General features: G+C 71.7%; 108 protein-coding genes, 1 pseudogene and 1 riboswitch (2 of these 110 only partly in view). Of the genes and pseudogenes, 57 read left to right on the top strand and 52 right to left on the bottom strand.

Annotated elements, in window-relative coordinates:
• Positions 1–1,278, top strand: partial view of an excinuclease ABC subunit UvrA gene (gene uvrA / locus AB8O64_RS09215; protein ID WP_370418710.1) — the 3' end only. It extends 1,803 nt beyond the left edge of the window; 1,278 of the gene's 3,081 nt are visible here — the last part of the coding sequence; its start codon lies beyond the left edge, outside the window; the stop codon is at positions 1,276–1,278.
• A 181-nt stretch (positions 1,279–1,459) separates the two neighbouring features.
• Here uvrA and AB8O64_RS09210 read toward each other — a convergent pair whose 3' ends face one another.
• Complete coding sequence (locus AB8O64_RS09210; RefSeq protein ID WP_370418709.1) at positions 1,460–2,398, bottom strand: carbohydrate kinase; 939 nt, start codon at positions 2,396–2,398, stop codon at positions 1,460–1,462.
• Positions 2,399–2,533: 135 nt separating this feature from the next.
• Between AB8O64_RS09210 and AB8O64_RS09205 the strand changes: the two genes are divergently transcribed.
• Positions 2,534–2,959 carry a Rieske (2Fe-2S) protein gene (locus AB8O64_RS09205; protein WP_370418708.1) on the top strand — a complete coding sequence of 142 codons (426 nt, stop codon included), beginning with the start codon at positions 2,534–2,536 and terminating at the stop codon, positions 2,957–2,959.
• Between the two features lie 236 nt (positions 2,960–3,195).
• Here the strand turns inward: AB8O64_RS09205 and AB8O64_RS09200 are convergent, their stop codons facing one another.
• A complete protein-coding gene (locus AB8O64_RS09200; protein ID WP_370418707.1) occupies positions 3,196–4,140 on the bottom strand; it encodes a hypothetical protein in 945 nt (314 codons plus the stop codon).
• Between the two features lie 228 nt (positions 4,141–4,368).
• On the opposite strand from AB8O64_RS09200, the gene AB8O64_RS09195 reads away from it, so the two are divergent.
• The 13 genes and pseudogenes from AB8O64_RS09195 (at position 4,369) to pgi (ending at position 19,755) form a co-directional block, all read left to right on the top strand.
• Positions 4,369–5,013, top strand: a complete 645-nt coding sequence (locus AB8O64_RS09195; protein ID WP_370418706.1) for a papain-like cysteine protease family protein — start codon at positions 4,369–4,371, stop codon at positions 5,011–5,013.
• A gap of 4 nt (positions 5,014–5,017) precedes the next feature.
• Positions 5,018–5,866: a hypothetical protein gene (locus AB8O64_RS09190; RefSeq protein WP_370418705.1), complete on the top strand. Its 849-nt coding sequence runs from the start codon at positions 5,018–5,020 to the stop codon at positions 5,864–5,866.
• A gap of 163 nt (positions 5,867–6,029) precedes the next feature.
• A complete protein-coding gene (gene uvrC, locus AB8O64_RS09185; RefSeq protein WP_370418704.1) occupies positions 6,030–8,054 on the top strand; it encodes an excinuclease ABC subunit UvrC in 2,025 nt (674 codons plus the stop codon).
• A 139-nt stretch (positions 8,055–8,193) separates the two neighbouring features.
• A complete protein-coding gene (rapZ, locus tag AB8O64_RS09180) occupies positions 8,194–9,126 on the top strand; it encodes an RNase adapter RapZ (protein WP_365214079.1) in 933 nt (310 codons plus the stop codon).
• Entirely contained in the window at positions 9,123–10,172 is a 1,050-nt protein-coding gene (gene yvcK, locus AB8O64_RS09175; RefSeq protein WP_130877217.1) for a uridine diphosphate-N-acetylglucosamine-binding protein YvcK, read from the top strand. The genes rapZ and yvcK overlap by 4 nt, the downstream gene beginning before the upstream one ends.
• A complete protein-coding gene (gene whiA / locus AB8O64_RS09170) occupies positions 10,163–11,170 on the top strand; it encodes a DNA-binding protein WhiA (RefSeq protein WP_071964484.1) in 1,008 nt (335 codons plus the stop codon). The genes yvcK and whiA overlap by 10 nt, the downstream gene beginning before the upstream one ends.
• Before the next feature lie 179 nt (positions 11,171–11,349).
• Positions 11,350–13,548: pseudogene (locus AB8O64_RS09165) on the top strand (M14 family metallopeptidase); the annotation flags it as partial.
• 324 nt (positions 13,549–13,872) lie between these two features.
• Entirely contained in the window at positions 13,873–14,877 is a 1,005-nt protein-coding gene (gene gap, locus AB8O64_RS09160) for a type I glyceraldehyde-3-phosphate dehydrogenase (protein WP_365214076.1), read from the top strand.
• A 152-nt stretch (positions 14,878–15,029) separates the two neighbouring features.
• Entirely contained in the window at positions 15,030–16,241 is a 1,212-nt protein-coding gene (gene pgk, locus AB8O64_RS09155) for a phosphoglycerate kinase (RefSeq protein WP_370418703.1), read from the top strand.
• Positions 16,242–16,247: 6 nt separating this feature from the next.
• Positions 16,248–17,024: a triose-phosphate isomerase gene (gene tpiA / locus AB8O64_RS09150; protein ID WP_361926977.1), complete on the top strand. Its 777-nt coding sequence runs from the start codon at positions 16,248–16,250 to the stop codon at positions 17,022–17,024.
• A 162-nt stretch (positions 17,025–17,186) separates the two neighbouring features.
• Complete coding sequence (gene secG / locus AB8O64_RS09145) at positions 17,187–17,417, top strand: preprotein translocase subunit SecG (RefSeq protein ID WP_184730779.1); 231 nt, start codon at positions 17,187–17,189, stop codon at positions 17,415–17,417.
• A gap of 159 nt (positions 17,418–17,576) precedes the next feature.
• Entirely contained in the window at positions 17,577–17,912 is a 336-nt protein-coding gene (locus AB8O64_RS09140) for an RNA polymerase-binding protein RbpA (RefSeq protein ID WP_003957010.1), read from the top strand.
• 190 nt (positions 17,913–18,102) lie between these two features.
• Positions 18,103–19,755, top strand: a complete 1,653-nt coding sequence (gene pgi, locus AB8O64_RS09135; RefSeq protein ID WP_370423826.1) for a glucose-6-phosphate isomerase — start codon at positions 18,103–18,105, stop codon at positions 19,753–19,755.
• Positions 19,756–19,978: 223 nt separating this feature from the next.
• On the opposite strand, the gene pgl is transcribed toward pgi, so the two are convergent.
• The 5 genes from pgl to tkt are packed head-to-tail and all read right to left on the bottom strand — an operon-like array spanning position 19,979 to position 26,593.
• Positions 19,979–20,761: a 6-phosphogluconolactonase gene (gene pgl, locus AB8O64_RS09130; RefSeq protein ID WP_370418702.1), complete on the bottom strand. Its 783-nt coding sequence runs from the start codon at positions 20,759–20,761 to the stop codon at positions 19,979–19,981.
• Entirely contained in the window at positions 20,758–21,831 is a 1,074-nt protein-coding gene (opcA, locus tag AB8O64_RS09125; protein WP_370418701.1) for a glucose-6-phosphate dehydrogenase assembly protein OpcA, read from the bottom strand. The genes pgl and opcA overlap by 4 nt, the downstream gene beginning before the upstream one ends.
• Positions 21,828–23,354, bottom strand: a complete 1,527-nt coding sequence (zwf, locus tag AB8O64_RS09120) for a glucose-6-phosphate dehydrogenase (RefSeq protein ID WP_356456744.1) — start codon at positions 23,352–23,354, stop codon at positions 21,828–21,830. Before zwf ends, opcA begins: the two co-directional genes overlap by 4 nt.
• Position 23,355: 1 nt before the next feature.
• Entirely contained in the window at positions 23,356–24,471 is a 1,116-nt protein-coding gene (gene tal / locus AB8O64_RS09115; RefSeq protein ID WP_365374191.1) for a transaldolase, read from the bottom strand.
• A 34-nt stretch (positions 24,472–24,505) separates the two neighbouring features.
• Positions 24,506–26,593, bottom strand: coding sequence for a transketolase (tkt, locus tag AB8O64_RS09110; protein WP_370418700.1), 2,088 nt, complete (start codon positions 26,591–26,593; stop codon positions 24,506–24,508).
• Between the two features lie 501 nt (positions 26,594–27,094).
• Here tkt and AB8O64_RS09105 point away from each other — a divergent pair.
• The 3 genes from AB8O64_RS09105 (at position 27,095) to AB8O64_RS09095 (ending at position 29,685) form a co-directional block, all read left to right on the top strand.
• A complete protein-coding gene (locus tag AB8O64_RS09105; protein WP_370418699.1) occupies positions 27,095–28,069 on the top strand; it encodes a heme o synthase in 975 nt (324 codons plus the stop codon).
• Between the two features lie 53 nt (positions 28,070–28,122).
• Positions 28,123–28,476, top strand: a complete 354-nt coding sequence (locus tag AB8O64_RS09100; protein WP_370418698.1) for a hypothetical protein — start codon at positions 28,123–28,125, stop codon at positions 28,474–28,476.
• A 171-nt stretch (positions 28,477–28,647) separates the two neighbouring features.
• Positions 28,648–29,685, top strand: a complete 1,038-nt coding sequence (locus AB8O64_RS09095; RefSeq protein ID WP_370418697.1) for an amidohydrolase — start codon at positions 28,648–28,650, stop codon at positions 29,683–29,685.
• On the opposite strand, the gene AB8O64_RS09090 is transcribed toward AB8O64_RS09095, so the two are convergent.
• From AB8O64_RS09090 to AB8O64_RS09080, 3 genes are all read right to left on the bottom strand, one after another.
• Entirely contained in the window at positions 29,658–30,650 is a 993-nt protein-coding gene (locus AB8O64_RS09090) for a COX15/CtaA family protein (RefSeq protein WP_365374195.1), read from the bottom strand. The two genes, AB8O64_RS09095 and AB8O64_RS09090, sit on opposite strands and share 28 nt — an antisense overlap.
• A 96-nt stretch (positions 30,651–30,746) precedes the next feature.
• The gene (locus tag AB8O64_RS09085) at positions 30,747–31,550 is read right to left on the bottom strand and encodes an ABC transporter permease (RefSeq protein WP_370418696.1); all 804 of its coding nucleotides are present in this window, start codon (positions 31,548–31,550) and stop codon (positions 30,747–30,749) included.
• Positions 31,547–32,509, bottom strand: a complete 963-nt coding sequence (locus tag AB8O64_RS09080) for an ABC transporter ATP-binding protein (RefSeq protein ID WP_370418695.1) — start codon at positions 32,507–32,509, stop codon at positions 31,547–31,549. The genes AB8O64_RS09085 and AB8O64_RS09080 overlap by 4 nt, the downstream gene beginning before the upstream one ends.
• 158 nt (positions 32,510–32,667) lie before the next feature.
• Between AB8O64_RS09080 and AB8O64_RS09075 the strand changes: the two genes are divergently transcribed.
• From AB8O64_RS09075 to AB8O64_RS09040, 8 genes are all read left to right on the top strand, one after another.
• On the top strand, positions 32,668–33,453 hold the full coding sequence (locus AB8O64_RS09075; protein ID WP_356456725.1) for an ArsR family transcriptional regulator: 786 nt from the start codon (positions 32,668–32,670) through the stop codon (positions 33,451–33,453).
• Positions 33,450–34,871, top strand: coding sequence for a Fe-S cluster assembly protein SufB (gene sufB / locus AB8O64_RS09070; protein WP_130877200.1), 1,422 nt, complete (start codon positions 33,450–33,452; stop codon positions 34,869–34,871). The genes AB8O64_RS09075 and sufB overlap by 4 nt, the downstream gene beginning before the upstream one ends.
• A gap of 66 nt (positions 34,872–34,937) precedes the next feature.
• Complete coding sequence (gene sufD, locus AB8O64_RS09065; protein ID WP_370418694.1) at positions 34,938–36,119, top strand: Fe-S cluster assembly protein SufD; 1,182 nt, start codon at positions 34,938–34,940, stop codon at positions 36,117–36,119.
• A complete protein-coding gene (locus AB8O64_RS09060; protein ID WP_184730806.1) occupies positions 36,116–36,445 on the top strand; it encodes a non-heme iron oxygenase ferredoxin subunit in 330 nt (109 codons plus the stop codon). Before sufD ends, AB8O64_RS09060 begins: the two co-directional genes overlap by 4 nt.
• 7 nt (positions 36,446–36,452) lie before the next feature.
• Positions 36,453–37,220, top strand: a complete 768-nt coding sequence (gene sufC / locus AB8O64_RS09055; RefSeq protein ID WP_370418693.1) for a Fe-S cluster assembly ATPase SufC — start codon at positions 36,453–36,455, stop codon at positions 37,218–37,220.
• The gene (locus AB8O64_RS09050) at positions 37,217–38,473 is read left to right on the top strand and encodes a cysteine desulfurase (protein WP_361932838.1); all 1,257 of its coding nucleotides are present in this window, start codon (positions 37,217–37,219) and stop codon (positions 38,471–38,473) included. The genes sufC and AB8O64_RS09050 overlap by 4 nt, the downstream gene beginning before the upstream one ends.
• 26 nt (positions 38,474–38,499) lie before the next feature.
• Entirely contained in the window at positions 38,500–38,964 is a 465-nt protein-coding gene (gene sufU / locus AB8O64_RS09045) for a Fe-S cluster assembly sulfur transfer protein SufU (protein WP_370418692.1), read from the top strand.
• Positions 38,961–39,299, top strand: coding sequence for a metal-sulfur cluster assembly factor (locus AB8O64_RS09040; RefSeq protein ID WP_365211752.1), 339 nt, complete (start codon positions 38,961–38,963; stop codon positions 39,297–39,299). Before sufU ends, AB8O64_RS09040 begins: the two co-directional genes overlap by 4 nt.
• A 58-nt stretch (positions 39,300–39,357) precedes the next feature.
• Here the strand turns inward: AB8O64_RS09040 and AB8O64_RS09035 are convergent, their stop codons facing one another.
• Positions 39,358–40,368, bottom strand: coding sequence for an agmatine/peptidylarginine deiminase (locus tag AB8O64_RS09035; RefSeq protein ID WP_370418691.1), 1,011 nt, complete (start codon positions 40,366–40,368; stop codon positions 39,358–39,360).
• A gap of 130 nt (positions 40,369–40,498) precedes the next feature.
• Between AB8O64_RS09035 and AB8O64_RS09030 the strand changes: the two genes are divergently transcribed.
• The 3 genes from AB8O64_RS09030 to dapD all read left to right on the top strand — a co-directional run bounded on the left by AB8O64_RS09030 (position 40,499) and on the right by dapD (position 42,422).
• Positions 40,499–40,822, top strand: a complete 324-nt coding sequence (locus AB8O64_RS09030; RefSeq protein ID WP_365374214.1) for a multidrug efflux SMR transporter — start codon at positions 40,499–40,501, stop codon at positions 40,820–40,822.
• On the top strand, positions 40,822–41,361 hold the full coding sequence (locus AB8O64_RS09025) for a TetR/AcrR family transcriptional regulator (protein WP_370418690.1): 540 nt from the start codon (positions 40,822–40,824) through the stop codon (positions 41,359–41,361). Before AB8O64_RS09030 ends, AB8O64_RS09025 begins: the two co-directional genes overlap by 1 nt.
• A 71-nt stretch (positions 41,362–41,432) precedes the next feature.
• Positions 41,433–42,422, top strand: coding sequence for a 2,3,4,5-tetrahydropyridine-2,6-dicarboxylate N-succinyltransferase (gene dapD / locus AB8O64_RS09020; protein ID WP_365211740.1), 990 nt, complete (start codon positions 41,433–41,435; stop codon positions 42,420–42,422).
• 122 nt (positions 42,423–42,544) lie between these two features.
• Here dapD and dapA read toward each other — a convergent pair whose 3' ends face one another.
• Together dapA and AB8O64_RS09010 are read right to left on the bottom strand one after the other, a co-directional pair.
• On the bottom strand, positions 42,545–43,441 hold the full coding sequence (gene dapA / locus AB8O64_RS09015) for a 4-hydroxy-tetrahydrodipicolinate synthase (RefSeq protein WP_370418689.1): 897 nt from the start codon (positions 43,439–43,441) through the stop codon (positions 42,545–42,547).
• A 111-nt stretch (positions 43,442–43,552) separates the two neighbouring features.
• Positions 43,553–45,382 carry an endonuclease/exonuclease/phosphatase family protein gene (locus tag AB8O64_RS09010; protein ID WP_370418688.1) on the bottom strand — a complete coding sequence of 610 codons (1,830 nt, stop codon included), beginning with the start codon at positions 45,380–45,382 and terminating at the stop codon, positions 43,553–43,555.
• Between the two features lie 280 nt (positions 45,383–45,662).
• Between AB8O64_RS09010 and AB8O64_RS09005 the strand changes: the two genes are divergently transcribed.
• The 4 genes from AB8O64_RS09005 (at position 45,663) to AB8O64_RS08990 (ending at position 50,213) form a co-directional block, all read left to right on the top strand.
• A complete protein-coding gene (locus tag AB8O64_RS09005) occupies positions 45,663–47,153 on the top strand; it encodes a hypothetical protein (RefSeq protein ID WP_370418687.1) in 1,491 nt (496 codons plus the stop codon).
• Positions 47,154–47,434: 281 nt separating this feature from the next.
• The gene (locus AB8O64_RS09000) at positions 47,435–48,895 is read left to right on the top strand and encodes an alkaline phosphatase PhoX (protein ID WP_370418686.1); all 1,461 of its coding nucleotides are present in this window, start codon (positions 47,435–47,437) and stop codon (positions 48,893–48,895) included.
• Positions 48,896–48,942: 47 nt separating this feature from the next.
• Positions 48,943–49,986, top strand: a complete 1,044-nt coding sequence (locus AB8O64_RS08995; protein ID WP_370418685.1) for an MsnO8 family LLM class oxidoreductase — start codon at positions 48,943–48,945, stop codon at positions 49,984–49,986.
• A gap of 62 nt (positions 49,987–50,048) precedes the next feature.
• Complete coding sequence (locus AB8O64_RS08990) at positions 50,049–50,213, top strand: hypothetical protein (RefSeq protein ID WP_370418684.1); 165 nt, start codon at positions 50,049–50,051, stop codon at positions 50,211–50,213.
• 129 nt (positions 50,214–50,342) lie between these two features.
• Here the strand turns inward: AB8O64_RS08990 and AB8O64_RS08985 are convergent, their stop codons facing one another.
• The 10 genes from AB8O64_RS08985 to AB8O64_RS08940 all read right to left on the bottom strand — a co-directional run bounded on the left by AB8O64_RS08985 (position 50,343) and on the right by AB8O64_RS08940 (position 58,344).
• The gene (locus AB8O64_RS08985) at positions 50,343–51,548 is read right to left on the bottom strand and encodes a TerD family protein (protein WP_370418683.1); all 1,206 of its coding nucleotides are present in this window, start codon (positions 51,546–51,548) and stop codon (positions 50,343–50,345) included.
• An 89-nt stretch (positions 51,549–51,637) separates the two neighbouring features.
• A complete protein-coding gene (locus AB8O64_RS08980) occupies positions 51,638–52,312 on the bottom strand; it encodes a response regulator (RefSeq protein WP_370418682.1) in 675 nt (224 codons plus the stop codon).
• Complete coding sequence (locus tag AB8O64_RS08975) at positions 52,309–53,583, bottom strand: sensor histidine kinase (protein WP_370418681.1); 1,275 nt, start codon at positions 53,581–53,583, stop codon at positions 52,309–52,311. The genes AB8O64_RS08980 and AB8O64_RS08975 overlap by 4 nt, the downstream gene beginning before the upstream one ends.
• Positions 53,580–53,702, bottom strand: a complete 123-nt coding sequence (locus tag AB8O64_RS08970) for a hypothetical protein (RefSeq protein WP_370418680.1) — start codon at positions 53,700–53,702, stop codon at positions 53,580–53,582. The genes AB8O64_RS08975 and AB8O64_RS08970 overlap by 4 nt, the downstream gene beginning before the upstream one ends.
• 392 nt (positions 53,703–54,094) lie before the next feature.
• Complete coding sequence (locus AB8O64_RS08965; protein WP_365374252.1) at positions 54,095–54,424, bottom strand: hypothetical protein; 330 nt, start codon at positions 54,422–54,424, stop codon at positions 54,095–54,097.
• A gap of 91 nt (positions 54,425–54,515) precedes the next feature.
• Positions 54,516–55,088 carry a GNAT family N-acetyltransferase gene (locus AB8O64_RS08960; protein ID WP_370418679.1) on the bottom strand — a complete coding sequence of 191 codons (573 nt, stop codon included), beginning with the start codon at positions 55,086–55,088 and terminating at the stop codon, positions 54,516–54,518.
• A 79-nt stretch (positions 55,089–55,167) separates the two neighbouring features.
• Positions 55,168–55,821, bottom strand: coding sequence for a class I SAM-dependent methyltransferase (locus AB8O64_RS08955; RefSeq protein ID WP_370418678.1), 654 nt, complete (start codon positions 55,819–55,821; stop codon positions 55,168–55,170).
• A 9-nt stretch (positions 55,822–55,830) separates the two neighbouring features.
• Positions 55,831–57,033 (bottom strand): helix-turn-helix domain-containing protein, encoded by a 1,203-nt coding sequence (locus AB8O64_RS08950; RefSeq protein WP_370418677.1) that lies wholly within the window; start codon positions 57,031–57,033, stop codon positions 55,831–55,833.
• A 48-nt stretch (positions 57,034–57,081) separates the two neighbouring features.
• Positions 57,082–57,720: an HAD family hydrolase gene (locus AB8O64_RS08945; RefSeq protein ID WP_370418676.1), complete on the bottom strand. Its 639-nt coding sequence runs from the start codon at positions 57,718–57,720 to the stop codon at positions 57,082–57,084.
• A gap of 84 nt (positions 57,721–57,804) precedes the next feature.
• Positions 57,805–58,344 (bottom strand): hypothetical protein, encoded by a 540-nt coding sequence (locus tag AB8O64_RS08940; protein ID WP_370418675.1) that lies wholly within the window; start codon positions 58,342–58,344, stop codon positions 57,805–57,807.
• A gap of 134 nt (positions 58,345–58,478) precedes the next feature.
• Here AB8O64_RS08940 and AB8O64_RS08935 point away from each other — a divergent pair, with 134 nt between their 5' ends.
• Positions 58,479–59,564 carry an aminotransferase class V-fold PLP-dependent enzyme gene (locus AB8O64_RS08935; protein ID WP_370418674.1) on the top strand — a complete coding sequence of 362 codons (1,086 nt, stop codon included), beginning with the start codon at positions 58,479–58,481 and terminating at the stop codon, positions 59,562–59,564.
• Between the two features lie 86 nt (positions 59,565–59,650).
• Here the strand turns inward: AB8O64_RS08935 and thpD are convergent, their stop codons facing one another.
• The 4 genes from thpD to ectA are packed head-to-tail and all read right to left on the bottom strand — an operon-like array spanning position 59,651 to position 62,797.
• The gene (gene thpD, locus AB8O64_RS08930) at positions 59,651–60,538 is read right to left on the bottom strand and encodes an ectoine hydroxylase (RefSeq protein ID WP_370418673.1); all 888 of its coding nucleotides are present in this window, start codon (positions 60,536–60,538) and stop codon (positions 59,651–59,653) included.
• Between the two features lie 2 nt (positions 60,539–60,540).
• Entirely contained in the window at positions 60,541–60,939 is a 399-nt protein-coding gene (locus AB8O64_RS08925) for an ectoine synthase (RefSeq protein WP_356456686.1), read from the bottom strand.
• A gap of 49 nt (positions 60,940–60,988) precedes the next feature.
• Positions 60,989–62,257, bottom strand: a complete 1,269-nt coding sequence (ectB, locus tag AB8O64_RS08920) for a diaminobutyrate--2-oxoglutarate transaminase (RefSeq protein WP_370418672.1) — start codon at positions 62,255–62,257, stop codon at positions 60,989–60,991.
• Between the two features lie 42 nt (positions 62,258–62,299).
• Positions 62,300–62,797 carry a diaminobutyrate acetyltransferase gene (gene ectA, locus AB8O64_RS08915; RefSeq protein WP_370423825.1) on the bottom strand — a complete coding sequence of 166 codons (498 nt, stop codon included), beginning with the start codon at positions 62,795–62,797 and terminating at the stop codon, positions 62,300–62,302.
• Between the two features lie 513 nt (positions 62,798–63,310).
• Here ectA and AB8O64_RS08910 point away from each other — a divergent pair.
• Positions 63,311–64,411 (top strand): amidohydrolase family protein, encoded by a 1,101-nt coding sequence (locus tag AB8O64_RS08910; protein ID WP_370418671.1) that lies wholly within the window; start codon positions 63,311–63,313, stop codon positions 64,409–64,411.
• A gap of 333 nt (positions 64,412–64,744) precedes the next feature.
• Positions 64,745–65,728 carry an SCO1860 family LAETG-anchored protein gene (locus AB8O64_RS08905; protein ID WP_370418670.1) on the top strand — a complete coding sequence of 328 codons (984 nt, stop codon included), beginning with the start codon at positions 64,745–64,747 and terminating at the stop codon, positions 65,726–65,728.
• Positions 65,729–65,782: 54 nt separating this feature from the next.
• Here AB8O64_RS08905 and AB8O64_RS08900 read toward each other — a convergent pair whose 3' ends face one another.
• From AB8O64_RS08900 to AB8O64_RS08855, 10 genes are all read right to left on the bottom strand, one after another.
• Complete coding sequence (locus AB8O64_RS08900; RefSeq protein WP_370418669.1) at positions 65,783–66,121, bottom strand: thioredoxin family protein; 339 nt, start codon at positions 66,119–66,121, stop codon at positions 65,783–65,785.
• 160 nt (positions 66,122–66,281) lie between these two features.
• Positions 66,282–67,334: an Rv2231c family pyridoxal phosphate-dependent protein CobC gene (gene cobC / locus AB8O64_RS08895; RefSeq protein ID WP_370418668.1), complete on the bottom strand. Its 1,053-nt coding sequence runs from the start codon at positions 67,332–67,334 to the stop codon at positions 66,282–66,284.
• A 120-nt stretch (positions 67,335–67,454) separates the two neighbouring features.
• Positions 67,455–67,922, bottom strand: a complete 468-nt coding sequence (locus AB8O64_RS08890; protein WP_370418667.1) for a cobalamin biosynthesis protein — start codon at positions 67,920–67,922, stop codon at positions 67,455–67,457.
• The gene (locus AB8O64_RS08885; protein ID WP_370418666.1) at positions 67,919–69,289 is read right to left on the bottom strand and encodes a cobyrinate a,c-diamide synthase; all 1,371 of its coding nucleotides are present in this window, start codon (positions 69,287–69,289) and stop codon (positions 67,919–67,921) included. Before AB8O64_RS08885 ends, AB8O64_RS08890 begins: the two co-directional genes overlap by 4 nt.
• The gene (cobO, locus tag AB8O64_RS08880) at positions 69,286–69,894 is read right to left on the bottom strand and encodes a cob(I)yrinic acid a,c-diamide adenosyltransferase (RefSeq protein ID WP_356454642.1); all 609 of its coding nucleotides are present in this window, start codon (positions 69,892–69,894) and stop codon (positions 69,286–69,288) included. The genes AB8O64_RS08885 and cobO overlap by 4 nt, the downstream gene beginning before the upstream one ends.
• Entirely contained in the window at positions 69,894–72,011 is a 2,118-nt protein-coding gene (locus tag AB8O64_RS08875; RefSeq protein WP_370418665.1) for a putative cobaltochelatase, read from the bottom strand. The genes cobO and AB8O64_RS08875 overlap by 1 nt, the downstream gene beginning before the upstream one ends.
• Positions 72,011–73,720 (bottom strand): cobyric acid synthase, encoded by a 1,710-nt coding sequence (locus AB8O64_RS08870; protein WP_370423824.1) that lies wholly within the window; start codon positions 73,718–73,720, stop codon positions 72,011–72,013. Before AB8O64_RS08870 ends, AB8O64_RS08875 begins: the two co-directional genes overlap by 1 nt.
• A 29-nt stretch (positions 73,721–73,749) precedes the next feature.
• Positions 73,750–74,826, bottom strand: coding sequence for a cobalamin biosynthesis protein (locus AB8O64_RS08865; protein WP_370418664.1), 1,077 nt, complete (start codon positions 74,824–74,826; stop codon positions 73,750–73,752).
• Between the two features lie 130 nt (positions 74,827–74,956).
• Positions 74,957–75,099: riboswitch (cobalamin riboswitch) on the bottom strand.
• Positions 75,100–75,213: 114 nt separating this feature from the next.
• Positions 75,214–75,462, bottom strand: a complete 249-nt coding sequence (locus AB8O64_RS08860) for a hypothetical protein (RefSeq protein WP_370418663.1) — start codon at positions 75,460–75,462, stop codon at positions 75,214–75,216.
• 32 nt (positions 75,463–75,494) lie between these two features.
• Positions 75,495–76,733: an anion permease gene (locus AB8O64_RS08855; RefSeq protein ID WP_370418662.1), complete on the bottom strand. Its 1,239-nt coding sequence runs from the start codon at positions 76,731–76,733 to the stop codon at positions 75,495–75,497.
• Between the two features lie 113 nt (positions 76,734–76,846).
• On the opposite strand from AB8O64_RS08855, the gene AB8O64_RS08850 reads away from it, so the two are divergent.
• From AB8O64_RS08850 to AB8O64_RS08840, 3 genes are all read left to right on the top strand, one after another.
• Entirely contained in the window at positions 76,847–77,518 is a 672-nt protein-coding gene (locus AB8O64_RS08850) for a class II aldolase/adducin family protein (RefSeq protein WP_370418661.1), read from the top strand.
• 76 nt (positions 77,519–77,594) lie between these two features.
• Positions 77,595–78,728: an alpha/beta hydrolase family protein gene (locus AB8O64_RS08845; RefSeq protein WP_370418660.1), complete on the top strand. Its 1,134-nt coding sequence runs from the start codon at positions 77,595–77,597 to the stop codon at positions 78,726–78,728.
• A gap of 257 nt (positions 78,729–78,985) precedes the next feature.
• Positions 78,986–80,431 carry a hypothetical protein gene (locus AB8O64_RS08840; protein WP_370418659.1) on the top strand — a complete coding sequence of 482 codons (1,446 nt, stop codon included), beginning with the start codon at positions 78,986–78,988 and terminating at the stop codon, positions 80,429–80,431.
• A gap of 142 nt (positions 80,432–80,573) precedes the next feature.
• Here the strand turns inward: AB8O64_RS08840 and AB8O64_RS08835 are convergent, their stop codons facing one another.
• Entirely contained in the window at positions 80,574–80,990 is a 417-nt protein-coding gene (locus AB8O64_RS08835) for a VOC family protein (protein ID WP_370418658.1), read from the bottom strand.
• A 258-nt stretch (positions 80,991–81,248) separates the two neighbouring features.
• Here AB8O64_RS08835 and AB8O64_RS08830 point away from each other — a divergent pair, with 258 nt between their 5' ends.
• The 3 genes from AB8O64_RS08830 to AB8O64_RS08820 all read left to right on the top strand — a co-directional run bounded on the left by AB8O64_RS08830 (position 81,249) and on the right by AB8O64_RS08820 (position 84,313).
• Entirely contained in the window at positions 81,249–82,847 is a 1,599-nt protein-coding gene (locus tag AB8O64_RS08830) for an ABC-F family ATP-binding cassette domain-containing protein (RefSeq protein WP_356454625.1), read from the top strand.
• A 334-nt stretch (positions 82,848–83,181) separates the two neighbouring features.
• The gene (locus tag AB8O64_RS08825; protein WP_030366669.1) at positions 83,182–83,403 is read left to right on the top strand and encodes a helix-turn-helix domain-containing protein; all 222 of its coding nucleotides are present in this window, start codon (positions 83,182–83,184) and stop codon (positions 83,401–83,403) included.
• A gap of 118 nt (positions 83,404–83,521) precedes the next feature.
• Complete coding sequence (locus tag AB8O64_RS08820; RefSeq protein WP_370418657.1) at positions 83,522–84,313, top strand: enoyl-CoA hydratase/isomerase family protein; 792 nt, start codon at positions 83,522–83,524, stop codon at positions 84,311–84,313.
• A 194-nt stretch (positions 84,314–84,507) separates the two neighbouring features.
• On the opposite strand, the gene AB8O64_RS08815 is transcribed toward AB8O64_RS08820, so the two are convergent.
• Positions 84,508–85,296 (bottom strand): hypothetical protein, encoded by a 789-nt coding sequence (locus tag AB8O64_RS08815; RefSeq protein WP_370418656.1) that lies wholly within the window; start codon positions 85,294–85,296, stop codon positions 84,508–84,510.
• A gap of 188 nt (positions 85,297–85,484) precedes the next feature.
• Here AB8O64_RS08815 and AB8O64_RS08810 point away from each other — a divergent pair, with 188 nt between their 5' ends.
• Genes AB8O64_RS08810 through amaP form a run of 5 tightly spaced genes read left to right on the top strand, consistent with a single transcriptional unit; the run spans position 85,485 to position 87,764 of the window.
• Positions 85,485–85,949, top strand: coding sequence for an Asp23/Gls24 family envelope stress response protein (locus tag AB8O64_RS08810; protein ID WP_356454619.1), 465 nt, complete (start codon positions 85,485–85,487; stop codon positions 85,947–85,949).
• A gap of 10 nt (positions 85,950–85,959) precedes the next feature.
• A complete protein-coding gene (locus AB8O64_RS08805) occupies positions 85,960–86,148 on the top strand; it encodes a hypothetical protein (RefSeq protein WP_356454617.1) in 189 nt (62 codons plus the stop codon).
• 41 nt (positions 86,149–86,189) lie between these two features.
• Positions 86,190–86,525 carry a hypothetical protein gene (locus AB8O64_RS08800; protein WP_370423823.1) on the top strand — a complete coding sequence of 112 codons (336 nt, stop codon included), beginning with the start codon at positions 86,190–86,192 and terminating at the stop codon, positions 86,523–86,525.
• A complete protein-coding gene (locus tag AB8O64_RS08795; protein WP_370418655.1) occupies positions 86,522–87,160 on the top strand; it encodes a DUF6286 domain-containing protein in 639 nt (212 codons plus the stop codon). Before AB8O64_RS08800 ends, AB8O64_RS08795 begins: the two co-directional genes overlap by 4 nt.
• Positions 87,161–87,167: 7 nt before the next feature.
• On the top strand, positions 87,168–87,764 hold the full coding sequence (gene amaP / locus AB8O64_RS08790) for an alkaline shock response membrane anchor protein AmaP (protein ID WP_370418654.1): 597 nt from the start codon (positions 87,168–87,170) through the stop codon (positions 87,762–87,764).
• Positions 87,765–87,806: 42 nt separating this feature from the next.
• On the opposite strand, the gene AB8O64_RS08785 is transcribed toward amaP, so the two are convergent.
• The 3 genes from AB8O64_RS08785 to AB8O64_RS08775 form a co-directional block, all read right to left on the bottom strand.
• A complete protein-coding gene (locus tag AB8O64_RS08785) occupies positions 87,807–89,609 on the bottom strand; it encodes a glycoside hydrolase family 15 protein (protein WP_370418653.1) in 1,803 nt (600 codons plus the stop codon).
• Between the two features lie 64 nt (positions 89,610–89,673).
• A complete protein-coding gene (locus AB8O64_RS08780; protein ID WP_370418652.1) occupies positions 89,674–90,465 on the bottom strand; it encodes an SURF1 family protein in 792 nt (263 codons plus the stop codon).
• A gap of 96 nt (positions 90,466–90,561) precedes the next feature.
• A complete protein-coding gene (locus AB8O64_RS08775) occupies positions 90,562–91,557 on the bottom strand; it encodes a DEDDh family exonuclease (protein ID WP_207303871.1) in 996 nt (331 codons plus the stop codon).
• A gap of 311 nt (positions 91,558–91,868) precedes the next feature.
• On the opposite strand from AB8O64_RS08775, the gene AB8O64_RS08770 reads away from it, so the two are divergent.
• Positions 91,869–92,801, top strand: coding sequence for a sterol desaturase family protein (locus AB8O64_RS08770; RefSeq protein ID WP_370418651.1), 933 nt, complete (start codon positions 91,869–91,871; stop codon positions 92,799–92,801).
• Positions 92,798–93,556 (top strand): lysoplasmalogenase, encoded by a 759-nt coding sequence (locus AB8O64_RS08765; RefSeq protein ID WP_370418650.1) that lies wholly within the window; start codon positions 92,798–92,800, stop codon positions 93,554–93,556. Before AB8O64_RS08770 ends, AB8O64_RS08765 begins: the two co-directional genes overlap by 4 nt.
• Here AB8O64_RS08765 and AB8O64_RS08760 read toward each other — a convergent pair.
• Both AB8O64_RS08760 and AB8O64_RS08755 read right to left on the bottom strand, forming a co-directional pair.
• Positions 93,501–95,045, bottom strand: a complete 1,545-nt coding sequence (locus tag AB8O64_RS08760; protein WP_370418649.1) for a S8 family serine peptidase — start codon at positions 95,043–95,045, stop codon at positions 93,501–93,503. The genes AB8O64_RS08765 and AB8O64_RS08760 overlap by 56 nt on opposite strands.
• A gap of 242 nt (positions 95,046–95,287) precedes the next feature.
• Entirely contained in the window at positions 95,288–95,485 is a 198-nt protein-coding gene (locus AB8O64_RS08755) for a hypothetical protein (protein WP_366685014.1), read from the bottom strand.
• Positions 95,486–95,674: 189 nt separating this feature from the next.
• On the opposite strand from AB8O64_RS08755, the gene AB8O64_RS08750 reads away from it, so the two are divergent.
• The 3 genes from AB8O64_RS08750 (at position 95,675) to moaA (ending at position 98,841) form a co-directional block, all read left to right on the top strand.
• A complete protein-coding gene (locus AB8O64_RS08750) occupies positions 95,675–96,028 on the top strand; it encodes a DUF485 domain-containing protein (RefSeq protein ID WP_362210991.1) in 354 nt (117 codons plus the stop codon).
• Positions 96,029–96,087: 59 nt separating this feature from the next.
• Complete coding sequence (locus tag AB8O64_RS08745; RefSeq protein ID WP_370423822.1) at positions 96,088–97,716, top strand: cation acetate symporter; 1,629 nt, start codon at positions 96,088–96,090, stop codon at positions 97,714–97,716.
• 135 nt (positions 97,717–97,851) lie between these two features.
• On the top strand, positions 97,852–98,841 hold the full coding sequence (gene moaA / locus AB8O64_RS08740; protein WP_370418648.1) for a GTP 3',8-cyclase MoaA: 990 nt from the start codon (positions 97,852–97,854) through the stop codon (positions 98,839–98,841).
• Between the two features lie 102 nt (positions 98,842–98,943).
• Here the strand turns inward: moaA and AB8O64_RS08735 are convergent, their stop codons facing one another.
• On the bottom strand, positions 98,944–99,168 hold the full coding sequence (locus AB8O64_RS08735; protein WP_184730904.1) for a hypothetical protein: 225 nt from the start codon (positions 99,166–99,168) through the stop codon (positions 98,944–98,946).
• A 215-nt stretch (positions 99,169–99,383) separates the two neighbouring features.
• Positions 99,384–99,758, bottom strand: a complete 375-nt coding sequence (locus AB8O64_RS08730; RefSeq protein ID WP_356454652.1) for a DUF3099 domain-containing protein — start codon at positions 99,756–99,758, stop codon at positions 99,384–99,386.
• A gap of 221 nt (positions 99,759–99,979) precedes the next feature.
• On the opposite strand from AB8O64_RS08730, the gene AB8O64_RS08725 reads away from it, so the two are divergent.
• Positions 99,980–100,261 carry a GlsB/YeaQ/YmgE family stress response membrane protein gene (locus AB8O64_RS08725; protein WP_130877142.1) on the top strand — a complete coding sequence of 94 codons (282 nt, stop codon included), beginning with the start codon at positions 99,980–99,982 and terminating at the stop codon, positions 100,259–100,261.
• Between the two features lie 180 nt (positions 100,262–100,441).
• Here AB8O64_RS08725 and tyrS read toward each other — a convergent pair whose 3' ends face one another.
• The 6 genes from tyrS to AB8O64_RS08695 all read right to left on the bottom strand — a co-directional run bounded on the left by tyrS (position 100,442) and on the right by AB8O64_RS08695 (position 106,492).
• Positions 100,442–101,854: a tyrosine--tRNA ligase gene (tyrS, locus tag AB8O64_RS08720; RefSeq protein ID WP_370418647.1), complete on the bottom strand. Its 1,413-nt coding sequence runs from the start codon at positions 101,852–101,854 to the stop codon at positions 100,442–100,444.
• 114 nt (positions 101,855–101,968) lie between these two features.
• Positions 101,969–103,372, bottom strand: coding sequence for a metallopeptidase TldD-related protein (locus tag AB8O64_RS08715; RefSeq protein WP_370418646.1), 1,404 nt, complete (start codon positions 103,370–103,372; stop codon positions 101,969–101,971).
• Positions 103,369–104,892, bottom strand: a complete 1,524-nt coding sequence (locus tag AB8O64_RS08710) for a TldD/PmbA family protein (RefSeq protein WP_370418645.1) — start codon at positions 104,890–104,892, stop codon at positions 103,369–103,371. Before AB8O64_RS08710 ends, AB8O64_RS08715 begins: the two co-directional genes overlap by 4 nt.
• A gap of 170 nt (positions 104,893–105,062) precedes the next feature.
• The gene (locus AB8O64_RS08705) at positions 105,063–105,284 is read right to left on the bottom strand and encodes a DUF397 domain-containing protein (protein ID WP_370418644.1); all 222 of its coding nucleotides are present in this window, start codon (positions 105,282–105,284) and stop codon (positions 105,063–105,065) included.
• A 117-nt stretch (positions 105,285–105,401) separates the two neighbouring features.
• Positions 105,402–105,626 (bottom strand): DUF397 domain-containing protein, encoded by a 225-nt coding sequence (locus AB8O64_RS08700; protein ID WP_370418643.1) that lies wholly within the window; start codon positions 105,624–105,626, stop codon positions 105,402–105,404.
• Entirely contained in the window at positions 105,623–106,492 is an 870-nt protein-coding gene (locus AB8O64_RS08695) for a helix-turn-helix domain-containing protein (protein WP_370418642.1), read from the bottom strand. The genes AB8O64_RS08700 and AB8O64_RS08695 overlap by 4 nt, the downstream gene beginning before the upstream one ends.
• Positions 106,493–106,682: 190 nt before the next feature.
• Between AB8O64_RS08695 and AB8O64_RS08690 the strand changes: the two genes are divergently transcribed.
• The 4 genes from AB8O64_RS08690 to AB8O64_RS08675 form a co-directional block, all read left to right on the top strand.
• Positions 106,683–107,150 carry an ATP-binding protein gene (locus tag AB8O64_RS08690; protein ID WP_370418641.1) on the top strand — a complete coding sequence of 156 codons (468 nt, stop codon included), beginning with the start codon at positions 106,683–106,685 and terminating at the stop codon, positions 107,148–107,150.
• Positions 107,129–107,386 carry a hypothetical protein gene (locus tag AB8O64_RS08685; RefSeq protein ID WP_370418640.1) on the top strand — a complete coding sequence of 86 codons (258 nt, stop codon included), beginning with the start codon at positions 107,129–107,131 and terminating at the stop codon, positions 107,384–107,386. The genes AB8O64_RS08690 and AB8O64_RS08685 overlap by 22 nt, the downstream gene beginning before the upstream one ends.
• Before the next feature lie 205 nt (positions 107,387–107,591).
• Positions 107,592–111,896, top strand: coding sequence for a LamG-like jellyroll fold domain-containing protein (locus tag AB8O64_RS08680; RefSeq protein ID WP_370418639.1), 4,305 nt, complete (start codon positions 107,592–107,594; stop codon positions 111,894–111,896).
• A gap of 171 nt (positions 111,897–112,067) precedes the next feature.
• Positions 112,068–113,462, top strand: the start of a protein-coding gene (locus tag AB8O64_RS08675; RefSeq protein WP_370418638.1) for a polymorphic toxin-type HINT domain-containing protein. 5,439 nt of this gene lie beyond the right edge of the window; 1,395 of the gene's 6,834 nt are visible here — the first part of the coding sequence; its start codon is at positions 112,068–112,070; its stop codon lies off the right edge, out of view.

Below are 113,462 nucleotides of genomic sequence, written 5' to 3'. Positions count from 1 at the left end.
TCCATCGCCATGCCGGAGAGCCGCCGGCCGGTGGACCTCGACCGCCGGCTGACGGTGCGCGGCGCCCGCGAGAACAATCTCCAGGACATCGACGTCTCCTTCCCGCTCGGCGTGCTCACGGCCGTCACCGGTGTGTCCGGGTCGGGCAAGTCGACCCTGGTCAACGACATCCTCTACACCCACCTGGCCCGTGAGCTGAACGCGGCGCGGACCGTCCCCGGCCGGCACACCCGTGTCGACGGCGACGACCTGGTGGACAAGGTCGTGCACGTCGACCAGTCGCCCATCGGCCGTACGCCGCGCTCCAACCCGGCCACGTACACCGGCGTCTTCGACCACGTCCGCAAGCTCTTCGCGGAGACGATGGAGGCGAAGGTCCGCGGCTATCTGCCCGGCCGCTTCTCCTTCAACGTCAAGGGCGGCCGCTGCGAGAACTGCTCCGGCGACGGCACCATCAAGATCGAGATGAACTTCCTGCCGGATGTGTACGTGCCGTGCGAGGTCTGCCACGGCGCGCGCTACAACCGGGAGACCCTGGAGGTGCACTACAAGGGCAAGTCCATCGCCGAGGTGCTGGACATGCCCATCGAGGAGGCGCTGGACTTCTTCGAGGCCGTGCCGACCATCGCCCGCCACCTGCGCACGCTCCACGAGGTCGGGCTCGGGTACGTCCGGCTCGGCCAGTCCGCGCCGACGCTCTCCGGTGGCGAGGCCCAGCGGGTGAAGCTCGCGAGCGAGCTACAGAAGCGATCGACGGGCCGCACGGTCTATGTGCTCGACGAGCCCACCACCGGGCTGCACTTCGAGGACATCAGCAAGCTGATCAAGGTGCTGTCCGGACTGGTCGACAAGGGCAACAGCGTGATCGTCATCGAGCACAACCTTGATGTGATCAAGACGGCGGACTGGGTCGTCGACATGGGCCCGGAGGGCGGCAGCGGCGGCGGACTCGTCGTCGCCGAGGGCACCCCGGAGGAGGTCGCCTCCGTCCCGGGCAGCCACACCGGAAAGTTCCTGCGTGAGCTGCTGGGCGACCGCGTGAGCGACGCGGCGGTGACCAAGGCACGCGGCAACGGCGGCCGGAAGGCCCCGGCGAAGAAGACCGCGCCGGCCGCAGTCCGGAAGACCGGGGTCGCGAAGGCGACGGTCACGACGACCGCGGCCGCCAAGAAGGCCACGGCCAAGAAGACGACGGCCAAGGCGGCTGCGGCGAAGAAGGCCGCACCCGCCAAGAAGACGGCCGTCAAGAAGACGGCCACGCGGGCGCGCCGCGCCTGAGCGCGGGCGCGTAGGTCTTTACCACTCGGTCGGCCCCGTCGCCGGACGTTCCCTTCGGACGCCCGGCGGCGGGGCCGACTCACGTGACGAGGCGGCGGCTGCCCTGCGGGCGCGTCCTCAATCGCCGGACGGGCTGGGTGTGGCTGAGCTCAGCCACACCCAGCCCGTCCGGGGCACCCGTTCACCTGATCCGCCGGACAGGCCCGAGCTCCGCCGCGTACGGCGGTTGCGCTCCTGCCCGGGAGCAGGTGACCGCCGCCGCGCGGGCGGCGAAGTCCAGGATGTCCAGCCAGTCCGCCCCGGTCAGCTCCGCCACGGCGGCGGGCGACAGCGCGCCGTGCTCCGCGAGGCGGTGCAGCAGCGCGGCGTTCACCGTGTCGCCGGCGCCGATCGTGTCCACCACCCCACCCCCGACCGCCGCCGCGGGCACGGAGTACCGCTCCCCGCCCCGGGTGAGGACGGACAGTCCCGCCGCGCCGTCCGTCACGACCACCGCCGCCGGTCCCGCCGCCAGCCACTCCCGGGCCGGGCCGCCCAGCCACTCGGCATCCTCCACGGACAGCTTGAGCAGGGACACCTGCGGCAGCCAGGAGCGGAAGCGGGCCCGGTAGGCATCGGCGTCGGGGATCAGACCGGGCCGGATGTTCGGGTCCAGCAGGGTGAACACCCCGCGCCCCGCTTCGCGCCGCAGCAGCGCCTCGTACGCGCTCGCCCCCGGCTCCAGCACCAGCGAGCAGGTTCCCAGGCACAGGGCCGTGGTCCCTTCCGGCAGTGGTCCCGGCAGCTCGAACAGACGGTCCGCCGTGCCGTCGGCGTAGAAGTGGTAGCCCGCCGACCCGTCCGCGCCGACGGCCGCCACCGCGAGCGTCGTCGGCTCGGGACCACGCCGTACCGAGGTGACGTCCACCCCCGCCGCGCGTAGGCCCTCCAGCAGGGACTCGCCGAAGCCGTCCGTCGACACGCGGGAACAGAAGGCCGTCGGGGTGCCCAACCGCCCGAGCGCGACCGCCGTGTTGTACGGGCCGCCGCCGCGCCGGGGCAGCAGCGCCGGCAGGTCGCCGTCGCCCCCGGCACCGCCGGGCACCAGATCGATCAGGGCTTCTCCGGCTACGACGATCACGAGAGGGCGTCCTTTCCGATGCCGAGGCCAATACGGGTGCGGGTGCGGGTGCCCAAGCCTGCCATGTCGCAGGCGGACGAAAGGGTGCCGGTATCGTCGAGGCGTCCTCTTCGCAGCTCAGCCGTTGGAGCCTCCATGACCAGCCAGCCAGCCTCCCGCCGTACCGTGCTGCGAGGAGCGGCGCTGGCCGGTGCCGCCGGGCTCGGCGCCGCGGCCTGCGGGGGCGGCGAGTCGGCGCCCAAGGGCCCTCCGACGCCCACCGCCCCGGTGGACCTCGGCGCGCCCTCGGCCGTCCCGGTCGGCGGGTCGCGGCTCTACCGGGAGCAGCGGCTGGTGGTCACCCAGGCCGCGAAGGGTGAGTTCAAGGCGTTCAGCGCGGTGTGCACGCACGCGGGCTGTGTGGCCGACAAGATCGAGGACGGCAAGATCCACTGCCCGTGCCACGGCAGCCTCTTCGACGCCGCCACCGGCAAGGTCCTCCAGGGCCCGGCGGGCGCCCCGCTGCCGGCCGTCCCTGTCAAGGCCGCGGACGGCAAGCTGATCGCGGGTCCTGAGGCCTGACCTGACGGGCAGAGCGGTGGGCCTGTCCGGCGGATCATGTGAACGGTCTGCGGGCCCGTGGCGCCCGCACCACCGCTGCGCGGCGGTGTCCTCAAACGCCGGACGGGCTTGATTTGGCTGAGCTCAGCGAGTGGGCTGTCGGCAGGACAGACCCCTCACGTCCTGTCCCAGGTGATTGACCGCCGGGCGGGCTTGATTCGGCTGAGCTCAGCCGGTGCGTCCGCAGGACAGACCCCTCACGTCCAGTCCCAGGCGATCCCCAGGATTCCCGGGCGTACCCCCTGCTCCACCAGGTGCACCCCGCGGTGCCGCCCCGCCAGCGTCAGTTCCTGCTGCCCGGTGCGCGGGGCACTGGCCGACGCCTGGGTGAAGCGGCGGCAGCGGACCGGCAGGGCGGCGGCGTCGAAGCGGACCTGGAGCACGTACTGTCCGCCCGCGAAGCTGAACCCGCGGACGTACTCACCGCTCGTACCGGCGGTGCCGTCGTCGAAGCCGTAGCCGAAGACGTAGGTGTCCCCGGCCCGCAGGCGTACGTCGAAGAGCAGCTCGGCGGCGAGGACGCCCGACGGGCCGTGCCACCGCACCCGTCCGACCCGGCAGTTGTCGAACGCCCGCACGGTCACCCGTTCGGGGTCGCAGCCGGTGTCCCCGCGGTGCAGGGCCAGATAGCGGTCCACCCCGTCGCGGTGCGCCCGTACGACGTGGTGGGAGTCACGGCTGCGCAGCTCACGCCGGTCGCCGATGAGGACCCGCTCCAGATGGCAGACGGTGTGCAGCCCGCCGTCGGCCGGTGACTCCAGCTCCGCGAGCAGCCGCTCCACCGCGCGCGGCCCCTCCACCAGGGAGCGCAGCGACCGCGCCGCCGGCCGCCCGGTCTCCTCGGCGGCCGAGGGGGCCAGCAGCCGGGTCAGGGACTCGGCGGGCAGCTCCAGGACCTCCTCCAGCATCCTTACCGCCCGCAGCGACTCCGGCCGTCTCGGCCGCCGGGCCCCCTGCTGCCAGTAGCTGAGGCTCGTCAGCCCGACCTTCACCCCGCGCTGCGCGAGCCGGTGCTGCACCCGGTGCAGCGCGAGGCCCCGTACCGTCAGCGCCGTCCGCAGGGCAAGATGGAACGGGCCCGAGTGCAACGCCCGCGCGAGTTCCGCCTCGGCCGCCTCGGCCGGTATGCCACTCCGCCCCATCCGCCGCTCCTTAGTGAATATTCACGAGCGGTGGAGAGATCTCGGGTCGCCGGGACCGCCGTGATCCTCCTGCGTGGGCACGGGCCGTTCACTTCCGGTTCGAGCTGTTCACACCGCTGTCTCACTTCGCATTGAAGCTTGTTGACCGGTCACCGACAACACCTTGATGCTCCCATCAGCGTCCGGACGCGCTCCTCCACCACAACCCCCCGCCACGGGAGGAACGCCATGACCCGTGCCTCGGCACAACCGAAAACGACCCGTATACGCGGCAGACGGCTGACCGCGCCCGCCCCCCTCGCCCGTCTCTCCGCGGCCACCCTCATCGCCTCCGCGCTGCTCGCCGTCCCCACCACGGCGAGTGCGGCGACCGGCGAGGAGGCCGGCCTGCTGGCGAGCAAGAAGCTCGGCATCACCATGCAGGCCCAGCAGAAGAGCAATTGGTGCTGGGCGGCCTCCGGGAACACCATCGCCACCTGGTTCGGCCGCACCTACAGCCAGAACCAGTTCTGCAACGCGGCCTTCAACCGGCAGCAGGGCACCGAGTGCCCCAACAACCAGGCCACCCTGGGCCATGTGCAGACCGCGCTGCGCTGGGCGGGCATCAACCCCGGTTCGTACGTCACCGGATGGCTGCGCTACCCGACCGTGCAGAGCGAGATCAACGCCGACCGGCCCATCGAGACCCGCATCCAGTGGTCCTCCGGCGGCGGGCACATGCACGTCCTGTACGGCTTCGACGACGCCAAGAGCTGGGTCTACTGGGGAGACCCGTGGGGTTCCAACAGCCGTTACAACTGGGCCTCGCACGACTGGTACGTCAACAACAACGAGTTCTCCTGGACGCACTCGCTCTACCGGATCGGGGCGTGAGGTCATGACGAACACCTCGAAGAGCACCGTGCGGAACACCGCGGCCCGTGCGGCGGCCGCGGGTGCCCTCACCGCGGCCCTCCTCGGCCTGGCCCCGCTCGCCCACGCGGCCCAGGTGCCGGCGGCCCCCACACCCCCGCCGGCCTCCGCGGTCGCCGCCGCCCACGACGCGGCGGCGGCCCCGGCGACCCTCGACACCCTCTCCCGCTTCTTCGCCCGGGACGGCGCTGTCGCCCCGGCGAAGACGAAGCCGAGGATCGAGGGGAGCACCGTGCCCGTCTACACGCTCGCCCCGGAGTTCGTGGCCGGCAAGGCGGACGCCCCGGTCGCCTCGCTCGACTTCCTCGCCAGCAAGGCCGTCTCCGCCGACGGGCGGAAGGCCTCGGTGTGGACCGTGCGGGCCGGGGACGCCTGGAAGGTCGTCAACATCGCGACCGGCGACGACGAGACGCGCTACGCGGCCGAGGGCGGCGCGCGGCTCGGTGGCGGGACGGTCTTCCGCGAGCCCCAGATCGACGCCTGGTACGTCCAGCGCGGTGATCGCGTGCTGCCGCTCGACCCGGACGCCACCCGGGCGATCGGGACCAAGGGGACCACCCTCGACCGCTACCGGGACCGCGTCCGGGCGGCGTACGGCGACAAGCTGCCCGGCTCCGCCTACGCCAAGAAGGGGCAGGCGGGCGGCTACGGCGAGCAGGACGCGCCCGCCGAGGCCCGGGAGGAGACCCGGGCCGCGGTGAAGGACGGTGGCACGGCCGGTCCCCTCGGCGCGGCCTCGGCGGCGACGGCCGCCGGGGCGCTCGTCGCGCTCGGCGCCGTCGCCGTGGCGGGCCGCAGGCTGCGCCGCCGCTGACGGACCGCCGACGCGGAATCGTTTCACCCCGGGCCCCGGCACATATCGCGTCGCCGGGGCCCGGCACGGGCCCGCTCCCCGGAACCCCGGGAAGCGGGCCCGTGGTGCGCGCCGGGGCGGCTGGGCGACCGCGTTGTCACTGCCCGCAAGTAGGGTGTGTGACATGGCCGACCCCAGTAGCTACCGACCCAAGCCGGGACAGATCCCCGACTCGCCGGGGGTCTACAAATTCCGTGACGAGCACGGCCGGGTGATCTACGTCGGGAAGGCGAAGAGCCTGCGCCAGCGGCTCTCCTCGTACTTCCAGGACCTCGCCGGGCTGCACCCGCGCACCCGCACCATGGTCACCACGGCCGCCTCCGTCGAGTGGACCGTGGTCTCCACCGAGGTCGAGGCGCTCCAGCTCGAATACTCCTGGATCAAGGAGTTCGACCCGCGGTTCAACGTCAAGTACCGCGACGACAAGAGCTATCCCTCGCTCGCCGTCACCATGGGCGAGGAATTCCCGCGCGTCCAGGTCATGCGCGGACCGAAGAAGAAGGGCGTGCGCTACTTCGGCCCCTACGCCCACGCCTGGGCGATCCGCGAGACCGTGGACCTGATGCTGCGGGTCTTCCCCGTACGGACGTGCTCGGCCGGGGTGTTCAAGCGCTCCGCCCAGATCGGCCGCCCCTGTCTGCTCGGCTACATCGGCAAGTGCTCCGCGCCCTGCGTCGGCCGTGTCACCCCCGAGGAGCACCGCGAACTCGCGGAGGACTTCTGCGACTTCATGGCCGGCCGCACCGGCACCTACCTCCGCCGCCTCGAACAGCGGATGCACGACGCCGCGGAGGAGATGGAGTACGAGAAGGCCGCCCGCCTCCGCGACGACCTCGAAGCCCTCCGGCGTGCCATGGAGAAGAACGCGGTGGTCCTCGCCGACGCCACCGACGCCGACCTCATCGCCGTCGCCGAGGACGAGCTGGAGGCCGCCGTGCAGATCTTCCACGTGCGCGGCGGGCGGGTGCGCGGCCAGCGCGGCTGGGTGACCGACAAGGTCGAGGCCGTCGACACGGCCGGCCTGGTCGAGCACGCCCTCCAGCAGCTGTACGGGGAGGAGAAGGGCGACTCGGTCCCCAAGGAGGTCCTCGTCCCCGCCCTCCCCGATCCGGTCGAGCCCGTCGCCCAGTGGCTCACCGAGCGCCGCGGCGCCCGCGTCGATCTGCGCATCCCCCAGCGCGGTGACAAGAAGGACCTGATGGCCACGGTCCAGCGCAACGCCGGCCAGGCCCTCGCCCTGCACAAGACCAAGCGCGCCTCCGACCTCACCACCCGCTCCCGCGCCCTGGAAGAGATCGCCGAGGCCCTCGGGCTCGACACCGCGCCGCTGCGCGTGGAGTGCTTCGACATCTCCCACCTCCAGGGCCAGGACGTGGTGGCCTCCATGGTCGTCTTCGAGGACGGCCTCGCCCGCAAGAGCGAGTACCGCCGCTTCCAGATCAAGTCCTTCGCCGGCCAGGACGACGTCCGGTCCATGCACGAGGTCATCGGCCGCCGCTTCCGCCGCTATCTCGCGGAGAAGCAGAAGACGGGGGAGTGGGAGGAGCGCCCCGAGGGCGCCGCCGAGGGGGCACCCGAGGACGCCATCGAGGGGGCCACCGGAGGTGCCGTCCCCGCCGAGGGCCGGGAGGACGACGGCCGCCCCAAGCGGTTCGCCTACCCGCCGCAGCTCGTCGTCGTCGACGGCGGCCGGCCGCAGGTCGCGGCCGCCAAGCGGGCGCTGGACGAGCTCGGTATAGAAGACGTCGCCGTCTGCGGCCTCGCCAAGCGCCTCGAAGAGGTCTGGCTGCCCGACGAGGAGGACCCCGTCGTCCTGCCGCGCACCAGCGAGGGCCTCTACCTCCTCCAGCGCGTCCGCGACGAGGCGCACCGGTTCGCCATCTCCTACCAGCGCAGCAAGCGCGCCGGGACGCTGAAGGCCGGGCCCCTCGACGCCGTCGCCGGCCTCGGCGACACCCGCAAGCGGGCACTGATCAAGCACTTCGGTTCGGTCAAGCGGCTGCGCGCCGCGACGATCGAGCAGATCTGCGAGACGCCCGGCATCGGGAGGAAGACGGCCGAGACGATCGTGGCCGCCCTCGCCGCATCGGCGCCCGCCCCGGCGGTCAACACCGCGACGGGCGAGATCATGGACGGGGCCGAGGAATGATGGGCACCGTCCCCCGACACCCCGGCTCCGGACGCGCCGGAGCCGGGCGCCCGGAGTTTGGGCCTTGGACACCCCAAGGCCGCAGTATGGAAGACGGAGCCGCGCCCGCGGCGCCGTCAGCGGAACGGGGGAAGACAGCATGAACGGCAGCGACGGAGACGGAGCACAGGTGAGTACGGGCACGACGGTGGATGCGACCGGCGAGACAACGGGAATCCCCGAGCTGGTGATCATCTCCGGCATGTCGGGGGCGGGCCGCAGCACCGCCGCGAAGTGTCTGGAGGACCTCGGCTGGTTCGTCGTGGACAACCTGCCGCCCGCCCTGATCCCCACCATGGTGGACCTCGGCGCCCGCTCCCAGGGCAACGTGGCCCGTATCGCCGTGGTCGTGGACGTCCGCGGCCGGCGCTTCTTCGACAATCTGCGCGAGTCCCTCGCGGACCTGGCCGCCAAGAAGGTCAAGCGCCGGGTCATCTTCCTGGAGGCGTCCGACGACGCCCTGGTGCGCCGCTTCGAGTCCGTGCGCCGGCCGCACCCGCTGCAGGGCTCCGGCCGCATCGTCGACGGCATCGCCGCCGAGCGCGACCTGCTGCGCGAGCTGCGCGGTGACGCCGACCTCGTCATCGACACCTCCAGCCTCAACGTCCACGAGCTGCGCGCCAAGATGGACGCCCAGTTCGCCGGCGAGGAGGAGCCGGAGCTGCGGGCCACCGTCATGTCCTTCGGCTTCAAGTACGGCCTCCCGGTCGACGCCGACCTCGTGGTGGACTGCCGCTTCCTGCCCAACCCGCACTGGGTCCCGGAGCTGCGCCCCTTCACCGGCCTCAACGAGGAGGTCTCGGGCTACGTCTTCAACCAGCCCGGCGCCAAGGAGTTCCTCGACCGCTACACCGAGCTGCTCCAGCTCATCGCCGCGGGCTACCGCCGCGAGGGCAAGCGCTATGTGACGATCGCGGTCGGCTGCACCGGCGGCAAGCACCGGTCCGTCGCCATGTCGGAGAAGCTCGCCCACCGCCTCGTCTCGGAAGGCGTCGAGACCGTCGTCGTCCACCGGGACATGGGGCGCGAGTGACCGGCCGTACCTCCCGGCTGCGCCGCGTACGCCGACTCGTCCCTGGCCGTGCCCGCGGCCGTGAGGGCCGGGCGTACACCGGTGCCCAGCCCAAGGTCGTCGCCCTCGGCGGCGGCCACGGGCTGTCCGCCTCGCTCGCCGCGCTGCGCCGTATCACCGGCGATCTGACGGCCGTCGTCACCGTCGCCGACGACGGCGGCTCCAGCGGCCGGCTCCGCGACGAGCTGGGCGTGCTGCCCCCCGGTGACCTGCGCAAGGCCCTCGCCGCGCTGTGCGGGGACGACGACTGGGGCCAGACCTGGGCCCGGGTGATCCAGCACCGCTTCGCCAGCGAGGGCGACCTGCACGGCCACGCCGTCGGTAATCTGCTGATCGTCGCCCTCTGGGAGCAGCTCGGCGACCACGTCAGCGCCCTGGACCTGGTCGGCAAGCTGCTCGGCGCGCACGGCCGGGTGCTGCCCATGTCCGCGGTCCCGCTGGAGCTGCAGGCGCTCGTCCGGGGCCACGACCCGGCCGAGCCCGACACCATCAGCACCGTCCGCGGCCAGGCCACCGTGGCCCTCACCCCGGGCGATGTGCAGTCCGTGCACGTCGTCCCGGAGGACCCGCCCGCGGTGCCCGAGGCCGTCGAGGCGGTGCTCGACGCCGACTGGGTGGTGCTCGGCCCCGGCTCCTGGTTCTCCTCCGTCATCCCGCATCTGCTGGTCCCCGAGCTCCTCCAGGCACTGCAGGAGACCAAGGCCCGCCGGGTCCTGTCGTTGAACCTCGCACCGCAACCCGGCGAAACAGATGGCTTCTCCCCGCAGCGTCATTTGGAGGTTTTGGCCCGACACGCCCCTAAACTCGCCCTGGACGTGGTGCTGGCCGACGAGGCCGCCGTGCCCGACCGGGAAAGCCTCACCGACGCCGCCAAGCGGCTCGGGGCAACGGTCGAGCTGGCGCCGGTCGCCTCTCCCGACGGCTGCCCGACGCATGACCCGGAGCTGTTGGCCGCCGCGTACGACCGTATTTTTCGGATGCATGGAAGGATCGGCCCATGGCGATGACGGCAGCGGTGAAGGATGAAATCTCCCGGCTTCCCGTCACCCGCACCTGCTGCCGGAAAGCGGAGGTCTCGGCGATCCTGCGGTTCGCGGGCGGTCTGCACCTGGTCAGCGGGCGCATCGTGATCGAGGCGGAGCTGGACACCGGGATCGCGGCCCGGCGGCTGCGCAAGGACATCCTGGAGATCTTCGGGCACGCTTCCGACCTGGTGGTGATGGCCCCCGGCGGGCTGCGCCGCGGCAGCCGGTACGTGGTGCGGGTGGTGGCGGGCGGTGACCAGCTGGCACGGCAGACCGGCCTGGTCGACGGCCGCGGCCGGCCGATCCGCGGGCTGCCCCCGCAGGTCGTCTCCGGCGCCACCTGTGACGCCGAGGCCGCCTGGCGGGGCGCGTTCCTCGCCCACGGCTCGCTCACCGAGCCCGGCCGCTCCTCGTCCCTGGAGGTGACCTGCCCGGGCCCCGAGGCGGCGCTCGCGCTGGTCGGCGCGGCCCGCCGGCTGCAGATCGCGGCCAAGGCGCGCGAGGTGCGGGGCGTCGACCGGGTCGTCGTCCGGGACGGTGACGCCATCGGCGCGCTGTTGACCCGGCTCGGCGCGCACGAGTCGGTGCTGGCCTGGGAGGAGCGGCGGATGCGCCGCGAGGTGCGGGCCACCGCGAACCGCCTGGCCAATTTCGACGACGCCAATCTGCGCCGCTCGGCGCGTGCCGCCGTCGCCGCGGGCGCCCGGGTCCAGCGGGCGCTGGAGATCCTCGGCGAGGAGGTGCCCGAGCACCTCGCCGCCGCGGGCCGGCTGCGCATGGAGCACAAGCAGGCGTCCCTGGAGGAGCTGGGTGCCCTCGCCGACCCGCCGCTGACCAAGGACGCCGTCGCCGGCCGGATCCGACGGCTGCTCGCCATGGCCGACAAGCGCGCCCAGGATCTGGGGATCCCCGGCACCGAGTCGAATCTGTCGGACCTCTCCGACCTCTCCGAGGAGATGGCCGAAGGCATGGTCGGCTGACCACTCAGGCTTCCGAAGGGTCGCCCCGGCACCCATGAGGGTGCCGGGGCGGTCTGCTGTGCGCACCCGGCCGCGTGGGCCCGGGGACGGCGACGCAAAAGGCGTCATTGACATGATCATGAAGGGTTATGAGTCTGGCGGCCACGTACCGATGTGACGGACAACAGCATGGGGGGCTCATGCGACGCAGGGCGGGATCGGTCCTCATGGTGGCTTCGCTGTTCCTCGGCGGGCTCGCCGCGACGCCCACGGCACACGCGCGACCATCCACCGGAGCGGCCCCCCGGGCCGACGCCGGTGACCTGTCCGTATGGACCGCACGGGTCACCGCCGCCCAGGTCCCGCTGCTGCTCGCGGCGGGCCTCGACGGCCATGAACTGGGCGAGCGCATCACCGGAGACAAGGCCGTGCCCGTGGAGGTCCACCTCACCGGCGCACAGGCCCGCGAACTGCGCGGCCACGGCGTGGACCTCACCGAGAGACGCGTCCCCGAGGGCGTCCGCAAGCGCACCGAGGCCGCCGGCGACGGCGTCTTCCGCCCGTACAGCGGGAAGAACGGACTGCAGCAGGAGATCAGGGACACCGGCCGGGCCCACCCGGGCCTGACGAAGGTCGTCAGTATCGGGAAGACCGTGCGCGGCCAGGACATCCTCGCCATGAAGGTGTCGAGGAACGCGGCGAAGAGCCCTGACGGCGCCAAGCCGGCGGTGCTCTACATGTCCAACCAGCACGCCCGCGAGTGGATCACGCCGGAGATGACCCGGCGCCTGATGCACCACTACCTCGACCGCTACGGCAAGGACGAGCGGATCACCAGGATCGTGGACTCCACCGAGGTGTGGTTCGTGCTGTCCGCCAACCCCGACGGCTACGACCACACCTTCCAGAGTCCCGCCACCCGGCTGTGGCGCAAGAACCTCCGCGACAACAACGGCGACGGGAAGATCACCGCCGGCGACGGCGTGGACCTCAACCGCAACTTCTCCTACAAGTGGGGCTACGACAACGAGGGCTCGTCACCGCGCCCGGCGTCCGAGACCTACCGCGGCCCCGCGCCCTCCTCCGAGCCCGAGACGCGGGCCGTCGACGCCTTCGAGAAGCGCCACCGCTTCCGCTACGCCGTCAACTACCACTCGGCGGCCGAGCTGATCCTCTACGGCGTGGGCTGGCAGGTCGCCACCCCCACCCCCGACGACGTCCTCTACCGGGCCCTCGCCGGCACGCCCGGCAACTCCGCCGTCCCCGGCTACCGGCCGCAGCTCTCCTCCGAGCTCTACACCACCAACGGCGAGGCCGACGGCCACGCGGGCAACGTCAACGGCACCATGATGTTCACCCCCGAGATGTCGACCTGCCAGACCGCCTCCAAGGTGGACCCGGGCGACCGCTGGGACCCCGCCGACTGCCGGTCCGGCTTCACCTTCCCCGACGACGAGAAGCTGATCCAGCAGGAGTTCGCCAAGAACATCCCCTTCGCCCTGTCCGTCGCCGAGACCGCCGGCCGCGGTGACCGCCCCGCCTCCGCCGTCGGCCTGGACGCCCCCGACTTCACCCCGCACGCCTTCACCACCTCCTACGCGCGCGGCGGCGACCAGAGCGTCGCCGTCACCGCCCGCCGGAGCGTGCGCGACAAGCACCTGAACTACCGTGTGGACGGCGGCCGTACGCACACCGAGGAGCTCGCGGCCTGGGACGGCGGCGACCGCTACGGCGGCGAGGACAACATCCGCTTCGACCAGTACCGCGCCACCGTCGAGGGTGCCCGCCCCGGCTCCACCGTCAGCGTCTGGTTCACCGGCCGCACCCGCGAGGGCGAGCGGACCGCGAGCGAGCCCTTCACCTACACCGTGGCGCGGACACCCCGCGCCGACACCCTGGTCGTCGCGGACGAGGGCGGCAAGGAGGCGGCACGCGACGCCGCCCTGTACGCCAAGGCCCTGACCGACAACGGCCGGGGGGCCGTCGTCTGGGACGTCGCCGAGAAGGGCGCGCCTCCCGCGCTGGGCGTGCTCGGGCACTTCGACACGGTGCTCTGGTACAGCGGCACCTCCCGCCCGGACGGCGCCACCCTGCTGGCCGTACGCGACTTCGTCAACGAGGGCGGCAAGCTGATCACCGCCGGGGTGCGGGCGGGCGGCAGCTCGCGGGTCGGCGAGGCCGACACCGACGACTTCGCCCAGTACTACCTCGGTGCGGGCGCCCGCACCCTGTTCGACCGGCCCACGCGCTTCACCGGTGCCGGTGAGCTCACCGGCACCACGGCCGCCCTCGGCACCGCCGGGGGCCCGTTGGCAGGAGCCGGTGCCTACCGGCCGATCTCCGAGGAACTGTCGCCCGACGCCTTCCCGCAGTTCCGCAGCGCCGCGGCCGGCGAGTACCGCTCTTCGGTTACGCAGGGTGACGGCCGCGAGGAGCGAGCCGGCGGCGCCGCGGCCGTCACCACCCGGGACACCGTGCTGCTGGGCTTCGGTCTTGAACACGTGTCCGACCCGCGCGAGCGAGCCGGACTGGTCGGTGCCGCTTTGCGCGCCATCGGCGGCTGACCTGCAGTTGAGCGTGGTTGAGCACGCCTGAGCGCGCCCGAAAGCACCCGCCGCCAATGTCACGTACGACCCCTGTTAGAGGTAGGGTCGGGGGTGGTCGGGGACATCCCATACAGCTCGCCGGCGTCCAGACCGGCAAACCAACGAGGAGATCGGTTCGTGACGATCCGCGTAGGCATCAACGGCTTTGGTCGTATCGGTCGTAACTACTTCCGCGCACTGCTCGAGCAGGGTGCGGACATCGAGATCGTCGGTGTCAACGACCTGACCGACAACGCCACCCTTGTCCACCTGCTGAAGTACGACACCATCCTGGGTCGTCTGAAGCAGGAGGTCAGCCACACCGACGACTCGATCACCGTCGGCTCCCAGACCTTCAAGACGATGGCCGAGCGCGACCCCGCCAACCTGCCCTGGGGCGAGCTCGGCGCCGACATCGTCATCGAGTCCACCGGCATCTTCACCAAGAAGGCCGACGCCGCGAAGCACCTCGCGGCCGGCGCCAAGAAGGTCCTGATCTCCGCGCCCGCCAAGGACGAGGACATCACGATCGTCATGGGCGTCAACCAGGACAAGTACGACGCGGCCAACCACCACGTCATCTCCAACGCCTCCTGCACCACCAACTGTGTGGCGCCGATGGCCAAGGTCCTCGACGAGAGCTTCGGCATCGTCAAGGGCATGATGACCACGGTCCACGCGTACACCAACGACCAGCGGATCCTGGACTTCCCGCACTCCGACCTGCGTCGCGCCCGCGCCGCCGCGGAGAACATCATCCCGACCTCGACCGGTGCCGCCAAGGCCACCGCCCTGGTCCTCCCGCAGCTCAAGGGCAAGCTGGACGGCATCGCCATGCGCGTCCCGGTCCCGACCGGCTCGGTCACCGACCTGGTCCTCGAGCTCGACCGCGAGACCAGCAAGGAAGAGATCAACGCCGCCTTCCAGAAGGCCGCCGAGGGTCAGCTCAAGGGCATCCTCGAGTACACCGAGGACGCGATCGTCTCCTCCGACATCGTGAACTGGCCGGCCTCCTGCACCTTCGACTCCTCCCTGACCATGGTCCAGGGCAACCAGGTCAAGGTCGTCGGCTGGTACGACAACGAGTGGGGCTACTCCAACCGCCTGGTCGACCTGACCGTCTTCGTCGGCGGCCAGCTCTGATCGTTGCCTGACAGCACTGTCAAGGGCACCGAGATGTAGTAGGGGACGGGGCTCGTGCGACGCTATGGCGCGTCGCACGGGCCCCGTCCTATGACTGTCCCCCAGCTATCGCTGGGAGGGGCCCCGATCACGGAAGTCACCGGAGTCACTGCATGAAGACGATCGACGAACTCCTCCAGGACGGCATCGAGGGCAAGCGGGTCTTCGTCCGCGCCGACCTCAACGTGCCCCTCGAGGGCACCACCATCACCGACGACGGCCGCATCCGTGCCGTCGCCCCGACGATCGCCAAGCTCGCCGAGGCGGGCGCCAAGGTGATCGTCGCCTCCCACCTGGGCCGTCCCAAGGGCGCCCCGGACCCCCAGTACTCCCTCGCCCCGGCCGCGACGCGGCTCGGCGAGATCCTGGGCAAGAGCGTCTCGTTCGCCACCGACACGGTGGGCGACAGCGCGAAGGCCACCGTCGCCGCACTGGCGAACGGCGAGGTCACGCTGCTGGAGAACCTCCGCTTCAACGTGGGCGAGACGAGCAAGGACGACGCCGAGCGCGGCGCCTTCGCCGACGAGCTGGCGGCCCTGGCCGACCTGTACGTGGGAGACGGCTTCGGTGCGGTGCACCGCAAGCACGCCTCGGTCTTCGACCTCCCGGCGCGCCTTCCGCACGCCGCCGGCGACCTGATCGCCACCGAGGTCGGCGTCCTGAAGAAGCTCACCGACGAGGTGCGGCGCCCCTATGTCGTGGTGCTGGGCGGTGCCAAGGTCTCCGACAAGCTGGGTGTCATCGACAACCTGCTGGAGAAGGCCGACCGCATCCTCATCGGCGGTGGCATGTCCTACACCTTCCTCAAGGCCAAGGGCCACGAGGTCGGCATCTCGCTGCTGCAGGAGGACCAGATCCCGGTCTGCCTGGAGTACCTGGCGCGGGCCGAGAAGCGCGGCGTGGAGTTCGTCCTCCCCGTCGACGTCCTCGTCTCCGCCGACTTCCCGGACCTGAAGACCAAGGCCCCGGCCAACCCCGAGCTCGTCGCCGCGGACGCCATCCCGGCCGACAAGGAGGGCCTGGACATCGGCCCGAAGACCCGCGAGCTCTACGCCGCGAAGCTCGCCGACGCCGGCACGGTCTTCTGGAACGGCCCCATGGGTGTCTTCGAACACCCCGACTACGCCAACGGCACCCAGGCCGTGGCGCAGGGTCTCCTCGACAGCCCCGCCTTCACCGTCGTCGGCGGTGGCGACTCGGCCGCGGCCGTGCGCATCCTGGGCTTCGACGAGAACGCTTTCGGCCACATTTCGACCGGTGGCGGCGCCAGCCTCGAATACCTCGAGGGCAAGACGCTCCCCGGCCTCGCAGCACTGGAGGACTGAACCAACGTGAGTGACCGTACCCCGCTGATGGCGGGCAACTGGAAGATGAACCTCAACCACCTCGAGGCCATCGCGCACGTCCAGAAGCTCGCCTTCGCCCTCGCCGACAAGGACTACGACGCGGTCGAGGTCGCCGTCCTGACGCCGTTCACCGACCTGCGCTCCGTGCAGACCCTGGTCGACGGCGACAAGCTGAAGATCAAGTACGGCGCCCAGGACATCTCGGCGTACGACTCCGGTGCGTACACCGGCGAGATCTCCGGCGCGATGCTCTCCAAGCTCAAGTGCGCCTACGTGGCCATCGGGCACTCCGAGCGCCGCCAGTACCACGCGGAGACCGACGAGGTCTGCAACGCCAAGGTCAAGGCCGCCTACCGGCACGGGCTCACCCCGATCCTGTGCGTCGGCGAGGGCCTGGACGTCCGCAAGGCCGGCAACCAGGTCCAGCACACGCTGGCCCAGGTCGACGGCGCCCTGAAGGACATCCCGGCCGAGCAGGCCGAGTCGATCGTCATCGCCTACGAGCCGGTGTGGGCCATCGGCACCGGCGAGGTCGCGACCCCCGAGGACGCCCAGGAGGTCTGCGGGGCGATCCGCGGCCGTCTCGCCGAGCTGTACAGCCAGGAGCTGGCCGACAAGGTCCGCATCCAGTACGGCGGCTCGGTCAAGTCCGGCAATGTCGCGGCGATCATGGCCAAGCCCGATGTCGACGGCGCGCTGATCGGTGGCGCGGCGCTGGACGCGGACGAGTTCGTCAAGATCGTCCGGTTCCGGGACCAGTAAGGGAACGGGACCGGCGGCGGCCGCCGAGGTCGCCGCTATGACGACGGGTGCTCCGCGGCGTACCCTGTCGGGGCCGGGACCGGCGTTTTCACGCCGCCCGGCCCCGCACGTTTCACCGTCCGAGAGATTCTTCAGTCCGAGAGAGTTGGTCAAGCCGTGGTCATGGGGTTCTCGATCGCCCTCATCGTCTTCAGCCTGCTGATGATGATGCTGGTGCTCATGCACAAGGGGAAGGGCGGCGGCCTGTCCGATATGTTCGGTGGCGGTATGCAGTCCTCCGTCGGCGGCTCCTCGGTCGCCGAGCGCAACCTCGACCGCATCACCGTGGTCGTCGGTCTGCTGTGGTTCGCGTGCATCGTGGCACTCGGCCTGCTGATGAAGCTCGATAGCTGACGTACCGTCGTCGGCTCGGCCTATCATGGGGCTCGCGTCCTCGCGGCCGGGCTGTAACTCCTGCCACTGGACGCGCGTTGGGCCTTACGTAGACTGGGGCGCCCGCCGCGGAGCTTCATCTCGTCGCTTCGCAGCACCATCACGCAGGGAGTTACGACCGTGGCAAGTGGCAACGCGATCCGAGGAAGTCGGGTCGGAGCGGGGCCGATGGGGGAGGCCGAGCGGGGCGAGTCCGCGCCGCGCCTCCGCATCTCCTTCTGGTGCTCGAACGGGCACGAGACGCAGCCGAGCTTCGCCAGCGACGCGCAGGTGCCGGACACGTGGGACTGCCCGCGGTGTGGCTTCCCTGCCGGTCAGGACCGGGACAACCCGCCGGACCCGCCGCGTACCGAGCCGTACAAGACACACCTCGCGTACGTCCGTGAGCGGCGCAGCGACGCCGACGGCGAGGCGATCCTGGCGGAGGCGCTCGCCAAGCTCCGCGGCGAGATCTGAGCAGCGGCACCGAACACGTCAAGCGGCCCGGCCGCGCACTCCACGAGGGTGTGCGGCCGGGCCGTCGTCGTGATGTCCGGAACCCGCCGAGGACCGCGCCGGGAGCGGGCGGACACCTCATACCGAAGCCTGATCAATTAGGTTGGAGGATGGCGGGGCGGCTACGAGAAGAAGTGGGCTAATGTCCGAGATGAACGCAGAAGGCCGGAGCAGGCTCGACCAGACGCCTGAGTGGAACGCGTTGGCCAAGCACCGGGAAGAACTGGGGGAGGTGCACCTGCGGAAGCTGTTCGCCGACGACTCCTCGCGAGCGGAGCGCTATGCGCTCTCCGTCGGTGATCTGTACGTCGACTACTCCAAGCACCTGGTCACCGACGAGACCCTGCGACTGCTGCGCGAGCTGGCGGCCGCGACCGGGGTGGCCGAGCTGCGGGACGCGATGTTCCGGGGCGAGAAGATCAACACCACCGAGGGCCGCGCGGTGCTGCACACCGCCCTGCGCGCCCCGGAGTCCGCCGTCGTGGAGAGTGACGGCGTCAACGTCATTCCCGCCGTGCACGCCGTATTGATGAAGATGCAGGTCTTCGCCGACCGGGTGCGCTCGGGGGGCTGGAAGGGCCACACCGGAAAGCCCATCAAGAACGTCGTCAACATCGGCATCGGTGGTTCCGACCTCGGTCCCGCGATGGCCTACGAGGCGCTGCGCGCCTACACCGCACGGGACATGACGTTCCGTTTCGTTTCGAACGTCGACGGCGCGGACCTGCACGAGGCCGTGCGGGACCTGGACCCGGCCGAGACGCTGTTCGTCATCGCCTCGAAGACGTTCACCACCATCGAGACCATCACCAACGCCACCTCCGCCCGCAACTGGCTGCTGACCGGCCTGCGCGCGGGCGAGGAGGCCGTCGCCAAGCACTTCGTGGCGCTGTCGACGAACGAGGAGAAGGTCACCGAGTTCGGCATCGACCCGGCCAACATGTTCGAGTTCTGGGACTGGGTCGGCGGTCGCTATTCCTACGACTCGGCCATCGGGCTCTCCCTGATGCTCGCCATCGGCCCGGACCACTTCCGCGAGATGCTGGCCGGCTTCCACCTGGTCGACGAGCACTTCCGCTGCGCGCCGCCGGAGGAGAACGTCCCGCTGCTGCTCGGCCTGCTGGGCATCTGGTACGGCAACTTCCACGACGCCCAGTCCCACGCGGTGCTGCCCTACAGCCACTACCTGTCGAAGTTCGCCGCGTATCTGCAGCAGCTGGACATGGAGTCCAACGGCAAGTCGGTGGACCGCGACGGCAACCCCGTCAACTGGCAGACCGGCGCGGTCGTCTGGGGCACGCCGGGCACCAACGGCCAGCACGCCTACTATCAGTTGATCCACCAGGGCACGAAGCTGATCCCCGCGGACCTGATCGGCTTCGCCAAGCCCGTGGACGACCTGCTCCCGGGCCTGGTCGGCCAGCACGACCTGCTGATGGCGAACCTCTTCGCCCAGGGGCAGGCCCTCGCCTTCGGCAAGACCCCGGAAGAGGTCGCGGCGGAGGGCGTCCCGCAGGACCTGATCCCGCACAAGACGTTCAAGGGCAACCACCCGACCACGACGATCCTCGCGAACGAGCTGACGCCGTCGGTGCTCGGGCAGTTGGTCGCGCTGTACGAACACAAGGTGTTCGTCCAGGGCGCGGTGTGGAACATCGACTCCTTCGACCAGTGGGGCGTCGAACTCGGCAAGGTCCTCGCGAAGCGGGTCGAGCCCGCGCTCACGGCCGGCGACGAGGTGCCCGGGCTGGACGCGTCCACGGCGGCGCTGGTCGCGCGGTACCGGTCGCTGCGCGGGCGCTGAGGCCGGATCCTCGGCCTGCGGGTCGTCTGGCCGCCTGCGGCGGCGAGCGCCCTGCGGGCGCGTCCTCAATCGCCGGACGGGCTGCTGTGCTCTGTCCTCAATCGCCGGACGGGCTGAAAAGCCCGTCCGGCGATTGAGGACCGGGGCCGGGCGGAGCCCGGGAAACACGCGATGGCCCGGTCCCCCTGCAGGGGGACCGGGCCATCGCGTGTTCAGCGTGCTGTCAGGACGTCGCCGGCGGATACAGATCCCGCGGAAGGCGAGCCGCGGCGGCGGCGTCCAGCAGCCACAGGGTGCGGCTGCGGCCGTACGCCCCCGCGGCGGGGGCCTGGACCTCACCCGCACCGCTCAGCGCGAGCGCCACCGCGTTCGCCTTGTCCTCGCCCGCCGCGAGCAGCCACACCTCGCGGGCTGCGCGAATCGCCGGCAGGGTCAGCGAGACCCGGTTCGGCGGCGGCTTGGGCGCGCCCCGGACGCCGACCACCGGGCGCTCGGTCTCCCGCACGGCCGGCAGTTCGGGGAAGAGCGAGGCCACGTGTGTGTCCGGGCCGACGCCCAGCAGCAGGACGTCGAAGGCGGGCACCGGGCCGTGGTCCTCGGGCCGGGCCGCCGCGGCGAGCTCCGCCGCGTAGGCCTCGGCGGCCGCGTCCACGTCGTTGCCGTACGGGCCGCCCGCCGACGGCATCGCGTGCACCCGGGCGGGGTCCAGCGGCACCGAGTCCAGCAGCGCCTCGCGCGCCTGGGTCACATTGCGCTCGGGGTCGCCGTCCGGCAGGAACCGCTCGTCGCCCCACCACAGGTCCAGCCGCGACCAGTCCACCGCGTCCCGCGCGGGCGCGGTGGCGAGGGCGGCGAGCAGCCCATTGCCGTTGCGCCCGCCGGTGAGGACGACGGAGGCCGAGCCGCGGGCGGCCTGGGCGTCCACGATCTTCGTGATCAGCCGGGCCGCCGCGGCCTGCGCCATCAGCTCCTTGTCCCGGTGGACGACGATCTGAGGAGCGCTCACTTGCCCGCCGCCTTCTTGCCGGACGCCTTCTTGGCGGGGGCGGGGGCGGTGGCACCGTCGGAAGCCGCCGGAGCATCCGGAGCCGCCTCGGCGGGCTTGGCCTCCTTCGACGCCGCGGCCGACTGTGTGGCTGACTGCGCGGCGGGCTCGGAAAGCCGCTCCACGCCGTACTTGATCGCGGCCTCGTAGGTGGTGTCCGGGTCGAGCCTGCGCAGCTCCTCCGCGAGGAGCTCCGCGGTGTCGCGCCGGTTGAGCGCGACGGCACGGTCCGGCTGGCCGGGCATGCAGAGGGTGGCCAGGGTGCCGTTGGGACGGTCCAGGACGATCGGGCCGTTCCCGGTCTCCAGCCGCACGGCGGTCAGGCCCGGGCCGTCCGAGACGGTCCGCTTCACCGGGACGCCGAGACGGTCGGCGAGCCACATGGCGAGCAGCTCGCCGCTGGGGTTGTAGCCCTCGCCCTCGACCTCGGCGGAGACGACGTCGACCTGCTGCTGGTCCAGGGCGGCCGCGAGCATCGAGCGCCACGGCGTGATCCGGGTCCAGGCCAGGTCGGTGTCGCCGGGCGTGTAGTGCGCGGCGCGGGCCGAGACCTCCGCGAGGGGGTCCTCGGCGGCGTAGGTGTCGGTCACCCGGCGCTGGGCGAGTGCGCCCAGTGGGTCCTTCTCCGGGTTGACGGGGGCACCCACCGGCCACCAGACGACCACGGGGGCGTCGGGCAGCAGCAGCGGCAGCACGACCGACTGGGCGTGGTCGATGACGTCGCCGTACAGCCTCAGGACCACCGTCTCGCCGGTGCCCGCGCTGGTGCCGACCCGGACCTCGGCGTCGAGGCGGGCCTTGGCACGGTCGCGCATCGAGCGGCTGACCCGCTTGATGACGACGAGCTTGCGCGAAGGGTGCTCGCGGGACGCCTCGTTGGCGGCCTTGAGCGCGTCGTAGGCGTGCTCTTCGTCGGTGACGATGACCAGGGTGAGCACCATGCCGACGGCGGGGGTGCCGATGGCGCGGCGGCCCTGGACCAGCGCGTTGTTGATCTTGCTGGACGTGGTGTCCGTGAGGTCCATTTTCATGGCCGCCGCCAGCTCCGTCCGTCTCGTGCGAGCATCTCGTCGGCCTCGTCCGGGCCCCAGGTGCCGGCCTGGTAGGACGCGGGCTTGCCGTGCTTGTCCCAGTAGCGCTCGATCGGGTCGAGGATCTCCCAGGACAGTTCGACCTCCCGCAGCCGCGGGAAGAGGTTGGCGTCGCCCAGCAGCACATCGAGGATGAGCCGCTCGTACGCCTCCGGGCTGGACTCGGTGAAGGACTCGCCGTAGGCGAAGTCCATCGAGACGTCCCGGACCTCCATCGAGGTGCCCGGCACCTTGGAGCCGAACCGCAGCGTGACGCCCTCGTCCGGCTGCACCCGGATCACCAGGGCGTTCTGCCCCAGCTCCTCGGTGGCGGTGTGGTCGAAGGGCGAGTGCGGGGCGCGCTGGAAGACGACCGCGATCTCGGTGACGCGGCGGCCGAGCCGCTTGCCCGTGCGGAGATAGAAGGGGACGCCCGCCCAGCGGCGGTTGTCGATCTCCAGCTTGATCGCGGCGTAGGTGTCGGTCTTCGACTGCGGGTCGATGCCGTCCTCTTCGAGGTAGCCGACGACCTCCTCGCCACCCTGCCAGCCGTGCGCGTACTGGCCGCGCACGGTGTTCCTGCCGAGGTCCTTGGGCAGCCGCACGGCGCCGAGCACCTTGGTCTTCTCCGCGACCAGCGCGTCCGCCTCGAAGGAGGCGGGCTCCTCCATCGCGGTCAGCGCGAGCAGCTGGAGCAGGTGGTTCTGGATGACGTCGCGGGCGGCGCCGATGCCGTCGTAGTAGCCGGCCCGGCCGCCGATACCGATGTCCTCGGCCATGGTGATCTGCACGTGGTCGACGTAGGACCGGTTCCAGATCGGCTCGAAGAGGGTGTTGGCGAAGCGCAGCGCCAGGATGTTCTGGACCGTCTCCTTGCCCAGGTAGTGGTCGATGCGGAAGACCGCCTCGGCCGGGAAGACCTCGTGGACGATCCGGTTGAGCTCCTGGGCGCTGGCCAGGTCGTGCCCGAAGGGCTTCTCGATGACGGCGCGCCGCCAGGAGCCTTCCTTCTGGTCGGCCAGGCCGTGCTTCTTGAGCTGCTGGACGACCGTGGGGAAGAACTTCGGCGGGACGGACAGGTAGAAGGCGAAGTTGCCGCCCGTGCCCTGCGCCTTGTCGAGCTCCTGGATGGTGTCCTTGAGGGTTTCGAACGCCTCGTCGTCGTCGAAGTCGCCCTGGACGAACCGGCAGCCCTGCACCAGCTGCTGCCAGACCTCCTCACGGAACGGCGTGCGCGCGTGCTCCTTGACCGCGTCGTGCACGATCTGGGCGAAGTCCTCGGTCTCCCAGTCGCGACGCGCGAAACCGATGAGGGAGAAGCCCGGCGGCAGCAGACCGCGGTTGGCCAGGTCGTAGACGGCAGGCATCAGCTTTTTACGGGACAAATCGCCCGTGACGCCAAAGATGACCAGGCCCGACGGCCCCGCGATACGCGGGAGCCGTCGGTCCTGAGCGTCACGCAGCGGATTGCTGCTTGTGCTCAATTCACGCCTCCGGAGCGAGGCGCTTGAGCTCCGCCTCAGTGGACTTCAGCAGGTCGTTCCACGACGCCTCGAACTTCTCGACGCCCTCGTCCTCCAGGAGCTGCACGACGTCGTCGTACGAGATCCCGACCTTCGCCAGCGCGTCGAGCTCGGCCTTGGCCTGCTCGTACGTGCCGCGCACGGTGTCACCGGTGATCTGCCCGTGGTCGGCGGTGGCCTCCAGGGTGGCCTCCGGCATGGTGTTGACCGTGTTCGGGGCGACCAGGTCGTCCACGTACAGCGTGTCCTTGTAGGCCGGGTCCTTGACGCCGGTCGAGGCCCACAGGGCGCGCTGCTTGTTGGCGCCCGACTTCTCCAGGGCGGCCCAGCGGTCGGAGGAGAAGACCTCCTCGTACGCCTGGTAGGCCAGGCGGGCGTTGGCGAGCGCCGCCTTGCCGCGCAGCTCCTTGGCCTCCGCCGTGCCCAGCGCGTCGAGACGCTTGTCGATCTCGGTGTCCACGCGGGACACGAAGAAGGACGCGACCGAGTGGATGAGGGACAGGTCCAGGCCCGCGGCCTTGGCCTTCTCCAGACCGGTCAGGTAGGCGTCCATCACCGCGCGGTAGCGCTCGAGGGAGAAGATCAGCGTCACGTTGACGCTGATGCCCTTGCCGATCACCTCGGCGATGGCCGGCAGGCCCGCCTGGGTCGCCGGGATCTTGATGAGGGTGTTCGGACGGTCCACCAGCCAGGCCAGCTGCTTGGCCTCGGCGACGGTGGCGTGGGTGTTGTGCGCCAGGCGCGGGTCGACCTCGATGGAGACCCGGCCGTCCTGGCCGTCCGTCGCGTCGAAGACCGGGCGCAGGATGTCGGCGGCGTCGCGGACGTCCGCCGTGGTGATCATGCGGATGGCCTCTTCCACGGTCACCCCGCGCACGGCGAGGTCGGCGAGCTGCTGCTCGTAGCCGTCACCGCTGGAGATGGCCTTCTGGAAGATCGACGGGTTGGTCGTGACGCCCACGACGTGGCTCTGGTCGATGAGCTCGGCCAGGTTGCCCGACGTGATGCGCTTGCGGGACAGGTCGTCCAGCCAGATCGCGACGCCTTCGTCGGAGAGGCGCTTGAGTGCGTCTGTCATGGGGATTGCATCTCCTACTGATTGTGTGCGGGCGTCAGCGGCGGTTGGCGTCGGCGTGCTCGACGGACTCGCGCGCGGCGGCGACCACGGCCTCGGTGGTCAGACCGAACTCGCGGTAGAGCACCTTGTAGTCGGCGGAGGCGCCGAAGTGCTCCAGCGAGACGATCCGGCCGCTCTCGCCGACGTAGCGGTGCCAGGTCAGACCGATGCCGGCCTCGACCGCCACCCGCGCCTTGACGTCGGGCAGCAGCACGCCGTCGCGGTACGCCTGGTCCTGCTCCTCGAACCACTCGACGGACGGCATCGAGACGACCCGGGTCGGGATGCCCTCGGCCTGGAGGACGTCACGGGCCTCGACGGCCAGCTGGACCTCGGAGCCGGTGCCGATCAGGATCACCTGCGGACGGCCGCCCTCGGCCTCGAACAGGACGTAGCCGCCCTTGGCGACGCCCTCGTTGGCCTCGTAGGTGGGCACGTTCTGGCGGGTGAGGGCCAGACCGTGCGGCGCCGGGTTGGTGGCGTGACGCTTGGTGATCTCGCGCCAGGCGATCGCCGTCTCGTTGGCATCGGCCGGGCGGACCATGTTCAGGCCCGGGATGGCGCGCAGCGCGGCCATGTGCTCGACCGGCTGGTGGGTCGGGCCGTCCTCGCCGAGGCCGATGGAGTCGTGCGTCCACACGTAGGTGACCGGCAGCTTCATCAGCGCGGCCAGGCGCACGGCCGGGCGCATGTAGTCGGAGAACACCAGGAAGGTGCCGCCGTAGATACGGGTGTTGCCGTGCAGCGCGATGCCGTTCATGGTCGAACCCATGGCGTGCTCACGGATGCCGAAGTGCACCGTGCGGCCGTAGGGGTTCGCCTCCGGCAGCGGGTTGCCCTCCGGGAGGAAGGAGGACGACGCGTCGATGGTCGTGTTGTTCGAGCCGGCGAGGTCGGCGGAGCCGCCCCACAGCTCGGGGATCACGCCGCCCAGCGCCTTGAGGACCTCGCCCGACGCCTTGCGGGTCGCGACGTCCTTGCCCGCGGGGAAGGACGGGATGGCCTTCTCCCAGCCGTCGGGCAGCTCGCCCGCGTTGATCCGGTCGAAGTCGGCGGCGCGCTGCGGGTTCGCCGTGCGCCACTCCTCCAGCCGCTTGCTCCACGTGGCGTGCGCCTCGCGGCCGCGGTCGACGACCGTGCGGACGTGGGCGAAGACGTCGTCCTCGACCTGGAAGGTCTGCTCGGGGTCGAAGCCCAGCACCTTCTTGGTCGCGGCCACCTCCTCGTCGCCCAGCGCCGAGCCGTGCGAGGCCTCGGTGTTCTGCGCGTTCGGGGCGGGCCAGGCGATGATCGTGCGCGCGGCGATGATCGAGGGGCGCTCGGTCTCCGCCTGCGCCGCCTTCAGCGCCGCGTACAGCGCCTGGATGTCGAAGTCGCCGTTCGGGGACTGCTCGATGCGCTGGACGTGCCAGCCGTACGCCTCGTAGCGCGCCAGGACGTCCTCGGAGAGCGCCGTGGCGGTGTCGCCCTCGATCGAGATGTGGTTGTCGTCGTAGAGGGCGACGAGATTGCCGAGCTTCTGGTGACCGGCCAGCGAGGACGCCTCGGCGGAGATGCCCTCCTCCAGGTCGCCGTCGGAGACGATCGCCCAGATGGTGTGGTCGAAGGGGGACTCGCCCTTCGGGGCCTCCGGGTCGAACAGACCGCGCTCGTAGCGGGCGGCCATGGCCATGCCCACCGCGTTGGCGATGCCCTGGCCCAGCGGGCCGGTGGTGGTCTCCACGCCGCGGGTGTGGCCGTGCTCCGGGTGGCCCGGGGTCTTGCTGTCCCAGGTGCGGAACGACTTCAGGTCCGCGAGCTCCAGGCCGTAGCCGGCCATGAAGAGCTGGATGTAGAGCGTCAGGCTCGTGTGGCCGGGGGAGAGGACGAACCGGTCGCGTCCGGTCCAGTCGGCGTCGCTCGGGTCGTGCCGCATCAGCTTCTGGAACAGCAGATAGGCGGCGGGCGCCAGGCTCATGGCCGTGCCGGGATGGCCGTTACCGACCTTCTGTACGGAATCCATGGCCAGGACGCGAGCGGTATCGACGGCCCGCTGGTCCAGTTCGGTCCACTCGAGGTCTGTGGTGGTCGGCTTGTTGCTCACCCTCGGTCAGGGCTCCTCTCCACATGTGCGATTGCCGGGGGCGGTATTCCGCCACGACGCGGCGTTGTCGAGCCTACCCCCGCTGGGACGCGCATTTTTTCGACGTACAGTCGGCTGCCCGACCGTGTGCCCGGGCAACCCGATCCGGATGGCAAAGATTCCCGTCATGGGTGCGACGGCCATGGCACCAGCCTGCCGGGGAGTGCGCCCGGCCGCCTCCCGAACGCTTCCGTTCTGCCGTCCTCCGCGGAATTCCCGGTGGTGTTCGAGAGGTTTTCGACAGCCGTCCGGGGTCCGGCGCCAGGAGCCCCGCCCGGCGGGGCGGGGGCTCAAGATCGGTTGCGGGGCCTGGCCCGTGACGGCGAGAGGGGCCCCCAACACGACCCACCCCGGCGGAGGGCGGAGTACCCCCTACGTCTAGAGTGGCGTGGTACGCGCAAGTCTTTCCCGGGTCCGTGTGCCCGGATGTGCTTGCTGGCCTTATCTCTGTCAGGGGTGTGCGTGACGGCCGTCGAATCCCGTCCTGCGGGTGGGGGTACCTCCCACGCCCTCAAGGCTGTGGGGGAGCTCGCCGAGAGCCCTCGCCACCGGCCGTTCGGGGCCCGTGTCAAGGCGTTCGTTGCGTTGACCAAGCCCCGGGTCATCGAGCTGCTGCTCATGACGACCGTGCCCGTGATGTTCCTCGCCGCGGAGGGCGTGCCCGACCTGTGGCTCGTCCTGGCGACCTGCATCGGCGGTTATCTGTCGGCCGGTGGCGCGGGCGCGTTCAACATGTACATCGACCGGGACATCGACGCGATGATGGACCGCACCGCGCAGCGACCGCTGGTCACCGGCATGGTCTCGCCGCGTGAGTGCCTGGTCTTCGCCTCGGCGCTGACCGTCGGGTCGACGGTGTGGTTCTGGTACCTGGTCAATCCGCTGTCGGCGATGCTCTCGCTCGGCGCCAACATCTTCTACGTCGTCGTCTACACGATGATCCTCAAGCGGCGTACCGCGCAGAACATCGTCTGGGGCGGCATCGCGGGCTGCATGCCGGTCTTCATCGGCTGGTCCGCGGTCACCAACTCCGTCTCCTGGGCCTCCCTCGTCCTCTTCCTCGTCATCTTCTTCTGGACGCCGCCGCACTACTGGCCGCTGTCGATGAAGGTCAAGGACGACTACGAGCGCGTGGGCGTCCCGATGCTGCCGGTCATCGCGGGCAACAAGGTGGTGGCCCGCCAGATCGTCCTCTACAGCTGGGTGATGGTCGGCGTCTCCCTCTCGCTCCAGCCGCTCGGCTACACCAGCTGGTTCTACACGGTCGTCGCGGCCGCGCTCGGTGCCTTCTGGCTCAAGGAGGCGCACGGCCTCCAGGCCCGCGCCAAGGCGGGGATCACGGGCGCGAAGCTCAAGGAGATGCGGCTGTTCCACTGGTCCATCACCTATGTCTCGCTGCTCTTCGCCGCCGTCGCCGTGGATCCCTTCCTCCATTAGGGGGTCTGGGGGTCTCCCCCAGAAGACGCGTACCCGCGGGTAGCATTCTGCTCATGGCAGACACCCTCACGCAGGCCGAAGAGACCGCAACCGACGCCCGGGCGGCCCGCAAGGCCGCCCGGCTGGCCCGGCAGATCAGCGCGTTCGCCAAGAGCCACGGCGGCGCCGCCGAGGGCCAGCTCGCGCACATCGGCCGCGGCACCACCCGGATCGCCCTCGTCGGCGCCAACGGCGAGTGGGGCAATCTCGTCGCTCCCTCTTTCGAGATCGCCCGGAAGGCCGTGGAGATCGCCGGGATCACCCTCCAGGACGACTTCGACGGCGAGATGGCGGCCAAGGTCCGCACCGGACCGTACGAGTGGTCCCGCATGGCCGGCCTCCAGCTCGGCGGTCCCGCCAACGGCTGACGCCCCGCACCGGCCGCCGGCCCGACCCGGCGCACGGCGCCCACCAGGCCGTTCCCGTGCCGTCATAACTGACGGGCCACTCGCCCGTTAAACCCCTCGGAAGCGGCCCCTCGGGCGCCGCGCGGGCGGGGTCGGGCGACCGGGACGGGGTGGGCGCGAATGGTATACGGCATGCCGCCGCTCGTCGATCAGTACAGCCACGGCGCCGTCCACGGCGAACTGGGCCTCGGGGCGTTCGAGACGCATCTCGCGGCGGCCGCCGGTTCCACCGGCGCGGCCCCCCGCGGGACGACCTTCTTCGACAGCCGCGCGGGCCTCGCCGTGCGCCGCTGGTGCCCGCCCCTGCTCGGCCTGGAACCGCACTGCGCACCGGTCCGCTATCTGGCCCGCCGCCGTGAGCTGGGCGCCTACCGGGCCGGTCAGCTGCTGCTGCGCGGCGCGGGCATCGGGACGTTCCTGCTGGAGGCCGGGGTGCCCAGCGACCTCACCTCCGCCGCGGAGCTGGCCGGCGCCGCCGACGGTCGCGCCCACGAGGTCGTCCGCCTCGAACCGCTCGCCGCGCAGGTCGCGGACACCTCCGGCAGCGCCGACTCCTTCGCCGCCTATCTCGCCGAGGCGCTCTACGCCGCCGCCCAGAACGCCACGGCCTTCGCCTCCGGGGTCACCTCGTGCGAGGAGAGTCCGCCCGGCCCTGACGAGGTCCGCAGGGCCGCCGACCACTGGCTGCGCACCCGTCGCAGGGGCTCCGCACCCGGCGGGCCCGTGCTCGACCGGCATCTGCTGTGGAGCGCCGCCGCCACCGGGCTGCCCGTCCAGCTGCACTGCCCCGACCCCCGGCGGCTCGGCCCCTTCCTGCGGGCCACGGCCGGCCTGGGCACGGATCTGGTGCTGCTGCCCGACCCCTGGCACCACCGGCAGGCGGCGCAGCTCGCCGCGGTCTTCCCGCACGTCTACGCGGACGTGGGGGCCCGCCCCGAGGAGACGCTGCGCGAGGCACCCTTCGGCAAGCTGCTGTTCTCCACCGGGGCGCGGGCCCTGGCGGAGCTGTATGTGGTGGGTGCCCGATTGTTCGTCCGGGCCATGGAACGGCTCATGGGCGACTGGGTCGCCGACGGCTGGTGCCGACGCGCCGAGGCGGGGCGGATCGCCTCGCTCGTCGCGGCCGGCACCGCCCGCAGGGTCTACCGGCTGGACGCGGCGGCCGGCTGAAGGGCCTCGTGCCCGCCGGAGGGAGCGGGCACGGAGGCGAGCAGCTCACCGCGGTCCCGCAGCGACAGGAAGAGCCGCAGCACGGCGATCCACACCAGGCAGGAGCCGAGCATGTGGGTGCCCACGAGGAACTCGGGGGAGTCATTGACGTACTGCACGAAGCCGATGGCGCCCTGGATCATCAGCACGCCGAACAGCTCCAGCACCCTGCGCCGCGCCACCGCCGGTGCCTGCACGGCCCGCAGGACGAACCACAGGGCGATGATCAGGCCGAGCACGACACAGACGAGGTCCACGTGCAGCTGGGTGATCTCACGGACGTCCAGCGGGATGCGGTGCACGTCCTTCTTCGCGTCGCCCGCGTGCTTCCCCGAGCCCGTCACCACCGTGCCGACCACGATCAGCAGGGCGGTCGTGACGACCAGCACCCAGCCGAGCTGCCGCACCGGGCGGGCCACCAGATCGCGCGGCTCCTCGTCGCCCTCGCAGGCGCGGCGCCACATCACCACCGCGACCGTCAGCAGCGCGGTGGCCGCCAGGAAGTGCGAGGCGACGATGTAGGGGTTCAGACCCGTCAGCACCGTGATGCCACCGATGATGCCGTTGCTCGCCACGAGCCAGAACTGCGCCCAGCCCAGCCGGGTGAGGCTGCGGCGGCGCGGGGCACGCGCGCGTGCCGCCGTGATGGCCAGGCCCACGACCGCGCACAGCACGTAGGTGAGCATGCGGTTGGTGAACTCGATGACGCCGTTGATGCCCATCTCGGGCGTCGGCGTCAGGCTGTCTTCGGTGCAGGTCGGCCAGGTCGGGCAGCCGAGCCCGGACTGGGTGAGCCGGACCGCGCCGCCCGTCACGACGATGATCACGGCCATCACGACGCAGGCGAACGCGGCCCGCCGGACGAAGCGGTCGGACGGCTGCCAGCGGTCGGCGACGAGCTGGAGGGGGTTCAGCGTTTTCGGCACGGAAGCCATCGTAAGGGCCCGCTTGTGCATGGATTCACGAGGGGGGTGCGTGGCGGATTGTCCGTTGGCGATTGTGCTGGTGAGGCCCCGTGCGGGCTATTCCCAGCGGAAGAACCGCGCCGCCGCGCCGAGCCCGAGGACGGCCCATGCGGCGAGGATCCCCATCCCGCCCCAGGGCAGGCCCGCGCCGTGCTGGAGGACGTCCCGCAGCCCGTCGGACAGGGCGGAGATCGGCAGCAGTTCGAGCACGGCCCGGGCGCCCGCCGGGAACTTGTCCATCGGCACGATCACCCCGCCGCCGACCAGCAGCAGAAGGAAGACCAGATTGGCCGCGGCCAGGGTCGCCTCGGCCCTCAGCGTGCCGGCCATCAGCAGCCCGAGGCCCGAGAACGCCGCGGTGCCGAGGACGAGCAGCGCGAGCACGGAGAGCGGATTGCCCTGCGGCGACCAGCCGAGCGCGAAGGCGATCACCGTCAGCAGGGCGATCTGGAGGATCTCGGTGACCAGCACCGAACAGGTCTTGGCGGTCATCAGCCCCCAGCGCGGCAGCGGGGACGCGCCGAGCCGCTTGAGCACCCCGTAGCGGCGCTCGAAGCCGGTCGCGATGGCCTGCCCGGTGAAGGCCGTGGACATCACGGCGAGAGCGAGGACGCCGGGGGCGAGGAAGTCGACGGCCTCGCCCTCGCCGGTGTCGATGATGTCGACGGTGCTGAAGAGGACCAGCAGGAGGGTGGGGATGACGACGGTCAGCAGCAGCTGCTCGCCGTTGCGCAGCAGCATCCGGGTCTCCAGCGCGGCCTGCGCCCGGATCATCCGGGCGAGCGGCGCCGCGCCGGGCCTGGGGGCGAAGGTGCCGGTGCCCGTCTCCGGGCTCGTGCCCGTGGTCGTGTCGGCGCTCATGCCCGCAGCTCCTTGCCGGTCAGCTCGAGAAAGACGTCCTCCAGGGTGTGCCGCTCGACCGCTATGCGGTCCGGCATGACCCCGTTCTGCGCGCACCAGACGGTGACGGTGGCGAGCAGTTGCGGGTCGACCTTTCCGGTGACCCGGTACGTGCCGGAGGTCAGCTCCACCGCGGCGGAGTCGGCGGGCAGGGCCTTGAGGAGCGAGGCCAGGTCCAGACCGGGCCGGCCGCTGAACCGCAGGGTGTTCTCCGCGCCGCCCCGGCACAGCTCCTCGGGGCTGCCCTGGGCGATGACCCTGCCGCCGTCGACGATGGCGACGTCGTCCGCCAGCTGCTCGGCCTCGTCCATGTGGTGCGTGGTGAGGACGACGGTGACGCCGTCCGCGCGCAGCTCGCGCACGAGATCCCAGGTCGCGCGGCGGGCCTGCGGGTCGAGACCCGCGGTCGGCTCGTCGAGGAAGACCAGCTCCGGGCGGCCGACGACGGCCATGGCCAGCGCCAGGCGCTGCTGCTGGCCGCCGGACAGCCGTCGGTAGGCCGTGCGCCCGCAGGAGCCGAGGCCCAGGCGGTCGATGAGCGAGTCGACGTCCACGGGGTGGGCGTGCAGGGAAGCGGTGTGGCGCAGCATCTCCTCCGCGCGCGCCCCGGGGTAGACCCCGCCGCTCTGCAGCATCACGCCGATCCGCGGACGCAGTGCGGCGGAGTCCGCGACCGGATCGAGGCCGAGCACCCGGACCGTGCCGGCGTCGGGGCGGCGGTAACCCTCGCAGGTCTCGATGGTGGTGGTCTTGCCGGCCCCGTTGGGGCCGAGCACGGCGGTGAGGGTGCCGGTGGCGACGGACAGGTCGAGCCCGTCCACCGCGGTCTTCGGGCCGTACCGCTTGACCAGACCGTGGATCTCGACCGCGAGCTCTCGGCCGGGGGGCCGGGGATCGTCCCCCGGGAAGGCGCTGCGCATGCCCGGAAGTCTACGAACCTTGAGACGGTCCGGACCCCGGCGGGGGCCGCGGAATGCCTGACGGGGTGGCGGTTAGGTAACCCTTAGTGATCAAAACCACCGCCGCGCGGCGAGGGCGAGGCTTGTCCCTTCTCCCGTAATTACGCAACAATGGTGTTGTGAAATACGCGGGCGAGGCTCCCCAGGACCCCGCGGCCGAGGTGGCCGCTGGGGCCGAGGCCCCTGCGCACACGCCCGCGCGGGACGACCAGCGCGCGCACGACGATCAGCGGGGCACCCGCAATCGCGTCGCCCGGTCCATCCTCGATCACGGTCCGTCCACCGCGGCCGAGCTGGCCGTGCGGCTGGAGCTCACCCAGGCGGCCGTGCGCCGCCACCTCGACACCCTCCTCGCCGAGGGCGTCGTGGAGCCACGCGAGAAGCGCGTCTACGGCGCGCGGACGCGTGGCCGCCCCGCGAAGATGTTCGCCCTCACCGACTGCGGCCGGGACGCCTTCGACCAGGCCTACGACAAGCTCGCCGGAGACGCTCTGCGCTGGATCGCGCAGGCGGCCGGCGGCGGTGAGATGGGCGAGGCCGCCGTGGCGGCCTTCGCCCGCGCCCGGATGGCCGCCCAGGCCGAGGGATACCGGGCCGCCCTCGAGGCCGTCGCCCCCGAGGAGCGGACGGAGGCCCTCGCCAAGGCATTGACCGCCGACGGGTACGCTGCTACAGCGCGTAGCGCACCGGTCGGCGAACAGCTTTGCCAGCACCACTGCCCGGTCGCCCATGTCGCCGAGCAGTTCCCCCAGCTGTGCGAGGCGGAGACCGAGGTCTTCTCCCGCCTGCTCGGGACTCATGTGCAACGTCTGGCCACCATCGCCCACGGCGACGGTGTGTGCACGACGTTCATCCCCAAGACCACCACAGCATCCACCAGCACGGCCGGGAGGAACCCCGCATGACACTCCCCACGGAGACTGCTCACCCTGAGCTCGAGGGTCTGGGCACGTACGAATACGGCTGGGCCGACTCCGACGCGGCCGGCGCCGCGGCCAAGCGCGGCCTCTCCGAGGAGGTCGTCCGCGACATCTCGGCCAAGAAGTCCGAGCCGGAGTGGATGTTGAAGCTCCGCCTCAAGGGCCTGCGGCTCTTCGACAAGAAGCCCATGCCGACCTGGGGCTCGGACCTCACCGGCATCGACTTCGACAACATCAAGTACTTCGTGCGCTCCACCGAGAAGCAGGCCGCTTCCTGGGAGGAACTGCCCGAGGACATCAAGAACACCTACGACAAGCTGGGCATCCCGGAGGCGGAGAAGCAGCGCCTCGTCGCCGGTGTCGCCGCCCAGTACGAGTCGGAGGTCGTCTACCACCAGATCCGTGAGGACCTGGAGGAGCAGGGCGTTCTCTTCCTGGACACCGACACCGCGCTCAAGGAGCACCCGGAGATCTTCCAGGAGTACTTCGGCACGGTCATCCCCGTCGGTGACAACAAGTTCGCCTCGCTGAACACGGCCGTGTGGTCCGGTGGCTCCTTCATCTACGTCCCGCCGGGCGTCCACGTCGACATCCCGCTCCAGGCCTACTTCCGTATCAACACGGAGAACATGGGCCAGTTCGAGCGGACGCTGATCATCGTCGACGAGAACGCCTACGTGCACTACGTCGAGGGCTGCACCGCCCCGATCTACTCCTCCGACTCGCTGCACAGCGCCGTCGTGGAGATCATCGTCAAGAAGGGCGGCCGCTGCCGCTACACGACGATCCAGAACTGGTCGAACAACGTCTACAACCTGGTCACCAAGCGCGCCGTGGCCTACGAGGGCGCGACCATGGAGTGGGTCGACGGCAACATCGGCTCCAAGGTGACGATGAAGTACCCCGCCGTCTACCTGATGGGCGAGCACGCCAAGGGCGAGACGCTGTCCATCGCCTTCTCCGGCGAGGGCCAGCACCAGGACGCCGGCGCCAAGATGGTCCACATGGCGCCGAACACCTCCTCCAACATCGTCTCCAAGTCGGTGGCGCGAGGCGGTGGCCGCACCTCCTACCGCGGCCTCATCGAGATCGGCGAGGGCGCCCACGGCTCCAAGTCGAACGTGCTCTGTGACGCCCTGCTGGTGGACACCATCTCCCGCTCGGACACCTACCCCTACGTCGACGTCCGCGAGGACGACGTCTCCATGGGACACGAGGCGACCGTCTCCAAGGTCAGCGACGACCAGCTGTTCTACCTGATGAGCCGCGGTCTGACCGAGTTCGAGGCCATGGCCATGATCGTGCGCGGCTTCGTCGAGCCGATCGCCCGCGAGCTGCCCATGGAGTACGCCCTGGAGCTCAACCGGCTGATCGAGCTGCAGATGGAGGGCGCGGTCGGCTGACGCCGGCACCGCACCCCCACCGAAGCAGCGAACCCTTTGTGACAGGAAGAGAGCACGACGACAGCCATGGCTGAGAACACTCCCGCCGGCAGCACGACCGACGGCGCCATCCAGGTGGGCGGGCCGAAGCAGCCCATCGACGCCCGGGTCAGCGCCCCCGCCTCGTACGACGTGGCGGACTTCCCCGTGCCGCACGGCCGCGAGGAGGAATGGCGGTTCACCCCGCTGGAGCGCCTGCGCGGTCTGCACGACGGCACGGCGGTGGCCGACGGCGGCGGCGTCAAGGTCGAGGTGACGGCCCCCGAGGGCGTCACCGTGGAGACCGTCGGCCGGGACGACGTCCGCGTCGGCAAGTCCGGCAAGCCGGTCGACCGGGTCGTCGCCCAGGCGTACAGCTCCTTCGAGAAGGCCTCGGTCGTCTCGGTGCCCAAGGAGACGGTCCTCACCGAGCCCGTCCGCATCACCGTGCACGGTGAGGGCGGCGTGGCCTTCGGCCACCAGGTCGTCGAGGTCGGCGCCTTCGCCGAGGCCGTCGTCATCATCGACCACACCGGTGACGCCACCCTCGCCGCCAACGTCGAGTACCTGATCGGTGACGGCGCCAAGCTGACCGTCGTCTCCGTCCAGGACTGGGACGACTCCGCGGTGCACGTCGCCCAGCACACCGCGCTGGTCGGCCGTGACGCCTCCTTCAAGTCCGTGATCGTCACCTTCGGCGGCGACCTGGTCCGGCTGCACCCCCGGGTCGTCTACGGCGCCCCCGGCGGCGAGGCCGAGCTGTACGGCCTGTACTTCACCGACGCGGGCCAGCACCAGGAGCACCGGCTCTTCGTCGACCACGACACCCCGCACTGCCGCAGCAACGTCGCCTACAAGGGCGCGCTGCAGGGCAAGGACGCGCACGCGGTCTGGATCGGTGACGTGCTCATCCGCGCCGCCGCCGAGGGCACGGACACCTACGAGCTCAACCGCAACCTCGTCCTCACCGACGGTGCCCGCGTCGACTCGGTCCCCAACCTGGAGATCGAGACCGGCGAGATCGTCGGCGCCGGCCACGCCTCGGCGACCGGCCGCTTCGACGACGAGCAGCTGTTCTACCTGATGGCCCGCGGTATCCCGGCCGACGAGGCGCGCCGCCTGGTCGTCCGCGGCTTCTTCGCCGAGCTGGTCCAGCAGATCGGCGTCGCGGACGTCGAGGAGCGCCTCCTCACCAAGATCGAGGCCGAGCTGGGGGCGTCCGTCGCATGACCACCGAAGCCACCTTCGTGCGAGCCTGTGGGCTGAGCGAGCTGGAGCAGGACACGCCCAAGCGGGTCGAGCTCGACGGCACGCCGGTCTCCATCGTGCGCACCGAGGGCGAGGTGTTCGCGATCAACGACATCTGTTCGCACGCGAACGTCTCGCTGTCGGAGGGCGAGGTGGAGGACTGCGCCATCGAGTGCTGGCTGCACGGCTCCAGCTTCGACCTGCGCACCGGTGAGCCGTCCGGACTGCCCGCCACGCGCCCCGTCCCCGTATACCCCGTAAAGATCCAAGGGGACGACGTGCTCGTCTCCGTCACCCAGGAGTCCTGAGTTCCCCATGGCAACGCTTGAGATCCACGACCTGCACGTCTCCGTCGAGGCCGAGAACGGCCCCCGGGACATCCTCAAGGGCGTCGACCTGACCGTGAAGCAGGGCGAGACCCACGCCATCATGGGCCCCAACGGCTCCGGCAAGTCGACCCTCGCCTACTCGCTGGCCGGTCACCCCAAGTACACGATCACCGGCGGCACCGTCACCCTCGACGGTGAGGACGTCCTGGAGATGAGCGTCGACGAGCGCGCCCGCGCCGGCGTCTTCCTCGCCATGCAGTACCCGGTCGAGGTCCCCGGTGTCTCGGTCTCCAACTTCCTGCGCACCTCCGCCACCGCGATCCGCGGCGAGGCCCCCAAGCTGCGCACCTGGGTGAAGGAGGTCAAGTCCGCCATGGAGCAGCTCCAGATGGACCCGTCCTTCGCCGAGCGCAACGTCAACGAGGGCTTCTCCGGCGGTGAGAAGAAGCGCCACGAGATCCTCCAGCTCGAGCTGCTCAAGCCGAAGATCGCGATCCTCGACGAGACCGACTCCGGCCTGGACGTCGACGCGCTGCGCCAGGTCTCCGAGGGCGTCAACCGCGTCCGCGAGACCGGTGAGGTCGGCACCCTGCTGATCACCCACTACACGCGCATCCTGCGCTACATCAAGCCCGACTTCGTCCACGTCTTCTCGAACGGCCGCATCGTCGAGTCCGGCGGCGCCGAGCTCGCCGACAAGCTCGAGGCCGAGGGTTACGAGGCTTACAGCACGAAGGGTGGCGCAACCGCGTGACGATACTGCCGGGCCTTCTCGACACCGAGGCGATCCGTAAAGACTTCCCGATCCTGGAGCGCACGGTCCACGACGGGAAGAAGATCGTGTACCTGGACTCCGCGGCGACCTCGCAGAAGCCGCGCCAGGTGCTCGACGCTCTGAACACGTACTACGAGCGGCACAACGCCAACGTCCACCGCGGGGTCTACACGATCGCCGAGGAGGCCACGGAGCTGTACGAGGGCGCCCGCGACAAGGTCGCCGCCTTCATCAACGCGCCGAGCCGCGACGAGGTGATCTTCACCAAGAACGCCTCCGAGTCGCTCAACCTCGTGGCCAACATGCTGGGCTGGGCCGATGAGCCCTACCGCGTGGACCACGACACCGAGATCGTCATCACGGAGATGGAGCACCACTCCAACATCGTGCCGTGGCAGCTGCTCGCGCAGCGCACGGGCGCGAAGTTGAAGTGGTTCGGCCTCACCGACGACGGCCGGCTCGACCTGTCCAACATCGACGAGATCATCACCGAGAAGACCAAGGTCGTCTCGTTCGTGCTGGTCTCGAACATCATGGGCACGATCAACCCGGTCGAGGCGATCATCCGCCGCGCCCAGGAGGTCGGCGCGCTCGTCGTCGTCGACGCCTCCCAGGCCGCCCCGCACATGGTGCTGGACGTCCAGGCGCTGCAGGCCGACTTCGTGGCCTTCACCGGTCACAAGATGTGCGGCCCGACGGGCATCGGTGTGCTGTGGGGCCGCCAGGAGCTGCTGGAGGACCTCCCGCCGTTCCTCGGTGGCGGCGAGATGATCGAGACGGTCTCGATGCACTCCTCCACGTACGCCCCCGCGCCGCACAAGTTCGAGGCGGGTACGCCCCCGATCGCCCAGGCCGTCGGCCTCGGTGCCGCGGTGGACTACCTGTCCGCGATCGGCATGGACAACATCGCCCGTCACGAGCACGCGATCACCGAGTACGCGGTCCGCAGGCTCCAGGAGGTCCCCGACCTCCGCATCATCGGCCCCACCACGGCCGAGGACCGCGGCGCGGCGATCTCCTTCACGCTCGGTGACATCCACCCGCACGACGTGGGCCAGGTCCTCGACGAGCAGGGCATCGCGGTCCGGGTGGGCCATCACTGCGCGCGGCCCGTCTGCCTGCGGTACGGAATTCCCGCGACCACGCGAGCGTCTTTCTACCTGTACTCCACCCCCGGTGAGGTCGACGCACTGATCGAGGGCCTGGAGCACGTCCGGAACTTTTTCGGTTAATGGACTCTGTGGCTGAGGGCTGATTCGTGAAGCTTGATTCGATGTACCAGGACGTCATCCTGGACCACTACAAGCACCCGCACGGGCGGGGCTTGCGGGACGGCGACGCCGAGGTGCACCACGTCAACCCGACGTGCGGCGACGAGATCACGCTGCGCGTGCGGCTCTCCGGCGAGACCATTGAAGACGTCTCGTACGAGGGGCAGGGCTGCTCGATCAGCCAGGCCAGCGCCTCCGTGCTCAACGAGCTGCTGGTGGGCAAGGAGCTCGCCGACGCGCGTCGGATCCAGGAGACCTTCCTGGAGCTGATGCAGTCCAAGGGCAAGCTCGAACCGGACGACGCGATGGAGGAGGTACTGGAGGACGCGGTCGCGTTCGCCGGTGTCTCCAAGTACCCGGCGCGCGTGAAGTGCGCTTTGCTGAGCTGGATGGCGTGGAAAGACGCCACGGCGCAGGCACTGAACGAAGGCGCTGAAGGGAAGACGGCATGACCGAAAACGTAGAGACGACGACGAAGCCCGCCTCCGAGGAGGAGGTGCGCGAGGCGCTGTACGACGTGGTCGACCCCGAGCTGGGCATCGACGTCGTCAACCTCGGCCTCATCTACGGCATCCACGTGGATGACGCCAACATCGCCACCCTCGACATGACGCTGACGTCCGCGGCCTGCCCGCTGACCGATGTCATCGAGGACCAGGCGAAGTCGGCGACCGAGGGCATCGTCAACGAGCTCCGGATCAACTGGGTCTGGATGCCGCCGTGGGGCCCGGACAAGATCACGGACGACGGCCGGGAGCAGCTCCGCGCGCTCGGCTTCAACGTCTGATCCCCGGCTGTAGCCAGGCGTCCGATCGCCGTTCTTCAGCAGCCCGCCACCTGACCCGTCAGGTGGCGGGCTGCTGCTGTGTGGCGCAGTGGATGCCGCCGCCGCCCTCCGCGAGCGTGTGGATCTCCAGCGGGCGGATGTCGCGGCCGGGGTGCAGGTCGCGCAGGATCGCGGCGGCCCGTTCGTCGGCGCGCCGGTCGCCGAAGCGCGGCAGGAGGACCGCGCCGTTCACGACGTAGTAGTTGACGTAGCACCCGAGGAAGTCGGTGCCCCGGCGGCCGAGCCGGGCGGGGTCCGGGGCGGGCAGTTCGATGATCTCCAGGGCCCTGCCGTGGGCGTCGGTGGCCGTCTCCAGGGCCGTACGGGCCTGCTCGTACACCTGTGTCCAGACGTCGGGCGGGGAGCCCGGTGGAGGGCTGTCGAGCACGACCGTGGCGGGTCCGGCGAAGCGGGCGAGGGCGTCGATGTGGCAGTCGGTGATGTCCTCGCCGCGGACGCCCGCCAGCCAGATCACCTCGGTCACGCCGAGCAGCTCCCGCAGGTCGCCCTCGAGGTCGTCGCGGGACCGGCCGGGGTTGCGGTTGTCGTTGACCAGTGAGCTCTCGGTGACCAGCAGGGTGCCCTCGCCGTCGGTCTCCAGTGAGCCGCCCTCGGCGACGAGCGGCGCGAGGGTCCTCGGCGCCCCGAGCGCCGCCAGCACCCGCCGTGCGACCTGCCCGTCCCGCGTGTGCTCCTGCTTGCCGCCCCATCCGTTGAAGCGGAAGTCGACGCCCGCGGGCCCGCCGTCCGGCCCGAGGACGAAGGTCGGCCCGGAGTCCCGCAGCCACAGGTCGTCCACCGGCACCTCCACGACCTCGACCCCGCCGCCGCAGGCCTTCCGCGCGCCCTCGGCGTCCTCGGCCGCCGCGAGCAGGAGCACCGGCTCGTACGCGGCGACCGTGCGGGCGATGGCCGCGATGTCCCGCCGCACCGCCGCCGTGTCCCGTCCCCACACCGAGCCGGCCGGTGGCCACCCCATGACGGTCCGCGCATGGGCGGCCGATTCGGCCGGGAAGCGGACGCTGTTCATCTGTGTGCCCCCAAGGCCTGGTCCGTGGCGCGCTCGCGCCCCGCCCCATCGTCGCCGGGCGCCGGGCGGGGCCGCCACCGGGAATCGTCGTTGCGTACGACCGTACACAACGATGTGTACACTCGTACGCATGATGTACGTGACCCTCGCCGGAGCGATCCTCGCCGAGATCCTGGCCACCACCGCCATGAAGTTCAGCGACGGCTTCAGCAAGCTGTGGCCCTCCCTCGGCACGGTGGCGGGCTATCTGATCGCCTTCGCACTGCTCTCGCAGACGCTCAAGGCCATGGACATGGGCACGGCCTACGCCATCTGGGCGGGCGCCGGTACCGCGGTCGTCGCCGCCATCGGCATGCTCTTCCTGGGCGAGGCGGTCACCGTCGCGCGCATAGGGGGAGTGCTGCTGGTCATCGCCGGTGTCGTCGTGCTCAACCTCGGCGGGGCGTCCCACTGATGGCCCGCCGCTACGACCCCGAGCGCCCGGGCCGCATCGTCGACGCCGCGATCAGGGTGGTCGCCGAGCGCGGCATCGCGGGGCTGAGCCACCGGGCCGTCGCCGCCGAGGCCGATGTGCCGCTCGGCTCGACCACGTACCACTTCAAGACCCTCGACGATCTGCTGGTCGCCGCGCTGCGCCGGACGGCGCGGGCCTGGCTGGACGGCATGGCGCAGTGGGAGCGCGGCCTGGCGGCGGACGTGCCGCTGGCCGAGCGGCTGGCCGGGCTGATCGAGGAGTGGCTCGCGGGCGACCGCGCGCGCCTGGAGCTGGAGTACGAGCTCTACCTCGCCGCGTTGCGCCGCCCCGCCGTGCGGCCGATCGCCACCGAGTGCGTGGAGGAGATGGTCGCCCTGATCCGTCGCCGCACGTCCGACGAGGGGACCGCGCGCGCCCTCGTCGCGTTCCTCGACGGTCTGGTGATCCAGATCCTGATCACCGGGCGGCCGTTCGACCGGGCCGAGGTCCTGGCGGCGCTGCGCAGGATGACCGGCTGACGGGCCCGCCGCCGGTGGGGGCGGCGGACCGGGTTCGCGTGGAGCAGCCGTGTCCGGTTAGGTTTTCGACCATGACCGACGCAGTAGCTTCCCGTACCACCGGCGCCGTCGCCGCCGGCCTTGCCACGATCACCGAGGACGGGACCGTCCTCGACACCTGGTTCCCGGCCCCCGAGCTGGTCGCCGACCCCGGCCCGGCCGGGACCGAGCGCCTGGATGCCGAGCGCGCCGCCGAGCTGCTGGGTGCGAGCGCCCCCAAGGCGCTCGGCCCGGACGCGCGCCGCGGCGTCGAGGTGGTCGCCGTCCGTACGGTCATCGCCTCGCTCGACGACAAGCCGCTCGACGCGCACGACGCCTACCTGCGGCTGCACCTGCTCTCCCACCGCCTGGTCCAGCCGCACGGCCAGAACCTGGACGGCCTCTTCGGGCTGCTCGCCAACGTCGCCTGGACCTCGCTCGGCCCCGTCGCCGTGGACCGGGTCGAGGCCGTGCGCCTGAACGCCCGGGCCGAGGGCCTGCACCTCCAGGTGACCAGCATCGACAAGTTCCCGCGCATGACCGACTACGTCGCCCCCGTCGGCGTGCGGATCGCCGACGCCGACCGGGTCCGCCTCGGCGCGCACCTCGCGCCCGGCACCACCGTGATGCACGAGGGCTTCGTCAACTTCAACGCCGGCACGCTCGGCACCTCCATGGTCGAGGGCCGCATCAGCGCGGGCGTCGTCGTGGGCAACGGCTCCGACATCGGCGGCGGCGCGTCCACCATGGGCACCCTCTCCGGCGGCGGCAAGCAGATCATCTCCATCGGCGAGCGCTGCCTGCTCGGCGCCGAATCCGGCATCGGCATCGCGCTCGGCGACGAGTGCGTCGTCGAGGCGGGCCTCTACGTCACCGCGGGCACCCGCGTCACGCTGCCGGACGGCGAGGTCGTCAAGGCGCTGGAGCTCTCCGGCGCCAGCAACATCCTCTTCCGCCGCAACTCCACCTCCGGTGCGGTGGAGGCCCGTCCGCACAAGGGCACGTGGGGCGGCCTCAACGAGGTCCTGCACGCGCACAACTGAGGTTCCGAACCGGGGCTCCGCCCCGGACCCCGGTCCTCAATCGCCGGACGGGCTTGTAGTGGTCTGCCCGGCGGTGCGATCCGTCCGCACAGGGGGTCTCAATCGCCGGACGGGCTTGGTGGTCAAGCCCGTCCGGCGATCGTGCTTTCGTATGCCTGCAGCAGGGTCTGCGTCCGGTCCGGGGACGCCGCCCGCAACGGCATCCGCACCGGCCCGCCCGGCAGGCCCAGCGCGCCCAGCAGTGCCTTGGCCGTGACCGTGCCCGGCAGGCCGGCGGCCATCATCAGTTCGATCAGCGGCAGCGCCCGCTGGTGCAGCACCGTGGCCTCGGCGGTGCGCCCGAGGTCGAAGGCGTCCAGGGCGGCGGCCAGGACCGGACCCGCGACATTGGCGACCGTGCTGACGTAGCCCGTGCCACCGACCGCCCGCAGCGGAAGGTTCAGCTCCTCCGAACCGGCGTAGTAGGCGAGGCCGGTCGCCGCGATGACCTTCGCACTGCCCAGCAGATCGTTCGCGCAGTCCTTGACCCCCGCGACGCGCGGGTGCTCCGCCAGCCGCAGCATGGTGTCGGGCTCGATCCGGGTACCCGTGCGGGCCGGGATGTCGTAGAGCATCACCGGCACGCCGACCGCGTCCGCCACCGTGCGGAAGTGCTCCGCGACGTCCTCCTGCGGCGGCCGGCTGTAGTACGGCGTCACCACCAGCACCCCGTGCGCCCCGGCCGCCTCGGCCGCGCGGGCCAGTTCGACGGTCTGCCGGGTGTCGGCGGATCCCACGCCCGCTGTGATCCGCGCCCGGTCGCCCACGGCCTCGGCCACCGCGGTGACGAGCGCGGTCTTCTCCGCGGCGCTGGTCGTCGGCGACTCGCCCGTCGTGCCGTTCAGCACGAGCCCGTCGCAGCCGCCGCGCGTGACGAGATGGTCGGCGAGCTGCTGCGCCCCGTCGAGATCGAGGCCGCCGTCGGGGGCGAAGGGGGTGACCATCGCGCAGACGGTACGGCCGAAGGGGCTGGTGGGCATCGTGCACTCTCCAAGCGGTCGGTGTTCTCCGCCGGATTGTCAGCCCCCTCGTCCGTACAGGTCTATTTAATTGTTTTGCTGGTTACCGTTGAGTATTTCTACTGAGTGGTGTCACGGCTTCCAGCGCAGCACCTGCGGGTCGTGGTCGCTCGCCTGGTCCGCGAACTCCGCGTTGATGTGCACGATGTCGTAGTCGACGGAGCGCACGTGGCGGCTGGTCAGGATGTGGTCCAGCACCTGGGAGCTGCCCTGGAAGACATAGCCGTAGCGCTCCTTGCGCGGCAGGCGGTCGACGAGGTCGGTGAGGGCGCCGCCCGAGGTCAGCGCCTTCACGGCGGGGGAGAACTGGTAGTCGTTCAGGTCGCCCGCGACGATCACGTTCGCCCGCTTGTCGGCCGCGAGGAGCTGCTTGACGAAGGTGTTGACGGCCTTCGACTGCTCGATGCGCTGCACCTCGGAGGTGCGGGCCGGGGGCTGGAAGCGGCTGTCGAGGCCCTGGTCGCCGCCCTTGGAGTTGAAGTGGTTGGCGACGACGAAGACCGGGTGGCCCCGGAAGGAGAACTCGCCGACCAGCGGCTTGCGGCTGTTCTTCCAGGCCTCGTTGGCCGGGTCGATGCGGCCGGGCGAGGCCGAGAGCTTCGCCTTGCCGCCCTCGCGCGTGACTGTCACCGGAGTGGTGGCGTCGCCGCCGGGGATCTCGGTGAAGGAGACCCGCGCGGGGTTGTAGAGGAAGGCGGTCCGGATGTTGCCGCCCGGCTGGCCGCCGTCCTGGCCGTTGACCGGGTTGATCTGCTGCCACCGGTACGCGGGCCCGCCGGCCGCCGCGATGGCGTCGGTGAGCTTCTTCAGCGTCTGCCCGGCGTCCACGACGCCCTTGTCGGTCGTGCCGTCGTCGTCCTGGACCTCTTCGAGGGCGACGATGTCGGGCGAGGCGAGGTTGTGCACCAGCGCGGCCGCCAGCCGGTCGAACTTCGCCTGCGGGGTCTTGGGGGAGAGGTTCTCCACGTTGTACGTGGCGACCGCCAGCTCGTCGCTCTTCTGCTTGCGTGTCGTCTCGCGGGTCAGCCCCCGGTCGGCGAGCGTCCCCAGCTCGGTGGCCTGGAGGGTGTAGCCACCGAAGTTGTTGTAGTCCAGCGGGCCGGCCGTGGTGCCGGTCAGCGAGTCACCGACGTTCGCGACCGGGAACGGGCGCTGCGTGTACGGGATCAGCGAGGCCACCTTGACCCGGCCGACGCCCGGGGCGCGGTAGGAGCTGTAGAGCGAGCCGCCGCGCGCGGTGCGGTCGCGGTGGGTCTCGGCGGTGATCCACAGTTCCTTGTGCTCGTTGGTCGCGGCCACCACGGGCGCGTCCTTGACCGAGACCCGCATGCCCTCCAGCGACTCGTAGCGGTCCAGGGCGTAGGCGTTCGGCTTCAGCCGCAGCCCCTCGATGGAGCCGCCGCCGGCGCTCGGCGCGTAGCGGTCCGGCACGGTGGAGGGGCGCAGCGCGAACGCGGCGGGCAGCGCGTTGCCCGAGGAGTGCACGGTCCACGACGCCTTGGTCAGCTGGGTGACCGACTGCAGGCCCGCCGACTCCCCGCCCGGGTAGTACTCGGAGACCGCCCCGGAGACCGTCACCGCGTCGCCGACGGCGAGCGCCGGGGTGTCCTTGCCGGTGAAGACGAAGATCGCCTCGCTGGTCGCCGGGTCGCTGTCGGCCTTGGGGTCCTGGAGCCAGAAGCCGCGCGCGGAACCGAAGGCCCGTACGGCCGTCACGACGCCGGGGACGTCCGTGACCTGCTGGCCGGCCAGTGGGGAGACGCGGGTGCTGCCCTGGATGTCGTGGATGCGGATCTCGGCGGCGCTCGCCGACTGCGGGACGGCGAGCAGCCCGGCGGCGAGCGCGGCGGCTATGACGGAACCGACGGTCGCGGTTCTGCGCAGGGGACGAGCACTGGGCACGGGGGCCTCCGGGTGGTGGTGTGAGGGGTGATTCAGGCGGCGAGATGTGCGAAACGCAAGGGGTGAATCGGGGTGCCCGAACGGGCCGTGACGCGAGAATCAAGATCTACGCGCGTCAATGTCTTGCGTGATCAGGCCAGTTGTCAAGGTTTCCGTAGGTAACCGCCGGTCGACGGATCCGTGAACCGGTCGGCATGGTGCGAAACCCGTCTAGGCTTGGGCACCGCGCCCGGCCGACCCGATCCGGCGCGGCCGTCACGACGAGGAGATGACCCCCCTGATGTCCGGAGACCGCCCGACCATGCCGCCGGTGCGGCTGCACACCGACGCCGAACTCGCGCGTGACGCGCTCTCCGCGCCGCTGTTCGCCCGCGCCGCGAAGCTCGCCCGCTGGGCCGGCGAGGGCACCCCGGTCGGCGCGGGCGGCGAACTGCTCGCCGAACAGCTGCTCACCGCCACGAAGCTGCTCGGCCTGGAGGGTGAGGAGGACGGCACCGCCTACGCCGCCGAGGCGTGGCAGCTCGCCCTGGACACCGGGCTCGTGGACTTCACCGAGGACCCGGACGTCGCCGACGACGCGGACGCCGACCAGCCGTCCGCCACCGCGAGCGCGGGCGAGGAACTGGCCACGCTCACCTCCGGCAGCCCCCAGGACGTCCTCGACCTGTGGCTCGGCGGCCTGGAGACCGTGCTGGCCGACGCGGCCGCCCCGGACCTGGGCGATCTGGTCGACCAGATTTCCGACGGCGGCGAGCTCGACCTCGACGCCCTCGACTGGAACCCCGAGGAGGAGGCCGACTTCCTCGACGGCGTCCTCGGCAACCTCTATCTGCTGACCGCGCTCGGCGAGGGCGGCCCCGACCGGCCCGTACCGCTGCCGGCGCTCGCCGCCTCCATGATCGTCCCGGATGACATGGACGAGCCCACCGACGACATCCTCGAAGAGGTCTCCGACGCGATGATGCGGCTGGACGACCAGTTCCGGCTGCTCGCGCCGACCGGACTGGTGGAGTACCAGCCCGTCGACGAGGCCCTCATCGAGGAGATCGACGGGGAGGGGCACATCCGTGAGTCCGTCGACGGCGTGACCTCCGACGTCCCCGAGGAGGAGGACGTCACCCGCTACGGCATGGTCGCCCTCACCCCGCTCGGCGTCTTCGCCGTCCGGGCCCGGATGCTCGACGCCGGCATCGACGCCCCGGCCGTCGGCGACCTCGCCGACAAGGACGCGGACACGCTCCTCGCGGCGCTCCCCGGCCACCCCGAGGGGGCCGCCCGCGCCGAGGCCGAGGCCTGGCTCGCCCGCCGGGCCCCGCAGGACGCCGCCCGTGAGCTCCTCGCCGCCGCGCGCGGCGACGACCTGGACGCCCCGCAGCGCCGGCTGGCCTGCCAGCAGACCCTCTCGCTGGTCGGCACGGAGGCCGAGCCCGCGCTGCGCGAGGTCCTCGACGACCCGCAGCTGGGCGGCCTCGCCCGGGTCTGGCTGGCCGAGCACGGCGCCACGGACATCCCCGAGCCGGGCGAGACGATGGTGTTCTGGCTGACCGTGGACACGATCGCGGCACAGCTCGCGGCCGAGGGCGACTCGGAGGAGCTGCGCGGCCTGGTGGAGAGCCTGGTCGGCCGGCACAGCGGCTTCTTCGACTCGGCCTGGCGGGTGGACCACCCCGCCACGGCGGACGTGCTGGAGGCCATGGGCCGGCTCCACCCGGACAAGAAGGTGGCCAAGGAGGCCCGCAAGGCGGCCTTCAAGGCGCGCTCGCGAGGCTGAGCGCTCGCGCTGAACGCCGCCCGGTCTCTCCCGAGCCCCGGACGGCGGATCGTTCGAAGTCCTGCGCGCCGACTCACTCCTGAGGGGGAGTGAGCGAGGCGGAATGACCGATGCCGTACGGCCTTGTCCGTACGGCATCGGATCGGTCCATGGATGACGGCTCGTGTTCATCTCCTGTTCGGTGGGGAGAGGGAACGTAAGCGCCGCCCCCGGGGCGCACCCCGTGCGAGCCTTCCCCACAGGGGCACAGAGCGACGATCCGGCCATCCCTGGAGACGAAGATGACCATCAGCCGCAGAGACTTCGCGAAGCGATCCGCCTACACCGGCGCGGGGATCGCCCTCGTCGGCAGCGTCGGTGTCCTCGCCACCGCGCCCGGCGCGCTGGCCGCGGACACCGCGGAGGGGACCGGGGCGGACGGCGCGGACGGTCTCAGCCGCCGCAAGCTCGGATACGGCCCGCTCGTGGCCGACCCGAAGGGGCTCCTCGCCCTGCCCGCCGGATTCTCCTACCGGGTCATCACCCGCACGGGCGTCACCAAGCTGGAGTCCGGCGAGCCCACGCCGTCCAACCACGACGGCACGGCCGCCTTCGCCGGCTCGCGCGGCAGCACCCTGCTGGTCAACAACCACGAGCTGGGCGGCGCGCGCACCAAGTGGCCGCACCCGGTGCCGCTCGCGCCGGGGCTCGTCTACGACCCCGCCGCGGCGGGCGGCTGCACGGTCGTCGAGGTCGCGGGGCGCGGGGGCCACGTGGCCGAGTGGGTCGGCATCGCCGGTACGTCCACGAACTGCGCGGGCGGCAGCACCCCTTGGGGCACCTGGCTCACCTGTGAGGAGACCGAGGACAAGGCCGGCAAGAACGGCATGACCAAGGACCACGGCTATGTCTTCGAGGTCGACCCGAAGGACCGGCGCGCGTGCCGCGACCCACGGCCGATCAAGGCGCTCGGCCGCTACGCCCACGAGGCCGTCGTCGTCGACCCCAAGCGCGGTCACCTCTATCTGACCGAGGACGCCTCCGGCCCCAACGGGCTCTTCTTCCGCTGGACCCCGCCGCAGGGCTTCGAGCACGGGCGCGGCCGGCTGCGCACCCTCGCCGACGAGGCGGGCAGCCTGGAGGCGTTCAAGTGCTTCGACTCCGGCGGCCGTTTCGTCGACGACCTCTCCCGGGCCACCGAGACCGGCACGGTCTACGGCGTGGACTGGGTGGAGGTGCCCGACCGCGACGCCAAGAGCGTCTCGGTGCGCAAGCAGTTCAAGGACGGCGAGGTCACCCGCGCCCGCAAGCTCGAGGGCATGTGGTGGGGCGACGGCGGCGTGTACGTCGTGTCCTCCTTCGCCCGTGAGGAGAGCCCCGCTGCGCACGACGGTCAGGTGTGGTTCTACAACCCCCGCCGCCGCACCCTGACCCTGAAGGTGCGCTTCGGCGTCAACGCGAGCCCCGAGCGCGAGGGCGCCCTCGACGGCCCCGACAACATCACCGTCTCGCCGTACGGCGGCCTGGTCATCGCCGAGGACGGCAACGGCGTCCAGCACCTCTTCGGCGCCACCGACGACGGCCGTACGTACCCGATCGCGCGCAACGAGCTCAACATCGGCAGCGCGGACAAGCCGGAGTACAGCGAGTTCACCGGGGTGACCTTCTCGCCCGACGGCCGCACGCTCTTCGCCAACCTCCAGGACCCCGGCATCATGCTCGCCATCACCGGCCCGTGGCGCCGCCAGGGCACGCGCGACTGACCGGCCGGCCCGGGGAATCCTGAGCGGTCACCGCTGTTGAAAGGGAGGTGACCCTCAAGCTCTCCGTCCTCGACCGTTCCCGCACCCGGCAGGGGCACGACCCGGGCGAGGCGCTGCGCGACACCGTACGGTTCGCGCGGCGCGCCGAGGAGCTCGGCTACCACCGCTTCTGGGTGTCGGAGCACCACAGCGTGCCCGGGGTGGCGGGCTCGGCGCCCACGGTGCTGGCGGCGGCGGTCGCGGCCGCCACCTCGCGCATCCGGGTCGGCACGGGCGGTGTGATGCTGCCCAACCACCGGACGCTGGTGGTCGCCGAGCAGTTCGGGGTGCTGGAGTCGCTCTTCCCCGGCCGCATCGACATGGGCCTCGGCCGGTCCGTCGGCTTCACCGACGGCATCCGCCGGGCGCTGGGCACCGACAAGGAGGCGATGGCGGACTTCGGGGACCAGCTCGCGGAGCTCGCGGCCTACTTCACGGACGGCCCGCGCCCCCACCCGGGGGTCCACGCCCGCCCCGCCGAGGGCCTGCGCGTCCCCGCCTTCGTCCTCGCGGGCGACTCGGGCGCCGACGTCGCCGCCTCGGCGGGGGCGGCCCTGGTCATCGGCGGCCTCCAGGGCGAGGACCGGACCCTGTCCGCCATCGACCGCTACCGCACGGCCTTCCGCCCCTCGGCCTGGCGCCGCCACCCCTACGTCGTGCTCGCGGGCAACGTCGCCGTCGCCGACACCACGGAAGCGGCCCGCCGCCTCCTGATCCCGGAGGCCTGGGCCCTGGCCCACTCCCGCACCCACGGCGTCTTCCCGCCCCTGGCCCCCGCCGAGGAGATCGAAACGCTGCTCAAGGGGGCGAGCGAGCGGGAGCGCGGCTTCTACGAGGCGGGCCTGCGCGGCCACGTCCTCGGCACGGAGGACGAGGTCGCCGCCGCGCTCGACACCCTGATCGCCCGCAGCGGCGCGGACGAGCTACTGATCACCACCAGCTCCTACGACCGGGAGGCACTCCTGGACTCGTACGGGCGACTGGCGGGGGTGGCGGGGCTTGCTGTGGCCGGGCCGGAACGTGCGGGCAGCGGGCTCGGGCGGGTCGCGTAGGGGCGTCGCCCCTTCGGCTTCCCCGTCTGGCCGTCGCGGAGCGGGGCGATCACTGTGGGCCCATGGACAACGCCGCCGGGCGCCACGGGCCGGTGTCCTCCGAGGCGGCACCGCACAGCCGGCGCGACGAGCTCACGGTCAAAATGCCCGACGGCAAGAAGCAGAAGACGAAGGTCCCGTCCGTGGACGATGACGCCATCCAGGGAGTCGACACCGCCCGCGACTGAGAACCTCACCGGGCGGCCGATGTTGGGGCGAGGGCCACGACCGCACGGGCATGCCAAGTAAAGGCAAAAGGCCCGGATCGCGGTCGGCTCGCGCCGCCGGCGATCCGGGCCCCTTCCGCCCGCAGCGCCCTACAGCGCCGCGGCCGCGGGCTTGACCAGGTCGCGGACCGTGCGCGACTTCACGTACTCGCCGATGGCCGTCATCTCCCACTCGCCGGAGAACTGGCGGATGAATTTGCACATCAGCACGCCCGTCTTCGGCTCCGCGCCGGTGAGGTCGAAGCGCACCAGCTCCTCGCCGGTCTGGGCGTCCATCAGCCGGCAGTAGGCCTTGGCGACCTGCGTGAACTTCTGGCCGTTGAAGGAGCTGACCGTGAAGACCAGACCGGACACCTCGGCGGGCAGACCGCCCATGTGGACGGTGATGACCTCGTCGTCGCCCGAGCCCGCACCGGTGAGGTTGTCGCCGGAGTGCTGGATCGCGCCGTTGAGGATCTGGAGCTTGCCGAAGTAGCAGGCGTCGATCATGTTGCGGCTGGGGCCGTAGGCGATCACGGAGGCGTCGAGGTCGATGGCCTTGCTGCCGTAGGCGGGCTCCCAGCCGAGGCCCATCTTGACGGACTGGGTGAGCGGGCGGCCGCCCTTGACGAGGGAGACCGTCTGGTTCTTCTGGAGGCTGACCCGGCCCTTGTCGAGGTTGATCTTCCCCGGGGCCGCGGGAGCCGGGGGTGCGGCCGGGGCAGGCGGGGCCTGTACCGGAGGGGCCTGCACCGGCGGGGCGACGGGCGCGGCCGGGGCCTGGACGGCAGGCGCCGGGGCGGCCACGGGTGCGGGCTCCTCCACGCTCACGCCGAAGTCGGTGGCGATGCCCGCCAGGCCGTTGGCGTAGCCCTGGCCGACCGCGCGCACCTTCCAGGCGCCCGCCCGCCGGTAGACCTCGATGGTCACCAGAGCCGTCTCGGGGCCGAGCCGGGGCGGGGTGAAGGTCGCGATGACACTGCCGTCGTCCGCCCCGCGCACGGTCGCGGTGGGTTCGGTGCCCGCGAAGGTCGCGCCCGGGGCGTCCAGGCTGGCGGTCACCACGATCTTGTCGATGTCGGCGGGGACGGCCGTGGTGTCCACGGTGATCGAGTCGCCCGTGCCGCCCGCCGCCGCGCGGTGGGTCACGCCCGGTCCATTGGGCTGGTTGTAGAAGACGAAGTCGTCGTCGGAGCGCACCTTGCCGTCGGCGGTGAGCAGCAGGCCCGACACGTCGAGCCGCACGGGGGCGGTGACGTCCACCGTCACGCGCGCGACGGAGAGAGGGATGTTCGAGCCGGGTGTCATAGCGGTCATGTCCCGGGTAACGAGTGACCGCGCTTTGCGGTTCCATTACCCGTGGAGAGCTACGTCCCGCGGGGCCCGTCCACCGTCGGCCGCCCGCCCTACCGGGGCGTGACGAAGCCGCACTCGTAGGCAGCGATGACCGCCTGTGTGCGGTCGCGTACGCCCAGTTTGGCGAGCACCCCCGCGACGTGCGTCTTCACGGTCGCCGGGCCCACCGCGAGCCGGTCGGCGATCTCCGCGTTCGACAGGCCCGTCGTCATCAGGCGCAGCACCTCCGCCTCGCGCTCCGACAGCCGCGCGCGGAGCGCCGCGGCCGCGTCCCGGGCGGTCCTGGCCCCCGCGTACTCGGCGGCCAGGGCGCGCACGGCGGCGGGGAAGAGCAGCGAGTCGCTGCGGGCCACCAGCCGGACGGCCGAGACGAGCTCGTCCGCGTCCGAGCGCTTGAGCAGGAATCCGCTGGCTCCCGCCCGCAGCGCGTCGTAGACGTAGCTGTCGTTCTCGAAGGTGGTGACGACGATGACGCGCGGCGGATCGGTCATCGTGGCCAGCACCTGCTCGGTGGCGCGGATGCCGTCGATCTGCGGCATCCGGACGTCCATCAGCACGACGTCGGGGCGCAGCTCGCGGATGACCGACACCGCCTCCGCACCGGTCTCGGCCTCGCCGACGACCTCCAGGTCCGGCTCGGCGCCCAGGATCGCGCGCAGGGCGGTACGCACCATGCGTTCGTCGTCGGCGAGGACGACGCGCAGCGGGCGGGCGGGGGTGCTCATCGGACGCCACCTCCCAGCGGCAGCCGCACGGCCAGTCGCCAGGTGCCGTCGGCCGCGCCCGAGGTGCTGGCGCCGCGCAGCAGCCGGGCGCGCTCGGCTATGCCGGTCAGTCCGCGGCCGCCGCCGGGGCGGCCTCGGGTGCTGCCGGACTCCGGGGACACGGGATTCTCCAAGGCGACCTCCAGGTCGTCGTCGTGTACGGCGATCCGCAGCCGCACGGGGACCTGCCCCGCGTGGCGCAGGGCGTTGCCCAGCCCTTCCTGCACGATGCGGTACGCCTCGCGGGAGACGACCGGTGGCACCTTCTCCAGCGCGGTGGACGCGGTGAGGGTGACCTCGCAGCCCGCCGCGCGGGTGCGGGCCAGCAGGGCGTCGAGATCGGCGAGGGTCGGCGCGGGGGCCGCGGAGGCGGGCCCGTCCTCGCGCAGCAGTCCGAGCACGGTGTCGAGTTCGCCGACGGCCGCGCGCGTCGTCTCCTCGATCGCGGCCAGCGCCTGCCGGGCGAACTCCGGGTCGGCGTCGAGGACCCGGCGCGCGGCGCTCGCCTGCAGCGTCACCGCGCTCAGGGCGTGCCCGACCGAGTCGTGCAGTTCGCGCGCCAGCCGGTTGCGCTCGGCCAGCCGCAGGGCGTGCCGCTCGGCGGCGGCGAGCCGGTCCGCCGCCGTCGGCCCGAGCAGGACCGGCGCCCAGCGGGCCAGCAGCGCCCCGGCCGCCCAGGACGTGCCGACGAGGAGCGCGAGCAGTGCGAAGCCGGCCAGGGGCGCCAGCAGCATTCCGGAGCCGTCGAAGTGCTGGGTCCAGACCATCTGTTCGACGCGGGAGGAGGATCCCCACAGGGGCAGCGCGATCAGCACCAGGGCCGCGGGGGGCGCCGACAGCGACATGCCGCTGACGATGCCGCCGGCCGCCAGATGCAGGATGTACCACCCGGCCGTCCGGCCGCGCGCCGCCCACGAATCGCTGGGGCGCGTGGCCAGTTCGGCGTCCCGTGTACCGCACAGGGCCCGCGCGGCGGCGGACTCCAGCGGCCGTGCGAGCGGGAACAGGGCGGTCGCCGCGGCCGGCACGAGGGCCACCGCCAAGGTGATGAACTGCCAGGAGGCGGAGGACAGCAGGAAGGTGTCGTTGCCGGAGTGGATCACCGACAGGACCACGTTGGCGAGCAGGAAGTACGGCATCAACAGCGCGCCGCCGAGCAGCAGATGCACCCAGCGCAGCCGGGCGCGGCGGCCCAGTGTCGCGCCCGCGAGGCGCCGGAGGGTGGCCGTCATGCGGCACGGCCGTCGGCGGCGGGCGCCGGCAGTCCGATGATCATCCGTACAGGGTAGGTGACGGGTGCTAGCGGGATGCCGCCCACCGCCGGTGGCCAGGGGCCTATCGGGTGGCTCATGGGGTCAAGGATGGTGCGGCAGGACCGCGTGCCGTCTCGCCCGGTATGACGATCCGCCTCCGCCATTTGGCGGAAACGGCTCTCGTCCGGGCCGGGTTCAGGCGCGGCGGGTGGCGTGGTCGTCCCAGCGACCGCCGCGCCTGAAGGGTGTGACCTGGGGCGAAACGACGTGATTCCGTACCGGATTCCGTACTGGCTGTACCGAGTGCTCTGCCGAGTGGGACATACGACCAGAATTCCGCGGCGCGGGCTCTCGCACGTCGGCCTGAACGGCAGACCGTTCCGGCCGTTCTCGGCCGGGAGACGGAGAACCTCCTCCTGCTCACGCCCCGGCCGTCTCTCCCCGTCCCCTACGGAAGTCGGAGCGCCGACTCCTCCCCAGGGGCGGCGAATCAGCCCTTCGCACCCCGCCCCGCCCGGTGCGCCAGTGCCGCACAGGCGACGGTCGTCACCACCCCGGCCGCCAGGAAGCCCCCGTGGGAGCGAGCGGAAAGCACCGACCACCGCGACTGCGCGGACAGCAACGAGCCGGTGCTCAGCCAGGATCCGACCGAGATCACCGAGAGGGCGGAGCCGATCGAGCCGAACGACAGGGCGCTGCCGACCGAACCGACGGACAGGACGGACCCGACCGAGCCGATGGAGAGCACCGAGCCCCGCGAGCCGATCGACAGCACGGAGTCCTGGGACCACAGGGACAGCGAGTGAGCGCGTTTGGCCATGCGCCGATCGTAGGACGCGCTGCCCCCGCTGGACGGTAGCTCCGACTGCTGACAGGACCGCCGCACCGGGGTCCTGCGATCGCTGACCGCGTCAGCGCAGGTCGAGCCGCATCAGGACCCGGGGATGACCGGCCAGCACCGAAGTGGTGTCGGCGGCGTGGGTGAACCCGGCGCGTTCGAAGTTCTTCCGGATCCCGGCGTACGCCATCGTCATGTCGACCCGGTCGCCACCGCTGTCGATCGGGTACGCCTCGATCGCCGGTGCGCCGTGGGCGCGGGCGAACTCGACCGCACCGGCGATGAGGGCGTGCGAGATCCCCCTCTTGCGGTGACCGGGGCGTACGCGGATGCACCACAGCGACCAGACCGGCAGGTCGTCGACGTGCGGGATCTTACGGCTGCGCGCGAAGGAGGTGTCCGAGCGCGGTGCCACAGCGGCCCATCCGACCGGCTCGTCACCGTCGTAGGCGATCACCCCCGGAGGGGGTGCCGACCGGCACAGCTCTGCGACGTACTCACCACGGGCCGGCCCACGGAGCTCGTTGTTGAGCTTGGACGGGATCCGGTAGCTCAGGCACCAGCAGACGTTGGCCCCGGGTGACTTCGGGCCCACGAGGGTGCGGACATCCTCGAAGACTGACGCCGGGCGGACTGCGATGGTCATGGCACCACGATGTCACGGCGTGCGCCGCTCAGCCTTCGATGGCCGGCACGACCGCATCGGAGCTAATCGGAGCTATTCGTCAGGGCGTACGGCGGGCGATCACCTGCAGGCTCAGGTCCGTGTGCCCGTCCAGGGTCGGGGTCCGACGCCGCTCCTCGGTCTCGACGGTGAAGCCGTGCCGGCCGAGCAGCGCGTGGAAGCTCTCCGGCGACTGATGCACGAACACCCCGCCGTCATCGATCCGGAAGACGCCGTACGCACCGGTCTCCCGTTCCTGCGCGCGGTACCGGCCCACGCTGCGCTCGTCGGTCTGGAGCGGCACATCGCTGATGTACAGCACCCCACCGGGGCGTACGAGCCGCCCGACCTCCGCGACGGCCCGCTCCCGGTCCTCCGCGTCGGGGATGGACGTCAGCACGGCGAACAGCAGCGCCGCGTCGAACAGCCCGTCCTCGAACGGCAGCGGTGGCTCCTCGAAGTGCGTGATCCGCAGCTCCGGATGCTCCTTGTGCCCCCGGTCGACGAGCGCCGCCGAGGGCTCCACACCCCGCACATCGCGATACCCGCGCTCGGCCAACTGCGCCAACAGCCGCCCGTAGCCACAGCCGTAGTCCAGGATGCGGTCGTCGACGGAGAAGTACCGGGAGAGCAGCTCCGGGTCGAGCGGGTGGGTGAAGGTGCGCGCGGCCCCGGTGGTTTCCCAGTAATCGCCTGAATCATGGGAGAGCGTCATACCCGCACGCTAACCGGAACGGTGCGCGTATGGTCCGGCTTGGCACCATTCGGCGAATCGGGTGAGCGATTCGGCGTCGCCGCGCTTCAACCGGCGCAGCGTGGCCGCGTCCTCACGCACCCATGCGTGCTCCCGGGTGTGCTGGGGCGCGATCCGGCGAGCGGTTTTGAGAGACGCGAAGGCATCGTCGGGGCGCCCGGCCCACAACTGGGCCCGGGCCAGCTCGATGTAGAACCCCGAGCGGCGTTCCTCGGGCAGGCTGTCCGGAGGCACCCACTCGCGGGCCACGTCGAGAGCTCGGCGTGCGTGGTCGTCGCCGAGACCGACGGCCACGCTCACCTCGTGGACGCGTACGGACGTGGGGCCGAACGCGGTGCCCTGGTAGACGGCTTCCGGAACTCGGTCGCCGAGGGTACGGGCCGTGGTGAGGTGGTCTTCGGCCGCGCTCGCGTCCCCGGTCCGGCCCGCGATGACCGCAGCCCGCATGTGCAGCGCGCCCCGGGCGGCGATGGACTCGGCATTGCTCGGGGCCGGGGACGCGTCGATGGCGGTCTCCAGCGCACGGAGGCCCTGGGCGTGGGCCCGGGCCGCGAAGTACGTCTCGGTACGCACGTACGCCACGGTGGCCTCCAGAAGGGAGTCTTCGGCCTGCCGCGCCGCCCAGCGCATCAGATCGATCAGCCGGGCCGACAGGTCACGGGCACCGAATTTGTAGGCGACCGCGTCGGCGGTGCGATAGGCGCCGACGAGCAGACCCGCGGCTTCCCGCCGCCCGCTGCCCGACTCGATCAGCAGCGCGCGGGAGAGCTCGGCGAGCAGGCACGGGATCTGTCGGGCGATGCGCACGTACTGGGCACGGAGCCGCCAGTCCACCGCTTCGTCGACGGCGGTACGAAGTTCGCTCAGGGGACGCACGGGGCCGTCGTCGGGCATGTCGTACGTGGCGATGACGGCGGACAGCCGGGGCATGGCCCGATGTACGCGGTCGTCCGAGTGCTCACCCGGCGGCAGAAGCTTGGCGGGGTCGATTCCGAGGGCGTCGGCAAGGGCTTCGAGGACGCTGTCACTCGCGCCGCGTTCGTCGCGCTCGAGCTTGCGGACGGTCCCGAGTGCCAGGAGAGCCGCGTCGGCGAGCTGTCGTTGGGTGAGATGGGCGACGCGGCGGTAGTAGGCGATACGCCGCCCCACCCCTCGGTGCGAAGCTGTGGTCATACGGGCTCCGTTCGGGGATCCGGGCGACCGCCCTGCCGTGGCCGAGCCCTACGGTGCCAGAAGTGCGGGCAGTTCGGCCAAGGAATCGATGCGCCAGTCCGCGGCGGCGGCCTCGGGCTCATCGGCCCAGAAATGTCCGTACGGGCCGCGCCGTAGGTGCGCGGTGCGCAGACCGGCGGAAGCGGCGGGTGCGATGTCGTTGTGGGGATGGTCGCCGACGTACAGCGTGTGTTCGGGCGCGGTGTTCGTGAGGGCGATGACGCGGGCGAAGAATGCGGGATCGGGCTTCGCCACGCCCCACTCCGCAGAGGTGGCGATCGCGTCGGCCGGCAGACCGAGAGAACGCAACAGTTCACCGGCTCGGACGCTCTGGTTTCCGGCGACGACGACTCGCAGGCCCGCCTCCCGGAGGGCCGAAAGCGCGGGCCGCACATCGGGATAGAGGTCGCTTTCGTCGAGCCGCTCACCGCGGCCCGCCGCTTCGCGGGCCCGGTGCTCGGCGTCGATGCTGATGCCGGGGCGGGCGAGGCGGATCGCGTCGGCGTTGTCGCGTCCTTGGGTGACGACGGCCCCGACCAGTGCGGAGAGCGTATGGCGTGGGACACCGAGCCAGTCGGCCCAGGAATTCCAGCCACGGTCGTCCTTGATGAGGGTTTCACCGACGTCGAATGCCACTGCCTCGATCATATGGAGGAGCCTACGGACTCCCCCGTATGGCGGACAGGTGATCGCGCCCGGCCGATGGTCCGCCGGGGAAGGGGGGTACTGCGGTCACCAGCGCCGCGTCGCCCCTGCTCGCCGGAGCCGCCCGTGCACGTGGTGCACCGCTTCGCGTAGCGGGTCGGCGTCGGTGAGGCGTTTCCATGGCTCTCCATCTCTCTCGTCGCCGTCGCTGTCAGGCAGGACCCATGTCCGGTCACCCACGTATCGGCCTGGAGGCGGGGCGAGGAGCGGCCATCCTGCGGCGTGCACCAAGACACCCTTGACGCCGGCCAGCCGGTACGCGGTGCCGATGGGCAGCAGGATCCACGTGGCGCGCTCCATTCCACTGACGAGATGGGGCCCGACGTGCTCGGAGAACTCCGTCAGCTCCCTCATAGCGCTGCGGGCCAGATCGAAGTCCACCTCGACGAGGTCCCATACGCGGCCCGTGTGCAGAGGCACCAGTTCGCCCAGACGCCAGGTGGCGAGGGCGGCTGACGGAGAGCGGGCCGCTTGGGACATCCAGGCGGTGACGGCGCTCCTCGCCGTGTGATCTGGCCGGGGCGAGCCGCCGCCCGGCGTGGGGTCCTGTGGTGCTGCTGAGGTCATGACTGTTTCCACCTGCCGTCGCCTGTCGTGGTCAGACAGATGGTGATCCCCCGCGCACCGCACAAGTACCCCGGCCAGGGGCACCGCCCCCGTTCCCGGCGAGCGCACCGGTGGCCAAACCCCGCGTACTGCCCATGGACGGGCAGAACGGCACCCCGCATAGTGGGTGGATGGAGAGCTTGGCACGTGCCCATTTCTCACCCGAGACGACCTATCTCAACACCGCGTCCACCGGTCTCGTCCCCGCCCGCGCCGTCACCGCCATGACCTCGGCCGTCGAGGCCGCCGCCATCGGGCGGCCCGTCGTGGGGGAGGGGTTCGCGGCGGTGGAGGACGCCCGGGGGTCCTTCGCCCGGCTCGTCGGCGTGCCCGCCCGGCAGGTCGCGGCCGGCGGGTCGGCTGCCGTCTTTTGCGGATTGATCGCCCAGTCCCTGCCGACCGGAGCCGAAGTGCTCGTCGCCGAAGGCGACTTCGCTTCGCTCGTCAACCCCTTCCACGTCCGCCGCGACCTCCACCTGCGCATCGCGCCGTTGGAGAAGCTGGCCACCGAGGTCCGGCCCGATACGGCTCTCGTCGCCGTCAGCGCGGTCCAGTCGGCGGACGGGCGGATCGCCGACCTCGACGGGATCGGCGCGGCCGCCCGGGCGCACGGCGCCCGTACGCTCATCGACGTCAGCCAGGCACTCGGATGGCTGCCGTACGACGCGAGCGCGCACGACTTCACCGTCGGGGTCGGCTTCAAGTGGCTGCTGTGCCCGCGCGGCGTCGCCTTCCTCGCCGTCCCCGAGGACCTCGGCGGGCTCACGCCCGTCTTCGCCGGGTGGGTCGCGGGGGAGGAGCCCTGGAACAGCTGTTACGGGCCGGTGGAGCGGCTGGCGGAGTCCGCGCGGCGGTTCGACGAGAGTCCCAGCCTCTTCTCCTATGTCGCCGCCGGTGACAGCCTCGCGCTCATCGAGGAGCTCGGCGTCGAGCGGATCCACGGCCACAACCGCGCCCTCGCCGACCGCTTCCGCGCCGGGCTCGACGCGCTCGGCCGCCGGGCCGTGCCCGCCGAGGGCTCCGCGATCGTCGCCGTCCCCGGGCTGGGGCACGCCGCCGAACGGCTCACCGACGAGGGCATGCCGGTCAGCGACCGGGCCGGGAACCTCCGCGCGGCGTTCCACCTCTACAACACCTCAGCGGACGTCGACCGGCTGCTGGAGGCGCTCGCCCGCTGCTGAGCGCGACGGGTACGGCCCGTACGCCCGCCGCGTACGGGCCGTACCCGTCGATACCCGTAGATACCCGTCGATGCGATGACGTCCGCTCAGCGCACCGGGGTGAAGTCCCGCGCCCCGATGAAAGAGGGCCGGGGCGCCGGCGCCGCGAAGGGCGGGCCCGCCACGTTCTCCACGCTGTTGAAGACGATGAAGACGTTGCTGCGCGGGAAGGGCGTGATGTTGTCGCCGGACCCGTGCATGCAGTTGCAGTCGAACCACGTCGCCGAGCCGGCCGGGCCCGTGAAGAGCTTGATGCCGTGCTGCGCGGCGAGGTCCGTCAGGGCCTCGTCGGACGGCGTGCCCGCTTCCTGCATCCGCAGCGACCGCTTGTAGTTGTCCTCGGGCGTCTCGCCCGCGCAGCCGAGGAACGTCCGGTGCGAACCGGGCATGATCATCAGCCCGCCGTTGGTGTCGTGGTTCTCGGTGAGCGCGATCGACACCGACACGGTCCGCATGCCCGGCAGCCCGTCCTCGGCGTGCCAGGTCTCGAAGTCCGAGTGCCAGTAGAAGCCGGAGGCACCGAAGCCGGGTTTGACGTTGATCCGCGACTGGTGGACGTAGACGTCCGAGCCGAGGATCTGACGGGCTCTGCCCACCACCCGGGGGTCGCGCACCAGATCGGCGAAGACCTCGCTGATCCGGTGGACCTCGAAGACCGAACGGATCTCCTGCGACTTCGGTTCGATGACGGCCCGCTCGTCGGCCCGTACCGCCGGATCGGCGATCAGCCGGTCGAGCTCGGTGCGCAAGGCCGTCACCTCGTCCGCGTCGACGAGCCGGTCCACGGTCAGGAAGCCGTCGCGGTCGTAGTCGCGCAGCTCGGCGGGCTCGAACGGGCCGGGGGTGCCGGGCGCGGACCACACCACCGGGTCGAGGCGCGGGGTCGACACCTCGTGGGTGCCGCGGGTGGGGTACAGGTCGGTGACCGTGGTCATGGTCAGCCCTCCTCCGTCAGCAGCGGGTAGACGCCGTTCTCGTCGTGGTCCTCCCGCCCGGTGACCGGCGGGTTGAAGACGCAGACGCAGCGGAAGTCGGTCTTCGGGCGCATGGTGTGCCGCTCGTGGCCGTCGAGCAGGTACATCGTGCCCGGCGTGATCCAGTGCTTCTCACCCGTCTCGTCATTGGTGAGTTCGGCCTCGCCCTCCACACAGAGCACCGCCTCGATGTGGTTGGCGTACCACATCGACGTCACGGTGCCCGCGTAGAGCGTGGTCTCGTGCAGGGAGAAGCCCACCCGCTCCTTGGCGAGGACGATGCGCTTGCTCTCCCAGGTGCCGGACGCGGCCTTGACGTGCCGGTCGGTGCCCTCGATGTCCTTGAAGGATCGGACGATCACGGTGGTGGTGCCTTTCTCTCGGATACGTCAGACAGGGGGGTGAAGGGGGTCAGGCCGTTTCGCGGACCGCCCGGGCGAGGATCCGCAGCCCCTCGTCCAGCTCGTCGGGCGAGATGGTCAGGGCGGGGAGGAGCTTGACGACCTCGTTGCGGGGGCCGGACGTCTCGATGAGCAGCCCGAGTTCGAAGGCGCGGGCCGCGACGGCCGACGCGCGGTCCGGGTCGCCGAACTCCAGGCCCCAGACCAGACCGCGGCCGCGGTGGTTGGTCTCCAGGCCGGGGTGTTCGGCGCGGATGGCGATCAGCGCCTGCTCGATCTGCTCGCCCCGGACGAGGGTCTGCTTCTCCAGCTGCCCGTCGGCCCAGTAGGTGTCCAGGGCCGCGGCGGCGGTGACGAAGGCGGGGTTGTTGCCGCGGAAGGTGCCGTTGTGCTCGCCCGGCTCCCACACGTCCAGCTCCGGGCGGAACAGGGTGAGCGACATCGGCAGCCCGTAGCCGCCGATGGACTTCGACAGGGTCACGATGTCCGGGGTGATGCCCGCCTCCTCGAAGGAGAAGAAGGCGCCGGTGCGGCCGCAGCCCATCTGGATGTCGTCGACGATCAGCAGCATGTCGCGCCGCTTGCACAGGTCGGCCAGGGCGCGCAGCCACTCCGGGCGGGCCACATTGATGCCGCCCTCGCCCTGCACCGTCTCGACGATCACGGCGGCGGGGGTGTTCAGGCCCGATCCCTGGTCCTCCAGCAGGCGCTCGAACCACAGGAAGTCCGGGACCTGGCCGTCGAGGTAGTTGTCGAACGGCATCGGCGTGCCGTGCACCAGCGGTATGCCCGCCCCCGCCCGCTTGAAGGCGTTGCCGGTCACCGCCAGCGAACCGAGGGACATGCCGTGGAAGGCGTTGGTGAAGGACACGATCGCCTCGCGCCCCTTGACCTTCCGCGCCAGCTTCAGCGCCGCCTCCACGGCGTTGGTGCCCGTCGGGCCGGGGAACATCACCTTGTACGGCAGGTCACGCGGGCGCAGGACGTTGTCCTGGAAGGACTCCAGGAAGGCACGTTTCGCCGTCGTGCCCATGTCGAGGCCGTGCGTGATGCCGTCCCGTTCCAGGTAGTCGATCAACGCCCGTTTCAGGACGGGGTTGTTGTGGCCGTAGTTCAGCGCCCCGGCGCCGGCGAAGAAGTCCAGGTACCGGTGGCCGTCCTCGTCGAAGAGGTAGCTGCCCTGGGCGCGGTCGAAGACCGCGGGCCAACTGCGGCAATAGCTGCGGACCTCCGACTCCAGGGTCTCGAAGACACTGAGTGCGGGCGGGGTGATGGTCACGGCGTACTCCAAGCGGTGTGAGGGGATGTGCGGGCGGGGCGGTCAGGCCGCGAGCGGGCCGATGCGGTGCAGCACCTCGGGCTCGTGCCCGCTGCCCGGGAAGAGACGGTCGTCGAAGAGGATCTCGCGCTCCACGCCCGCGCGGTGGCGCTCGGCGAACGAGCCGAACAGCCGGTTCGAGGCGGTGTTGCCGGGCGTGATCGTGGTCTCGACGGCGCGCACGTCCCGCTGTGCGGCGACGCGTGCGACGAGCCCGTCCAGCAGCGCGGCGGCCAGTCCCCGGCCCCGGTGCGGCCGGTCCACCGCCACCTGCCAGACCACGAGGGTGTGCGGGCGGTCGGGGCGCAGATAGCCGGTGACGAAGCCGACCGGCTCGCCGTCCCCGTCACGCGCCACGACGGACGTGGCGGCGAAGTCGCGGCACCACAGCAGATAGCTGTACGAGGAGTTGAGGTCCAGGGCCTCGGAGTCGCGGGCGATGCGCCAGATCGCTGCTCCGTCCTCGACGCGTGGCGCGTCGAGAACCAGGCCCTCCGGCATTTCCCGGAATTCGCCGGGGCCACGTACGAGGTCTGTTTGTGCGGCTGCATGTGCGGCGGTCATGGGGATCGAATTTACCCAGGTAAATCGAAAAATGCATCGGGGGAGGGGGTTACTTGAAAGGGGGGCCTCGTGTTATCGCGCGAGGCGCAGGCGCGCGTGAGGCCCTCCAACCGTGGGGTGATTTGACCGGTAGTATCCGGACAAGGCGGGCAGATTGTGGGGTCTGTCACACCGGCTCGGGCCATGTCGGGGTGCGTTCCCATTCACATCCGGGAAGCAATAAAATCCCTGCGTTTAGGGTCGGTGAAAGCGGGCATGAGAATGGCGGGAAGCTGTCGCAAAGGGAATTCGGGAAAAGTGCCCGAGAATTCGGAAAGCATGATGGCAGCCGCCGGTGACGAAGTACGGCGGGGCGTCGGCGCTGCGGCGCCGGCCGGCCCGCGGCGCCCCTTCGCGCCGGGGCGGGGCCGGGCTCGTACCGCCCGGCCCCCGGCTCGTACAGTGCCCTCCATGAGCGACGGCGATGTGCTGCACATCAAGGGGCGGGTGCTGGTCGGAGCGGACCCGGACAGCGGGGTGCGCGACGAGCTGTGGGTGGTCGGCGGGAGGATCACCTTCGACCGGCCGACGGGGGCGCGCGACGTCACCACGGTGGAGGGATGGGCGCTGCCCGGCCTCGTGGACGCGCACTGCCACGTGGGGCTCGACGCCCACGGCCCGGTCGACGAATCGACCAGCGAGAAACAGGCGTTGACCGACCGGGACGCGGGCGCGCTGCTGCTGCGCGACGCGGGCTCCCCGTCCGACACGCGCTGGATCGACGACCGCGAGGACCTGCCGCGCATCATCCGCGCGGGCCGCCACATCGCGCGTACGCGCCGCTACATCCGCAACTACGCCCATGAGATCGAGCCCGCCGACCTCGTCGCCTACGTGGCGCGTGAGGCGCGGCGCGGCGACGGCTGGGTCAAGCTCGTCGGCGACTGGATCGATCGCGAGACGGGTGATCTGTCGTCGTGCTGGCCGCGCGGCGAGGTCGAGGCCGCCATCGCCGAGGCGCACCGGCTGGGCGCGCGGGTCACCGCGCACTGCTTCGCCGAGGAGTCGCTCGCCCCGCTGGTGGAGGCGGGCATCGACTGCATCGAGCATGCGACCGGGCTGACGGAGGAGACGATCCCGCTCTTCGCCGAGCGCGGCGTCGCGATCGTGCCGACCCTGGTCAACATCGCGACCTTCCCGCGCCTCGCCGAGGGCGGCGAGCGCAAGTTCCCCCGCTGGGCCGACCACATGCGCCGGCTGCACGCGCGCCGCTACGAGACCGTGCGCGCGGCCTACGACGCGGGCATCCCGGTCTACGTCGGTACGGACGCGGGTGGTTCGCTCGCCCACGGTCTGGTGGGGCAGGAGGTCGGCGAGCTGGTCAAGGCGGGCATCCCGGCGTCCGCCGCGCTCTCGGCGGCGTCCTGGGGCGCCCGGGAGTGGCTGGGCAGGCCGGGGCTGACGGAAGGCGCGTCGGCGGACCTCGTGATCTACGGCGCGGATCCGCGCGCGGACGTCCGGGTGCTGGGGGCGCCGAGCCGGGTGATTTTGCGGGGGCGTGTGGTCCGGTAGGCCTGTGCACGTCCGTTGCGCGGCGGTGTCCTCAAGCGCCGGACGGGCTTGGCGGCTGAGCTCAGCCGAATCAAGCCCGTCCGGCGCTTGAGGACGCGCCCGCAGGGCGCCCGCCGCCGTAGGCGGCACAGACGGCCCGCAGGCGGCAAGGCAGCCCGCAGGTCGCCCGGAACCGAACGCGAAAGCGAAACGCACTCGTTCGGTTGAACTGGCGTCTGGTGACTGTCCGTTCACCCTCCGGTGCGACAAACATGACGGAGTCGAGGCCGTCGGCGCGCGATGTCCCCCATTGGCGCGCCGGCGGCTCCATTCTCCCGTGGGGGTTCCACACACGTGTCCAGCACCACCAGCTCCACCTTCGGCATGCCCGCACGCAGGCTCACCGCCGTAGCCGCGACCATCACCGTCACCGCCCTGGCCGCGGCACCCGCGTACGCCACCGGTGCCGTCGGCGACCACACCGCCCTCACCCGCACCATCACCGGCGACGGCACGGCCGACGCGGCCGTGCTGCGCACCGCGCTCGACGTCGGCCTGCTCGACAAGACCGTCCATGTGCCGCTCACCGCCTCGCTCAACGAGGTCCGCGCACCCGGCAACGCCTCGAAGACCGCGCTCGGCGTCACCCTGGCCGGTGTCGAGCAGGGCAGACCCGTCAACCTCCTGCGCGCCGAGGCCGCCACCGCCCGCGCCACCGCCGACGGGCGCGCGGCCCAGGGCTACGCCAATCTCGTCCGTGCCCGGGTGCACGTGCCGGGGCTGCCGCTGCTCTCCCTCGTCGAGGTCCAGCAGGTCACCTCGAAGGCCGTGTGCGAGACGGGGAAGAAGCCGGTCGCCACGTCGAATCTGCTCGGTGCCGTCACGGTCCTCGGCAAGAAGGTCACGGTGAGCACGGCCGGTACGACGAAGGTCACGGTGCCCGGCGTCGGCGAGGTCCGGCTCGATCTGTCCAGGACGGTGACCACCTCCCGTACGGCCGCCGCGACGGCACTCGGCCTGAAGGTCTCCATCAACCCGCTGAAGCTGAACGTCGCCGAGGTCGAAGGACAGGTGACCCTCGCCCGGGCCGGCTGCCGTACGCCCAAGGGCCCCGTGGAGCGGTCGACGCCGAGCGGGCCCGCCGCCACCCCGGACCACGGCGGCACGGACACGAAGACACAGACGGGGGCCGAGGCCAAGCCCGTCGGGCACAACCTCGCCGAGACCGGCGGCAGCTCCGCCACGCCGTACGTCGCGGGCGCGGCCGGGCTTCTCGTCGTCGCGGGCGGCGGCACGCTGATCGCCACCCGCCGCCGCGCGGCCCGCAGGGAGGGCTGAGCCCGGGTCCGGGTCCGCATCCCCTCCCCAGGCCGGGGGAGGGGATGCGGCCGGTCAGAGGTGTGCGGTCAACAAGTCCCGGACCTCGGCGTGGGTCATCGGCCCCGCGCCGCGTGCCGCCACCTCACCCTCCTTGAGGAGGACGACGGTCGGGGCCCCGGTGACGCCGTACCGCTTGGTCGCCTCCGGACAGCGGGTGATGTCGATCTTGACGGCGGTCAGGGCGTCCGCGTAATCCTCGGCGATCCGCCCCACGACGAGGTCCATGGCCCGGCATGCCTCGATCGCCTTCGGCCACGTCCCGGAGAAGTAGGCGAGGACCGGGCCGTCGATCGCCCTGAGGACGAAGTCGACCTCCTGGTCCTCCAGTGGCTGATGAACCCGCCTCGGCATCGGAGCTCCTGACCTCGTGATCGGCGTATCGATGCACCATCATGCCTGCGGCACGCGCGGAGCCGATCAGGGAAGACGGTCCCCGCCCGGCTGGGGTGTGTCCGCGAAGTCGCGGCGCGTGCCGGGCGTCGGGAGCCCGCGAAGATCCGCCGGGCAGGCGCTAGCGGTCGGCCAGCGCTGTCGCCAGGGCCTCCGTGAAGCGGTCCGTGGTCGCCCGGTCCCGGACCGCCAGGCGCAGATAGTCCGGGCCCAGCCCGGGGAAGGTGTCGCCGCGTCTGACCGCGAACCCCAGCCCCCGCAGCCGGGACCGGACCGCCGCCGCGTCCGGCAGCCGGAGCAGCAGAAACGGCCCGGCCGCCGGGCCGCACACGGACACCTCCGTGAACTTCGCCAGCCGTCCTTCCAGATAGGCCCGGTCGGTGGCGATCCGGTGCGCCGCGCCGGTGGCCTCGGCGAGTGCCGGAGCGGCGCTGCACACCTCCGCGGCCGCCAGCGCCGGCGTGGACACCGGCCACAGCGGCTGCGCCCGCTCCAGCCTGGCTATGGTGCCGGGCGAGGCCAGCACATAGCCGATGCGCAGCCCCGCCAGGCCCCAGGTCTTGGTGAGGCTGCGCAGCACGATCAGCCCCGGCAGGTCCGTACGGGACGCCAGGGACTCCTCCTCGCCCGGCACCGCGTCCATGAACGCCTCGTCCACCACCAGCGTCCGCCCCGGGCGGGCGAGCTGGGCCAGGGACTGCGCCGGGTGCAGCACGGACGTGGGGTTGGTGGGATTGCCGACCACCACCAGATCCGCGTCCCCCGGCACCGCCCGGGGATCCAGCCGGAATCCGTTCTCCGGGCCCAGCAGCACCCGTTCCACCGTGTGCCCGGCGTCGCGCAGCGCGGCCTCCGGCTCGGTGAACTGCGGGTGCACGACCACGGGTCGGCGCACCTCGAGCGCCCGGGCGAGCAGCACGAACGCCTCCGCCGCACCCGCCGTCAGCAGCACCCGCTCCTCCGGCAGCCCGTGCCGGGCGGCCACCGCGCGCCGCGCGGCCCGCCCGTCCGGGTACGCCGCGAGCCCGTCGAGCGACGCGACCAGGCGCTCCCGCAGCCACACCGGGGGAGTGCCGGCACGGACGTTGACCGCCAGGTCCGTCAGTTCCGCCCCGCCGCCCCGCACTTCGGCGTCACCGTGATGACGCAGATCGGGTTCCGTGGATGTGTGCATGGCCTTGGGCCACCTTTTCGCCTGGTGCGGATCGGTACGGGGGAGACGCGAGGGGCTCCGGCCGGTACTGGCTGGTACGGGCAGGACCGTCCAACGTTACTGACGGCGGCCGAAGGCCCGTCAACCGGGTCCGTCCAAAAGCGGGGACGACGGCGAGGGCGACGAGGCCGACAGGAGGGGCCCCGGGCCCGCGACCGCGCACGTGACCCGTGCCGACTTCCGTTTGCCCACGAGCAGCACCCCGCCCGGCCCGGCGGCCAGCAGTGCGGCGGCCTCGGCCACCCCCGGCGTCCCCACGGCGGCGAGCACGGCCGCCGACGGCCGCGGCACTGGTACGGCGGCCAACTCCCCCGCCCCGTACGTCAGCAGCGGCACCCCCAGCCGCTCCGCCGCCGCGACCAGCCCCGCCTCGCCGGCCTTCGCGTCCGCCGTCGCCAGCGCGACGACCTCGACAGCACAGCCCGGGCCCCGCCCCGCCTCGGCCAGCGTTCGCGTGATCAGCGAGACCACCTCCTCGGCGCCCGCGCCCCGGCGCGCCCCGACCCCCACGAACACGCGCCCGGCGCGGCCCTCCCGAGCCGGCGTCACGGGCGCGGCAGCCCCGCCACGAACCGCTCCGCCGTACCGGGCGCGCCCGCCCAGTGCACATGCAGATACGACGCGTGGACCCCGCCCACCGCGAAGCCCTCGACGCGGCGCTCCGGCGCGGTGAACCCCCAGGCGGGCGTCCCGCCCGCGCCCGGCTCGATCACCGTGCGGTGGAACTCGTGACCGCGCACCCGCGTCCCCGCCGCGGCCAGCGGATTGTCCGCGATCGCCACGGCCTCGCGATAGCCGAGGGTCAGGCGCTCCGACATCCGCGCCTCGGCCGCCAGCACCCCGCACATCGGTTTCCCGTCGAGGGAACGGGAGAGATACAGCAGTCCCGCGCACTCGGCGGCCACCGGCGCCCCGCTCGCCGCCAGGTCGGCCACGGCCTTGCGCAGCGGCTCGTTCGCCGACAGCTCCGGGGCGTACATCTCGGGGAAGCCACCGCCGATGACGAGGCCGGCGGTGCCGGGGGGCAGCTTCTCGTCCCGGAGCGGGTCGAACGTCACGACGTCCGCGCCCGCGGCGGTGAGCAGCTCCGCGTGTTCCGCGTACGAGAAGGTGAACGCGGCCCCGCCCGCCACGGCGACGACGGGACGCGGGCCGCTCGGCTGCCCGTCGGCGGGCGGGCACGACGCCGTCGGGTCCCAGGCCTCGTCCGTCAGCGCGGGCGCGCTGCGCGCCAGCGCCAGCAGGGCTTCCAGGTCGCAGCCCTCGCGGACCCGGTCCGCCTGGGCGGCCACCGCGTCGAGGGCCTCCGTGCTGCGCTCGGCGACCGGCACCAGGCCCAGGTGGCGGCTCGGCGTGTGCACGGCCGGGGCACGCCGCAGCGCACCCAGCACCGGGACGCCGGACTCCTCCAGCGCGTCCCGCAACAACCGCTCGTGGCGGTCCGAGCCGACCTTGTTGAGGATCACGCCCGCGACCCGCACCTCCGGGTCCCAGGACGCGAAGCCGTGCACCAGCGCCGCCACCGAACGCGACTGCGACGACGCGTCGACGACCAGCACCACCGGCGCCCGCAGCAGCTTCGCCACATGGGCCGTCGACGCCAGCTCGCCCTGGCCGCTGGCACCGTCGTACAGGCCCATCACCCCCTCGACCACCGCGAGATCGCAGCCCGCCGCCCCGTGCAGGAGCAGCGGCTCCACCCGCTGGGGACCGCACATGTAGGCGTCCAGATTGCGGCCCGGGCGGCCCGTCGCGAGCGTGTGATAGCCGGGGTCGATGTAGTCCGGGCCGACCTTGTGCGGGGACACCGCCAGTCCGGCGTCCGCGAAGGCCCGCATCAGCCCGGTGGCGACGGTGGTCTTCCCGCTGCCGGAGGCCGGGGCGGCGATGACCAGACGGGGGATGCGCGTACTCACCACTCGATGCCCCGCTGGCCCTTCTGACCGGCGTCCATCGGGTGCTTGACCTTCGACATGTCGGTCACCAGATCAGCGAACTCCACCAGCGCCTGCGGGGCGTTGCGGCCGGTGATCACCACGTGCTGTGTGCCGGGGCGGTCGCGCAGCACCGAGATCACCTCGTCCGTGTCGATCCACCCCCAGTGCATCGGGTACGCGAACTCGTCCAGCACGTAGAGCTTGTACTTCTCCGCGGCCAGGTCCCGCTTGACCTGCTCCCAGCCCTCGCGGGCCTTCTCCTCGTTGCTGAGCTCGCCCTCCTTGGCGTCGCGCTGGATCCACGACCAGCCCTCGCCCATCTTGTGCCAGTCGACGCTCCCGCCCTCGCCCGAGGCACCGAGCACCCGCAGCGCGTTCTCCTCGCCGACCTTCCACTTCGCCGACTTCACGAACTGGAACACCCCGATGGGCCAGCCCTGGTTCCACGCCCGCAGCGCCAGCCCGAACGCGGCCGTCGACTTGCCCTTGCCGATGCCGGTGTGGACGAAGACCAACGGCCGGTTGCGGCGCTGACGCGTGGTGAGCCCGTCGTCGGGTACGACGGTCGGCTGTCCCTGTGGCATTACGCGGCCCTCCTGGAGTTCGTGTTCGTTACGGTCCTGACCAGCGCGGAGACGCTGTCCGCGCGCAGCTCGTCGAGGGTCACGACCGGTCCGCGCAGCTCGCGGCCCAGCTCGCCCGCCAGCCCGAGCCGCACCGGCCCCGACTCGCAGTCGACGACCACCGACGCCGTGCCCTCGCCCGCCAGCATCCGTGCCGCCCGCGCCGCCCGGACCAGCGGCTCGGGGCCGCCCGTGGCCCGCCCGTCGGTCACCACGACCAGCAGTGGCCGCCGTGACGGGTCCCGCAGGCGCTCCACCCGCAGCACCTCGTGTGCCTGGAGCAGCCCGGCCGCCAGCGGGGTGCGGCCCCCGGTCGGCAGCTTCTCCAGCCGCGCCGCGCCCGCCTCCACCGACGACGTCGGCGGCAGCGCCACCGCCGCACCCGACCCCCGGAAGGTGATCATGCCGATCTTGTCGCGGCGCTGGTACGCGTCGAGCAGCAGCGACAGCACCGCGCCCTTGACCGCGCCCATCCGCTTACGGGCCGCCATCGAACCGGAGGCGTCCACGACGAACAGCACGAGATTGCCCTCGCGCCCCTCGCGCACCGCCTCCCGCAGATCGTCCCGGCGCACCACCAGGCCCGGCCCCGAACGGCCGCGCGCCCGCTGATGCGGGGCCGCCGCCTGCACGGTCGCCGCCAGGTGCAGCTTGGACAGGGCGCCCCGGGGACGGCGCGCCCCCGTGGTCCGGCCGTGCGCGGTGCGCGCGCGGGAGCGGCGCCCGTCGGCGCCCTCGCCGAGCCCGGGCACGTCGAGCTTGCGCGTCCGGAACGGCTCGGCGGCCCCCACGACGGCCGTATCGCCGTCCTCGGCCTGACCGGTCCGATCGTTCTGACCGGCCGCCGGGTCCGGCTGGGTGCCCGGAGCGTCCTCGGGGGCGGCGGGGGAGTCCACGGGGCCGTCGTCGCCCCGCGTGGGCTCCTCCCGCTGCTCCGGGACCTCCGGGGTGCCCGGCTGTCCGTCCTCGGGGCTCTCACCGCCGCCGGGGCCGTCGTCCGGGCCACTGTCGTCGGGGCCGCCGTCCGGGTCCTCCGGCTCGGGCTCCGGCTCGTCCTCCTCGAACTGCCGGAGGATCTCGTCCAGCCGGTCCTCGTCGAGCCCCGGCGCGTCGAAGGGGTTGCGCCGGCGCCGGTGCGGCAGCGCCAGCAGCGCCGCCTGCCGGACGTCCTCGGCGGTCACGTCCGTGCGTCCCGCCCAGGCGGCGAGCGCCGTCGCCGTCCGCGCGGTCACGATGTCCGCGCGCATGCCGTCGACCTCGAAGCCCGCGCACACCGCGGCGATCCGGCGCAGCGCGCCGTCACCCAGCCGCACGTCCGGCAGCAGCGCGCGGGCGGCGGCGATCCGCTCGCGCAGCGCGTCCTCCTCGGCGGCCCACTTGGCGGCGAAGGCCGCCGGGTCCTCGTCGTAGGCGAGCCTGCGGCGCACGACCTCGACCCGCTCGTCCGTCTCCCGGGAGGCCGCGACCTCGACGGTCAGCCCGAAGCGGTCCAGCAACTGCGGCCGCAGCTCGCCCTCCTCGGGGTTCATCGTCCCGACGAGCAGGAAACGGGCCGCGTGGCGGACGGAGACACCCTCGCGCTCGACGTAGGAGGAGCCCATGGCGGCGGCGTCCAACAGCAGGTCGACCAGGTGGTCGTGGAGGAGATTGACCTCGTCGACGTACAGCACGCCGCGGTGCGCGTCGGCCAGCAGACCCGGCTCGAAGGCCTTCACGCCCTCCGACAGGGCCCGTTCGATGTCGAGCGCGCCGACGAGCCGGTCCTCGGAGGCGCCGACGGGCAGTTCGACCATCCTGGCGGCGCGCGCGCCACCGGCCGCGCGGTCGCCGTCTGCGTGCGGGCCGTCGGGGCAGGCGGGGTCGGGCAGGGCGGGGTCGCAGGAGAAGCGGCAGCCGGTGACGACGTCGACGGCGGGCATCAGCGCCGCGATGCCGCGCACCATCGTGCTCTTGGCGGTCCCCTTCTCGCCCCGGACGAGCACACCGCCGATCGACGGCGAGATCGCGTTGAGCAGCAGACCCAACCGCATGTCGTCCATTCCGACGACCGCGGTGAACGGGTAGGTGGCCGAGGCCATCAGCGGGTACCCCCTTCAAGGGCTTCAAAGGAATGGCTCTGGTCGGGCGCGTCGGAGGCGGCCGTGTTCGCCGGGGTGCTCGCGGTGTCCGCCGCGCCGTCCGACGGTTGTGCGGGGACGGCCGGCTTCTCGCCCGCGGGGGCCTCGGCGGGGTGCGCGGGCGCACCGGGCGGAACGAACGGCAGCCCGGCCGGCACGCCCCGCTCGATCAGCCGCAGCAGCGCGTCCGTGTCCGCGTGGTGCTCGATCAGGTCGCCGAGCCGGTCCAGCTGTTCCTCGCGCAGGGCCGCGAAGCTCGTGTCCGGCGCCGGGACGAAGGACCGGCCCGCCGCGTCCGCCACGCGTCGCAGGAACGCCCGGCGGAAGCCGTCGCTCTCCAGCGAACCGTGCCAGTGCGTACCCCAGACCGAACCCACCCGGCAGCCGTCCAGGAAGGCCTCGTCCCCGCCGGTCACCTCCGCGACGCCGTGGTGGATCTCGTAGCCCTCCACGCGCTCGCCGAGGGCCTCGCCGACCGGGCGCTCCAGCGTCTTCTCCCGGGCGAACCGCACCCGCACCGGCAGCAGTCCGAGGCCCTCGACCGTGCCAGCCCGGGACTCCACGTCGTCCTCGATGCGCTCGCCCAGCAGTTGGTAGCCACCGCAGATGCCCAGCACCGGCCGCCCCTCGGCGGCGCGGCGCTTCAGCGCGTCCGCGAGCCCGCGCTCACGCAGCCAGGCCAACGCCTTCACCGTTCCCCGGGTGCCCGGCACGATCACCAGATCCGCGTCGGCCAGCTCCTCCGGGCGGTCCACGAAGCGCACGATCACGCCCGGCTCCGCGGCCAGCGCGTCCACGTCCGTGAAGTTCGACATCAGCGGCACCGCGCACACCGCGACGCGCAGCACGTCCGCGCCGTGCGGCGGGGCCACCACCGACTCGCGCACCGCGCCGCGCATCGAGACCCGCAGACCGTCCTCCTCGTCGATGCCGAGGCCGTGCGCGAACGGCAGCACGCCCACGGTCGGCCGGCCGGTGAGGTCCCGCAGCATGTCCAGGCCCGGCTCCAGGAGCGTCACATCGCCCCGGAACTTGTTGACCATGTAGCCCGCGATGTGCGCCTGGTCCTCGCGGGACAGCAACGCCGTCGTACCGAAGAAGGACGCGAAGACCCCGCCCCGGTCGATGTCGCCGACCACGACGACCGGCAGCCGCGCCGCCCGGGCGATGCCCATGTTGACGATGTCCGTGCGGCGCAGATTGATCTCGGCGGGGCTGCCGGCGCCCTCACAGATCACCGCGTCGTGCGTACGCCGCAGTTCCTCCAGACACTCCGTCACCGTCCCGAGCAGCGCCTCCCGCCGCCCGCCGTACAGCGAAGCACCCGACGACTCCCCGGGGCCCCCAGGCCCCCCGAAGTACCCGCGCGCGCTGAGTTCGCCCACCGGCTTGCCCAGCAGCACCACCTGGCTGCTGCGGTCGCTGCCGGGCTTGAGGAGCACGGGGTTCATCAGGGCGCTGGGCTCGACGCGGGCGGCGGCGGCCTGCATGGCCTGCGCCCGGCCGATCTCGGCGCCCTCGCGCGTCACGAACGAGTTCAGCGACATGTTCTGCGCCTTGAAGGGCGCGACCTTGACGCCCTGGCGGACCAGCCACCGGCAGATCCCCGCCGTGACCACGCTCTTGCCCGCGTCCGAGGTGGTCCCGGCCACCAGCAGGCCCCCGCCCAGCGGGCCCGTGGGCCCGCTCCTGTCCGCTGTCACCGGTTCCTCCTGTGCTGCGTCGGAGCTATGACCCGTTGTGTGATCCGTAGTGCTGTCCGTACGGCCGGGACGGCCGCCGGAAGTCTGCCCAGGGCGCGGCCGGTCGGCGCACCGCTCGTGGAGCGCGTCGCGGCCCGCGCGCCGGTGACGGCGTACCGCCCGGCGATCGCCACCCCGAGGGCCAGCAGCGACACCCGGCGCGAGAGCCGTACCGCGCGCTCGATGTCGGCCGCCCGGACCGGGCGCAGCTCCGCGCCCAGGACGGGGCGGTGTTCGACGCGGCCCGCGTAGGCGAGGGTGCCGCCCAGCCGCACGCCGAGCGCACCGGCGAAGGCGGCCTCGACGGGACCGGCGTTGGGGCTGGGGTGCCGGGCGGCGTCACGCCGGGCCACCCGCCAGGCGCCGCGCGGGTCGGGGCCGGCCAGGACGGCGAGGGCGGCGGTGAGCCGGGCGCCGGGCCAGCCGACGACGTCGTCGAGCCGGGCCGAGGCCCAGCCGAACCGCCGGTAGCGCGCGGACTTGTGGCCGACCATCGCGTCCAGGGTGTTGACCGCGCGGAAGCCGACGAGGCCGGGCACACCGCCGAGGGCGCCCCAGACGAGGGCGCCCACCACGGCGTCGGAGGTGTTCTCGGCGACGGACTCGACGACCGCCCGCGCGATCTGCTGCGCGTCCAGCGCCTGCGGGTCACGGCCGCACAGATGCGGCAGCCGCTCCCGGGCGACGTCCAGGTCCCCGGCGGCCAGGGCGCCGCCGATGGCCCGGGCCTCACGGCCCAGGGACGTGCCGCCGAGCACGGCCCAGGTGGCGGCGGCGGTCAGCGCGACCTGCGCGCGGGGGGAGTTCCGTACGGCACGGGTCAGCAGCCCGGCGGCCGCGGCGGTGCCGCCCGCGCACACCAGGGTGTGCAGGGCGCCGTAGCCGCGGTGGTCGCGCCACAGCCGTCGCTCGACGCCCTGCGCGGCGCGCCCGAAGGCGGCCACGGGGTGGCCGCGGCGGGGGTCGCCCACGAGGAGGTCGCCGAGAAAGCCGAGCGCGGCACCGGACGCGAAACCGACGTGATCGGCACGCATCGGATCAGACCGCCGTCATGCCTCGGAGGGGTGCACGGAAGACGGAGGGAGGGGGTGTGGGGCGGCAGCCGGGCATCGCGATGTGTCCTCACTCAGGGTCCGCGCCCTGGTTCGACGTGACCGGCGACCAGAGTCTCCTGGCTCCCGGATCGGCGCTGCCCCCGGTCTTCCAGCTCGCTTCGACGAGCCGTGACCCCTATGGACCCACGGGGTGGGGGAGCGCTCCCCGGTGACAGTGGCGGGACCGCGCCGGACTCGCACCGGCTTCCTCTTGCTGTCGCCGTTTGGCCCCGGAAGTCCACCACGGCCCGGGAACGGCCGTCAACTCACGTTTGACCTGCGGCCATGGCCGCCCCGGGCCGTGGGTGGACTGTCGTGCGCGGACGATCAGGCGACGATGAGGTAGATGCCGTACGCGACGGCCGCCGCGCACAGCGCGAAGCAGGCGTACGCGCCGGTGCGCGCCACCGCGGTCGGCGCGGTGGCGGTTGCCGCCGCACCGGCGGCGCCGTCCCGCGTGCCCTGGGGCTTGCGGGACGTGCCGACGATGCCGAGGGTGAAGACGCCCACCATCGCGACGGTGACGACGAGGCTGACGCCGAAGACCTGGCCGAGGGATGCCCAGTCGATGTTCATTGCGTACTTCCTTAAGGCTGGCTGGTCCGGCGTCAGCCGGTCGCGGCGGCCGGGGTGCGCTCGGGCTCACGGGGAGCCGTGGCGGCCTGAGCCGGGACGAACCCGGCCGGCGGCGGGGCGACGGCCTGGAGGGCGGTGGTGACGACACCGGCGGGCTCGGCGACCTGGCCGTCGAGCTCGTTGACGTTGTCGTGCGTCACGGGCTTGCGGCGCGAGGCCAGCCAGATCGCGCCACAGGCGGCGACGGCGAGCACGGCGACCGTGGCGACGCCCCAGTCGCCCTGGTCGGCAAGGAGAGCGGCACCGGCGCCGACGAGGCCGGCGGCCGGGAGGGTCAGACCCCAGGCGGCGATCATGCGGCCCGCGGTGGACCAGCGCACCACGCCGCCCTTGCGGCCCATGCCCGCGCCCATGACGGCGCCGGAGCAGACCTGGGTGGTGGAGAGCGCGAAGCCGATGTGGGAGGAGGCCAGGATGGTGACGGCGGCGCCGGTCTGGGCGGCGAAGCCCTGCGGCGGCTGGATGTCGGCGAGGCCCTTGCCCAGGGTGCGGATGATGCGCCAGCCGCCGAGGTAGGTGCCGAGCGCGATGGCGATGCCGGCCGAGGCGATGACCCACATCGGCGGGTCGGCGTCCGCGCCCAGCGCGCCGCCGGAAATCAGGGCGAGGGTGATGATGCCCATGGTCTTCTGGGCGTCGTTGGTGCCGTGGGCCAGGGAGACCAGGGCGGCCGAGGCGATCTGCCCGGCGCGGTAACCCTTGGCGCTGGCCTCGGGGTCGGTGTCGCGCGCCAGACGGTAGGTCAGCCGGGTCGCCAGCACGGTCGCCAGGCCGGCCACGACCGGGGCGACGACGGCGGGGATGAGGACCTTCATGACGACGGCGTCACCGTGGACGGCGTCCGTGCCCACCGAGGCGATGGTCGCGCCGATCAGGCCGCCGAACAGCGCGTGCGAGGAGCTGGAGGGAAGGCCCGCGAGCCAGGTGAGCAGGTTCCAGACGATCGCGCCGACCAGTCCGGCGAAGATGATCTCCGGCCGGATGCCTGATTCGTCGACGATGCCCTTGGAGATCGTCGCCGCGACCTCCACGGACAGGAACGCGCCGACGAGATTCAGCACGGCCGACATGGCCACCGCGGTCTTGGGCTTGAGCGCCCCGGTGGAGATGGTGGTGGCCATGGCGTTGGCCGTGTCGTGGAAGCCGTTCGTGAAGTCGAACACCAAGGCCGTGACGATCACGATCCCGATGAGAAGCGTGATGTTTTCCATTCACCCAGGCAATCAGCTCGATGGTCAGGTACGCGGCGACCGTAGGGACCCTGGGTGAACGGAAGGTGAACTGGAACGGACCGAGCAGTGACGCCAACCGGAGGCGGATAACGATGACAGCGACCGAAGACCGGATAGCCGACCCCGGGGAGATCCCGCGGACATGGGCGGACGTGGTCTCCACGGCCCGTCGCACCACCTCGGAGGGGCTGGTGGTGGGCACCTCCGGCAACGTCTCCGCCCGGGTGGGCGATGTTGTTCTTGTCACTCCCTCAGGAGTCCCCTACGACCGGCTCGGCCCCGACGACGCCGTCGGCGTCGACCTCGACGGCCGCCGGGTCCTCGGCGAGCTGACCCCCACCAGCGAACTGCCCATGCACCTCGCTGTCTACCGCGCCACCGACGCCCGGGCGATCGTGCACACCCACGCCGTCCACGCCACCGCCGTCTCCACCCTCGTCGACGAGCTGCCGCTGGTCCACTACATGGCGGCGGCCCTCGGCGGACCGGTCCGGGTCGCCCCCTACGCCCTCTACGGCACCGAGGAACTGGCCGGGCACCTCCTGGCCGCCCTCGACGGACGCACCGGAGCCCTGCTGCGCAACCACGGCACGGTCACCTACGGCAGCACCCTCGACCAGGCGTACGACCGCACGGCCCAGCTGGAATGGATGTGCCGCCTCTGGCTGACCGCCGCCACCGTCCCCGGCCACACCCCGACGCTGCTGACCGGAGCCCAGGTGGCCGAGGTCGCCGAGAAGCTCCGCGGCTACGGACAGCGCTGACCCGCGCCCCGGCGTCCCCGACCGGGTCGCCCCCGCCCACTGGCCGGGGACGCCGGGGCCCCACACACTGGAAGGGATGCGCCCGCGTACAGCGGCGGCCCCTCTCCGCACGGCCGCCACGACCGTACTCGGTGCCGGAGCGGCCGCCCTGGCGGCCGGACGGTACGCGAGCGACGCCGCCCTCAAGCCCGCGCCGGGCCGCCCGCCGCCCGGCGAACCACGGCTGACGGTGCACGCCACCGGTGACGGCACGGTCACCCTCACCCGCAGCCTCGCCAGCGAGCGCCCCGGGACGTACGGACTGGTCGCGCGCGGCCTGCACGCCGTCGTCGGCCCCGTCGTCGGGGACGAGCACCCCGCCGACTGCGTCGTACGCCGCCTGGAGCGCGTCGACCACGGCATGGTGCTGCCGGGCACGCGCGCGTGGCTCACCCCGCAGGTCTACTCCGGCAACCCGCGCGACGCCCTCGGCTTCGACCACGCCGACGTCGAGGTGCCCGGCGAGCTCGGGCCGCTGCCCGCCTGGTTCGTGCCCGGCCCCCGCGACACCTGGGTGATCACCGTGCACGGCATCGGCGCCACCCGCGAGCACCCCATGGTCGTCATGCCGTTCCTGCGCGCCCTGCGGGTCCCCGTCCTGGACGTCGCCTACCGGGGCGACCCCGGCGCCCCCCGCCCGACGAACGGAATCAGCCGATTCGGTGCTGCGGAATGGCGCGATCTCGACGCGGCCATCCGCTACGCCCTCCGCTACGGCGCGCGCCGCGTCGTCCTGCACGGCTGGTCCACCGGCGCCACCATGGCCCTGCTGGCCGCCCTGGACTCCGCGCTGTGCCACCGCGTCGTGGGACTCGTCATGGACTCGCCCGTCCTCGACTGGCCCCTGCTGCTGCGCTCCTTCGCCGCCACCCGCCGGGTCCCCGCCGCGCTGCTCCCGCTCGCCGTACGGGCCGCCCAGGGCCGCACGGGGCTGGCCCCGGGCGGGCTGATCACCGCCACCGACCCCGCCCGGCTGACCGTCCCGGCCCTGCTCGTGCACGGCCCCGGCGACACCCTGGCGCCCTGGGAGCACTCCCGGGCGCTCATCGCGCGCCGACCGGAGCTGATCCACCCGCACACCGTCCCGCACGCCCCGCACGCCGGGATGTGGAACGCGAACCCCGCGGGCTACGAGGAGGCGCTGCGCCGCTTCCTGATCCCCTTGCTCTGACGACCGGCCCGATCTGACGTGAGCGGACGTGAACCTCGCTCGGTCAGACGTGATCCGAGGCGGACACGGGCCCGGACCCGATTCCGGTCCCGGGTCCGGTCCCGGGCCGAAAACGAGGGACGCGAGGGCGTCGAGAGGCCTCCGTGACGGCCCCCGTAGCCGGAGGAAAGGATTCCGTACCGCCGGTTACCGGCCCTGAACGGCCGGATAGTTGATCCCGATTGGGTTTTCGGAGCGTCAACGGCAAGACTGCTCCTGTGACGTCCCGTACTCCGCGCGACTCCCGGCTCAGACTGGTCCCCCGACAGCCGATCGCCGCTGCCCGCCGGGCCGTGGCGAATCGCGGCTCCCGACCGGCGCCCCGACCGCCCGCGGGCACCCCCGCGCCGACGGAACTCGCCCGGCAGGCCAGAGGCGGCCTGACCGGCGCCGTCCGGCTGGCCCGCTGGGTGGCCGCCGAATGCGGCCGTGGCACCTCGCTGCGGCCCGGCGAGGCCGGCGGACTCTGCGACGACACGGCCGGGCGGGCCGCCGACGCGCTCAGGCTCACCGACCGGCAGGTGCGGGCCGACTGGGACCGGGCCCGTCTCGCCGGGCTCGTCGAACTCCACGGCGACACCGCCCGCCCCGGCTGGCGGCTGCAGGCCTGGGACCGGGACGACAGCGCCGTGCTGCGCGGCTGGGTCGCCCTCTTCGACGCCTGGTCCCTCGCCCACCCGGAACCCGCCGGGACGGACCCGACCATCGCCGCCGAGGTCGTCGAGGCCGCCCCGCAGCTGCTGTCCGTCATGCACCTCTCGGCGGGCCCGGTCTCCGTCGCGATGCTCCTCGACATCCTCCAGCAGCGCGTCGCCGAGATCCGCGCCGAGCGCTGCGAGGTCCCCTACGGCAACCCCGCCGTGTGGCCCCAGCCCAAACCACCCACACCGCCCGCACCGGGCGTGGCGGACCCGCTGGCCGGGCTGCTCGACTGGGCCCTCGAAGGGCTCGCCTCGGTCGGGGCACTGGTCATGCGGGACGGGCAGGACGCGCCGGTCGCCGGCGACACCCGCGAAGCCCTCCTGACCCCCCTCGGCAACTGGGCGGTCTGGGTCAAGCTCGAGCGGATCTGCGTCGCCGCCCAGAGCCCCGCCGGGAACATCGAGCTGTCCGCCGAGGCCATGCTGCGCGGCTGCGCCGACCTCAGCCCCGGCCCCGCCCGCGCCGAGTACCGGGCCTGGCTCGCCGCGCGGCCCGTGCGCAGCGCCGTCCACGATCTGCTGGAGGCGGCCCGCGGCGACGACGCGCTGGTCCGCGGGCTCGCCTTCGAGGCGCTGCGCGCGGTGGGCGCGCCCGCCGAGCCCGCCGTACGGGCGGCGGCCCTGGAGCCGTGCGTGCGGCCGTACGCGCTGCTGTGGCTCGCCGAGCACGAGGGGCACGACCCGGAGGAGGCGGCCGCCGAGGTCCTCACCCGGGAGGAGGCGACCTGGCTGTGGGTGGACACCGCCGCCGCCGTCGCCGACCACGGCGAGAGCCGGCTGCTGGTCCGCCACCTGGACTCGGCCGTGCAGGGCACCGTGCCGGGCCTGCTGGACGAGATCCGCGCCGTCGGCCACCCCCGCACCGTCCAGGTGCTCGTCGCTCTCGCCGCAGCCCACCCGGACCCGGCCCTCGCCAAGGCGGTCCGCCGCGCCGCGTTCCAGGTCCACCGGGGCGGGGCGTAGGCATGTCGCCGGGCGGGCGGTCGGCTGAGCTCAGCCACAACAAGCCCGTCCGGCGCTTGAGGACGCGCCCGCAGGGCGCCCGCCGCCGCAGGCGGCAAGACGACCGCCGTCGGCAGGACGACCCGCCGTCGGCAGACGCCCCCTACCCCCCGGCGCCGAACGGCGCATACGTCCCGAAGCTCCAGACGTTGCCCTCGGCGTCCTTGGCCAGATAGTCCCGGGACCCGTAGTCCTGGTCGGTGGGCGGCATCAGGATCTCCGCACCGTGCTCGACGGCCCGGCGGTGGTGGGCGTCGGTGTCCTCGACGAGCACATAGACGCCGGTCGGCCCGCCCTCCGCCATCGCCTCGGCGAACACGCCTTTACGGCCCTTGGAGCCGAGCATCACCATGCCGTTGCCGTAGGTGAGCTCGGCGTGCAGCACGGTGCCGTCCTCGCTCTCGTAGACCGCGGCCGCGGTGAAGCCGAACGCCTCGGTGAGCTGCTTGATCGCCGCCTTCGCGTCCCGGTACAGCAGCGTCGGGTAGAGGGTCGGCGGGCCCGTGGGGGCAGCTGCCATGACGATCACTCCTCGGGTGTCGTGGTGACCGGGTGACCAGTCGTCGCGGGGGGCCGTCCACCCCGAGTATCGATGAATCACCCCATATCCGCCCCTTTCGCTGCGCGCCCGCAGGCGGCCCCGCCCGGGCTCTGTAGAAATCCGGCTTGCGCGACACCGCTAGACTGGTCGTATGGCTTTCCTCCTCGTGCATTAGACGGCGTCATAGCGACCCAGCCCGTCCCCACCGCCGTCCCATCTGCCCTGGAGTAGTCCCCCGTGATCACCGCCTCTGGCATCGAGCTGCGCGCCGGCGCACGCATCCTCATCGAGAACGCCTCGTTCCGCATCGCCAAGGGCGACCGCATCGGCCTCGTCGGCCGCAACGGCGCGGGCAAGACCACCCTCACCAAGTGCCTCGCGGGCGAGGGCGTCCCCGCCGCCGGCACCATCGCCCGTTCCGGCGACGTCGGCTACCTCCCGCAGGACCCCCGCACCGGTGACCTCGACGTCCTCGCCCGCGACCGCATCCTCTCGGCGCGTGAGCTGGACTCGGTCCTGCGCAAGATGCGGGAGAACGAGGAGCGGATGGCGAACGGCAAGGGCGCCACCCGCGAGAAGGCCATGAAGAAGTACGAGCGCCTGGAGACGGAGTTCCTGACCAAGGGCGGGTACGCCGCCGAGGCCGAGGCCGCGACCATCGCCGCCGCGCTCGGACTGCCCGACCGGGTGCTCGGCCAGCCGCTGCACACCCTCTCCGGTGGTCAGCGCCGCCGCGTCGAGCTGGCCCGGATCCTCTTCTCGGACGCCGACACCCTGCTCCTCGACGAGCCGACCAACCACCTCGACGCCGACTCCATCGTCTGGCTGCGCGACTACCTCAAGACCTACCGCGGTGGCTTCATCGTCATCTCCCACGACGTCGACCTCGTCGAGACCGTCGTCAACAAGGTCTTCTACCTGGACGCGAACCGCTCGCAGATCGACATCTACAACATGGGCTGGAAGCTCTACCAGCAGCAGCGCGAGGCCGACGAGAAGCGCCGCAAGCGCGAGCGCCAGAACGCCGAGAAGAAGGCCGCGGCCCTCAATTCGCAGGCCGACAAGATGCGTGCCAAGGCCACCAAGACCGTCGCCGCGCAGAACATGGCCCGGCGCGCCGAGCGGCTGCTGTCCGGCCTGGAGGCGGTACGGGTCTCGGACAAGGTCGCCAAGCTGCGCTTCCCGGAGCCCGCGCCCTGCGGCAAGACCCCGCTGATGGCGGAAGGCCTCTCCAAGTCCTACGGCTCGCTGGAGATCTTCACCGACGTCGACCTGGCCATCGACAAGGGCTCCCGCGTCGTCATCCTCGGTCTCAACGGCGCCGGCAAGACCACGCTGCTGCGCCTGCTCGCCCGCGCCGAGAAGCCCGACACCGGGCAGGTCATCGAGGGCCACGGCCTGAAGATGGGCTACTACGCCCAGGAGCACGAGACGCTCGACCCCGAGCGCACGGTGCTGGAGAACATGCGTTCCTCCGCGCCCGACCTGGACCTCGTCGAGGTCCGCAAGACGCTCGGTTCGTTCCTGTTCTCCGGCGACGACGTCGACAAGCCGGCCGGTGTGCTCTCCGGTGGCGAGAAGACCCGTCTCGCGCTGGCGACCCTGGTCGTCTCGTCCGCCAATGTGCTGCTCCTGGACGAGCCCACCAACAACCTCGACCCCGCCAGCCGTGAGGAGATCCTCGGCGCCCTGCGCACCTACAAGGGCGCCGTCATCCTCGTCACTCACGACGAGGGGGCCGTCGAGGCCCTCGAGCCCGAGCGGATCATCCTGCTGCCGGACGGCGTCGAGGACCTGTGGGGCCCGGACTACCGCGACCTGGTCGCGCTGGCCTGATCCACTGCGTATGGATCATTCGGCCGACACGTGATCCATCATCTGAGTGAGTAGGGCTCGTACCACCATGCCGCCCGGCACTCCGGCGCACGCGCTGCCCCGGGTGTCGGGCGCCGTTCGCGCCGGTGGTGACGAGGCCCCTTCTGACCTGCCTCTTCGCCGCACCACCCGTACGGTCGTACGGGCGCAGATGTTCGGAATCGGCTGTTCCGAGGCCCTTCAATGCGGGAAATCGCGCAAACCTCCTGGCATCGACCTTGCCGAATGGGTGGCCAGGAGGCCGCCTAGGGGTGATCATGAGAGACAAGAGCGCATCTCCCATGAGGAGGCACGGGTGGCCGAGACTCTGAAGAAGGGCAGCCGGGTAACCGGCGCCGCGCGCGAAAAGCTCGCGGCAGACCTGAAGAAGAAGTACGACTCCGGTGCGAGTATCAGGGCGCTGGCCGAAGAGACCGGTCGCTCCTACGGCTTCGTCCACCGGATGCTCAGCGAATCCGGCGTGATCCTGCGAGGTCGCGGCGGAGCGACGCGCGGCAAGAAGGCCGCCTCGGCCTGACGCCACGCACCATGGGGCACCGTCGTTGTGGGCAGTGCCACCCGGTCGGTCGAGCAGTCGACCGGGTGGTTACTGTGCAGTCAACTTAACTGTGACTGCGGCTGGTTCGGAGGCCCCCATGACTGCCCCCAAGACTCTGCTCGACCAAGACGGCGTACAGCTCACCGTCGATGACGCGGTAGCCACCGTCACGCTCGCCAACCCCGCCAAGCGCAACGCCCAGTCGCCCGCGCTGTGGCGGGCACTGGCCGAGGCGGGACGGCTGCTGCCGGGCAGCGTGCGGGTCGTGGTCCTCCGCGGTGAGGGCAAGTCCTTCTCCGCGGGCCTCGACCGGCAGGCCTTCACGCCCGAGGGATTCGACGGCGAGCCGTCGTTCATGGATCTGGCGCGCGGCTCGGACGAGGCGCTGGACGCCGAGATCGCCACCTACCAGGAGGCTTTCACCTGGTGGCGGCGCAATGACATCGTCTCCATCGCGGCCGTGCAGGGCCATGCGATCGGTGCGGGCTTCCAGCTCGCCCTCGCCTGTGACCTGCGGGTCTGCGCGGACGACGTGCAGTTCGCGATGCGTGAGACCAGCCTGGGCCTGGTGCCCGACCTCACCGGCACGCACCCGCTGCTGTCGCTGGTCGGCTACGCCCGCGCGCTGGAGATCTGCGCCACGGGCCGCTTCGTGCACGCCGACGAGGCCGAGCGCACGGGCCTCGCCAATCTGGTCGTCCCGGCCGCCGAACTCGACGCGGCCACCCAGGACCTGGCCGCGGCCCTCCTCGCCGCCCCGCGCGACGCGGTCGTCGAGACCAAGGCGCTCCTGCGCGACGCCGCCGGCCGCGGCTACGACGAGCAGCGCACGGCGGAGCGCGCGGCCCAGGCCCGTCGGCTGCGTGACCTGGCGGGAGTGGGGGAGTAGGGACGGCTCGACGGCCGTCACCACGACGGTGACCGGCCCCGGCGCGCGGGCACACCGGCGGGTGGTACGGACCGCCGCCGCGTCAGCGCGCCGTTCTCCCGAGGGGGCAGATGGCCGTCACCGCGAGGGTGACCGGTCCCGGGGCGCGGGTGCACCAGCGGGCATACCGGCGGGTGGTCCGGACCCCCGCGGCGTCAGCGCGCTGTCCTCCCGGCCGGGTCGACGGCCGTCACCACGACGGCGACCGTGACCGGCCCCGGGGCGCCGTCGGCCGTCGCCACGGCGACGGCCTCGCGGACCGCCGCGGTGACGTCGAGGGCGCGCCGGCCCTCCGTCACCGCGATCTGGACCTGCGTATGACGGCCCGGCTCCTCGTCCGTGCGGTCCCGGATCCGCACGGCGTGGGCCGGGCCGCCGAGCACCGGTGCGAGCCGGGCCACGCCCGGCACGGCCCGCACCACCCGGGCGGCGAAGCCCTCGTCCTCCGCACCGGACTCCGCACCGGACTGTCTACCGGATTCCGCATCGGCCGGGCGCTCCGGCGCCGTCACGGCCTCCGCGCTCCCGACGGCCTCCGGGCCGTCGAGCAGTGCCGTCGCCCGTAGATCCACCGCGTCGAGGTCCAGCCCCAGCGTCTCCGCCCCCGCCGACCACAGGGCCGCGCGCAACCGGCCGGCCACGGCCGGCAGCGGCTCGTCCACCGTGGCCGCGAAGTCCGCCGTCAGGCGCAGCGGCCCCGCCGGGAGGGCACTCGGCGGGGCCGGGACCGCCGCGGGCACCGCCGTGGCCGGATCGGCGAGCGCGAGCCGGACCGTGCCGAGCCGGACCCCCGGCAGCGCGGCCGAAGCCGCCCGTCGCAGCGCGCCCACCGCCGCGTACTCCGTGATCCAGGCGCCGTCCGCCACGCCGCCGAGGGGCAGCAGCCTGCCCAGCCCGAGTTGCTGCCGTACCGCCTGTGTCAACCGGTCCGCGGCCACCGTCACTCCCGAAGTCCGTCGTCAGCGGGACCAGCCTGCCGTACGGACGGGCCGGCGGCCGGGTGAGCCACCCGAATGGCGGGGGTACGCCTTCCGTTCGCCTCTTCACCGGAGCAGGTTCGGCCGACCGCGCTTAGGGTGGCAAGTGGACCGGCGAACGTTTTTCCTTCCCCTCGGGAAAGAGGCGATTGACGATGACCGACACCGCACAGCGCAACCGGCCGGAGGGCCCGGGTGGCCCCGGCGGCTCGGCCAAGGAACCCAAGGCCGCACCGGCCGAGCGCGGCCGGACGACCATCGCCGACGGCGTCGTGGAGAAGATCGCCGGACTCGCGGCCCGTGACGTGGTCGGCGTCCACGCGATGGGCAGTGGCATCTCCCGCACCTTCGGTGCCGTACGCGACCGGGTGCCCGGCGGCGCCAAGTCCGTCAGCCGCGGGGTGAAGGCCGAGGTCGGCGAGGTCCAGACCGCGCTCGATCTGGAGATCGTCGTGGATTACGGCTTCGCCATCGCGGATGTGGCCCGCTCCGTGCGGGAAAACGTCATCTCGGCGGTGGAACGCATGACGGGCCTGGAGGTCGTCGAGGTCAACATCGCCGTGAGCGACGTGAAGCTGCCGGACGAAGAAGAGGACGAGCCGGAGCCGAGGCTCCAGTAGGGAGCACACGATGAACATGGCCGTGGTCGGCCTGATCGCCGGCATGGCGCTGGGGTTCGCCGGGTACTTCGGTGGGTTCGGCGCGTTTCTGCTGGTGGCGGCTTTGGGCGCTTTCGGGTTCGTGGCCGGCCGGTTCCTGGACGGGGACCTGGAGCCGGGCGATCTCTTCCGGACGAGGGACCGCGAGGGGCGACGGTAGTGGCGCGTTCGGCGCGGCGAGGGGTGCGGTGAGGACGCGTGGTGGAACCGGCTGAGCGCGGTGCGACCCACATCGCCGACCGGGTGGTCGCGAAGATCGCCTCACAGGCGGCACGGGAGGCGCTGAGCGCCGCGGCGGCGGACGCCCACGCGCCCCCACACGCGTCGGTGGTCGTCCGCGACGACTCCGCCCGGGTGCGGGTCTTCGTGGAGCTGGGGTACCCCTGTGACATCGGCGCCCAGTGCGGCGCGGTGCGCCGCCGGGTCGTCGAGCGGGTGCGGGGGCTGGTGGGCATGGAGGTCCCCGAGGTGGCGGTCACGGTGGAGCGACTGCACTCGCCGCAGACGCTGGGCGCGGACGCGGGGCGGGTCCGATGAGCGGCCCGGAGCCGGGCGGCGGCCCCCCGACGCTGGAGAAGAGTGCCGCCGAGGGCGCCGAGGCGGCTGCCGAGCGGGCCCCCGACGACGGCGGCCGCGCCGGACGCTTCTGGTCGGCGCGCCGACTGCCCGCCGCCCTCGTCGCGCTCGTCGTGGTGGGCGCCGCCGGGGTGTTCCTCTACGACGTGGCGGCCGTCCGGGCGGGCCGGCCTGCCATGAGCTGGCGTCGGCGCCTCGCGCGCGAACTGGCCACCCGGCCCCTCGACGACGTCCTCGTGATCGGGGGCGCGGTGGCCGCCGTGGCGATCGGGCTGTGGCTGCTCGTCCTCGCCGTCACACCGGGCCTGCGCGGGGTGCTGCCGATGCGGCGCGACACCCCCGACGTACGGGCCGGGCTCGACCGGCGGGCCGCCGCGCTCGTGCTCCGCGACCGGGTCATGGAGGTCTCCGGCGTGCAGTCCGTACGGGTCGACGTGGGCCGGCACCGGATCAGGACCCGGGCCCTCGCGCACTTCAGGGACCTGGAGGAGGTACGGACGGACGTCGACACGGTACTGGCCGACGGCGTACGGGAGTTGGGGCTCGCCCGGCACCCGCGGCTGTCGGTCCGGGTGAGCCGCCCGGTGAAGAGGTGAGCGCGCGATGCTGAGGATCGTCAACCGGGTGCTCGTGGGACTGGCGGGCGTGCTGCTGCTGGCGCTCGGCGCCGCGGTACTGATCGGCGCCCTGGACCTGCAACGGCACTGGCACATCACCCTGCCGTCCGCATGGCCCTTCGACGGGCCGCGCGATGTGCTGCTCGCCCGCGCCGACCGCCGGAAGTGGCGGTCGGCGGGCTGGTGGTGGCCGGCGGTCATCGCCGCCCTCGCGGTCGCCGTGCTGCTCGCCCTGTGGTGGCTGCTCGTACAGTCGCGGCGGCGCCGGCTGCGGGAGGTGCTCGTCGACAGCGGTGACGGAGAGGGCGCGCTCGTCCGCGGCCACGCCCTGGAGAGCGTGCTGGCCGCCGAGGCGCAGTCGCTGGACGGGGTCGACCGGGCGCACGTCGCCCTGAGCGGGAGCCGGACGGCCCCCGAGGCCCGCGTCGGTCTGACCCTGGCCCCGCACGCCACTCCCGCTTCCGCCCTGCACCGGCTGTACACCGAGGCCCTGACCCACGCCCGGGCCTCCGCGGGCCTGGTCCGGCTCCCGGCGGAGGTCCGGCTCCGGGCGGTCCGGCACCGCGCGGAGCGGGTCGGCTGAGACGGACGCGACCGCTGCCGGCCGCAGACCGTCTCAGCCGCCTCAGTCGTTACGGACGTCGGGCCGCTCGCACCCCTCCGCGTCGAGGAGCAGCGCGCTCGTCACCAGACCGATGTGGCTGAACGCCTGCGGGTAGTTGCCGAGCTGCCGCCGGGCCACGGGGTCGTACTCCTCGGAGAGCAGACCGAGATCGCTGCGCAGATCCAGCAGCCGTTCGAACAGGCGCCGGGCCTCCTTCCGCCGGCCGGTCAGATGCAGGGCGTCGACCAGCCAGAAGGAACAGACGAGGAAGGTCCCCTCATTGCCGGGCAACCCGTCGACGGCCTTGCCGTCGACGGTGTAGCGCCGGACGAGCCCGTCATGGGTCAGGTCCCGGCGGATCGCGTCGACCGTGCCGACGACCCGGGGGTCGTCGGGCGGCAGGAAGCCGACGCGGGGGATGAGGAGGGTGGCGGCGTCGAGCTCGGTGGAGCCGTAGGACTGGGTGAACGTGCCGCGCTCGGGGTCGTAGCCCTTCTCGCAGACCTCGCGGTGGACCTCGTCCCGCATCCGCCGGAACCCGTCGAGGTCGCCCTTGAGCTTCGGGTCGTACTCCAGGATGCGCACGGCCCGGTCGGCGGCGACCCAGGCCATCACCTTGGAGTGGACGAAGTGCCGGCGCGGGCCGCGCACCTCCCAGATCCCCTCGTCGGGCTCGCGCCAGTGCTTCATGAGGAACTCCATGAACACCCGCAGAACGCTCCACGCGTGCGGCTTGGCGTTGAGCCCGCCCCGGCGGGCGACGTAGAGGGAGTCGATGACCTCGCCGTAGACATCGAGCTGGAGCTGGTTGACCGCGCTGTTGCCGACCCGTACCGGGGCGGACCGCTCGTAGCCCGACAGCCAGGAGAGCTCCGTCTCGGGCAGCCGGCGCTCGCCCGCGACGCCGTACATGATCTGGAGGTCGGCGGGGTCCCCGGCGACCGTGCGCAGCAGCCAGTTGCGCCACGCGGCGGCCTCCTCGAGATAGCCGACCGAGAGCAGCGCGCCGAGGGTGAGGGTGGAGTCGCGCAGCCAGCAGTAGCGGTAGTCCCAGTTGCGGACGCCGCCGATGTCCTCGGGCAGGGAGGTGGTGGGGGCCGCGACGATGCCGCCGGTGGGCCCGTAGGTGAGGGCCTTGAGGGTGATCAGCGAACGCATCACCGCGTCCTGGTACGGGCCCTGGTAGCGGCACCGGCAGGCCCACTCGCGCCAGTCCTCCAGGCTGTGCCGCAGGGACTCGTGCGGGTCGATCAGATCGGGGCGGGCCTCGTGCGAGGGGTGCCAGGTCAGCACGAAGGCGACCGAGTCCCCGGCCTCGACGGTGAACTCCGAACGGGTGCTGAAGCCCTTGCCGAAGGTCCGCACGGGTGGTTCGCTGCGCAGCCACGCCGAGTCGGGCCCGGCGACGGCGACCCGGTGGCCGTCGGCCCGGCGGACCCAGGGGACGACGTTGCCGTAGTCGAAGCGCAGCCGCAGCACGCCCAGCATGTCGACGGAGCCGCTGACGCCCTCGACGATGCGGACGATGTCGGGGGCGCGGTGGCGCTGGGGCATGAAGTCGATGACCTTGACGGTGCCGGTCTCCGTCTCCCAGACGGTCTCCAGGATGAGGGAGTCCTCGAGATAGGCACGCCGGGTGCACGGTCCGGCGCCCCGGGGGGCCAGCCGCCAGTGGCCGTTCTCCTCGTCGCCCAGGAGCGCGGCGAAACAGGCGGGCGAGTCGAAACGGGGCAGGCAGAGCCAGTCGATGGATCCGTCGCGACCGACCAGGGCGGCGGTCTGCAGATCGCCGATGAGCGCGTAGTCCTCGATGAGTGGTGCCACGCGAAGCGTCTTCCCTGATCATGGGGGACCTACTCCGGGGCTACTCCGCGAGGGAGGCAGCCGGCTAGGCGACGGCGGCGGCCCCGGCGCTCGGCCCGTCCGCCGCCTTGGCGGCCTCGGCGGCGCGGTCACGTCGCTCACGGCGGACGAGAATGAACCAGCCGACGGGCACGAAGCCGGAGAACAGCCACCACTGGACCGCGTAGGCCATGTGCGGGCCGATCTCGCTGTGGTTCGGCGCCGGGACGGGCTTCGGCTGTCCCTCGGAAGCGGGCCCCACGAGTTCGACGTAGCCGCCGAGGAACGGCCGGTGCTGCGCCTTGGCCCGCTGCTCGCTGTTGATCAGCATGACCTGGCGGTCCGGCAGGCCCTCGGTGTCCTTGATGCCGCTGCCGGTGGTCTCGTCGGCGCGCAGCCGGCCGACGAGAGAGACCTTGCCCTTCGGCGCCGGGGGGATGTGCGGGAGCTTCGTCAGCTCGCCGTTGGCCGGGATCCAGCCGCGGTTGACGAGGAGGGCCTGGCCGTTGTCCAGCACCAGCGGGGTGAGGACGAAATAGCCCTGGTTGCCGTCGGCGTCGGTGCGCAGCCGGACCACGACCTCGCCCTTGCTGTCGTACGTACCGCTCGCGGTGATGCGGCGCCAGACGTCGTCGTGCGGCACGGGGCGGCCGGGTGCGGCGAGCCGGGTGACGGGGACGGGGTCGGCGGCGAGGCTCTGGGCGACCTGGTCGTTCCGGGCGACCCGGTGCTCATGGCGGTGGTACTGCCAGAAGCCCAGCTTGATCATCACCGGGATCAGGGCGAGCCCCACGAGCGTGAGGATCACCCATTGCCGGGACAACAGGAAGCGATACACACATTTGACGGTACCTGGCGTGGTTCGCCCCCCGGTCATCGGGTGCCGCCGCCGTGCCGTCCGGCCCGCGTCGCGATCGGGGCCCGCCGTTGTCCGCTAGGAGCCGCCGGACGTACCGGGGGCCGGGGTGACGTGCAGCAGCAGCTGCATGAACGCCGCCTCGTCGATCACCGGGGTGCCGAACGAACGGGCTTTGGTGGTCTTGGACGTGGGGGAGTCGGGGTCGTTGGTGACCAGCAGGCTGGTGAGGCGGGAGACGCTCGTGGCGATGTGCAGCCCGGCATCGATGGCACGGTCCTCCAGCAGCTCGCGGTCGATCGAGGTGTCGCCGGAGAACGCCACCCGCATGCCCTGAATGAGCTGTTCGCCCGGTTCGTAACGGCCCGGGTTGGGGTACGGGCACGCGGGCCGCTTACGGCTCGCACGCCAGGTCGACTGCCGGTAGGACGGCTGATAGCCGACGGTGGCCGGACGCGCGGGCCCGTCGGACCACTCGGTCAGCGGCTGGCAGGCCAGCAGCGGCAGCCGCAGCCCGGCCTGCGCCGCCAGCCGCAGGCTGGGCCGGAACGCCTCCGCGAGCACCCGCGCGTCGTCCAGCGCGTGGTGCGCGCGCTGCTGCACGACGCCGTAGTGCGCGGCGAGCGACTCCAGCTTGTGGTTGGGCAGCGGCAGCCGCAGCTCCTTGGAGAGCGCGATGGTGCACAGCCGTTGCCGCACGGGCGCGGTCGCCCGCGCGCGGGCGAACTCACGGGCCAGCATCGACCAGTCGAAGGCGGCGTTGTGCGCGACGAGGACCCGGCCGTCGAGCCGCGCGGCCAGCTCACCGGCGATCTCCGGGAAGAGCGGCGCGCCGGAGAGGACTTCGGTGGTGAGACCGTGGATCCACACCGGCCCCGGATCGCGCTCGGGGTTGACCAGCGTGTACCACTGGTCCTCCACCTGGCCTCTGGCGTCCAGCTGATAGACGGCGGCCGACACTATCCGGTCGTCCCGGGCGAGCCCGGTGGTCTCCACGTCGACGACCGCGTATCCGTCGGGATACGCGGTCGGCCACGGGGTCGGCGATTCGGCGGCGGCGCGGTCTTCGAGCATGGTCACAGAGAATACGGGCCCGCACTGACAGCGCGGGCCCGGCCCCGGACCCGTAAAGACCCCGCCGATGTGACGTGTTCCACTCCGTTCGAGGCCGGGTCGGGGCCGGCCGGGGCCCGTCCCGTACACCTCCGTCACCCGGACGATGGACACCGACCGCGGCCGACGACCCGCCGACGCCGGCCCGGCCCCCGGCCCCCGCCCGCTCCGCCCCACCGGTGCCCCGCCGCGGGAACCCCGGGTAACACTGACCGGTACCCAGCGGTAACAACCCCTAGCGGCACGGCCCGTGGCGCGTTTATGGTGCGGCCATGCCGCACCTTCCCGATGTCGTGTTGTGGTCCATACCGGCCTTCGTCCTGCTCACCGTGCTGGAGTTGGTGAGCTATCGGCTGCACCCCGCCGAGGAGAGCGGCGCCGCGGGATACGCCGCGAAGGACGCGGCGACCAGCATCGGCATGGGGCTCGGCAGTCTGGCCTTCGACGCGCTGTGGAAGATCCCGATCGTCGCGGTCTACGCCGGGATCTACGAACTCACGCCGCTGCGCGTCCCCGTGCTGTGGTGGACGCTGCCGCTGATGCTGCTGGCCCAGGACTTCTTCTACTACTGGTCGCACCGCGGGCACCACGTCGTGCGGATCCTGTGGGCCTGCCACGTGGTGCACCACTCCAGCCAAAAGTTCAACTTCACCACCGCGCTGCGCCAGCCGTGGACCTCGCTGACCGTGTGGCCGTTCTATGTGCCGATGATCGCGCTCGGCGTGCATCCCGCGGCGGTGGCGTTCTGCTCGTCGGCGAACCTCGTCTATCAGTTCTGGGTGCACACCGAGCGGGTCGGCAGACTGCCCCGGCCCTTCGAATACGTCCTGAACACACCGTCCCACCACCGGGTGCACCACGCCTCGCAGGGCGGTTACCTGGACCGCAACTTCGGCGGCATCCTGATCGTCTGGGACCGGCTCTTCGGCTCCTTCGTACCGGAAGGGGAACGTCCGGTCTATGGCCTGACGAAGAACATCGACACCTACAACCCCTTGCGCGTCGCCACCCACGAGTACGCCGCCATCGCCCGCGATCTGCGGGCGGCGCGGGGCTGGCGCGAGCGGGCCGGGCGGGTGTTCCGGGGGCCGGGATGGCAACCGGCCCGGCTGTCGCCCACCGGGGAGCCGCCCACCGGGGAGGTGGCGCCCGGCGACGCACAGGCGCCCGGGTCCCGGGCCGCCGCCCCCGAGCGCGTCGCGTGAGACGGCTCCACCCGCACCGCGCACTGCTGATCGCCTTCGCCGCCGTCGCCGTCGTCCACCTGTGCGCGCTCGCCGCCGGTGTCCCGGCCGTCGCGCAGGCCACCAAGCCCGTGCTGATGCCGCTGCTCGCCGCCCGAGTCGTCGCCCTCGGCGGTCCCCGGTTGCTTGTCGCCGCGCTGTTGTTCGGGTGCGGCGGCGACACGCTGCTGCAGATCGGCGGCGACACCGTCTTCCTGCTGGGCATGGGCTCGTTCGCGGTCGGGCACGTCTGCTATCTGGCGCTGTTCGCCCGGTACGGGGCTGCCGGCGGGGCCCGTGCGTACGGCCTGGCGGGCGCGTACGGGGTTGCCTGGCTCGGTGTCGTGCTGGTGCTGTGGCCGGACCTGGAGACGGGGCTGCGGGTGCCCGTCGCCTGTTACAGCCTGCTGTTGACCGCGATGGCGTGCGGGGCGACCCGCGCGGGGCCGCAGGCGGGGGCGGGCGGTGCGCTGTTCCTGCTGTCGGACACGCTCATCGCGGGTGGCATCGCCGACTGGCCGCAGGCGCCCGCCCCCCAGTTCTGGATCATGCTCACCTATCTCGCCGCCCAGTATCTGCTGGCACAAGGGCTGTCGCGGCCCGAGGCGCCCGCCCCGGCCGGGGAGACGGAAGGGGCCGGGCCGCGTGGCGCGGCCCGGCCCCTCTTGCGCACCGTCCGGATCAGTCCTGGACCGCGTCCAGGGCGTCGACGATGCCGTAGCCGTAGAAGCTGTTGACGTGCTGGTTGCCGACGCAGGTGGCGTCGATCTTGCCGTCACCGTCGGGGTCGTACGCGGTGGGGCAACCCGGGTTGTCGGCCTGGGCCTTCAGGAGCCACTGGAGCTCCTGCGGGCTCGACTTGGGGTGCGTGCTCTTCAGCAGCGCCGCGACACCGGCCACGTGCGGGGCGGCCATCGAGGTGCCCTGGAGGTAGGCCCAGTCGCCGCCCGGCATCGTGGAGAGGATGCGGCCGTCCTTCGCGGGCAGCCCGGGCACCTGGTACCGGTCGCCGCCGGGGGCCGCCACATCGATCTGGCCCTGGCCGTAGTTGGAGTAGTACGACTTCAGCGACTTCACGCCGGTGGCGGCGACGGTGACGACGCCCGGGAGCTGGGCCGGCACGTCGAGGCACTTCGAGGGGTCTATCTTCCGCGGCAGCGGCTTGGTGTCATTGGGGCTGGAGGTGTCGTTGATCTCCTTGGCCGCCAGGTCGTGCGCGGAGTTGCCCGCCGACGCGACGTTGATCGTGCCCTTGTCCTGGGCGTACTTCGCGGCCCGGCCGACCGACTCGCGGATCGCCTTCTGGTCCGGGTCGTCGTCGCAGTTGTAGAGCCACGGGTCGACGTAGTAGCTGTTGTTCGTCACGGCTATGCCGTGGTCGGCGGCGAAGACGAACGCGCAGACCACGCTCTCCGCGTAGAACAGCGAGGTCTTGTCCTGGCTGACCTTGATGCCGGAGACCTTCACGCCGGGCGCGACACCGGCCACGCCGACGCCGTTGCGGGCGGCGGCGATCGAACCGGCCACGTGCGTGCCGTGGTAGTCCTCCGCCGGGTCGAACGGCCGCCAGGCGCCGGGGCTGGTGTCCGCCTTGCCGGTGACACAGCTGGCCGACTGGCTCCGGGAGAAGTTCGGCTTGAGGTCCGGGTGGGTGTCGTCCACGCCGGTGTCGATGACGCCGACCGTGACGTTCCTGCTGCCCGGGTTGACCTTCGCGGCCTTGTCGGCCTTGATGGCGGCGAGGTCCCACTGGAGGCCCTCCAGCGGCTCCGCGCCGGCGGTGGCCGAGCGGGCCGCGCTCTGCGCGAGGGCCTTCGGCAGCTTCACCTTCTCGGGCTTGCCGACGTCGGTGGTGGCGGCCGGGGCGAGCGGCGCGGTGCGGGTGGCGCCCGCGGACGTCACGCCCGGCACCGCGCGCAGGGTCTTGCCGAACTCGGGGTTCTTGGAGTGGGCGACGATGACGCCGATCCGGTCGTAGACCGCCACGATGCTGCCACCTGCCTGGGTGACGGCCTTCTTCACCTTCGCGACGGTGCCGCGGGCGGTGTCCGTGTTGACCACGTACGACAACTGCGGGCCGTCCGTGGTGACGGGGGCCTGTACCGCGAACGTGCCCTGCGGGGCGGCCGTGGCCGCGCCGGGCAGGAAGCCGAGCGACGCGGTGAGCGCCAGTCCGACGGGGACGGCCAGCAGGGCGTGACGCCGTCTGGAGCGCAGATGAGCCATGGGTTCTCCACATCATCCGTAAAACCACCCGGGTGCAGGCCGCACACGGACGGGTACATGACGAGTGAAGCTAGCGCCGATCTCCGGCCCCCGGCAATGAATTCCTGGAACAAAGGGCGGGAGAAATCGTCATACCGCCGTCGCCCCGAACCCGATGACGCGGTGTCAGATGGTGGAGGCGGAACCGGAGCCCGTTCCTCAGGAGTGGATGCCCGGATCCTCGGGAGGAGATGCCCGGATCCTCAGGACGGGATGCCCGGGCCGCGCAGTGCGTCGATGCTCAGCGGCGGCAGCGGCACCCGTGGCCCGTACCAACGGCCGGCCGTCGGGATGGCGGCCGGCCGGCCGGTCCGCACCGCCGCTATCGGCTCCGTCAGCCTGACGATTCCGAACGGGCGCCGGCCGGGCGGCGGCGGGGGAGGGGTCGGCGCAGTGCTCACATCAGGGTCAACGACACGGCGGGCGGGCGGTATTGCCTCAAACGGCGGCTGATGTCAAATTCGCCGATCACCCCTCTGTCGCAATACCACGGCACCCCTCTACGATGCGTGATTCGGATCACAAGCTCGGATCACCTTCTGGATCACCGCTGACGGCTCGCGCCTCGCACCCCCTCGTCAGGAGAGACCGTGGACACCGCACCAACCATCACCCAGGAGCCGGACGAACCCGATTGCGCCGACCGCTTCACCAGGGTCCAGTCGAGCGCCGAATTCGGTGAGCTGCGCCGGTCCCACCGATCCTTCGCCTTCCCGCTCACGGTGGCCTTCGTCGCCTGGTACCTGCTGTACGTCCTGCTCTCCAACTTCGCGGGCGATTTCATGGGCACCATCGTGGTCGGCAATATCAACATCGCGTTCGTCTTCGGACTGGCCCAGTTCCTCACCACCTTCCTCATCGCCTGGTGGTACTCCCGGCACGCCGCCGCGAGGATCGACCCCAAGGCGGAGGCCCTCAAGGCCGGTCTGGAGGCCTCGAAGTGAGTGCCGTCCTGACCGCCGTCAGCAGCGGAATCGGTTCCGCCGCGAGCGCCGACCCCGCCATGGGGCTGTCCCTGGCCCAGCCGCTCGCCGCCGCGGCCGCCAGTGACCACCGCACCCTGATCATCACGCTCTTCTCCGTCTTCGTCGCCGCGACCCTCGCCATCACCGTCTGGGCGGGCCGGCAGACGAAGGACGCCACCGACTTCTACGCGGGCGGCCGGTCCTTCACGGGCTTCCAGAACGGCCTGGCCATTTCCGGCGACTACATGTCCGCCGCGTCCTTCCTCGGCATCGCCGGCGCCATCGCGCTCTTCGGCTACGACGGCTTCCTGTACTCCATCGGCTTCCTCGTCGCCTGGCTGGTCGCCCTGCTGCTCGTCGCCGAACCGCTGCGCAACTCCGGCCGCTTCACCATGGCCGACGTGCTCGCCTACCGCCTGCGGCAGCGGCCCGTACGCACCGCCGCCGGCACCTCCACCATCGTCGTCTCGATCTTCTATCTGCTCGCCCAGATGGTCGGCGCGGGAGCGCTCGTCGCGTTGCTCCTCGGCGCCACCGGCGAGGGCTCCAGGCGCTGGATCATCGCCCTGGTCGGCGTGGTGATGGTGCTCTACGTGACCATCGGCGGAATGAAGGGCACGACCTGGGTGCAGATCGTCAAGGCCGTCCTGCTCATCGCGGGCACCTTGCTCATCACCGTCCTCGTACTCACCAAGTTCAACTGGAACATCTCCACTCTTCTCGGTGAAGCGGCCAAGGAGAGCGGCAAGGGCAGGGCCTTCCTCGAACCCGGTCTCCAGTACGGCAAGGACGGCACCTCCAAGCTCAACTTCATCTCGCTCGGCATCGCGCTCGTCCTCGGCACGGCCGGTCTGCCGCACATCCTGATCCGCTTCTACACCGTGCCGACCGCCAAGGCCGCCCGTAAGTCGGTGAACTGGGCGATCGGCATCATCGGCGCCTTCTATCTGATGACCATCGCCCTCGGCTTCGGGGCCGCCGCCCTGGTCGGCCCCAAGAAGATCATCGCGTCGAACGAGTCCGGCAACACCGCGGCGCCGCTGCTCGCGCAGGAGATCGGCGGCGGCGCCGGCTCCACCGGCGGTGCGATCCTGCTCGCCGTGATCTCGGCCGTCGCCTTCGCGACGATCCTCGCGGTGGTCGCGGGGCTCACCCTCGCCTCCTCGGCGTCCTTCGCCCACGACCTGTGGGCCAACGTCATCCGCAAGGGGAAGACGAGCGAGAAGGAGGAGATCCTCACCGCGAAGTTCGCGGCCGTCGCCATCGGTGCGGTCTCCATCGTGCTCGGCATCTTCGCCCACCGGCTCAACGCGGCCGCGCTGGTCGCCCTCGCCTTCGCCGTCGCGGCCTCCGCCAACCTCCCGACGATCCTCTACAGCCTCTTCTGGAAGCGCTTCACCACCCAGGGCGCCCTCTGGTCGATCTACGGCGGACTGATCTCCTCCGTCACCCTGGTGATCTTCTCCCCGGTCCTCTCCGGCAATGCGAAGGCGCTTTTCCCCGGCATGGACTTCGACTACTTCCCCCTCGCCAACCCCGGCCTGGTCTCCATCCCGCTCGGCTTCCTGCTCGGCTGGCTGGGATCGCTGCTCTCCCGGGAGACCCCGGACGCGAAGAAGTACGCCGAACTCGAGGTCCGCTCCCTGACCGGCTTCGGAGCGCACTGACCCGCCCCATCACCACGGCCCCTCCCCGGACCGGTCCGTACGCCCGCGTCAACGAACTGTTGAAGGCCGAGGCCATCGCGTACGCTGCGGAACAATTGAACGAACTACCGTTCCAGTCCCGGGAGGGGCCCTGCCGTGCTCATCGACACCTACGGTCGCGTGGCCACGGACCTGCGCGTCTCCCTGACCGACCGGTGCAATCTGCGCTGCACCTACTGCATGCCCGAAGAGGGGCTGCAGTGGCTCGCCAAGCCGGACCTGCTCACCGATGACGAGATCGTCCGCCTCGTCCGCATCGCCGTCACCGACCTCGGCGTCACCGAAGTCCGCTTCACCGGCGGCGAGCCCCTGCTCCGCCCCGGCCTCGTCGGCCTCGTCGAGCGCTGCGCGGCGCTCACCCCGCGCCCCCGGCTGTCCCTGACGACCAACGGCATCGGCCTCGGGCGCACCGCCGCGGCACTCAAGGCGGCGGGGCTGGACCGCGTCAACGTCTCCCTCGACACGCTGCGCCCCGAGGTCTTCGCGACCCTGACCCGGCGCAAGCGCCACCAGGACGTGCTGGACGGCCTCGCCGCCGCCCACGCCGCCGGCCTCACCCCGGTCAAGGTCAACGCCGTCCTGATGCCCGGCCTCAACGACGACGAGGCGCCCGACCTGCTGGCCTGGGCCGTCGAGCACGACTACGAACTGCGCTTCATCGAGCAGATGCCGCTCGACGCCCAGCACGGCTGGAAGCGCGACGGGATGATCACCGCCCAGGCCATCCTGACCAGCCTGCGCACCCGCTTCGACCTCACCCCCGAGGCCGAGGACGAGCGCGGTGCCGCCCCCGCCGAGCGATGGATCGTCGACGGAGGCCCGGCCCGCGTCGGTGTCATCGCCTCCGTCACCCGCCCGTTCTGCGCGGCCTGCGACCGCACCCGGCTGACCGCCGACGGCCAGATCCGTACGTGCCTGTTCGCACGCGAGGAGTCGGATCTGCGCGGAGCCCTGCGCTCCGGGGCCCCGGACGCGGAGATCGCCCGGCTGTGGCGACTGGCGACCACGACCAAAAAGGCCGGCTCGGGCCTGGACGACCCCGCCTTCCTCCAGCCGCAGCGCCCGATGTCGGCGATCGGGGGCTAGGGCCGCCGCACCCGCCGATCGCTGCCCGGGGCGGCGGAATATCGGCTGGTAATTGCCGGGCCAAAGATGGGCTTATCGGCGGGTGCGGATTTATCGGTCGGACTAATGGTGAGGGGAAGCCTCCCACTCCTCCAGCGTGACCACGTCTTTGAGAAAACCGCGCAGATCCAGAAAGTTGGACAGATGTTCGCGGTGTTCCTCGCAGGCGAGCCAGGTCTTGCGTCGCTCGGGGGTGTGCAGCTTGGGGTTGTTCCACGCCAGCACCCACACCGCTGCGGCACGGCAGCCCTTGGCGGAGCAGATCACGGCAGTATCAGGGGAGTTCACCCCCCAGACTGTAATCAAGCCCGGCCGGACATGGCGACGCCGGGCAGCCACGGGGGGAGCCGCCCGGCGTCGGTCTGTCGCTCCGACGGGGGATGCGGAGCGCTTACGAAGTATGTCACGGGGTGCCTGTCATAGGGCACCGAACCACATGATTGATCTGAGCTTTTCTTGAGCTTTGCAGACGACCCGGCGGACTGTTTTTCGGGCCCGCCGTATCAGCCGTGGTCACGGCCTTGATCAGCCCGCCCGGAAGGTTTTGCTTCCGGAGCGGATTCCGCAGTGCGGTGTGTCGGACCTGACATCAGCACCGGGCGGGTCGGCGCCGGAACGAACGTTCCGGGCAGCGAAGGGGCGTTCTCCCGGCCCGCGTTGGCGATCACCACGGCCACATAGGGCAGCACCGCGCCCAGGATCAGCGTTCCGATGGCCACATGGCGCTCGATATTCCACAGCACCACGGTGAGTATCACGGAGAGGGTGCGGATGAGCATCGAGATCACATACCGACGCTGCCGGCCGCGCACGTCCTCCGCGAGACCCTGCCGAGCCCCGGTGATCCGGAATACCGCCGTACCACCGTGCTTCCGCATCATGTTCCACCATCCGCCCACTGTGCCGACGGCCCCCGTGTCCAGGACCTCTTCAACGTTACGCCGCGGCCACCCGCGCGACGAGAGCGGGTACCCGCCCATCGCGCGCCCCGCCCACCACCGTCGCCGCCATACGCCGTACAGGCGGCTCCGACGTGCGCCGTACGGGTGGCGGCCCCAGAATGGCGGAGCACGCCACATCGCGCTTCGAAGGAGGCGACATGAGCTGGTTGTGGGCCATCATCGTCGGTCTGGTCCTGGGCCTGATCGCCAAGGCGATCCTGCCGGGCAAACAGCAGATCCCGCTCTGGCTGACGGTCATCTTCGGCATGATCGGCAGCGTCCTCGGCAACTGGGCGGCCACCGGACTGGGCATCAACGAGACCAAGGGCGTCGACTGGGGCCGACACCTGCTGCAACTCCTCGGCGCGGTGATCGTCGTCGCGGTCGGCGACCGGTTGTGGGTCGGGATGCGCGGCGGAGGCGGCCGACGCGCCGCCTGAGCGGGCGGGCCCCGAGCGGGTCCAGGCGGGGAATGCCGAGGGCGGCCGTGCGCCGCACGGCCGCCCACGGTCTGTCTTTTGGACGGGCTGCCATCGGCTGAGGCCAGCCAGAACCAGCCCGTCCGGCGATTGAGGACACCACCGCGCAGCGGTGGTGCACCCCACGATCCGCCGGAAGGGCTAGCGCAGCTCGGCGATCTTCCGCCCAGCCTTGAGGTACACCGTCACCTCGGCGCCCGAGGCGCCCAGCTTCGCCAGCGTCTCCGTGACCACCTCGCCCAGCGGGCGAATGGCCTCGGCCTCGGCGAGCACGACGGCCTCCTGGCCGGCGGCGGACTCCACGATCAGCCGCAGCCCGTTCTGCTTGGCGACCCGACGGGCCGCCGAGGCGCTGGGCTGGAACTCCAGCACCTTGCTGAGCACGGTCGTCGCGGCCTCCGCGCCGTGCTCCGCCAGCTCCACCACCGGCAGCGTCTCGACGTCGGTGAAGCTCTTCTTCGAGAACTGCGCGACGAACCCGGCACGCGCCGCCATCGCCGCCTCGACGCCGTACAGCGCCGCCACGACCTCACCCGCGAGGACCTTCTTGAGGTCCATCGGGTGCAGCGACTTCTCCTCGATCCGGCGGGTGGCCGCCGCGATCTCGGCGTCCGTCCACTCCGTCCACGCCCGCAGGTACGGCTCCATCAGCCGGTCCGGCACCGACATGATCTTGCCGAAGACATCGTCGGCGGGCGCGCTCAGCCCGACGTAGTTGCCCTTGGACTTGGACATCTTCGCGCCCGTGCCGTCCGTGCCCTCGATCAGCGGCATCGTGACGACGAGCTGCGGCGTCTGGCCGCGCAGCTCCATGAGCTTGCGGCCCATCTGCAGATTGAGCAGCTGGTCGGCGCCGCCCAGCTCGACGTCGCAGTCCAGCGCGACCGAGTCGAGGCCCTGCGCGATCGGGTAGAGCAGCTCCGACATGGTCAGCCCGGAGCCGGCGGCCAGCCGGGTGCGGAAGTCCTCGCGCTGCAGCAGCTGCGAGACCGGCACCTGGGCCATCAGCCCGAGCAGCTCGGGGAAGGTGTACGGCGCCAGCCACTCGCTGTTCTGCCGGAAGCGGACCTTCTCGAAGTCGAAGAACGGCCGCACCTGCTCGCGGTAGCCCGCCAGGTTCGCCGCGATGTCGTCGTCGGTCAGCGGCGGACGCTCCGCCGTACGGCCCGTCGGGTCACCGATCTTGGCGGTGAAGTCACCGATGAGCAGCGTGACGTCGTGCCCCATGCGCTGGAAGCGGCTCAGGACGATCATCGGCACGGTGTGCCCGAGGTGCACATCGGCGGCCGTCGGGTCGATGCCCAGCTTGATGTGCAGGCCCTTGCCCGCCGCCCGGCGCTCCTCGATGCGCTGGGTCAGCTTCTCCACGCCCGGCAGCACCTCGACGGCACGGGCGGCGATCAGCTCGGCCTGCTCCTGTGCCGACAGATCCGTCAGGTCGAGATAGCGCCGCGAGCCCGTCTCCGTGAGCAGCCGCTGGACGGTCTGGTCGGAGGAGAGGTCCTGCGCGAGGATCTCGCTGGCGCGGGCGACGGATTCGCCGAGGCGTGTCATGACGTTCCTGAGGATCGAGGGGACTGACAGGGAAAGGAGAGAAGGGAAGGAATCGTTGAAAGGACGGGGGCCAGTCTATTCGGGTCCGTCCGGACCGGCCCCGCGCCCTCGCGGTCACACCCCCTGGCTAACGGAGCTCATGTTGAAGTCCGGGATCCGCAGCGCGGGCATCGCCGCCCGGGTGAAGTAGTCGCCCCACTCGCGCGGCAGCGTCGGCTCGGTGCGCCCCGCCTCGGTGGCCCGGCCGAGCAGGCTCACCGGGGACTCGTTGAAGCGGAAGTTGTTGACCTCGGCGGTGACCTCGCCCTTCTCCACCAGATACACCCCGTCCCGGGTCAGCCCGGTCAGCAGCAGGGACGCCGGGTCGACCTCGCGGATGTACCACAGGCAGGTCAGCAGCAGGGCCGGCCCGTCGTGCCCGCTCGCCGCGACCATCTCCTCCAGCGAACGGGTGCCGCCCGCGTCCAGGACCAGATTGTCGATGAACGGCGTGACCGGCAGATCCGTCAGCCCGGCGCTGTGGCGGGTGGTGAGCAGGTGCTCCAGCACACCGTCCCGGATCCAGTCCGTGGCCTCCAGCGGCAGACCGTTGTCGAAGACCGACGCGTCGTCGCCCGAGCTGCTCGCGAGCACGAACGGCGCGCACTCCAGCCCCGGCTCCCGCGGATCACTGCGCAGCGTCAGGGGCAGGCCCGACAGCTTCTCGCCGACCCGGGTGCCCCCGCCGGCCCGGGAGAAGACCGTACGGCCCTCCGCCGCGTCCCGCGCCGCCGCCGACCACTGCTGGTAGACCAGCAGATCGGCCACGGCCGTCGGCGGCAGCAGGGTCTCGTACCGCCCGGCGGGCAGCTCCACCCGCCGCTCGGCCCAGGCGAGCCGCCGCGCCAGCTCGGCGTCCAGCGCCGCCGGGTCCACGTCACGGAAGTCCCGGGTGGCGCGGCCGGCCCACGCGGAGCGCGAGCGGTCCGGGGACTTGGCGTTCACCTCCAGGGTGCCGGTGGGCTGGTCATGGCGGAGCCGCAGCCCGGCGGACGTGCCCACGTAGCTGGAGACGACCTCGTGGTGGGCGAAGCCGTAGAGCTCGCGGGCCTCGGAGCGGGCACGGGCGAAGGACTCGCCGAGCGCCGGGGCGAAGTCGTCGAAGACCGCCGAGGAGGTCTCGGCGGGCGCCTCGGTGAAGGCGGGGGAGTGCGGTACGCCGGTGACCAGCGGCTGGGCGTCCTCGGCCGGCCCCGCGTCCCGGGCGGCGGCCTCGGCGGCCCGTACCAGCGGCTCCAGCTCGGCGGCCGTGACGGCCGAGCTGGACACGACGCCCGAGGCCGTGCCCTCGGTGCCGTCGACGGTCGCGATCACGGTGACGCTGCGGCCCCGGGTGACGCCGTTGGTGGTGAGCGCGTTGGCCGCCCAGCGGAGATTGGCGGTGGACCGCTCGGACGCGATCACGACGCAGCCGTCGGTGCGGGACAGCTCCAGGGCGCGCTCGACGATCTCGTGCGGCTTGTTCTGACGAGGGCTCATCGACCGGCCTCCTGTGTCGTATTCAGAATGTTGACGCCCTGGAAGAGGGCGGAGGGGCAGCCGTGCGAGACCGCCGCGATCTGCCCGGGCTGGGCCTTTCCGCAGTTGAACGCGCCGCCCAGGACATAGGTCTGCGGACCGCCCACGGCAGCCATCGAGCCCCAGAAGTCCGTCGTCGTCGCCTGGTACGCGACATCGCGCAGCTGTCCGGCCAGCCGACCGTTCTCGATCTTGAAGAAGCGCTGCCCCGTGAATTGGAAGTTGTAGCGCTGCATGTCGATCGACCACGACCGGTCCCCGACGACATAGATCCCGTTCTCGACGCCGGAGATCAGCTCCTGCGTCGACGGGCCGTCCGGCGCGGGCCGCAGCGATACGTTCGCCATGCGCTGCACGGGCACGTGCGAGGGCGAGTCGGCGAACGCGCACCCGTTGGAACGCTCGAAACCCGTGAGCTTCGCGATCCGCCGGTCCAGCTGATACCCCGTGAGGACGCCGTCCTTGACCAGGTCCCAGGACTGCGCGGCCACGCCCTCGTCGTCGTAGCCGATGGTCGCGAGGCCGTGCTCGACGGTCCGGTCACCGGTCACGTTCATGATCTTCGAGCCGTACTTGAGCGTGCCCAGCTGGTCGAAGGTCGCGAACGAGGTGCCCGCGTACGCCGCCTCGTAGCCCAGCGCCCGGTCCAGTTCGGTGGCGTGACCGATCGACTCGTGGATCGTCAGCCACAGATTGGAGGGGTCCACCACCAGGTCGTAGGAGCCCGCCCGCACGCTCGGCGCGCGCATCTTCTCCGCCAGCAGCGACGGCATCTCGGCCAGCTCGGCGTCCCAGTTCCAGCCGGTGCCCGTCAGGTACTCCCAGCCCCGGCCCACCGGCGGCGCGATGGTGCGCATCGAGTCGAACTCGCCCGTCGTCGGGTCCACGGCCACCGCCGTCAGCTGCGGGTGCAGCCGTACCCGCTGCTGGGTGGTCGTCGTCCCGGCCGAGTCCGCGTAGAACTTGTTCTCCTGCACGGTCATCAGCGTCGCGTCGGCGTGGGCCACACCGTCCGCCGCCAGCAGCCGCGCACTCCACTCGGCGAGCAGTTCGCTCTTGTCCGCGTCCGGCACGTCAAAGGGGTTGATCTCGTACGAGGAGACCCAGGTCCGCTCCTCGTGCACCGGCTCGTGCGCCAGCTCCACCCGCTCGTCGGAGCCCGCCGCCGCGATCACCTTCGCCGACAGCTTCGCCATCGCGACGGCCTGGCTCGCCACTCGGGCCGCGGCATCCATCGTCAGATCCACGCCCGAGGCGAACCCCCAGGTCCCGCCGTGCACCACCCGTACCGCGTAGCCCAGGTCGGTGTCGTCGGACGTACCGGCGGGACGGGCGTCACGCAGCCGCCAGGAGGCGGTGCGCACCCGCTCGAAGCGGAAGTCCGCGTGCTCGGCGCCCAGCGCGCGGGCGCGCGCGAGTGCGGCGTCGGCCAGTGGGCGCAGGGGCAACGCGAGAAATGATGCGTCGATGGAATGGGGCACAGGGTCCTCCCGATGGTCGTCGACGAGAATCATGCCGTCCGTCGGCGGCCGCGCGCAGCGCGTTTGTGCTGACGCGGGCGCGGGCGGGAGTGTCGGCGCGCACCCGACGACGGCCGCCGCGCCCGCGCGAGCGGGGTGCGGTGGCCGTGTGCGGGTGGGCGGTGGCCGGGTCAGATATCGCCGGATACGAGGCCTTGGCGGAACGCCGCCCACTCGGGGGCGCTGAAGCGGAGGGGGGTTCTGTGGGTGTCTTTGGAGTCGCGTATCGCGACGGATCCGTCTGCCAGGTCGGCGACTTCGACGCAGTTGTGTTCAGCCCCGCTGGCAGACGACTTGCGCCAAGCGGCGCCGGACAGGTCGTAGGTGTGGAGCTCCGGCTTCCGGTCGTTCACTGCCTGTGACCTTCTTCCATCTCGGCGATCCGTGCGAGTGAGTCCTCGATCGGTAGCGCGCTTGCGACGATCCGCTCGAAGGCATCGGCGAAGGTGTGCGGGTGGGCGGTGGCCGGGTCAGATATCGCCGGATATGAGGCCTTGGCGGAACGCCGCCCACTCGGGGGCGCTGAAGCGGAGGGGGGGTCTGTGGGTGTCCTTGGAGTCGCGTATCGCGACGGATCCGTCTGCCAGGTCGGCGACTTCGACGCAGTTGCCTTCTCCCCCGCTGGCGGACGACTTGCGCCACATGGCAGCCGAGAGGTCCAAGGAGTACGGCTCCGCCTTACGGTCGGGGTTCACTTGCGGCTTCCCTCTTCCATCCGTGCGATCAGGGCGAGCGAGTCGTCCATCGGTAGCGCGTTCGCGACGATCCGCTCGAAGGCATCGGCGAAGGTGTGCACCTCGTCGACTCCTTCAACGTAGGCCGACCCCAACAGATTCTCCAGCAGCACGACGTCGGGCATGGGCCCGGGGAAACCGACCAGGCTGAAGCCGCCCACACCGCCCGGGTGCGGAGCGGCGTCCAGCGGCATGATCTGGAGCGTCACGTTGGGCATATCGGATACGTCGAGCAGGCGCCGAAGCTGCGCACGCATGGTGTCGGGGCGGGCGGCGAACCGCTGATGCAGCACCGCCTCGTGGATGACGGCCCACACCTTCAACGGTCCGGTGGTGCGGGTCAGAACGGCCTGGCGAGCCTGACGCACCTCCGCGAGTGCCGCCACTTCCTCCGGTGTCCGGGTGATGGCATGGGCGGCGATGGTCTCGCGGGCGTAGGCGGCGGTCTGCAACAGGCCCGGGACCAGCAGGGGAGCGAACTCCCGCACACTGCCCGCATCGGATTCCAGGGAAATGTAATCCGCGTACGTCGGAGACACGATGCCGCTGTAGGTCTGCCACCACCCCTGCTTACGGGCGTCCCGGGCCAGTGCCTCCAGAGCCGAAGCCACTTCCGGGTCGTCGACCCCGTACAAGGCGAGCAGCGCGGACACGTCGGACGGTCGGATGTGGCCGTTGGCCGTCTCGATTCTGGAGAGCTTCGGGCCGACCCATCCCAGCGCCTCAGCGGCTGTGTCGAGCGTCAGGCCGGCCGCATTGCGATACCGGCGCAGAGCCTCCCCGAGTCGTCGGCGGCGGACAGTCGGAACAGGGCGCACGTTTGGCATGACGGGAGTCTCACAGGCACCGCCGCTGCACGTTGATGGAACGAAAAGCCCCGCCATCAATTTGGGTGACAAGTTTGCAGACTTATCTGAAAGTGCCCCGCCGTGCGGGAGTGTCATGGCACCCACCTCCATTGCGTGCTGCACCACGCAGAACCAACCCACGCGGCTCACGCCGCAGGCAGGAGGCGCCATGCGTGCCATGGCCGATGTCACCGCGTTCCAGACGCCCGGCTTCTATCGCCGGGCGCGCCCGAGAGGCTTCGCCGTCCACCTCAACGTCACGGAAGAGCACCTGCGCCGCGTAGGCGAGTTGACGGTCAGGACCCTGACCAGGTTCGGGGTCGGCGAGGAGACCGCAGAAGCCGCCCGGCTCGTCGTCTCGGAACTCGTGGGTAACGCGGTCCGGGTGTGCGGGGACTTCGTCCCCGTCGTCGTGGAGGTGGACGTCATGCCGCCCGGGGTGGTGGTGAACGTCCACGACCCGGAACCACTGCGCATGCCCAGCCGCAAGGGCGCCGCCCCGGACGACGGTGAGGCCGAGTCCGGGCGCGGGCTGATCCTGCTCGACCTGCTGGCTCCGGAATGGCGGGTGTTCTGGTCGCCGATCGGCAAGATGATCTGCTGCCGGGTGCCTCGATGCGATGGCGGGCACGGCTGATGCGGGACGCGAGGCCGATCCGCCCGCTGCTCACGGCGACCGCCGCCGTCCTGGGCGTACTCGCGTTCCGGCTCGTACGCGCGTCGGACCGACTACTGGCGGCGGCACGCAGGAGCGACGACCGTCGACGGCACACCCCCCAGGGCCACGCCCCGAGCCCGCCGCGCCCCCACCGGCGACCTGACCTGGTGCTCCTGCCCCATTGCTCACCGCGCGACGGCTCCTCGCCGGGCTGAGGGCCGCGAGTGGCGAACCTTGGTAGCAAGATCCCCATTGCGGATCAATGTGGCTTACGACACGTCGGGGGGTGAGTCTTATCGGGGAGTATGAAGGCTTAAGTCCCCTTCCAAAGTTGTAGACCACATGGTCGGTTTTACTCTACGTTCACTCCTCAAGACCTTTACGTGGTCTTCACGTTCGGCTCTGGGGAGGGCTGGGGGGATGTTTCGTCGTGCGCGCACGCGCGCATTCGGTGGCGCCATCGCTTGCGGAGTGGGTTTGGCCCTGACCGTGGGAATGGTGCCGGAAGCAGCAGCGGATCAAGCGTTACCCGGCCCGTCCCGGGCTCACAGGGATGGACCGGACAGCACGTCGGCGGTGTCCTCCGAAGAGGAGGCGCTGGCGCAGGCGAAGCGTTCGGGCAAGGAAGTCGAGGTTGCCTCGCAGCGCGGGGAGAGCCGGGACGTGGTCGCCACGCCCCAGGGTGCGTTGGAGGCACGCGAATACGTGCGCCCGGTGCGGGCGCGGGTCGACGGCGCATGGAAGCCGGTGGACACTTCCCTGGCGAAGGCCGCCGACGGATCCGTCTCACCGCGCGCCGCGACCGTGGGGATCAAGTTCTCCGGCGGTGGCGACGCCCCGCTCGTGGAACTGGACCGCGCCGGCCGCAAGCTCGCGTTGTCGTGGCCGTCCAAGCTCCCGGCCCCTCGCCTGGACGGCGACACCGCCACCTACGCCGATGTCCTGCCGGACGTCGACTTACGGGTGGCCGCCCAGGTGGACGGATTCACCCAGTTGCTGGTGGTGAAGTCGGCCAAGGCCGCAGCGAGCCAGGAACTGGCCCAGCTGCGGCTGAAGATCAACGCGGAGGGCGTCGCGGTCCAGGAGACCGCGCAGGGCAGCCTGACGGCCGTTGACCAGGGCGCGGGCGGCGCGGTGTTCGAGGCGCCGACGCCGATGATGTGGGACTCCAGCCCGGGGCCCGCCCCCGCGAACAAGGCGGCTCGCACCGCCGCTTCCGACCGGAGTGCCGCCGCGCGCGGTGCGGGCGAGGAGGCGGGTCCGGGGGAGTCGGGCAAGCTGGCACCGGTCGGCGTGGACGTGCCCGCCGGCGGGCAGGAGCTGGTGCTGACGCCGGACAAGAAGGTGCTGACGGGGGCGGACACGGTCTACCCGGTGTTCATCGACCCGCAGTGGTACTCGCCCCGGTCCTCGGCGTGGACGGTGGCGTCGCGGTACTGGTCGAGTTCACCGCAGTGGAAGTTCAACGGCGAGAGCACCGCCGGCATGGGCTACTGCGACTGGCGCAACTGCAAGCCCGAGGACACCAAGCGCCTCTTCTACCAGATCCCGACCTCGCGGTTCGCGGGCAAGACGATCCTTTCAGCGGAGTTCGTGGTGCCCGAGACGTGGGCGGCCTCGTGCGAGAAGAAGGGCGTTCAGCTGTGGCGGACGAAGGACATCTCCTCCTCCACCACCTGGGACTCGCAGAGCGCCTCCGGGTTCTGGATCAAGAAGCTGGCCGAGTACGACTTCGCGTACGGCTTCGAGGGCTGCGCGAGCGGTGACGGCGAGTTCAAGGTCCTGGACCTGGTCAAGGAAGCGGCATCGAAGTCCTGGTCCTCGCTGACCTTCGGCATGAGGGCCTCGGACGAGGACGACCCGTATGCCTGGAAGCGGTTCTCCGACCGCGCGTATCTGCGGGTGCAGTACAACCAACCCCCGTCCCAGGTCGCCATGTCCCAGCTGGCGATGGAGTACGGCGGAGCCTGCAAGATCCCGGAGAAGTCCGCCCATGTCCGCAGCCTCGGCCAGGTCTACGCGAACGACGTCAAGGACCCCGACGGTGACGACATCGCCGTGGAGTTCCAGGCCGAATGGGATGCCGGGGACGGCAAGGGGACCATCGCCCGCTGGAAACCGGGGCTGACGACGTTCAAGAAGTCCGGGTCGGACTTCTCCATGACCCTGCCCTCCACGATCACGGTCAACACGCCCGTGAACTGGTACGTACGCGCCTATGACCGCCAGGGTTATTCCCCCTGGTCGTACGCCGGGTCACCCAGCGGCTGCTACTTCGTCCGCGACCCCAAGACGCTGCCCGCACCCAGGATGACCTCGGCCGACTACCCGGAGTCGAAACCGGGGGCCGCCGAGGACCCGTGGTTCGACGGGGTCGGCAGGTACGGCACGTTCACCGTGGGCCCGGCCACCAAGGACATCACCAAGTACATCTACGGCATCAACGGTGATGCGACGCCGAAGAACACCCTCACCACGTCGGAGGGGGCCGCGCGGGCGATCAAGTCCCTGCCGGGCCGACCGGGGCTGAACTTCGTGACCGTGCAGTCCCTGGACGCCGCGGGCAACATGAGCGAGCCGTACACCTACCGCTACAAGGTCCGCTCCGGCCAGCCGGAACGCGCGGTGTGGTCGATGGACGACGCCTCCGACGCCACCCAGGCGCAGGGCTCCACCCCTGCCCGTACCGCCGAACTGCACGGCGGCGCGACCACCGGCGCCCCGGGAGTGATGGGCAGCGCGCTCTCCCTGAATGGCACCGACGGGTACGCGGGCACCGACATCCCGGTGGTGGACACCACGGGCGGCTTCACGGTCTCCGCCTGGGTGAAGCTGTCGAAGGCACCCAGCCAGGTCGCGGCCGTCGCCACCCAGCCGGGCAACCACACACCGGGCTTCCAGCTGTACTACTCCAAGGACTACGACCGCTGGGCCTTCAGCCAGATCGCCTCCGACACCGTCGGAGCCTTGCCGGTGCGGGTGATGCAGAAGAAGCCCGGCGGCGCGAAGCCGGGGGAGTGGACCCACCTGGTCGGCATCTATGACAGCGGGGACACCGAGCTGCGGCTGTTCGTCAACGGCCAGCTGGAAGCCACCGCCGAGTACAAGACCCCCTGGGACGCCCGCCGAGGACTGCTGATCGGCGCGGCCGCCGCCAACGGCAAGCCGACCGACTTCTTCCCCGGCCAGATCGACGAACTGGAGATCTTCAACAAGCCGGCCTCCGCGAACGAAGTGTCCCGCCTCTACGCCAAGGAACACATCCGCGGCCCCGGCCGGCCCGCCCGCGCGATCTTCCCCCTCGACGAGGAGGCCGGCGCCAAGGAGGTCACCGGCCACGCGGACGTGATGCCCGCGGTCTTCCACGGCGGCCCCAAGCCGGGCACGGAAGGCGCCGACGGCAAGGCACTGTCGCTGGACGGCGTGGACGACTACGCCACGGTGGAGGCACCGCACTTCAACACCATGGGCAGCTTCGCGGTCTCCGCCTGGGCCCGGCTGCCCAAGAACAAACCCACGCACACCTCGGTGATCCTCACCCAGGCCGGAGCCAACGCCAGCGGCGTCGAGCTCTACTACTCGCCCACCCACGACAGATGGGTGCTCAACCAGCACACCAAGGACACCGCCGACGCCCCCTCCAACAAGGTCGTCCAGAGCACCGGCCCCGCCCCACAAGGGGGCGAGTGGACCCACCTGGCCGGTGTCCGCGACATCGTCGCCGACACCCTGACCCTGTACGTCAACGGCACAGCAGCCGGAACCGTACCCCTGAGCACTCCCTGGTACGCCGACCGGCAGCTCCAGATCGGTGCGGGCGCGTACGGAGGGAAGTCGGAGAACTTCTTCCCCGGCGAGATCGACGACGTACGGATCTACGACCGCCCCGCCTCCGCGGCCGAGGTGCAGCAGCTCTTCAAACAGCGGGCACTGGTCAAGGGACGCTGGCAGTTCGACGCCGCGTCGGGAAACCCGGCGGTCTCGCCGGACGCCCTGACCGACAAGGGCGCGGTACGCCACGACATGACGTTCGCGGGCAAGGCCGCGATCGGCGCCGGGCGCGTCGACCAGGGCAGCCTGAAGCTCAACGGCGTGGACGCGGCCGCCTCGACCAACGGTGTCCCGGTCGACACCAGCGGCAGCTTCACGGTGACCGCGTGGGCGCAACGGGTGGCGGACAAGCCGGGGCGCGCCATGACGGTGATGAGCGCGGAGGGGAAGTACCAGAACGCGTTCACCGTCCGGTACGTGCCGGGCTCCAAGGGGCCGGGCGACGGGAACAGCACCGAGGGCCTCGGCAGCTGGCAGGTGACCATGCCGGGCAAGGACGCAGAGAAGGACGTCACCGTCACGACGGTGGAAAACCACGCGTCCGACGACGTCGAGGGCTGGAAGCATCTGGCCCTGGTCTATGACGGGTTCGCCAATGAGCTCCGTCTCTACGTCAACGGTGCGTTGGAAGAGTTCGTGTGTCCCGCCGCTGACGGTGTGCAGAACGACGGGACGGCCTGCACCAACCGTTCCGCCCTGGCCGACAACGCGGTGAGCTTCAACGCCACCAAATCTCTGCACGTCGGCCGGGCCATGGTCAAGGGAACAGCCGGTGAGTACTGGTCAGGTCAGGTCGACGACGTCTGGGCATTCCAAGGAGCCCTGACCGAGGCGCAGGTCAAGGACCTCGCAGCGGGAACGAACGGCCGCCCCACACAGGTGCCCAACGGCTGACCCGCCGGGGCCCGGGGCCAGAAGGACCCCCGGGCCCCGGCCCTCAAGCCGCAGTCGCAGAACTTTCCGCAGCTCCACACGTGCCACAAAGGCGCGCTGTGACGCATCAGCGAGGGATGACGAGGGATGAACGGCAAGGCCAGAACACGTATGTCAGCGTGGCAAAGACGCGTGGCACTCACTGTGTCCACGGTCCTGGTGGGCGCCCTCCTGCAAGGCGTGGGATTCCCGGCAGCCGCCGACGGCGGCAGCCTGCCGGGCGCGCCGGGGGTAGGAAAGCCCGTAGACGGCGGAACAGCCGACGTCAAGCCACGCAAGCTCGACCGATCGCCCCGGACCCCGGAGAAGGCGCCCAAGGCCGAGTGGGCCGAGGGCGGACGGGCTGTCGTCGACCTCTCCGGATTGGCGGGGAGGGGCGGGGAAAAGAGTGGCCGGGCGCTCACCGCCGACGGCCTGCCGGTGAGTCTCCTGCCCGCCCCGCCGAGCACCCGTCAGGGCAAGGGATCGAAGACGGTGCCGGCCGGGGATGTCCCGACGGGCAAGGCCGAGGTGCGAGTCCTGGACCGCAACGCCACGGAGCGCGCCGGAGTGGACGGGCTGCTGTTCACCATCACGCCCGAGGCTCGCAAGGCAGGCGCGAGGGGAACGTCCGGCAATGCCGGAGTGCGAGTGGACTACTCCAGGTTCGCCCAGGCATTCGGCGGCGGCTATGCCTCCCGGCTCCAACTGGTCGAACTTCCCGCTTGTGCGCTCACTTCACCGGCCAAGCCCGCATGCCGTACGGGCAAGCCGGTGGACGCGAAGAACGACACGGAGAAGCAGACGCTGACCACCCATGCGGTGACTCTGCGCCCTGGGGCGGCGACTGTGCTCGCTGCTGCCCCGGCGGCCTCCGGGGAAAAGGGCGACTACAAGGCCACCTCGCTGTCCCCGTCCTCGACGTGGAAGACCGACCTGAACTCCGGCGCCTTCAGCTGGTCGTACGACATTCCGGTACCCGACGTCCCCGGGGGGCTGAAGCCGAACATCGGCCTCGGGTACTCCTCGTCCGCGATCGACGGGCGGACGGGAAACACCAACAATCAGTCTTCCTGGGTGGGAGACGGCTTCGACCTGTGGCCGGGCTTCATCGAACGCCGCTACAAGCCCTGTGCCGAAGACGACGTCAAGAACGCCGATGGAAACAAGCCGGGCGATCTGTGCTGGGCGTACGACAACGCCACGATCTCGTTCAACGGCAAGGCCGGCGAACTGGTCCCCGCAGGGGACAACCAGTGGAAGCTGAAGAACGACGACGGCACGAAGATCGCCCGCCTGGCGGGCAGCGAGCACGACAACGGCGACAACGACAACGAGTACTGGCGCCTCACCGCCCCGAACGGGACCCGCTACTACTTCGGCTACCACAAGCTGAACGGCTGGGCGAAGGGCAAGGACACCACCGACTCCACCTGGACCGTCCCCGTCTACGGCAACAACGCAGGCGAACCCTGCCACAAGGACGCCTTCAAGGACTCCTGGTGCCAGCAGGGCTGGCGCTGGAACCTGGACTACGCCGTCGACCGG

The organism is Streptomyces sp. QH1-20 (genome assembly GCF_041283565.1).
Classification (GTDB): Bacteria; Actinomycetota; Actinomycetes; order Streptomycetales; family Streptomycetaceae; genus Streptomyces; species Streptomyces syringius.
The sequence above is the reverse complement of the archived record's forward strand: the minus strand, read 5'-3'. Positions and strand labels throughout refer to the sequence as shown.

Excerpts from the sequence above, each read along its gene's own strand:
- AB8O64_RS08940 (WP_370418675.1), bottom strand. The coding sequence starts at position 58,344 with ATGACCTCAGCAGCACCACAGGACCCCACGCCGGGCGGCGGCTCGCCC.
- sufB (WP_130877200.1), top strand. The coding sequence starts at position 33,450 with ATGACACTCCCCACGGAGACTGCTCACCCTGAGCTCGAGGGTCTGGGC.
- sufD (WP_370418694.1), top strand. The coding sequence starts at position 34,938 with ATGGCTGAGAACACTCCCGCCGGCAGCACGACCGACGGCGCCATCCAG.
- ectA (WP_370423825.1), bottom strand. The coding sequence starts at position 62,797 with ATGCCGGAGGGCCTGGTTCTCGACGCGCCACGCGTCGAGGACGGAGCA.
- AB8O64_RS09095 (WP_370418697.1), top strand. The coding sequence starts at position 28,648 with ATGCCGCCGCTCGTCGATCAGTACAGCCACGGCGCCGTCCACGGCGAA.
- pgi (WP_370423826.1), top strand. The coding sequence starts at position 18,103 with ATGAACGCAGAAGGCCGGAGCAGGCTCGACCAGACGCCTGAGTGGAAC.
- uvrC (WP_370418704.1), top strand. The coding sequence starts at position 6,030 with ATGGCCGACCCCAGTAGCTACCGACCCAAGCCGGGACAGATCCCCGAC.
- AB8O64_RS09080 (WP_370418695.1), bottom strand. The coding sequence starts at position 32,509 with ATGCGCAGCGCCTTCCCGGGGGACGATCCCCGGCCCCCCGGCCGAGAG.
- AB8O64_RS08985 (WP_370418683.1), bottom strand. The coding sequence starts at position 51,548 with ATGACCGCTATGACACCCGGCTCGAACATCCCTCTCTCCGTCGCGCGC.
- dapA (WP_370418689.1), bottom strand. The coding sequence starts at position 43,441 with ATGCCCACCAGCCCCTTCGGCCGTACCGTCTGCGCGATGGTCACCCCC.
- AB8O64_RS09100 (WP_370418698.1), top strand. The coding sequence starts at position 28,123 with ATGGCAGACACCCTCACGCAGGCCGAAGAGACCGCAACCGACGCCCGG.
- AB8O64_RS08980 (WP_370418682.1), bottom strand. The coding sequence starts at position 52,312 with ATGAGCACCCCCGCCCGCCCGCTGCGCGTCGTCCTCGCCGACGACGAA.
- AB8O64_RS09000 (WP_370418686.1), top strand. The coding sequence starts at position 47,435 with ATGACCATCAGCCGCAGAGACTTCGCGAAGCGATCCGCCTACACCGGC.
- AB8O64_RS08730 (WP_356454652.1), bottom strand. The coding sequence starts at position 99,758 with ATGCGGAAGCACGGTGGTACGGCGGTATTCCGGATCACCGGGGCTCGG.
- cobO (WP_356454642.1), bottom strand. The coding sequence starts at position 69,894 with ATGCCACAGGGACAGCCGACCGTCGTACCCGACGACGGGCTCACCACG.
- cobC (WP_370418668.1), bottom strand. The coding sequence starts at position 67,334 with ATGCACACATCCACGGAACCCGATCTGCGTCATCACGGTGACGCCGAA.
- AB8O64_RS08865 (WP_370418664.1), bottom strand. The coding sequence starts at position 74,826 with ATGCGTGCCGATCACGTCGGTTTCGCGTCCGGTGCCGCGCTCGGCTTT.
- AB8O64_RS08690 (WP_370418641.1), top strand. The coding sequence starts at position 106,683 with ATGCGTGCCATGGCCGATGTCACCGCGTTCCAGACGCCCGGCTTCTAT.
- opcA (WP_370418701.1), bottom strand. The coding sequence starts at position 21,831 with ATGAAAATGGACCTCACGGACACCACGTCCAGCAAGATCAACAACGCG.
- AB8O64_RS09060 (WP_184730806.1), top strand. The coding sequence starts at position 36,116 with ATGACCACCGAAGCCACCTTCGTGCGAGCCTGTGGGCTGAGCGAGCTG.
- AB8O64_RS08725 (WP_130877142.1), top strand. The coding sequence starts at position 99,980 with ATGAGCTGGTTGTGGGCCATCATCGTCGGTCTGGTCCTGGGCCTGATC.
- AB8O64_RS09040 (WP_365211752.1), top strand. The coding sequence starts at position 38,961 with ATGACCGAAAACGTAGAGACGACGACGAAGCCCGCCTCCGAGGAGGAG.
- AB8O64_RS09005 (WP_370418687.1), top strand. The coding sequence starts at position 45,663 with ATGTCCGGAGACCGCCCGACCATGCCGCCGGTGCGGCTGCACACCGAC.
- AB8O64_RS08850 (WP_370418661.1), top strand. The coding sequence starts at position 76,847 with ATGACAGCGACCGAAGACCGGATAGCCGACCCCGGGGAGATCCCGCGG.
- AB8O64_RS08715 (WP_370418646.1), bottom strand. The coding sequence starts at position 103,372 with ATGAGCCCTCGTCAGAACAAGCCGCACGAGATCGTCGAGCGCGCCCTG.
- AB8O64_RS08810 (WP_356454619.1), top strand. The coding sequence starts at position 85,485 with ATGACCGACACCGCACAGCGCAACCGGCCGGAGGGCCCGGGTGGCCCC.
- AB8O64_RS09205 (WP_370418708.1), top strand. The coding sequence starts at position 2,534 with ATGACCAGCCAGCCAGCCTCCCGCCGTACCGTGCTGCGAGGAGCGGCG.
- AB8O64_RS08970 (WP_370418680.1), bottom strand. The coding sequence starts at position 53,702 with ATGAGCCACCCGATAGGCCCCTGGCCACCGGCGGTGGGCGGCATCCCG.
- tyrS (WP_370418647.1), bottom strand. The coding sequence starts at position 101,854 with ATGACACGCCTCGGCGAATCCGTCGCCCGCGCCAGCGAGATCCTCGCG.
- AB8O64_RS08900 (WP_370418669.1), bottom strand. The coding sequence starts at position 66,121 with ATGCCGAGGCGGGTTCATCAGCCACTGGAGGACCAGGAGGTCGACTTC.
- rapZ (WP_365214079.1), top strand. The coding sequence starts at position 8,194 with ATGAACGGCAGCGACGGAGACGGAGCACAGGTGAGTACGGGCACGACG.
- AB8O64_RS08960 (WP_370418679.1), bottom strand. The coding sequence starts at position 55,088 with ATGACCATCGCAGTCCGCCCGGCGTCAGTCTTCGAGGATGTCCGCACC.
- AB8O64_RS08945 (WP_370418676.1), bottom strand. The coding sequence starts at position 57,720 with ATGATCGAGGCAGTGGCATTCGACGTCGGTGAAACCCTCATCAAGGAC.
- AB8O64_RS09200 (WP_370418707.1), bottom strand. The coding sequence starts at position 4,140 with ATGGGGCGGAGTGGCATACCGGCCGAGGCGGCCGAGGCGGAACTCGCG.
- sufC (WP_370418693.1), top strand. The coding sequence starts at position 36,453 with ATGGCAACGCTTGAGATCCACGACCTGCACGTCTCCGTCGAGGCCGAG.
- AB8O64_RS08955 (WP_370418678.1), bottom strand. The coding sequence starts at position 55,821 with ATGACGCTCTCCCATGATTCAGGCGATTACTGGGAAACCACCGGGGCC.
- amaP (WP_370418654.1), top strand. The coding sequence starts at position 87,168 with ATGCTGAGGATCGTCAACCGGGTGCTCGTGGGACTGGCGGGCGTGCTG.
- AB8O64_RS09030 (WP_365374214.1), top strand. The coding sequence starts at position 40,499 with ATGATGTACGTGACCCTCGCCGGAGCGATCCTCGCCGAGATCCTGGCC.
- AB8O64_RS08855 (WP_370418662.1), bottom strand. The coding sequence starts at position 76,733 with ATGGAAAACATCACGCTTCTCATCGGGATCGTGATCGTCACGGCCTTG.
- AB8O64_RS09085 (WP_370418696.1), bottom strand. The coding sequence starts at position 31,550 with ATGAGCGCCGACACGACCACGGGCACGAGCCCGGAGACGGGCACCGGC.
- AB8O64_RS08835 (WP_370418658.1), bottom strand. The coding sequence starts at position 80,990 with ATGGCAGCTGCCCCCACGGGCCCGCCGACCCTCTACCCGACGCTGCTG.
- AB8O64_RS08845 (WP_370418660.1), top strand. The coding sequence starts at position 77,595 with ATGCGCCCGCGTACAGCGGCGGCCCCTCTCCGCACGGCCGCCACGACC.
- AB8O64_RS08745 (WP_370423822.1), top strand. The coding sequence starts at position 96,088 with ATGGGGCTGTCCCTGGCCCAGCCGCTCGCCGCCGCGGCCGCCAGTGAC.
- AB8O64_RS08860 (WP_370418663.1), bottom strand. The coding sequence starts at position 75,462 with ATGAACATCGACTGGGCATCCCTCGGCCAGGTCTTCGGCGTCAGCCTC.
- AB8O64_RS08990 (WP_370418684.1), top strand. The coding sequence starts at position 50,049 with ATGGACAACGCCGCCGGGCGCCACGGGCCGGTGTCCTCCGAGGCGGCA.
- AB8O64_RS08935 (WP_370418674.1), top strand. The coding sequence starts at position 58,479 with ATGGACGGGCAGAACGGCACCCCGCATAGTGGGTGGATGGAGAGCTTG.
- whiA (WP_071964484.1), top strand. The coding sequence starts at position 10,163 with ATGGCGATGACGGCAGCGGTGAAGGATGAAATCTCCCGGCTTCCCGTC.
- AB8O64_RS08975 (WP_370418681.1), bottom strand. The coding sequence starts at position 53,583 with ATGACGGCCACCCTCCGGCGCCTCGCGGGCGCGACACTGGGCCGCCGC.
- pgk (WP_370418703.1), top strand. The coding sequence starts at position 15,030 with ATGAAGACGATCGACGAACTCCTCCAGGACGGCATCGAGGGCAAGCGG.
- thpD (WP_370418673.1), bottom strand. The coding sequence starts at position 60,538 with ATGACCACGGTCACCGACCTGTACCCCACCCGCGGCACCCACGAGGTG.
- AB8O64_RS09025 (WP_370418690.1), top strand. The coding sequence starts at position 40,822 with ATGGCCCGCCGCTACGACCCCGAGCGCCCGGGCCGCATCGTCGACGCC.
- AB8O64_RS08950 (WP_370418677.1), bottom strand. The coding sequence starts at position 57,033 with ATGACCACAGCTTCGCACCGAGGGGTGGGGCGGCGTATCGCCTACTAC.
- AB8O64_RS08805 (WP_356454617.1), top strand. The coding sequence starts at position 85,960 with ATGAACATGGCCGTGGTCGGCCTGATCGCCGGCATGGCGCTGGGGTTC.
- AB8O64_RS08760 (WP_370418649.1), bottom strand. The coding sequence starts at position 95,045 with ATGGCTCATCTGCGCTCCAGACGGCGTCACGCCCTGCTGGCCGTCCCC.
- secG (WP_184730779.1), top strand. The coding sequence starts at position 17,187 with ATGGGGTTCTCGATCGCCCTCATCGTCTTCAGCCTGCTGATGATGATG.
- AB8O64_RS09195 (WP_370418706.1), top strand. The coding sequence starts at position 4,369 with ATGACCCGTGCCTCGGCACAACCGAAAACGACCCGTATACGCGGCAGA.
- AB8O64_RS08695 (WP_370418642.1), bottom strand. The coding sequence starts at position 106,492 with ATGCCAAACGTGCGCCCTGTTCCGACTGTCCGCCGCCGACGACTCGGG.
- AB8O64_RS08770 (WP_370418651.1), top strand. The coding sequence starts at position 91,869 with ATGCCGCACCTTCCCGATGTCGTGTTGTGGTCCATACCGGCCTTCGTC.
- AB8O64_RS08680 (WP_370418639.1), top strand. The coding sequence starts at position 107,592 with ATGTTTCGTCGTGCGCGCACGCGCGCATTCGGTGGCGCCATCGCTTGC.
- AB8O64_RS08820 (WP_370418657.1), top strand. The coding sequence starts at position 83,522 with ATGACTGCCCCCAAGACTCTGCTCGACCAAGACGGCGTACAGCTCACC.
- dapD (WP_365211740.1), top strand. The coding sequence starts at position 41,433 with ATGACCGACGCAGTAGCTTCCCGTACCACCGGCGCCGTCGCCGCCGGC.
- AB8O64_RS09190 (WP_370418705.1), top strand. The coding sequence starts at position 5,018 with ATGACGAACACCTCGAAGAGCACCGTGCGGAACACCGCGGCCCGTGCG.
- AB8O64_RS08685 (WP_370418640.1), top strand. The coding sequence starts at position 107,129 with ATGCGATGGCGGGCACGGCTGATGCGGGACGCGAGGCCGATCCGCCCG.
- AB8O64_RS08775 (WP_207303871.1), bottom strand. The coding sequence starts at position 91,557 with ATGCTCGAAGACCGCGCCGCCGCCGAATCGCCGACCCCGTGGCCGACC.
- AB8O64_RS08965 (WP_365374252.1), bottom strand. The coding sequence starts at position 54,424 with ATGGCCAAACGCGCTCACTCGCTGTCCCTGTGGTCCCAGGACTCCGTG.
- AB8O64_RS08875 (WP_370418665.1), bottom strand. The coding sequence starts at position 72,011 with ATGGCCTCGGCCACCTACCCGTTCACCGCGGTCGTCGGAATGGACGAC.
- tal (WP_365374191.1), bottom strand. The coding sequence starts at position 24,471 with ATGACAGACGCACTCAAGCGCCTCTCCGACGAAGGCGTCGCGATCTGG.
- AB8O64_RS08910 (WP_370418671.1), top strand. The coding sequence starts at position 63,311 with ATGAGCGACGGCGATGTGCTGCACATCAAGGGGCGGGTGCTGGTCGGA.
- AB8O64_RS09035 (WP_370418691.1), bottom strand. The coding sequence starts at position 40,368 with ATGAACAGCGTCCGCTTCCCGGCCGAATCGGCCGCCCATGCGCGGACC.
- AB8O64_RS08795 (WP_370418655.1), top strand. The coding sequence starts at position 86,522 with ATGAGCGGCCCGGAGCCGGGCGGCGGCCCCCCGACGCTGGAGAAGAGT.